This window comes from Roseobacter sp. SK209-2-6, assembly GCF_000169455.1.
GTDB lineage: Bacteria > Pseudomonadota > Alphaproteobacteria > Rhodobacterales > Rhodobacteraceae > Pseudophaeobacter.
In genome coordinates, this window is sequence record NZ_AAYC01000001.1 from 263,462 (window position 1) to 377,843 (window position 114,382).

Below are 114,382 nucleotides of genomic sequence, written 5' to 3' on the forward strand. Positions count from 1 at the left end.
TATCTCAGGGCGCGCCGTTGTCGTGACAGGCTCATTGGCTACTTCCGCAAAAAACACTTCGAAAAAAAATACTGGGATCAGGCATGAATTATTCTATTGGCCAGAAAGTTGAGACAGAAGAGCGCCGCAGGCTGATGGGTGAAGAGTTCCAAGGCCGGGATGGGAGTAAGGTTGCCCTCTGGTTCGTTCTGAAGGTGCAGCCCATGAAAGAGTTCGAGGTGGAGATGTGGCTGGGGCAGCAGGAAGGCGTTCTTGAGGCTTGGCTGCCAACTAACAAAGCGTGGCGCAACCAGGCCCGCGGGCATCGGCGCAAGGTCCAGTATCGGCAGAAGATCGCACCAGGCTATGTCTTTGCCTGTGTAGAGCGTCGGATAGCCTGGGATCTGCTACAGCGCCGCTCAAACGGCAAGGTGCTGGGAGTGGTTGGCTACAATGGGCGCCCACTGCCCGTGCCGGAAGAGCAGATGCGCGCCATGAAGAAACTGCCGAAGATCGTTCAGAAGATCTATGCCGAAGCGCAATCCGTCAAGCTGGTCAGGCCCGGTGACAAAGCGCGCATTCTGGATGATGGCCCAATGTGTGATTGGGTCGTGGATGTGACCGAGGTGAACGGAGGGATTGCCAAGATCCTTGTGCCCTTGCTGGGGGAGCGGGAAGCGCAGATATCCATGGAGCAGTTGGAGAGAATACAAGAATAGCTACTTCTGCAGCTCACAGCCCTGAGTGGACCTTGAGGCGGCCGCTTGAATGTGTACAGTTTATTCTACCAGGAAGGGAATCCTATGTCTGTACTCGACAACGTAAGAGATCTTGTGAAAACCGTCTCACCAAATTGCATTTGTGATGACTGCATCACCCAAAAACTTGATCTGTCAGTGCGCCAGCATGCAAACCACAAAACGCGGGAACTAGCAGGATCCCCAAGTTTCTTTAGAGCAAAACAGCGCTGCTCCTATTGCGGAGACGAAAAGCTCTCTATCAGAGCTTACTAACAGCCAGAAGTGGACGTTGGCCTGCGCTAGAAAATGAACATACAAGGGCGTATGCGCCAAAAGCTTTTTAGCGCGCTACTTTCATCATGAACTCCTGAATGGCGATCCCGCCGCCTGTACACTACCCTAGATAAAGAGATTGCCTCAAGGAAACCAAATGAACAAAGAGCCGGATAGAATCAGTTTTGGCACTGTGAGCCTTGTCACGCAGGGCGAGCATAAGTTCTATACTACAACCATTCCCAGTGAGGTTCTTGCAAGAACCTGTGTCGCGATCAGTCGCGAGGAAAACAACATAGACGGCTTTCAGCGTGTATTGGATCGAAAACGTGCCCAAGATATCGCCGACTACATCGACAACGGATTAGGAACAGTACCCAGCTCGATCGTCCTGTCGTCGCAGGACGACGCTGAACTTATCTATGATTCAAAACGTAAAAGTATTTCGTTCAAAGATATTCCTCAGGCATTCTTGATACTCGATGGGCAACACAGGGTCTTTGGCTTTGCCCTTGCAAAAAAGACGCTTCGCGTACCAGTGGTGATTTACGACAACCTGAACAAACGAGAAGAGTCACGGTTGTTTATTGACATCAACTCCAAACAGAAGGGCGTTCCATCTGAATTGCTGTTAGATATCAAGAAGATGGCTGAGTATGAAAATGACGCTGAGGCAACGATGCGGATCATTTTTGACAGGTTCAAAGATGACCCGGAGACTGTTTTGTATGGAAAGTTATCACCATCCAAAAAAGTTGCAGGAAAGATCACTAGAACTGTTTTTAACTCTGCCGTCGGTCCATTGGTAAAGCTATTTCGGTCCATGTCAGACGATGAAGTCTATGACATCTTCAAAGCCTATTATCAGGCCACATACGACTCAGTTTTTGAACCTAAGGGCGTTGGGTTTGAATTTTTTCAACCTACCGTGTTCAAGGCGACCAGCGGGTTCTTCCCGGCCGTAGCTAGGCGGACGAAGGACAGGTTCGGATCGATCTACACCTATGATCATTTTTCAGAAGTTCTTAGTCCGGTGTCTGACAAGTTTCGACCAGCAAAGATCAAGGAAAGCAAGAACGCATACAAGCCTTTGGTCAAGCATCTTGAAGAGTGCTTAGATTCTGATTTCCATTTGTGAAGGTCGCTCGCTATGGAAGCACCAGTGGCATTGCTCAGGCAAGTTAGGCTTGATCTGCTTTGTGCACATCGAGCGACTACGAACGATTTCAAAGCGTTTGTTGCATCACAGCGGTATACTCCAAGCTCAGTAGACGGAGTGTTTCAACTTCGCCCCTATGTGTGCGACGAGCTTGTCTCCGCACTTTCCGGTGATTGTAGCAAATTTAGCCGGGCTGCATGTGAAACCATTGCTGGTCTATGCACCGAACCCAAGGCACCAAAGAGCGCGGCATGGTTTGTCATCAGATCGTACTACGCTGCATTTTACAGTGCGCACGCTTTCCTTCGCTTGTTCGGCCGCACATGTACAAACATTGATGGCGCTGAGCTAGCTAAACTCAAAGAGGCCGCAAGCGCATTTAATCTGCCGCTTCCAGGCAAGGGATTTTACACAATCAAAATTTCTGCTGATCAGCAGAAATTAGAATTCAAAAAGCTAAAGAACTCGCACGAAGACACTTGGGCTACGTTGTATGCTGTTCTGGATGAACTGCGCGAAGCGGCGGCAACTATCGCTGCGCCGAAGGCATCTCGAGACACAACTGTACAAATACTCAGCGATATTAGAGATACCATGTCGTGCAGCGGCAGGTTTGAGAATGGGAATTATCTTTCCTTCGTTAGAAATCAGGTTCAATATCGCTTTGCCGAGCAAACGTGGTATCCTTATGGATCAAAGGCATTTCCTCCGCCGGTTACGGCAGAAGAAATTGCGAAATCCGTTCTGGAAGGTCGATATCAGCGCCTTGCGGGATCGAATGAACTGATCAAATTTGTCAACGCATCTCTTGAGTTCGTTCAATTGACGCTTAGCCTTATCGATTTCTCAGCGGGACAAGGTGCTTCTGCCAGCACCCATCTTCACAGAGATTACAAGCACGTCCGAAACATGTATGCTTGATGGAGAATGCACTATTGGTGCGTATCGACTAGTGTTGGGTAGGTTATGAAGTTAGTGCTAATTCTATACCATCTCCTCTCGCTCTAGCACAGCCCGAACATCTTCGAACACCGCTGATACGTTACCTTTTGGAAACCGAATTTGCCCGAGGCCTTGAATGTTTGAAAACTCTTCACAGCCTTCTTCGAGGACTACGATAGCCTTTGTAAACCCAAGCCGTCCTTGGAATAGCCCTACTTCATGAATGACGTTCATACGGGCATGCATTGAACCATCGGCTTGTTCATCTTCGGAAGTTAGGACGATAAATGCACACCCAGCACCGTCTAGCATTTCCGAAAGGCGGGAAATATTGGTGACGCCTGCGACTGGCACACGATTAAACTCTTCGTATGGAAGATTTAGACGACCTACCACAAAATCTTTCAGCTCTCGCCAAAGAGAGGAGCGTCCGTGACCAATAAATACGTTGGTGCCAACGCGCTCGGAGCGCCTCTCTTGCTTCTCTTTGCGACTCATGTGTGACCCTGCCTTCCTTGCAATGGCTGCCAAGCTCTTCGCGGCGTCAGCGGGACATTGAAGAGAGGCGGCTTTGGCGATGACCTCTTGATGTGGCGCTATGTGAAGGCCCGCTGTTAGCGCGTTCATATCACGCGTCACCATTTGCCTGTTGGACAGCATTGCCTTTGCCATCTCGCCCTCTCTGAGGACTCTAGTCGCTTCCGCTTCCCCCAACATTTTTTCCAGAAATGAATCTTTCTGGGCGCTAAGCGCAACTGATAATATGGAGAGGACTTTGTCCCGAGCGTCAGCCACATCTAGGGCTAATTTCTCACTGTCAGATTCAGCTTGGCTTAATTCGGGGTTGCCCGCCGATGAATATATAGCTTCTTTGACAATTTCTGGAGAATATTCGATCCAGGCTCCAATAGACCCCATACCTATATAACTCATGTCCTCTAATCCCCATTCAGCGCTAAACTGCGCACCAGGCGGTCGTGGGATTAGTCCTTCATAATATACATAAGCGTGGTGTCCTATGTTGGACCCACTCCAAGATTTTTGGACTTGCGTGGCTGAGTCAATCACAGCTTTCAGGGCAGTTTTGTGTTGGATTTGAAAGTTATCGGCTACGGTCGATAACTCGTTGCTCAGATTTAACAATTCCGTTGACACTGAAACCCTCAAATTGCTGGATAGAATTAGATGACGCTTTGGTTTGCGTTGAAGTCGGATGTATTCAATTTTGGTATCTGGCTCGAAAGAAGATGGCAAGCTTTCCCTCTGTACTAGGGAAGTAGAGACGTTGGTGGTGGAGCTGACAGTGCTCGCTATTGAGCTTTAGCTTTCGCGGCTTGATAAGAAACCTCGTACTTGTTACCTGTTGGTTGTGGTGAGTAGCGTATGGAAACGTAGATAAGCCCTTTTCAGCCCGGCCCCAACCTTTCGAAAGGTGCAGCCGATGCAACTGCGTAAGCAATTCCCAAATAGTGGTTTGATTGAAGTTTGGCGTCGGTCGGAGCGATGGAAACAGTTCCGGCTCACTATCCTTAAGCGTGATCTTTGGGCCTGCAAGATGTGTGGCAGGGCTCTGGTCACTGGCCGGAAGCCGAAGGCTTCAGCTGTTGTGGATCACCTGATCCCAGCTCACCTGCGCCCTGATCTTTTCTTTGAAGCAGAGAACAACCGGAGCGTTTGCAAGGGCTGCCATGACGGTCCCTGCCAGAGTATCGAGGCTAAGCACGGGCGCGATGAGGAAGCAATCAAGGCGGCCAAGATGTCTTGGCACCCTGGCGGCTATGACGCGCAGGGCTTCCCGCTAGATCCGTCCCACCCCTGGAACAGCTAGGCCGCCCGCCCTCAGCCCCAAAGGGGGAGGGGGGGTGTCAATCCCTGGGAGAGGATTTGCGGCTCTACCCGTACTCCCCATTCGTTCGCACAGAGATCACGCAAAAAGGGGGGTGGGGGTCAAGCATGTCAAACGGCAAGAAACCAAGGCAGCCGAACTATTCCAAGATCTTCGGAGCGCACCCCGAAATGGCGGAAGTCGCGAAGATGGTTTGGCATGATGTCATCGGGCACCTGGTTGCCTGCGATTTGCTGGACACGAGGCGCGCCCGGATCGCGGATCGCTATGCAAGAGCCTGCGCCGAATATGAGCGCATCTACCCTGAAGCCGCCAAAGATGGCCCAGTCAACAAGGGCAAGAATGGCGGCGATGTCTGGAATATGAAGTGGGGGGCGGTCAAGGACTTGAACGTGCAAATGCAGAAGTTCGAGGATGCCCTTTTGATTGCGCCAAAAGCCGCAAACGCCACAGCAGCTCCTGGCGGCTCGGGTGGAGGAAAGCCCGCAAATGAGTTCCTCGACTGACCCAACAACGCAATATGCGCGGGATGTCATCGAGGGGAAAATTGTAGCCGGAGAGTTTGTCAGATTGGCGGCGAAACGCCATCTGGACGATTTGAAGGGCGGGCACGCTCGCGGGTTGTCTTGGGATCTGGAAGAGGCCAATCGGGCCATTCGCTTCTTCCCAAGCTGCCTTACAATTACTGAAGGAGAGAAAGAGGGTCAGCCCTTTGACTTGCTGCCCTGGCACTTGTTCGTTGCTGGGTCGATCTATGGTTGGCGCGACAAAAACGGTCTTCGACGTTATCGGTTCATTTGGCTGGAAACAGGCAAGGGGCAGGCAAAGTCACCGTTTATGGCTGGGGTCGGTCTCTATGAGATCCTTGGCCGGAAAAAACAACGGGCCGAGGCCTATTGCATCGGTGAGGACCGCGACACGGCGAATGTCATGTTTCGAGATGCAGTCGCAATGTGCCGGGCGCCGGTTCCCGGCTGGGGGGAGGACTCACTGGAGAGCACCCGCCGTGTGAATATCAGTGGACGTGGTGACAACGCCTGGCGGATCAGCCACCCAAAGTCGAGCTCAAGGTTTGAGCCAGTTGCAAACAGCGATGCGATTTCTGGACCAAAACCCGTAGCGGTTTTTGGTGACGAAATCCACGAAATGAAGACCAACAAGGCCATTTCAATCTGGCGCGCCGCCATCGCTAAACGTCCAGGTGATCCAATGATGATCCTGGGCACCAATACGCCTTCTGTGGATCAGCAAGTGGGCACTGAATACAGCACCTTTTTCCAGAAGGTCCTGAAAGGAGAATTCACCGACGATTCCGCCTTTGCCTACATCGCGCGGGTGGATGAAACCGACGATCCCATGAATGATGAGGCTTGCTGGGTAAAGGCCTTGCCAGCCCTGGGTGTCACCTTCCCGCTGGAGAATGTTCGCAAAGAGGTTGAGACCTCACGCTTGATGCTCTCAACCCAGCTGACCACCAAGCGTCTCTATTTTGGGATCCCGGTTGGCACCGCAGGTTTCTGGATTTCGCAAGCGGCCTGGACCAAAAGCCTGGGCTCAGTGGATGAAGACGAAATGGCGGGTAGGCGGTTGCACCTCTCGCTGGATCTGTCCCAGAAAAACGACCTGACGGCGCTCTCAGGGTGTTGGGAAGGTGACCGGCTGGCGGTGAAGACCTGGTACTACACTCGCAGTTATGAGCTGGAGGAGCGGGAAACTGCAGACCACATAAACTATCGAGAGATTGAGGCGGCGGGCCAACTTACAATCACTGAAAGCGCCACCATCGACTATAGTTTTGTGGCCGAACAGGTGAAGCAGCTTTGCGCCAAGCATGAGGTTGTTCAGCTGGTGGTGGACTCGGCCTTTATTCAAGACTTTATCCGCGCCTGTGATGATATCAGCTTCCAGGTTTGGCTCTATGAGGGACCGGAAGAGCCAGAAGGAAATGGCCTGAAAATCGTAAGGCACGCTCAGGGTGGCAAGGTCGTTTTTGAGGACAAGATGCTCTGCATGCCGGTCTCAGTGCGTCACCTTGAGGATCATATCCTCAAAGGGAATGTGCTGATCGATGACAACCGGCTGACCACTATTTGCGCTTCGAATTCGGTTCTCGATACCGATGCGCAAAAAAACAAATGGTTCAACAAGCGGCGCTCGCGCGGGCGCATTGACGGGATGGTAACCATCACCATGGCGGTAGGTTCCGCTACTGGAGAGATGGAAGCCACCAGCACCGGGATTTCAATCCCTGATGACTATGAGGTCTGCTGACTTGGGACTGATGCAATTCTTTTCAAGCGAACCAGAGGCGCCAGAACAGCGGGATCCGCGGGACGAATTCTGGTTCAACGGGGTTCGCGGATCTTCCGAGATCGGCGTTGAGGTGACGATTAAGCGGGCGCGCCAGGTTCCGGTGGTGAATGATTGCATTTCCACGTTGGCCGAGTCCGTTTCCAGTCTACAGCTGGGGGTGTTCGAAAGGGTCAGTGCATCAAAGGTTCGCCGTGCGGACAACCACCCGGTTGTTAAGCTGCTGAGGAACCCAAACAAGCGGCAAACAACCGTCGAATTTGTCTACATGATCGTAAGCGATCTGAGCAGTGCAGGGGATTTCTACGCCAAGAAAATCTGGAACGAAAAATTCGAGCTTGTTGGACTGAAGCGCATCGATCCTGAAACGGTTGAGGTTGATGAAACCCAGGATGAGACCAAGCGTTTTCGCTTCACCGACAAGTTTGGGGTTCAGCACATCCTGTTGGAGGATGAGGTTTGGCACATTCCGCGGCCACCTGTGGAAGATGGCATCAAGGGCACTTCACCGATCCTGGATGACGGAAGAGAGGCCATAGCAGTTGCGATTGCCTTGCAGCGTTATGCTAATTCCCTTTTTACCAATGACGCGACGCCATCCTATGTCTGGGCAATGCCAGCCGGGCAGAGTTTCAGCGATAAGGGTGATAAGGCTAGATGGTTAAAGGCCATGGCGCGCTGGCTTGGTGGGAAAAACCGCTGGCGACCGGCGGTTGTAGAGTTCGGAATCGAGCCAAAGCGTCTGGGCCTGACATCCGAGGAGGCGCAGTTTCTCGATACCCGCAAAGAGCTGTGGCTTGATCTGACCAGGCTCTGGCGCATGCAGCCCCACAAAGTTGGCATTTTGGACCGGGCGACCTTTTCCAACATTGAAGAGCAGTCACTGGATTACGTCACTGGCACCTTGCGCCCATTGCTGGAGCTGATTGAAGCCTCCGTGAATAAGTTCCTGATCGAGGATGAGGAATTCTATTTTGAGTTCAATGTAAGCAGCCTCCTGCGTGGCGATATCAAGGCGCGCTATGAGGCCTATGCCCTTGGTCGCCAATGGGGTTGGCTGAGCGTCAATGATGTTCTGCGCTTGGAAAACCAGAATGGCATCGGGGCTGCTGGTGATCGGTACATTGAGCCATTGAACATGGTCCCGGTCGGTTCTGGATCAGATCGGCGCGATAACCAGGGCAGCGTTGAAAAGTCCATAGCATTTTTACGCGAAAGCACTGCGACCAATGGCGGTCGCTCAGGATTGGAGATGATTAGAGATGCCGCATGAAATCGAGCGGGTGTTGCAGTCGGTCGCTTCGGGCGTCTGGCTGATCGACCCGGAAAAAGCCGCTGAGATTGTGAGCGTTTTGAGCCTGCGCGCTCATGGTCTTCCATCAGATTGGGCAGAAGATGCGCGCTCTAAACCGGTCTATGCGATGGAGCCTATTCAAGGGCGGCGCGGGACGGTTCACCTGCTGCGCCTTCACGGCACAATTATGCCCCGTGGTGGCATGATGGCGCGCATGTCTGGAGGTGCTTCGCTTGAAATGTTCCAGAAAGCCTTCTCGCAAGCCGCATCAGATGCGCATGCACAGGCCATTGTCATTGAAGTGGATAGCCCCGGCGGCATGGTGGAGCAGGTTCAGGAAACAGCGTCGATGATCTATTCGGCGCGGCGTTCTGGTCGGCCCATTGTGGCCGTGGCAAATTCCCTGGCTGCGTCGGCGGCCTATTGGATTGCATCCGCCGCCGATGAGCTGGTTGTCACCCCTTCGGGGCGGGTTGGGTCAATCGGTGTCTATACCATGCATGACAACCTCGCTGTAGCGCTGGAAAAGGCAGGCATTGAACGGTCTGTCATTTCCGCCGGGGCGCGCAAGGTTGAAAGCCTGCCATTTGGCAAACTGGCACCAGAGGCCAGAGCGGCAACACAGGCTCAGGTAGATGCCACCTATGAGCGCTTTACCCATGATGTTGCGGAATTCCGCGGTGTCGCTTCAGAGGTTGTGCGCGCAGATCCTGAAGAGGCTGAAGCACACTTTGGGGGCGGCAGGGCCTACCATGCACAAGAAGCTGTCAGACTTGGGATGGCGGATCGGGTGGCGACACTTAGTGAGACCATCCAGCGACTTTCTACGGAGGGTCGCGTGCCAAAACCAAGCGTTGCCAGAGCGCGCTTGAACCTCGCGGGCTGAGAACCGCACCAACTCTTTTCCGAACAATCGGTCACCTAAACCGCGCGCGCCGGGCGTGCGGCGCAGGTGTGTCTTTGCCCGGCGCAATGGAGCAGAAGATGAGCAAACTGCAAAAACTCCGTAAAGAACTTGAAGAGAAAAAGGCCGCGGGTCTGGCCTTGGTTGAGGCTGCAGAAGCAGGTGGCCGAGATTTCACAGCAGAAGAAGAGACGCAATATCAGGCTATCGAAGCTGAGATTACCCGTCTCCAAGGCGAGATTAAAACTGCTGAGGATCTGGCAGAGCGCCGTCGGACAATGACCGGCGTGGCGGCTGGCAACAACCGCGTGCATGATGAAGATCCTGAGCTGACTGGCGGTTTTGCGGCCCTGGGAGAATTCGCTACCGCCGTGCATCAAGCCATCGGCACTGGCGGCACGGTAGACCCCCGACTGGCCAGCCTTGTGGCCACAACCCACCAGGGCGGAACGGTAGACGGGGAAGGTTACCTGCTTCCACCGCAATATCGCGACCAAATCTGGGAACTGGTCAACGACTTTGACGAGTTCGGCCCTCTTATCGATGAGGAGCCGACAGGCAAACGGGAAGTCAAACTGGGCGCAGATGAATCAACCCCCTGGAGCTCTGCAGGTATCGTAGCTCACTGGCGCGGTGAAGGCTCCAAAATGGACCCCTCGAAAATGGAAGGTCAGGAGCGGAATGTACCGCTACATGAGCTGTACACTTTTGCCCTCGCGACAGAAGAGTTGCTGGAGGATGCGCCTCGGCTCAACAACCGACTGGGCAAAAAAGCAGCTGGTGCCATTGCTTGGAAAAAGAACCAGGCGATCATTGATGGCACTGGTGCTGGTCAGCCCCTGGGTTGGATGAAATCCAAGGCGCTGATCAAGATTGCCAAAGAGGATGGGCAGGGGGCAAAAAGCGTCACCCCTAAGAACATTGTTAAGATGTATGCGCGCCTGCAGCGGATCCCCGGTGACAAACCGTTTTGGTTGATCAACCAGGATGTGCTGCCGGAGCTGATGTTTATGACTGTGGGTGACAAGCCTATCTGGATGCCGTCAGGAGACCTGGCAAATGCGCCTGGTGGATACCTTCTCGGCTTGCCCATCCGCTTCTCGGAGTTTGCCAAGACCCTCGGTGAGGTGGGTGATGTGCAGCTGATCTCGCCCAAAGGGTACTATGGCGCACGCCGGGCTTCTGGCTTGAAGCATGCCACGTCCATCCACCTGTTCTTTGACTACAATATCCGGGCTTTCCGCTGGACGTTCCGTTATGGCGGTCAGCCCCATCTGTCGAAGGCGGTGCAGCCAGCAAATGGGGATAGCACGCGTTCTCATTTCGTCATGCTGGAAAAGCGCGCTTAACGCTCCTCCCCCTTTGGGCGCCGGAGGGCGCCCAACCCCTTCCATACATCTATTTTGGAGTCTTCCAATGGCACAAAAAACCTTACCTCCTTCCGCCTCTGTGGCGCTCTTGGCTGTGATCGAGCCTGATGCAACCGCGGTGGGAGATCATTCCACCGGCTGGCTTAGCATGGCAGATTTTCAGGCCATTCAGGCCCTGATTTGTGTTGGGGCACTTGGCGCCGCTGCTACGATCGATGCAAAGATCGAGCAGGCCAAGGATGACGCTGGCGCAGAGGTGAAAGACCTTGAGGGCGCTGCCATCACCCAGCTTACCAAGGCTGATGGTGACGACAACAAACAGGCCATCATTGAATTCTGGGGAGAAGACCTGGATATCAAGAACGATTTTGTATTTGTCCGCCTCACGGTGACTGTCGGAGGCGCAAACTCGGATCTTTCCGCAGTCGTTTTGGGTAGCCACCCCCGACAAGGACCGGCTTCCAAGCTCAATCCGCCCAGCGTTTCGGAATTGGTAACCCTCTAAACTCAGAGAGCGTCTGGATTTTTTCCAGGCGCCCAGGGAGCGCTTATGCCTGTTCAGCACCTCGCCTTTTTGGAAGATGAGATCTTGTCCGCAGCGGAGTTGCGATCTCATTTGGGTTTAGGCCCTGATGAGGCGGACCTTGACTCCTTGGTAGATGGCTACATTGCAGCTGCGCGCGCGCAGGCAGAAAACTACCTTCGCAAGGTGCTGCGACGCCAGCGCGTGCTGGCCATCTACGATTGCTTTGGCGGCAGTCGTATTGAACTCCCCAAAGGCCCAGCTTCGTCTGTGGAAAAGGTTGAATACCTATCCCCCGTGGGAAACTGGGTTGAGGTTCCGGAGGCAGATTTTCAAGCCTTCCTGGCAATCTCCCCCGGCTATCTTCGCCCTGCGTTTGGAGGTTCTTGGCCTGCTACAATCCAGGCCCCAGAAAGCGTGAAGGTCACCTATGTGGCTGGCTGTGCTGATGAAGCTGCAGAGCTTCCGCCTGACATCTTGCAAGCTATTCGCTTGATGGTGGCGGATATGTTCATCAACCGCGGGGATGAAGCGCATAAGCAGAAACAAAAGGGGATGCACCCTGGTGCTGAAGCGCTTTTGAGCCCCTATCGGGAGTGGTTTTGATGAGGGGAAGCCTTGGCGGATTGAAACTGCATGTCTCTTTTGATGCGCCCGCAGAGGTGCCCGATGGCGCTGGTGGGTTTGGCTCTGGGTGGGCTCAAAGGTTCACTTGTCGCGCAGAGCCAATCTACTCCTCAGGTGGTGAGGTTTTGAATGCCTCAAGGCTTCAGGGGAAAGCGGCCTATAAGATCCGGATTCATCAAAGCGCGATGGCTAAACTAATTGAGACAAATTGGCGTATGCGGGATCTGCGCCGTGGCGCGCAAGATGGTGAGTTTCCAGGGGCTCAATTCAATATCATTGAAGTTGACCCCATATCTGACCGCCGGTGGGTTTGCCTTGCGGTGGAGAGTGAGGCTAAAACATGAGCCTTTCGATTGAAATCCAGAAGGCCATTCTTCAAGCGCTCCAGGAATCTGTGGAGCTTTCAAACTTTACCGATGGTGAGATTGCTGAGAACGCTCCATCTGCTTTTTCGCGGCCCTATGTGACGCTAGGCCCAAGCTCTTTTGTTGAAGCAAATTCAGATGGGATCAAAAGCCGATCAGAGACCCTGCAAATTGATTGCTGGCCTACAAATGGGAGCAGCAGCGCAGAAGCAAAGCGTATGGTCGATCTTGCCTATGATGTCCTGAACAACCCAAACCTCGTCTTGCCCTCGCCCTATGCATTCTGCTTCTGCCAAGTTGAGCTGAGTAGGACGGTGGAGCTGCCTGCAGGCCAAGGTGTGAAAGGCGTTTTGCAGATTACTGTGACTGCGGAAGATCATCGGTAGCCATGCAGCCCGCCCTTGAAGCCCGATTGGCCCGCGCCGTTTCTGCGGTGTCGCGCGGCATTGAACGCGCGATGGAAGATGCTGCTGAAGATCTTGTTCAGCTGATGAAATCCCTCGTGCCGGTCAAGGAGGGTGACCTTCGCGCTAGTATCGGCTGGACCTGGGGCCTGGCCCCAGAGGGTGCTTTGTCGGTCGATACCGTCGAAAGTTCAGAAAAGCAGATCACGATCTATGCGGGTCTAGGCCTGTCTATTCCGGCTGTTGCGCGTTGGGTTGAGTTTGGCACTGACCCGCACAGCGTAGCGAAAGGGGGCGGCACGGTGGCCGGTCAAGTGGCCTTGGCTGCAGGGCAGGGCAGGCCTCACCCAGGCGCAAAACCGCATCCTTACTTCTTCCCGGCTTACCGCCAGAAGCGCAGGGCCATCGTCGCCCGGATGCGGCGCGAAATCAAAAAGGAACTGAAAGGAGTGTGAAATGGCGCAAGCGATTTTCAATGAGCCGTTCAACTACAGCTCGCGCACCCGCAATGCGGGCTGGTCAGCCAAGCCCGGACCTGAGCCCCAGACATATCCGCAGGAATTTATCGATGCGGCAATTTCCGCTGGAGTTGCGGAGCCTGTGAAACCCGCCCGAAAGGGGCAGAAGAAGGAGAGCCAAGATGGCTGAAGCAGAAACTGAAAAATATGAAGAGATGGTTTTGGAGGTGGAAACCAATGTCCAGGGCACCTTTGCCCGCATCTGCGGCTTGAAGGATGTGACCATCAGCCGGTCTGCGCAGTTAGATACCGATGAGATCCCCGATTGCGATGATGAGAGCAAGCCGTTCTCTGTTTCCAAAGAGGTGCGCTCCGTTGACGTTAAAGTCTCGACCACGGGTGTCTGGGCGCAGCAATCCCACGGAACCCTCACTGACTGGTTTTATTCTGGCCAGGCAAAGAATGTGCGCGTTGGAAATCTCAATGCAGCCGTGGGTGATACCGAATATGAAAGCGGCCCGGCGCTGCTGACAAGCCTCAGCAACCAGCGGACAAAAGGTAAGTCTGTAAGTGCCCAGCTAGAAATCGAATTTGTCGGCACCCCGGCGCGGAGTGCTAAAGCGTGAGCGGGCGCATCACCTGGCTGGGTGGCTCCCATGCCTTTGGGTTTCAGATTGGAGAGCTGCGCGCGCTCCAGGATGAGACCAACAGTGGGCCGGGGGAAGTTCTTTCCCGGCTCAATGCCGGATCCTGGCGCGTTGATGACATTACCAGCACCCTGCGTCTGGGCTTGATTGGGGGTGGGGCGTCGGAGGATGAGGCCAGCGCCGCCGTCACCCGCGTAACTTCTGGCAGTCATGTGAACTGGTTCACCCTCGCCCTGACCGCATCGACGGTTCTTTCTTCCGGCCTGTTTGGCAATCCGGACGCGCCGCCGGAAAAGCCAAAGGGGGAAAGTCTGGAAGATGGAATTTCGGAGCCCTCTACGGATGGGGCGGCGTAATGGGACTTTCCCCCCGCGAAGTAGATCAACAACAGCTCTGGCCGTTTGTCGCCGCCTGGGACGCCTATAAGCAGGTCCATGGCATTCGTGAGAGCGCAAAACCTAGCGGGGATCTGAATGAAGAAGATCTGGCGCGCATGGGGATTGAAGGGTTCTAAACATGGAAGCTGATGGCCTCGAAATCCCGGTAGTTGCGAACCAGGGGCAATTCAACAGGGCAATGAAGGAGGTGCTGCGCACCTCCAACCTCACCGCAGATCAGGTGAAAAAGAAATTTGCGGAGGCAAACCCCAAAGAGGCGCGCATGTTTGAGCGCTTTGCGGAAAATCAAGCCCGTGCCTATGACCGGATCGCCCAAAAACTGGATCCCGTTGTGCGCAACAGTCGCCAGCTTGAGCGGGTGCAAGAGCAGCTTTCCCTGGCTGTTCAATCCGGGGCGATCACTCAGGATCAGGCAAACCGGCAATTGTCCATTGCGAAGATGCGCTATTCTGAAGTGTCAGCCGCCGCAGCCACCGCCGGTGAAACGCAGAAGTCCTTCCTCAATGTCTCGCGCCAAGGGCGCTTCATCATTGGGAATACGACCAACCAGCTAGCGGATATGGCAGTGCAGTGGGAGATGGGCACCAACCCGATGCGCATCATGGGGCAACAGCTCCCCCAGGTTCTTGGGGGCTTCACAATGCTCGCGGGACCGGTTGGCATCCTCGCGGGGCTTTTGGGAACCGTGGCTGCTATCGGCTTTCCAATGGCTGCATTCCTGATGACAACCGGGGAAGAGGCTGAGAAGGCCGGAAAGAAGGTTGAAACCTTCGCAGATGCGTTGCAGGAGGCGGAATCGGCCATTGGCCGGGCGCAAGCTGCAATGCAACTGGCGAGCGCTGGAGGCGTCGAGGATCTGGGAGAGATCTACGGCGCGGTGACACAGAAGGTCATCAGCCTTTCGGAAGCTCTGGCAGATATCGAGGTGCGCGCGGCTAAGGTCGAGATCGGGCAGTTGCTCGATAAGACGCTTGGTGAGGAATACCAGGCTGAGATTGACAAGATCTTCAGCGCGGTAGGTTCGGCCTTGATTGAAAGCGGTACAGATCGAGCCAAGGAAAACGCCGATTTGATCCGGCAGCAGATCCAAGATCTTGAGGCGCAAATTGCCACTTCGGAACTCGGTGGCGGGCTAGTGACTGCAGCGCTGCAGGAACAACGCCAGGAAATGCTGGAGGAGCTGGCAGCCATTGAGGGCCGCTATGAGGATATTGGCAGTCTAGCAAAAGATCTTACGATTCCGCCTGAGGTCCTTTCCTCATATCGAGAACTGGAGGCACGTCTGCAGGCCGCGCGGGATGCCGGTGATTTTGCGGTGATGGCCAGCGTGTTGTCAGAAATGCGCCAGACGCTGGCGGCAATGGGTGACACGATTGACCAGGGGGTGCGCGATCAACTGGCCCAGGCAGAAGACCAAGCCCGTCGCATGGCGCAAGCCCTGAGTGAGGGGCGCAATATAGCTTCTGAGCTTGGTGGCCTGGATCTGTCGGGCGGCATCAATAGCGCGGTGACTGCGGCGGCGGCATTGGCAGAGCAGTTAGGGATCAGTCTGGATCTTGCACGGCGATTGTCGGGGGCTGGCGTTGGCCGCAATGTGGTCCTGGATCCGCGTGATCCTCGCTACAACGAGAGAGACGCACGCTTGGCGGGCATTGCGGCCCATATGAGTGACTTTTCCAGCAACTATGGAACCGTCTCCCCATTTGATCCGTCTCGCCTGCCAAAACCGCCGAAACGGAAGAAGGGTGGAGGTGGCAAGTCCAGCTCTTCCGAAGATTTTGATCTTGGGGCGCGCGCGGCTGAGGAAGTGCAAGCTCTGCAGCGCAAGATAGAATTGCTGGGCAAATCCCGTGCGGAAATCGCAGCGCTTACCTTCAAATATCAGCGCCTGGATGAAGCCAAGGCGCGCGGCATCGATCTTGACCAGGTTTCCGCGAAAACAGGCAAGACTGTTGCCGAGACAATTGACCAGCAGGCGCAGAAGGTCGGGGAGCTTGCGGCCAAATATGAAGCTGCTGCAGAGCAGGCGCGCTTTTTCGATGGCGTCAACAGCGATCTGAAGAATGGGATCCTTGATGCTGCAATAGAAGGCGAGAACCTCGGAGATGTGCTGGACAGTATCGCCAAGAAGTTTGCCCGGGCGGCACTTGAGGCGGCTCTTTTTGGTGAGGGGCCACTAAAGGGAAAATATGGCCTCTCTAGTGGTGGCTTGTTCGGTGGTGGCGCTGGCTCTGGAGGTGGCGGGTTGTTTGGTGGTGCCATCATTCCGGGCATCCTGCATTCAGGTGGGATAGCTGGAAAGGATGGCTATAGCCATGGGCGCTCTTTCGCGCCTTCCACTTGGGCTGGGGCGCCTCGCTATCATCAAGGGGGCATCGCTGGGCTGCGTCCTGGTGAGGTGCCGGCCATTCTGGAAGTTGGTGAACCGGTGCTTCCCAAGGACTACAAAATGCGGGCGCTCGGCTCCCGTGCAGTGGGTGCAGGTGAGCGCGCAAATCTCTCAGTGGTGATTCACAATGCCCCCGAGGGCCAACACCAGGTTCAACAGTCTCAAGATGGCCGCACTCTGGAAATCCACCTTGAAAGAGTGGCGCTGAATGCCGTGGCTGGCCCAAAGGGGAAGCAGATGATGAAATCTACTTATGGGATCAAACCACCGGCAAGGGGGCGCTGAGGATGGTTGATTGGACCACTGCAGTTGAGTTTTGCCCGGTTGGCGATAGCTTTTGGGAAGAACCAGAAGATGCAGTTCTGCGTACTCAGACAGATTCCGGCCCTGTCAAATCTCGGCGGCGCTATACAGCTGTGCCTATCAGTATTCGTTTCACATTGCCTCGCATGACCAACGCGCAATACGCAGAGTTTCAGGCCTGGTTTGAGAATGACGTGAAGGGCGGTTCAATTCCTTTCACAGCGCTCCACCCAATTACCAGGGAGCAGTGTTCCTTTCAATTTGTGAGGCCATACAGAGCCAACAAGGCGGGGCGCAGCATGCAGGTGCATTTGGAATTGGAGCGCCTGCCATGAGATCCACCCTAACCCCGCAGATGTTGCAGGCGATGCATGCGCAACAGACCGATGAGGTCATTCTACCGCTTATCACCTTGACGCAGGTTGGCTGGGAAGATGAGCTGAGGTTTGTACCGAACACCCAGCCCATCCAGCACAATGGCGATGAGTTTAGGCCGCTGGCTTTTGATGTTGGCCTGCCGGATGAGGAGGCCGAAGGGGTGCCGGTCATAAACTGGGTGGCTGACAATACGGATCGCCGCATGGTCGAGGCATTGCGCCAGGTGCGCGGGACAGTCCAGGCGCACCTAGTTTGGATTATGGCCTCAGATCCGGATGTGATCCAACTCGGCCCAATGGAGGTGGAAATGCGCGCTGCAGAATATGACGCGCGCGCGGTTCGCGGCACGATGGGTGTTGAGCCCATTCTTGAACAATCCTTTGGGCAGCGGGTCATGAACCCGGCCAATACACCGGCGCTTTTCTAGATGTGGTCAGATGATTGGATTGGCATCCCCTACCAAGAGCTTGGCAGGGGGCCGGATGGCTATGACTGCCTGGGTCTTTTCCTGGCCCTGCAGCGCGTGCGGCACGGGCGGGATCTGTTTGACCCGCTCTGCAGCATGACCGCGGCTGCGCGCATGAACCTGGCTGATCAGGTTCGGCCCAAATGGAAACGGATCGAAAGGGCAGAAGAGGGGGCAGCGGTGCTGTTTAGGGTCAAGGGGTTCGCCCTGCATGTGGGCTACGCCCTGGATTATCGCCACATGCTGCATGCCTCGGGTGAGGCAGGCCAGAGCATGATTGAAGACTTCACCTCCAGCAACTGGGGAACCCGGCTTGAAGGAATATATGCCTATGCAGGCTGATCAGTTTGAAACAACAGCCTATCTGCATCCAATGCGTGGGGAGTGTAAGAACGCCCTGCGCCAGGAAGGCGCAACCATTGCGGATATCGTGCGCGAAGCTGAGATTGATCCTCGCTACATGGGAACAGTCCAGGTTGTGATCAGCCATGGTGTGAGTGCTTCTGTGGTTCCAATGGATCAATGGGGCAGGGTGCGCCCCCGCGCGGGAACCCATGTGTTGATCACTCCGCGCGTTCATGGCCCTGCAGCGGCCCTCTTGCTTTCGGCGGTGCTTCCATCCGTGGCCGCGACTGCTGCAGGGGCGTTGTTCACGGCGGGCACTCTGGCCTATTCCCTGGCCTATGCGGCGGTGACCATTGTTGGCTCTCTTCTGATCAATGCGCTGGTGCCCCCGCCAAGCACTCCGGCGGCGGCGCGGGAAGATGACCCGAATTTCTCGATCACGGGATCCAGCAACGCAGAGACGCCATACGGGATCTATCCAACTGTCTTGGGGCGTCACCTGATCTACCCGCCCAAGACCGCGCGTGGCTACACCGAGGGCGAGGGGGAGAATATTCACTTTCGGGGGCGCTTTACCTTTGGCTATGGGCCTGTCGCGCTGGAGAGCCTGCGGATCGGCACGACCCCCATCACAGAGTTTGAGGGCGTCGAGCTGGAATTCCTCAATGTGGATCAGGCCGAAACCCTCGCCCATATGCCGGAACTCGCCCCCCTGGTGCGGGCTTGGCGCAGCGGTGACGCCCCTCTGACGCTCTATCCTGATGATGTGGCAGAAGATAGCTATTCGGTCGCTCTGGCGCAGGACAACGCTATCCTGCGCGCCACCAGAGACCGCACAACCTCTGTCTCTGTGGATGTCACCTTTCAAGGGCTGGTGCGCTTTGATGGCAATAACAACAAACAAGAGCATTCCGCCGATATCCGCTATCGTTTCAGGGCTGTGGGGGCTCAAGCCTGGACTGATGCAGGAACCGAAACCTTCACCGGTGCCTCTACCGCCAATCTGCGCTTCACAAAGACAATCGCGCTGCCGACTGAGGGCGAATATGAAATTGAGGTCACGCGCCTAACTGCCGAAAGCGATGAAACCACGGTGCGCGATAGCGGGTTTCTGACGGCTATCCGCTCGGTGCGTTCCGGCTCACTGCCCAGCCATGCGGATATTGCCGAAGTTGCGGTACGGATCAAAGCAAGCGACCAATTGAACGGCCAGCTCGAAACCCTGAACGCTGTGGCCATGCAGATGGCACCGGTCTGGGATGGGGGTGCATGGTCTCAGCCACAGCCCGTGCGTCATCCCGCCTGGATCTATGCCAGGGCATTGATGGGGCCCATGCTCTCCAAGCCGCTCACCGCAGAGCGCCTGCAGCTTGATGATCTGAAGGACTGGGCAGACCAGGAACCGCATTGGACCTGTGATGCGGTGATTGATCAGGCCACTACTGTGGCAGAGGTGCTGGATTTGATCTGCGCCACGGGCCGGGCACGCCGGTTCCTGCGGGATCTTAAATACTCCATTATTCGCGATGGTGCAGCGGGACCAGTGATTGCGCAATTCAACCCGCGCAATTCCTGGGGCTTCAAGGGTCAGATCACCTTTCCAAAGGAGATCCATGGCTTTCGGGTGCGCTGTCTTTCAGAGCGGCTTGAATGGCAGCAGGATGAAATCACGGTCTATGCCGATGGCTATGACGTGAACACAGCAACTGAGTTTGAAACCCTGGAACTGACCGGCGTGGTTCTGTCGAAAGATGACACCGACGGCGGCAATGCCTGGCGCTTGGGGCGTTACCACCTGGCACAGGCGATTTTGCGGCCAGAGAGCTTTTCCTGGCAGGTCGATTTTGAGCATCTGCGGGTCAACATGGGTGACAAGGCGCGCCTGGTTCATGATGTGCCAAAGGTTGGGGTCGGCGCGGGCCGGATTACAGAGATTATCCTGCAGAATGGCGATTTGTCCGGCTTCAAGCTGGATGAGATCCTGACACCAGAGCCGGGCGATTATCGGGTTTGCATCCGTCTCAGAAATGGTGATGAGCGGATCTTTCGCGCGGCCCCTCCTGTAGATTATACCTACATCTGGACCGCTCAGGAGGCGGTGAGCCCAGCCGGGATCCATATTGGAGATCTGCTTTCCATTGAGCTGATGACGCAGGAAAGCTTGGAGGTGCTGATTACATCCATCAAGCATGGTGAAGACCTCACCGCGACCCTCACAGGCGTTCCTGCGGCCCCAGCCGTTCTCACTGCTGATGAGGGCGAAATCCCGCCTTATGATCCGATTATCACCACGGTGAGGCCGAATAGCAGTCTTGCCCCTCCGCCCCCTGAAATCAGAACCGCTCGTCTGAACTACTTTGAAACAATTAGCGAGGCAGGCGGGCGCGAACTTGGCTTTTCCGCTTATCTGGAATGGCAACCGGGGTCCGCGCATAGCGTCATTGATTACGTTGTTTACATGATCACCCCAAGAGGTGGTCGGATCAAGCTGACAGAAACTGCCGCCACATCTGGAAGCTTCACACTTTTGGAGCCTGGAACATACCGGTTTGAGGTTTTTGCACGCAACGCCTTCGGCGTTTCGCGGCCTGCCATGGATGTGGTCACCTGGTCACTGAAGGCGCAAACGCCGGAGCCTGTTGCGGGGTTTCAGGCCGATCTTTCTGGCAATCAGTTGCTGTTAAAATGGGCACCAGGCGAAAGCATGGTTTCGCACTATGAGTTACGGTTTCTCGAAGCCGATGCGGTTGGTGGCTGGGCGCAATCGATCCTGGTGGATGATGCCATTCAAGGCAATCGATTGGCTGTTTCCGCGAGAAATGGCCGCTATTTGATTAAGGCGGTCTCTCTCTTTGGAACTCCCAGTACAGCGGCCTCTGCTGTTTTGGTGGAGGGCGCCGAGATTCTTGGAACGAATGTCGTTGAAAGGGTGATTGAACACGCCCATTTTGCCGGAGCCAAAAGCGCTGGAATTGGTCGAGTTGGGGGAACGCTTTGGCTTGGAAGTTCTTCCAGCATTTCTGAATGGCCCTCACTTTCGGCTGTAGATACCTTGCTTGGGTTCGCTGGGGTGGTGCCTTCGGGTGTCTACAACTTCTATGAGATCGTTGATCTGACTGCTGTCTATACCTCTCGAATTTCCAGTAAGATTGTTGCTGGCGGGGTCCTGCTGAATAACACCCTGGATTCTTGGAGGCACCTTTCTGATGTCGAGGCGCTTTCGGGTGTTGATAGTTCAGCTTGGGAAGTCCGGCTGCAAGTTTCGACGACGCGCGATGATCCACATTTAGAGGCTGTCAATTGGTCCAATTGGATGCCCTTGGGGATTGGCGATTATCTAGCGCGCGCCTTTCGCTTCAGAGTGATCCTGGAAAGTAAATCCTCAACGGTGGCGGTGCGCCTCGACCGGCTGGAGGTCACGGTGGATATGCCAGATCGCACAGATGGAGGGGCTGATTTGGTCTGCCCGCCAGAGGGGGTCTATGTCCCGTTTTCCCCTGCCTTCAAAGAAAGGCCTGCAATTGCCGTGACGGGTCAGGGTTTACCTTCTGACGCGGTGGAGTTGCGTAGCAATGTGAGCGCCGAAGGATTTCATCAGAGATTTACAGACCAGTCAGGGCAGGGGGTTGCCTGCTCATTTGACTGGATCGCCAAAGGTTACGGACATGTTTTGTAACCCCCTTAATCAACAAAGGAGAAGCTATGGCCCAGTTTGACTTTGGGCAGATTGACCCATCACAGCTATCGGGAATTGAACTGGCGGATTTGCTGAACGCCTTTCGTACGGCTGTGCTAAGCGGTCATTCTGGAGATGATCGGCCTTACTATGCGCCGACGAATTTGGTCTGGGTAGATACATCCGGTAGCGTGCCGGTTGTTCGCTTTTACAACGGGGTGAGTGATCAAAAGCTTCTAGATGTTCTGACAGCCAAGGTTGGGCTCTCATTGCTGGGCATGAATGATCATGTCGGATTGTTATTGGGGGAAATCGGTGCAGGAGATGGCAGCTCTGCGCGCTTGACCTTTGATGGCGGCAGCAAGACTTGGATGGTCTACAACCACGACAATGAACTGCTATTTGCTTATGAAGCTGAACCTGGTGCGAATTCAGGAACGGCCAAGATCCGCTTTCGTGGGTCGGGGGTAATCGAGGCTCCGGATGCGGATGGCCCAACCATCACCGGCCCAGGCGACCTTCCTAATCGCGGCTACAATGATGCGCGCTATTTGCAGGATACCCGGCAAGGTGCAGAGGTGACTTCCCTTTTTGGCGGAGCTGTGGCGGATCAATCCTGGTTCCGTGCGGCGGCTGGGAGCTATGTGAGCGGTGTTCGTATCGGTGTGGAAGCCGGAGATGAGCGGGTTACCGGTATCGCTTACCGCCCCCTTCAAAAATTCATCGATGGCGCGTGGGTTACCGTCACAGCGCAATAGGAGATACCAATGCAGTTTAAAGATCTTGGGCTGTTTGAAGCCTATTCGCCTGAGGGCGAGAACCCACACGGGATCATCTTCTGTCGTAACCAGGCAGAAGAGGATTTCTATGAAATCGCGCGCGCTATCGAAACCCCCGCGCATTGGTTCCTGGTTTCTGCCGGGGGTGACGTTGTTTCCGCAACAAATGACTTGAGCCGGTTCGCGCCTTCTGGATTCCGCATCGTTGAGGTGACGGACGGGGCGGCGCTTTATGACGCCTATCTGGCCTCCATAGGTGGCGGCTATGAGGACCGCTTTGTCTGGGCGAATGGTGCGATTAGCCAATACATCGCGGCACCAGAAGAGCTGGGCGCCTTGGCTCAGGCAAAGGGGAAAGCAGAGTGCGCGCGCCGAATTGTTGCGGTGGCTGACCTGGTGACCCAGACCAATCTTCTGGCTGCTGACCAGCTCAATAAGCTCAGTCCAACTGAAAAGCTGACCTTTGAAGCAGGTCACGACTGGATCCGCGCCATGCAAGCGGCGTGGCCTGGCCTTGTTGAGGCCGATGCAGACCTTTCAGATGACGCCAATTGGCCAGCCGTGCCACCTGGCGTGGCTGAACTCGCCGCGCTCTACTAGCGGCACCTCTCTTCCCATCCAGAAACCAAACATAAATCGCCCTGCCAAGAGAGCGGGGTTTTGTCATATGGAGCAGTGAATGACCCTCGGAGAAATGGCGGAAAAGGCGCAACAGTCTCTGATCGGCTGGGCGGTGGTTGGTGGGGCCGGGGGCGTGGTCTGGTTGATCCGGCGTGTCTTCACCAATCAAAAGCAGATCGAAATCATGCAGCGCGAAGCGGCTTTGCGGGATGAACGCCGCGAAGAGGACCGGCAAACAATGCTGGGCATCGATCGCGAGCTGAAAGAACTGCGCCGGGATCTCTCTCGGGGCAACTGACCGCCCCTGGCGCGGTGAAGCCAGACAATCCAAGCATTTGAGGTTTCCAATGAAACAGCACTCTTATGACGTGCGCTGGCTGCAGCGTGCGCTACAGCAGCTCGGCCATTACAAAGGCCGGGTTGATGGAATTTCCGGGCCGATGACGCGCAAGGCCATTGTTGCCTTCAAGCTTTCACAGGGGCTTTGGCCACGGGACTATGTTGGCCCGATCACACTTGGGCGCTTGCGGGATGCGGTAGAAGTGTCCGAACCGCGCAAGTTTGGCCCGGATACCGCGCCGGAACCACCCTGGTTGGTAGAGCTGGGGAAGGTCATGGGCCTGCATGAGGTGCGGGATAATCGCGTCTTGAGCGACTGGCTGCGCTCTGATGGCTCCACGCTGGGTGACCCGGCCAAACTGCCCTGGTGCGGGGATGCGGCAATCACGGCGCTTGAATTGACCCTGCCAGAGGAACCGCTTCCTAAAAACCTGGAGGCGAACCCCTATTGGGCGCGCAACTTTGCCAGCTACGGCATGCGCTGCGGCAAGGTCTATGGCGCGGTTGCCAGCTTCAGGCGCGGCAAGGGAGGCCATGTAGGCTTTGCCATTGGCTATGACCCGCAGCGCAATCGCTTCCTGATCCGTGGCGGCAATCAATCCGACATGGTGCGCGATAGCTGGCTTGCAGCAAATCGCCTCATCGATCTGCGTTGGCCCAAGAACTGGCCCGCAGCCCACCAGCGCCCTTTGCCCATCCTGGATGCAAGCGGCGCCATTCTCTCCACCAATGAAGCTTGAAAGGAAACCAGATGAACTGGAATGACCTCTTTTTGCAACTGCAACCCCATTTGCTGAGCCTCGCTGCCCTGATCTTGACCGTTGTGATCGGGCGGGTGGCGCAGGTTCTGAAGGTGCGCTTTGGCATCGATATTGAGCAACGCCATCGTGAAAATCTTCACAGTGCCTTGATGAGCGGTTTGCGCGCGGCGTTGAGCCGACGACCTGAGGCTGAACCGCCTCAACTAATTGAGGAGGCGATTGCCTACGCGCGGGACTCTGTGCCCGATGCTATGGCGCGGCTTGGGCCTTCAGAGGCAGTCCTTGGCCGTCTGGCTCTTGGCAAGCTGCAGGAGATCGCGCCCGCCTTTGGTCGCTAATGGATTCCCACACTTCCTGGGGGCGCTGGTTTAGCGCCCTCAACCTCTGTTTTCTCCTCTAAAATCGGAGCCTTTGATGCCCCAGATCGATCCTTTTTCCAACTTCCATCGTGGGCTAGAAAGCCCGGCAAACAGTCACTTTGCCATTGCACCGCAGGATGGCGTTGACCTGCCAGTTAAACCCCGCGTTCTGCGGGTAACCGTCGGGGGTGATCTTGCCCTGCGGGATGCCTCAAACAATGTCGTTGTCTATCCGGTGACCGCCGGGGAAACCCTGCCATTCTCGGCGCAAGGGGTTGAGGCCACCGGCACCACGGCCACTGTCGTGGGGTGGTACTGATGCTGGGCCTTGGTCTTGGGGTAACTTCTGCCCATTTGGCAGGTCTGATTGCGCAGGGCGGCGGGTCAGTGCCGCTGCCTCAGATCAACAATCTGTGGGACTTGCAGCCGACCAAGTATGGCACGCTGGCCTCTGGTGCCGCCTGGGGCGACAGTATCACCAAAAACAACCACTCCAACACGATGCTTGCCAATGGCATTCCGTACTCTGGTTTGACCGAGCTCAACTATGCGCCCCCCGGAGATCTGGATATTATCGCCCATGGCGATTGGCCCGGTGAGGTGCAAAAGCTGGTGGGGGGCTTATCCAATGAGGGCGAACCGGGGGAGACCTCTTCCCAGATCCGCGCGCGCATGGAAGCAGGGTCTCCGAGCGCTGTGGATGTGGTGAGCTGGGGAACCAATGACGGTGCGCCTTCAGTTGCCCGCCAGCAGGTGTTGCTGGACAACCTGATCGCGCTTGAGGCCGCAGGATACAGCAAGGACAGAACCGTGGTGACCCACTACAATGTGGGGGGAAGCGCTTCCTCTGACGGTTTTGTCGCCTCGGCGCGCAAACTCGGCTACCCCGTCTTTAGCTGGCCCGATGCCATGCTAAAGGAGGCCCATTTTCTAGCCCCTCACAGCTCCGACCTCCCGGAAAAATGGATAGAGGGGCTGCGGGTCAACGCCTTCGGTTCAAAACCCGGAAATGAGTCCTGGCATCAGTTTGACCCGATCCACCCCGGTTCTCTGTTCTCTAAGGCGATTTCCCGTGAGCTAGCCGCCTATCTTGCCGCCCTCGCCGGGAATGATGCGGCTCCCCATATGCCCCCGCAAAACATGGCTGTGGATTGGTCCGTGCCCGAGGGCGCGGTGATCGGCAGTCTGGAAGTGCTCGGCACGGTAGAGGAAACCTTTGTCAACAATGACCAGGGCAACGCAGAGGCGATTACCCTGGATGGCACGACGGTGCGTCGGGGTCCTGGTGCTGCCCCCAGCGGCAAATGGGCAGATTTCTTTATCGAAGTTCGCAACCAGCATGGCTCTGGCTCCAACCGCCTCTCCCTGGGGGAGGCCACCGGCGCGACCCGGTTTGGGGAGGCGCAGCCCTCTCTGCGCCACTACTTCCCCAGCCTGTCAGACAAGGGCACAATCTCAATCGTCGGCAGGCCGATTGCCAGCGCGGACAGTCGTTATCTCTATATCGGGGACTGGGCGATACAGATCCGCCCTGGCGGTGATCTATGGTTCAAGGGGCCGTTTTCCAGCAATGTCATCTTTGGCGGCAATGTTGGCGAGCTGCAGCACTGGATGGTCACCTGGGACGGGAACACTTGCTACACAGTCCTGGGTGACGTCTACACAGAACGCACCGCTGATTTTAACGGTGCGACAGTTGGCGGGGCGCTTGAACTGTTTGGAGCCAAGGCGAACGATCCCGCCCAACTGATCGTGCCCGACGCCTTCGATACCCATCATATCTACGTCAGTGACCAGTATTTTGGGCCGGGCACGGATCTCACCCCGATCTGGACCGGGGCAGGAAGCGGGATCAATGGGCCAGGCGACAAGCTGGCCGGTGACAGCCCGCTCTATTCCTGCGCTGGCGGTCCTGGGCGTTTTGCGACCGTCAATTGGGGCTCAGAAGGTGTGCCAGGCTATCGGCCACATTGGGACGCCGCGAGTGCGGTTCTGCGGTAGCGCCAAAAAAATAAATCTAGCCCCTTACAGAGGCTAGATCACTACTGGGCATGTGGTTCTGACCTATTGCGGGCCACACTGGATAAAGCCTGTGGCAACATTTGTCCCGGCGTCTTTGAATGACGCCATAGGCAAATCTCGCCAAGTGTATTTGATGCCCAGTTCCTTCAGGTGCCCGTCTACCTCTGCACTTGCAGGCAAGATGCAGACAAGCTCCCCTTGTTCGTTCCAGGTTTTGCCATTCCTCAGAAATTTGAGGGCATGCATTAGATGCTTCTTCCAATGCCCATTGGCAAATGGCGGGTTCATCACAACCAAATCCCAAACCGGCTTTGCGGTGAACTCAAGGAAGTTTCCAACCTGGACGCGATGCCCCTTTGATGCAGCGATAGCGGCTCTTCCCGCGTGGCACTCAACGCCGGAAAGGCAGGCTGAAGGGCAGATTTGCGCGATGATATCCATCATGTGCCCTTCACCGCAGCTAGGCTCTAGCACAGCCGGGGAATTGCCCAGTTTTTGCTGATAGTCGTAACTGTAGTTATCCTTGTTCATGCGGGTTTCTCGCAGGATCTTCCTGGTGACCTTTTCAGGCGTCCAATAGAACGCCAGATCTTTTGAAACCTCAGTTGATGCGCGCTTGGTTTGGCTGGCCTCTTCTTCAGTTTCTGGCAGTACGTCGCCATAGAATTCCGCCAGAGCAAGATTGATTTTGCGCAACCAGTCTTTGCTGAAAATCAGGTGAGCATTGCCATTCTGAAAACGGCGAACCTCGATACCTGGCATCACATGCTCTTGCAGCCGCCATCCTCGATATTCTTTTTCCCCACGCTCAAAAGCGTCAGCCGGTCGGATGTAGTCCATGGCTCTATAAGTTTGCCCCTCGTGGTGAACCTGATCACCGCTGCGCCAGACCTTGCCCGGTTCCCATTCCGGAAAATTCCCGGCCTCGATCCGGTTCCAGCGATAGATATCCTCAAACTGAAACCGGCTCAGATGTGGCTGACCTGAAACCATGCGAAGCGCGTTAAGCGCATCCCGCAAGGTATCCAGCCCATAGCCATTGAATACGCCGTCACCGCATCTTTGAATGATGATCTTTTTTGGCAGTCCTTTGACACCTATCTTGACCTTGCTATGCGATTTATACGCCGGGTCCAGCTTGGAAAAGCACTCAGCCAGGCCCTTCAAGATGTAGTGGCGCGGGTCCGCGAGATAGGGGCCAAAGGTCGCCATCACGTTTTCGGCGGTGAACTCTGGATGTTGTTCCAGGCTCTTTTCAAAATCGGCGCGCTCTGAGGCCGGGGCCAGCATATCAACCTTTGCCAGCCGATAGACATGCTGCCAGGCCGATTCCGTTAAGGTTTCAGCCATGGCCTTTTCGGATGGCAAAGGAACATATCCAATTGGGTCAGAGACAAAGGCGCTGCCCATGCAGCAATTGCCCTTGGCGGCATCGATCGATGCTTGCATTTGGCTTATGCTCTCAGGGATCGCCGCGCGCTTCGCTTCATACTGCGATATGATGAGGTCTATCTTTTCCGGCAGAGCCGGGAGGTTGTGAGCGTTCATTTTCTTCACCTAAATGTTCTTAGCGTTTGACATGCCTCTACCGTTGACGGGCTCACAGGAGCCGCCTGAGAGGCAGTACAGGTAGGGTGGCTGGGGTTAGTCGTCTTTCAGCAGGTTCAGCCCGTGTTCCGCCGCCAGAGCCATCAGACGCTCTGTTGCTTTGGGGTTCAGGACCCGTGGCCTGCCGCTGCTCTTGTTGATCTTTTCAATCTCAATATTGAAAATTTCAGTGTGGCGGTTCTTATCCGTTTTCCCAATTCCCAAAGCCCTGGCAAATTCTGCTCTTGTCATACCCATGGCTTCACGGGTCCTTTGGATTACCTTTCCAGGTAGGATGGGAACTGGGTTGTGGCAGCGCCTCACATGGGCCTGAGCCTCTTCCAGGGTGTTGAACCAGCCAGAAGGTGCAGGCTGCTCCTGCAGCCACAGGCGAGCGCTATCCTCGTTTCCTAGATCTGGTGTGACAGTCAAAGCATTGATCGCCTTCAGCAGGTCTGCGGCCTTGTCTTCCTGCAGGATGGCCGGGGCGATATCTTCATGGCTGATGATAATTGCGATAGGCATTTTAATTTCCTTTGGTTCATCCACGCGCCAGGCTCACTTGAGCCAGGCAGGTGGTTTCAAAATGATGATGTAGGGGCGTTTTTCGGTGCCGACGACTGAGACGCTTCTTTCGGGATCTTCCGCTTGAAGCTCCCTGGCCCACTCTTCCATTTCCGCAAGAGTATAGGGATTGCGCCGGGTGGCTTTTCTCATCGGTCTCTCCTTATCCTGGGTGGGATCTCTTATCCCTTCCGATACATTTACTATATGGGCTGCAGCCCATATGTGCAAGAGAAAAACGCAGCCAGACCGAAAAAAGTTGGGGCGGTCAAAGCCGCCCCGGTGGTTTATTCTATGATCTCTGCCTCCCCGCCGACTGAGAGGAAGACCGCCTCTTGATCGGTTACCGCCAGAACCTCACGAGCCAGTCCGCGAAGCTGCTCTTTGGCCTCTTCTTTTTTGGTGGCTGCGCTAACCAGAACTTTAACCGCATCCTCATAGAGGTGGCCTGCGTCATTGACCCAATAACCGGACGCCTCATAGACAGTTGCGCCGCCATAGAGCTTGCAAAAGCTCTTGATAGCCGCCTCGATTACTGCGGAATTGTCGGAACCATCGTTGTCCAGTGCGGGGATGATCAGTTCTACTTTCATTGACGTCTCTCCTTTTCTCAAGCGTGGGACCTCTTGTCCCTGTCAATACAATCACTATATGGGCTGCAGCCCATACGTGCAAGAGAAAAATGCACCGAAACAGATATTTATTGCGGCAGGGGTCACCCTGCCGCTTTGCTGTTTACGCGTACCAGCTAGTGTGTTTTTCCTTTCCATCCCAGATCCAGGCAGTGGCCACATTGTCAATTTTCACACTAGGGCGAGAGCCAGACATGTTGACCTTACGGCGGAAAGGTTCGCCAATTTTGTTCTCTGGATTAGGAACGCTATTGCCGGACATGAAGCTTTCTTCACCCCGTGCAAGAGGGGCGGAGATCTGTTGCAAGATGACGTAGCATCGGGAAGGAACTTCCACCACCTGGTAGAACTCAACATTGGTCTGGTCGTATCCCCAGCTAGTGTAAAGGATCAGACCTGGCTCCATGTTGTGAGCCTTGTTGCGCGCGGCGCGCTCTTCGGCCTTCCGCTTCTCGGCTGCAGTGATATTTTTGATTACACCTTCGATATGTGAGGCGCGACGCTCCTCAGTTTTGAAGTAAAAGGCATTCATTTTTGAACTCTTGCCACGATAGTAGACCACACAAGGGCGACCCTTGCCGTCTTCGTAGATGTGGAACTCTGCGCCACCAGATTTCATTGCGATCTTGGTGGAGTTTTCGGGGATTGCGCGGGCGGTGATTGTCATCGGTCTCTCCTTAGTTTTGTGGGATCTCTTATCCCTGCCGATAAATTCAATATATGGGCTGCAGCCCGTAATTGCAAGGGTGAATATGGGCTGCAGCCCATTATATTTGCGTAACCTACGCCCTTTTTCGTTCACGATTTGTTCTTTTGGGTAATTGCGGTTATTTCCTTCCGCAGGCCAGAAGCATCGGGGAGAGGGCTATGGGCTTAGGAGAAATGATCACCCTGCGTTGTTCGTTGTGTGGCCGGTTTGGTCGCTACAAGCGTGATCGCTATTTTGAAATCGCTGGAACCAGGAACGGGCCAGATGCCCTAAACAGTTTCGCCAAGGCCGCAGGCTGTGAGCGCGCGTTGAAGCAAAAGAATGCTCAACTCGATAATCGTTGTGGGATTGGATACGTTTTACAAGCTTCCTTCAGGCGTCGAACAAAATAGACGGGCAGAAAGGTGGTTTCCCATGTTCTCCTAGTTTTCACGGTTTGTTTTGGGAAACTTTTTGATTAAGTGGCTGAAAAAATGTAATTTCCGCCAGCCTCCAAAACCGTAGGTCTCGGGTTCGAACCCTGATGCCCCTGCCAGTATCTCACTCTATTTTGACCTTCTTGAACTCCTAAGGCTGGTTTCGTGGCTTGGCATGACTTCGGCCAAACTGCCTGAGCATAGGTATTTGACTTCTATCTTTGAGTGAAACTCTAGGGCGGTATCGTAAACTACCGTGGTTGCGATGCGCTGAGAGAGCGCGGTGTACTAGCAAAGTCGCAAGAGAACAGGGCTATCCCATTTGGTCGATGCCTTTGACTTTGGCTCACAGGGAAATCGGCCCTTGCCATGCTCCCTGTCGTTTTGCACCTTTTCTGGATTGGAGCTTCGCATGCCCCAAAATGACCCTTTTGCACATTTTCAGCGTGGACTTGAGAGCCCCGCAGAAACCCAGTTTGTGATCACGCCGGTAGATGGGGTTGATCTGCCAGTTCGGCCACGGGTTCTAAAAGTTCTCACGGCAGGGGATCTAGTCCTGAGGGATAGTGCTGGCTCCATGATCACCTATCCGGTTCAGGCCGGTGAAATCCTAACGTTCTCGGCAATTGGTGTGGAGGCCACCGGAACCACCGCAACAGTGGTTGGGTGGTATTGATACTTGGTCTTGGCCTAGGAAATTGGGCCACCCACCGTCCTATGCTCTCTCTGCTGCAAACACCCTTTGACCCTACCAACTTGTTGGCGGAGGCAGAGGCGGGAACCTTTTTTGGTTTCAGCACTGGCCTTGGCATTACCAATTATTTGAACGCGCTGAGAGGGAGTTGATCAAGGGGGGCAAGGATTCGGTGGTCGTTTGCCTCGGGGTGGTGTCTGCCACAATGAGCTTGGGGAATGGGGTCCACTCATTTTAGGCGCAGTTCGATGAGAGAAAGAGAATAACTGCCCCGTTCTGCCGCGCCTACAGGGTTGGCCACCAAAATTTGGCAATGCCGAAGGGATCATGAGCGACCGGGACGGCATGTGGAAGTCGGCGGTTTTACCGCTCCCAGAAGTGATGTGAAATGCATCTTTGATAGCGATTTTGTGACCGTAGCAGCGCTTCACTTTGCGATGTCTCCAACGCAATCTTCGCAGATGATTGATTGTGATCTGTCCTTTTGCAGGATGACCCGGCTCAGGCGGGTTGTGTCTTGACGCAAAAGGTGCCGAATTGCGCTCTTTGCGGAACCTGGGCTTGGCGTCTAACCTGATTAGGAGCTGTCGGTTTTTGGGAAATGACCTGACCCAGGCAAATACTGACTTCCCAATCCGGATGGATTGATCGCGCTCGCACCGTTTTGTCCGCGGACGGTTTTGGGAGTTTTGTCCCAGGTATCGTCATTGCTCGAGGGGAGGGTAGCAGGGGCTGGGAGGAAGATTGTCGCGAGTACATCGATTATCTGATTGCTTCTTAGTAATTTTGCGGCGGTTGAAGCTCTCTTGGCGGAAGAGGGCGATGTTGCTGCAATTATCCTGGAGCGCTTGCAACGGATCATCCCACCAGAGCTCGGCTATTTGCAGGGGCTGCATGATTTAGGTGGTCGATATGGTGTCCTGCTCATCTTTGATGAGATCGTCACCGGATTTCGAAGTGCCTATGGAGGTGCGCAGGAGCACTATGGCGTAACCTCCGACATCTGCACCCTGGGCAAAACCATTGGGGGTGGGTCTCCTTCGGGGGCGTTGGGCGCCAGCACTGAGATTATGTAGCATTTCGACAGATCTGCTGTCGGGGTGGATAAATGGCTCACGCAGCACGGTACATTATCAGGGAACCCAGTTGCCGCAGCGGCAGGGTTGAAAACACTGGAGATCCTGCGCCGGGAAGGCAGTTTTGATCAGCTCAGGCAGACTGGTAGGTCGCTGCAGGAGATGCAAAGCGAAGAGCTGAACAAAGCAGGTGTTCCGCTTCAAATCTGTGGCGATGAGACATTGTTTGATGTTTTCTTCACCAAGGCCAACTGCCGGGACTATCGCTCTGCTCAGCATGACGATCCCAACGTGAACGGGCGTTACAACGCCAGTTTGCGGCGCAACGGCATATTCAAATCACCGGGTAAGCTCTATCCTTGCTTGGCGCATACTCAACAGGACCTTGACCAAACCAGAGAGGGAGCGCCACGGGGCGCTCCCAGGTTGCAGGTGCTGAAAGGAAGCCAAGTCAAATTTTCTCTTTTCGGCCTCCATCTGTTGTTTAGCCTGCGCGAAGCCCCTGCGAGGCCTCCATTGATTGACCTAGCGCAGCAGCCGGAGGCATGGGAGTCTCTAGGGGCGCAGCTGGGACATCGATATGCGCAGGTGTTTGACCTTTGAGAGACCGCTCAAAGGCAAGGTCAAACCCTTTTTCCAGGTCGCGTGCAAAGCGATCTGTGTCAAAGAGGGGGGAATTCAAGCGATTGCGATAGAGTTTCCCACGGATTTTAGCCATGGCTTCCGTATCGTGAGCCAACTCCAATGCGCGTTTTTCATAGTCGGCTTCTGATGTTGCGATCATTTCTGGCAGGCCTACTGCATGGAGCAGGCTTGCTCCGACGCGCGCGGCGAATTGCTTGCCTGGCAAGGTCAAAATTGGCACCCCGGCCCATAGCGCGTCGCTGCCTGTTGTGTGGGCATTCACGGTAAAACTGTCCAAGAAAAGATCTGCCACCTGTTGCCGCGCCAGATGCTCCGCCTGTGGGAGAGGTGGTGCGAAAATCAAACGTGAAGCATCAATGCCGCGTTTCTCGGCCTCCTGTCTGAAGTTCTCAGTGGAGGATTGGCTGGTTTGCAGCAGCCAAAGAACACTTCCATCGGTCTGTGCCAGAAGGCGCATCCAGATGTCGAACTCGCGTGGGGTAATCTTGTAACTGTTGTTGAAGGAACAGAAAACAAATCCATCGTCTGGTAGGCCGCAGTCTGCGCGAGTGTATTGCTTATCCGAAATGGTGCGGCTGTTGTCATTGGCCTGATAGCTATTTGGCATCCGGATCAGATGCTCTTCAAAGAAGCGCTCACTTCCGGGCGGGCATGTTTTGTGATCGCCGATGAAGTAGTCAAATGCGGTGGAGCCTGATGTTGCAGGGAAGCCAAGATAGGAGATTTGGATCCCCGCCAAGCGATGTGCGAACAGATGGGATTTATTGTTCCCGGTGAACCCTTTCAGGTCAATCGCAATATCTAGTTTATCAGCCTTCACCTGCTCCAGGATTGCTGCTTCCTGTGTAGTGCTGATATCGCGGAAACAGGTCACAGCATCCTGCACGCGCTTGCGGATCGCATCCGCTGGGGCAGCATCGTAGGAGTAGGCGTAGATCTCAAAGCGGGCCTTGTCATGCGCAGCAAAAAGCCCCCCCATCAGGTGCATGGTTGCATGCCGATGAAAGTCGGAAGAAAAGTACCCAATACGCAGCTTTTTCGGACGCTCATGATGGTTGCAGGGAGGAGCCGGTTCGACGGCAGGGAAACGCTCATTTGCATAGGCCTGAATGCGAAGCCGTAACAGATCGGGGTTGTCTTCCAGGTTAAGGGCCGTGAAGGCAGGAATAGAGCAGCCCGTCAGGCCAAGATGACGTCGGCACTCCTGGTATTCCTGCAGCCAGCGCCAATCGTTGATCTGGGCCAGCGCATCAAGACGACATGCTCTGGTTCTGTCATCAGCGGGGTTCTCTTGCAAGATTGCATCAAAGCGCTCAATGGCGAGTTCCTTTTCACCTGCCGACGATTGCAATTGCGCAAGGTTATAGTGTGCCTGTGTCAGGTTCGGATCTAGTGAAATTGCCTTTTCAAAAAGCGTCTTGGCCCTTGTGGCCTGACCGGTCTTCAACACAGCACTGCCCAGATTAAAGGCGATCAAAGCGTTTTGTGGGGCCTTGGCTCTTGCGGTTTCCAGTAGCGGCAGCGCTTCGGAAATTCTGCCGAGGTTTACATAGGTATTCGCCAGATTGTTCAGGCTATTGACGTGCTCTGGATCCAGAGAAATCGCCTTTTTGTAGAGCGCAATAGCATTATCGATCTGGGATTGCTCTTGGTAGACATCCCCCAGGGCTGAATAGGGATTGGGAGAGCGTGGCGCCAGCTCGCAGGCCTTGTTCAAGCAGGTCGCGGCCTCGTTTAAGTTCCCAGCCTGCAGATGGCATCTGCCCAGCATTTCCCACAGGAAAGGGGAATGCCGGAAGCCGTTCAAGAGGGAGGCGCAGCTGGTGCCAACTTCTGCATGCTGGCCGGCATTGTACTTGGTTTTCAGCGTATCCATTTGCTCTTGGGAGGGGTTTTGCATTTCACTAATACGGTTTTGCAAAACATCGAGCGCCGAACGCGCGCGCGTGTTCCTTGGAAACTTCTTTAAGATGTCGCGGTAAACTTCCGCTGCATCCTCAAACCTATTGTCCCGTTCAAGGCGATTGGCTTTGTTGATAGATGAGGCGATGGTCATGGAATCCTATCTCACTTCGCGCTGTTGAAGGCAGACTTCGTTCTGAAGCTGAAAGCCCTTTTGAAAAACGCTAATCGAAGGGAATTAAAATAGAGTTGCCTCAAATTTGAGGTGTTGCTGTTTAACGCTGCATTACCGCTTCATGAGATAAGACCCGCCACAGCCCTCCAAGAGATGGAATTGTCTTTTTCTGTCATGGGGCCTAGGCTGAAACAAAAGAGCAAGGGCAAGTAAATATGAGCGAGCGACCCACAAACCCCTATGCCAATCTGCCTGAAACAGCCTTTTGGAAAAGCGCTGTTGCGGCCTGCAATCCGCTTGAAATCTCTGGGCTTTGGCGGCCAAAGTTTCCAGTGCCGCGCAGGCACAAGGTCATTACCGCCGGGTCCTGTTTTGCCCAGCATTTTAGCCGTGCATTGGTCGCGCGGGGTCACAACTGGCTGGACGCAGAGCCAGCCCCCAAATTGCTGAGTGAGGATCAGGCGCGTGACTATAACTACGGGATTTTCTCGTTCCGGACTGGCAATATATATACGGCTCGGATGCTGCGGCAATGGCTGGGATATGCTTTTGGAGAGGCCGAGGCGCCAGAGGAAATCTGGAAAAATGAGGGGCGGGTTATGGACCCGTTGCGCCCCGCGATTGAGCCTGGAGGTTTTGCTTCTGAGGCGGAATTGCTGGCCTCTCGCGATGCGGTTCTCGCGGCCATTCGTAATGCAATCACCCAGGCGGACATATTTGTCTTCACAATGGGTTTGACTGAATCCTGGCGCAATCGCGAGACAGGTCTGGAGTATGCGCTTTGTCCTGGCACGGTCGGCGGCCAATTCGACAAAGACCAGCATGTTTTTGTCAATCAAGGGTTCTCGACCATTCGACGTGACATGCGGGCCTGTCTGGAGATCCTAAGAGCGGCCAATCCCGGATTGCGTGTCTTGTTGACGGTCTCTCCAGTGCCGCTGACGGCAACGGCAACAGACAAACATGTGTTGACCGCAACCAGCTATTCCAAATCTGTGCTTAGGGCGGTTGCGGGTGAATTGGCGGATGATCATGATGACGTGGACTACTTCCCATCTTATGAAATCATCACCCATCCAGCTTATCGAGGAATGTTCTACGCGCCCAACCAGCGCAGCGTCGTTCCGCAGGGGGTGAACCACGTGATGGAGAGCTTTTTCGCCTGCCAGCATGCAGCCTTTCCGAGACTTGCGCGGCAAGCGGCTAAGAGCGGGGCAAAGCGTCAGGGGGGGAGCGCGAGTTCGCGCGCAGTTAAATGTGAAGAGGAATTCCTGGATGCCTTTGGATAGGACGTTTCAGTTCTGCGTGTATGGAGACAGCCATATCGCCTGCATCAAGAATGCTGTGGACGAAGATCGGGTGGATCTCACGGGTGTTGATTTGGAGTTCTGGGGGGCAGCAGGCCCTCGGTTCCGGGATCTCCATTTTGTTGATGGGAGAATCACGCCAACTTCGCCCGAAGCAGAGAGATATCTGGAGGTCATAAATTTTGAGGGGCGGAAGGAACTCTCGCCAACGGATTTTGAAGCCTATCTCTTTATGGGGTGCCGTCTCAGGGCTTCGGAGTTTTTGGTCCCTATTCTCCGGGGGCATTCTGATGCGACTGCTTTTGTGTCCAGCGCGGTTCGGGCCACTATGTTGCATCGCTGGTTGGAGGGGTGCCGGTCCTACCGTGTCGCGCGGGAATTCGCAAAGAAAAGGCCGGTGCTTTTTGCGCCTGCGGGGTTTTTGAACGACCGGCTCATCAAGGAAGATGAGGTGCAGGCAACGATCAACACTGGCGCCACGCTGGAACAAAGGGCAGAGTTGTGGCGTGAGGTGGAAGCGGCGATGGCACAGGATGGTGTAACGCTCTTGGCGCAGCCCGAGGAAACCGTGACCCGGGGTGCCTTGACTCACATTGACTATGCCGCCAAGTCTGAAGCCGTGGATGGCGACACTGTTCACAAGAATGGTGCCTATGGTGCCTTGATCCTGAATGCCGCAATTTCAAGGGCGAAAGCTGCAAGGATCACAGCCTAGGACTTGAAATAAGTTGGTTTGGGCGTTAAATGCCGCAGACCCTGCAAGCAGAAAGACATTAGGCACATGGCCACCATCAATCCTGTCCAGTTCATCCAGCAAGTACGCGCCGAAGTGAGCAAGGTCGTCTGGCCGACCCGCCGTGAGGTGCTGCTTACGACTGTGATGGTCTTTATCATGGCTGCACTGACCGCGGTTTTCTTTGCCCTGGTGGATTTGCTTATCCGTTTTGGCCTGCAAGGACTCTTGGGTATGTTTGGCTAAGGGCTTCTTCCGTCGGGAGGCTGCTTCCTGACGGACACCAAGCCAAAACCCCTTTCAAGCTCTTGATCTTAGGTCTTGGGGGGGGTAGGTCACCCAGAAGATCTAAGTTAGGCGTGCGGCGAATCAAGTTGCGCGCCGATTTTTGTTCAGAAGCGATGCCCGCTGCGGTATGTCAGTTGAAGAACAGGTATTCATGAAAGGCGGCGCCTCTCGCGCCCGGCAAAACAAGGACGGTCAAGTTCATGGCGAAACGGTGGTATTCGGTCAGCGTTCTTTCGAACTTCGAAAAGAAAATCGCAGAGCAGATCCGCACCTCGGTTGCCGAGCAGGGTCTTGAGGACGAGATCGATGAGGTTCTGGTTCCCACCGAAGAGGTGATCGAGATCCGCCGTGGCAAGAAGGTCTCGACTGAGCGCCGCTTTATGCCCGGCTATGTACTGGTGCACATGGAGATGTCGGACCGCGGCTATCACCTGATCTCCTCGATCAACCGCGTCACCGGTTTCCTGGGTCCGCAGGGCCGCCCGATGCCGATGCGCGATGCAGAGGTGCAGGGCATTCTGGGTCGCGTCCAGGAAGGCGAAGAAGCGCCGCGCACCCTCATCTCCTTTGAGGTGGGTGAAAAGGTCAAGGTCAACGATGGTCCGTTCGAGGACTTCGACGGCATGGTTGAGGGCGTCGATGATGAGAATCAGAAGCTGAAGGTGACTGTTTCCATTTTTGGGCGAGAAACTCCGGTGGAGTTGGATTTCACCCAGGTGACGAAACAATCATAGCTCACTCTCTTTTCCGTGAACAGATTTTGCGCCGCGATGCCTTGGTATCGCGGCTTTTCTTTTTCCTTTTCCTAATAGTGGGAAAGAGATGGGTTTTTTCTTAAAAGGCCAACAATATCTGGTCGTTTTGCGCGCGATTGCCGATTTCCTGGGGACAAAGCCGGGCGGGTAGTTCGTGGAAACTCCCTAGGTGCTGAAAACTGAGTGGGCTGAGGGGCGTTGACAGAAAGAGGTGCGCCTTAGATAAGCTCACGCGTTGACTTAAAGTTAACAAATCTTGAATTTAGCGATTGTTCCGTTAGGCAATATCTGGAGTGGGAAGATGAAAACCTTTTTCGCGGCCTGTGCAGCCGCATTTATCGGTACGCAGGCATCAGCAACAACATATGACTTCAACGATCAGACCTTGCCGTCGATCTTTGATTCTGCCAGCGGGTTTGGCTTCCGAACAGAATCCGGTAACCCATCAAATGCCGCCCTGTCATTCACCGGCGGAGGTTCCACGGTTGGAACAACCCCTGCTGGTGTGAATACTCTGCATACAGGTGGGCAGTTGCGTCACGCCACGACCGGCGCTTTGAACCTTTCTTCAACCGCGAGCATCTCCTTTGATTTCCTGTTCGGAACAAGCGGATCTACTCCCTACGGATCCTTTGAAAATGCTGATGGAAGCGAAGACTTCATCGTTGCCTATTCTGTAGACGGTGGCAGCACATTTGCAGAATTCTTCCGCATCGATACTGAAGACAACACCTATCACGGCGACCTCGCAACTGCAGTGGTGGCACTTCCTGGGGCAGCTCAGACTGGCTCTACATTGTTGTCTTTCCTGCAGGTGCGGAACAGTGGGAGTGCATATGATCATTGGGCGCTCGACAATGTGACCTTGTCTGTTGCTGCGGTACCGCTGCCTGCCGGTCTGCCGCTTCTTCTAACCGCTCTGGGTGGTGCAGCTCTGCTGCGCAACCGTCGCAAACAGAAAGCGGCTTGATAGCTGGATAGAACACCTGGCGCATTTGTTGCGCGAGATGGTTCTAGATGAAAACCAAGGGGTGCCGGGGAATTCTGGCGCCTCTTTGCTTTGGCCTAGTACGGATTTGAATTGAGGTTCTGCCAATCTGTCCATGCCTTTTTCTTTAAGGCTGTACTGCTGCATTGGGGCGCCTAGAAAGAAGGCGATGTTGTGAAGGCGGAATCCCCTTATTAATAGGGTATTTCGCTTGCCAAAGCCTTTGATCACCTGTACATGCCGCCTCTATCGTCTTAGGGCGAGATTCTCTCGTGGGAGATCAAGGGATCGCGATCCTGAAATCCGACCACGCAACATTCTCCGGGCAGGACGCGTCCCGCCCTCGTTGAAAGGACAACCAAATGGCTAAGAAGCTTGTTGGTTCGATGAAGCTGCAGGTTCCTGCAGGTCAGGCAAACCCCTCCCCGCCAGTGGGCCCGGCTCTGGGTCAGCGCGGCATCAACATCATGGAATTCTGCAAGGCGTTCAACGCCAAGACCGCAGACATGGAGCCAGGCGCACCTTGCCCAACCGTGATCACCTACTATCAGGATAAGTCCTTCACCATGGACATCAAGACGCCCCCTGCGTCTTACTACCTGAAGAAGGCTGCTAAGATTAAATCCGGCGCCAACAACCCGTCGCGTGAAACCGTTGGTTACGTCAGCCCCGCTCAGGTGAAAGAAATCGCCGAAGCGAAGATGAAAGATCTGAACGCCAACGACATCGAAGCGGCTATGCAGATCATCCTGGGCTCTGCCCGCTCCATGGGCATCGAGGTGAAGTAAGATGGCAAAGCTCGGAAAACGTACCCGCGCCGCGCGCGAAGCCTTCGCTGGCAAAGCTGACCTGACCGTTGAAGAAGCAGTTGCACTGGTGAAATCCTACGCAACCTCCAAATTCGACGAGACCGTTGAATCGCCATGAACCTGGGCGTTGACACCCGTCACGCAGACCAGATGGTGCGCGGCGTTGTTGGCCTGCCCAACGGAACCGGCAAAGCCATGCGCGTTGCTGTTTTTGCCCGTGGCGCTAAAGCTGACGAAGCAAAAGAAGCTGGTGCAGACGTGATCGGCGCAGAAGACCTGATGGAAGCCATCCAGGGCGGCAACATCGATTTCGATCGCTGCATCGCCACTCCTGACATGATGCCTGTCGTTGGTCGTCTGGGTAAGATCCTCGGCCCACGCAACCTGATGCCAAACCCCAAAGTCGGTACCGTGACCATGGACGTGAAAGCGGCCGTGGAAGCTGCCAAGGGCGGTGAAGTTCAGTTCAAAGCTGAAAAAGGCGGCGTTGTACACGCAGGCGTCGGCAAAGCCTCCTTTGACGAAGCTAAGCTGGTCGAAAACGTCCGTGCCTTCATCAGCGCTGTGGCAAAGGCGAAGCCATCGGGTGCCAAAGGTGCTTACATGAAGAAAATCGCGCTCTCCTCGACCATGGGTCCTGGCGTGACCGTCAGTGTTGACAACGCGGTTTCCGAATAATCATTCGGTACAGAGTTTTTCGAAGGGGCGGGGAAATCCTCCGCCCCTTTTTCTTTGGGCAGAGTAATTTTTGCGCCGATCGAAGGCGCGGCCTATGCGGTTTTTGCAGTCAGGATTATTCCACGTTTTCACTGAAGGAGACGATGCGCCAGTAGCTGTCCTGAAGAGAGGGCGCGGGGCGGTGGGTTTGGAACGACGTGTTTTAGTGGATCAGGTTCAGCCGTGGGTAAGCTCTTTGTGCTGAATTTGCAAAAATCTCCTGACTATGATCTGCGGCAATGTCCTGGACGATGCTTAGCCAGGTGTCATAGTCGGATGCCAAATTCAGGATGGGCCAGTCGGATCCATATAGGACCCGAGCGGGAGAGAAGACCTGAAGGATCTTGGTGAAATAGGGGGTCAGATCCTCTGGGCGCCAACCGGGTGCGGCTTCGGTTGCCAGACCTGATAGCTTGCAAAACACCCTGCTGTACTGGGCGATTTTGGTCATATCAGCTGCCCAGGTATCAAAATGCCTGTCGCGTATTTCGGGTTTGGCGCAGTGATCGACCACAACGCGCAGATCGGGATAGATCTCTAGAAACTCCAACAGGTGTTTCAGATGGCGTGGCATCACCAGGGCATCAAAGGTCAGATCATGTGCCACCATGGCGTCAAGTGCTGGGCGCAAACTGGAGTTGAGCATCCAGCGATCGTCTTCGATGTCTTGAATCATTGGCCTCAGGCCGAGGAGTTTGGGGTGCTGCGCCATACGTTCGATTTTTGCCGGAGCGTCGGGCGCTTCGAGATCTGTCCAGCCAACAACACCCAAGATCCAGTCGTGGTCCTGGGTGAGAGATAGAAGGTATTCGGTGTCTTCCTCCGTGTCCGCCGCCTGCACCGCAATGCTGCCCGTTATACCGGCTGCTTCCAGGAGAGGTTTCAAGTCCTCCGGCCCAAAGTCCCGGTAAAGCGGTTTCAATTCTGGGCTTAGCCAGCTGTAATCGCCGCGCGAGAGCTTCCAGAAATGCTGATGGGCATCGATTTTCATGCGCTGGTCCCCCATGTCTCTTGGGCAAGCATCCTAAGTTTCTGGCGTGAAGTCCGGGGCCTCTCCGCCGTAGATCCCGCTCAGTTCTCGTGCCAAGGCGCCATACATTTCGACAATCTCGTCCAGACAGGGCACTTCTAGATCATCCACCCGCTCCAGATAGGGGCAGGACAGAACCGCTGCTGCATGGCCCGAGGGGCCAAAAATCGGAAAGGCAATATTGGTCACGCCAATGGCGGTTGCCGATGGCATTTTCTCAAATCCCACAGTGCGGATGCGCTGGATATGGGCGTCAAACTCTGCGCGATCCAAGCTGGGTTCGCCCACCGCCTGCCGGTGCTGCGCAATCAGGTCGTTCACCTCTTCATCAGAGCGAAACGCGGCAAGTACCCGCCCCGTGCCCGTATTCCATAAGCCGATGACAGTCCCTGTCTTTAGTGCAAGCCCCCAGTTGCCGGGGGACTCGGCTGAGGCGACGATCACGACGTCACCGTTGCTTTCCATGCCCATGTGGCAGGATTGCCAGGCTTTGCGCGTGATGGCGCGCATACGGGGAAGGGCAGCCTCGATCACACGCCCAATGGGGGGATGGCGCTGGCTGATTGAAAACATCTTGAGACTGAGGGAATACCGATCGCCGGACAGGGAGCGGATTACATAGCTGCGGCGCACTAGTGTGGAAAGCATGCGGTAGATTTCGCTCGGGGAGCGTTCCAGGGCCTTGGCCACCTCACCCTGTGTCAGCCCCTCTCCGTGGCTGGCAAGCAGCTCGATAATGTCCAAACCTTTTTCCAACGCCGGTGCGCGGTACTTGTCGTCTTTCTCGGCCATACCCTGTCCCACATCAAAGTCCTGCACGCCCCATAGCAGAGGCGGCGTGCCTCCTTATAGGGGAGTTTTGCCTTGGAGGTGGTGTAAGTCAAGCTTGATTTGTATCTGAACAAATGCTTTACATACAAATACAGGCCGCTGGGAGGGTGGTCGCAAAGATTGGCATCTCAGGGAGGATCTGATGCAAAAAGCTAAAGCTATTATGGGTTTGATGGCGTGCTCCGCGCTGGTCGCGGCCCCCGAATCGGCGCTTGCGGCGGATTGGGGCGATCATTCTGGGGTGACCATCGAAGCGAAGTTAATTGGGGGTCAGCAGTATGAAGGCCTCTATGGACGCATAGCAGAATGGGAAGCGGCCACCGGTGCGACTGTAAAAATCATCTCCAAGAAAAGTCACTTTGAGATCGACAAGGAGATCAAATCCGACATGGCGGCGGGCACCACCAATTGGTGCGTCGGCTCCAACCACTCTTCATTTGCGCCGCAGTACGAGGGCCTTTATGCCGACCTAAATGATCTGGTACCTGCGGATGTTGTAGCTGAGTTTGTGCAGGGCAATATCGGTGCCTCCACCGTTGGTGGTGAGCTGCTGATGCTGCCGCGCGCGCAATTCGATGTCTCTGTGCTCTACTATTTGAAATCCAACTATGAGGACGCCGACAAAGCAGCCGCCTTCAAGACGGAATATGGCTATGACCTTGCGGTGCCAGAGACCTGGGCACAGATGAAGGATCAGTCTATCTTCTTTGCGGATCCGCCAAATTTCTATGGCACGCAATATGCGGGCAAGGATGAAGCCATCGTGGGGCGTTTCTACGAGATGGTCGTGGCCGAAGGTGGTAACTATCTGGACGAAAACAAAAAGCCGATCTTCAATTCTGACGCGGGCCAGCGTGCCTTGCAGTGGTTCGTTGACCTTTACGACGCAAAGGCGGTTCCCGCTGGCACCACCTCTTATGTCTGGGATGATCTGGGGCAGGGCTTCGCTTCTGGCACCGTCGCGCTGAACCTGGATTGGCCAGGCTGGGCTGGTTTCTTCAATGATCCTGAATCCTCCAAGGCGGCCGGCAATGTTGGTGTGGCCGTGCAGCCAATGGGCTCGGTCACGCGCACGGGTTGGTCGGGACACCATGGTTTCTCTGTCACCAATGACTGCGCCAACAAAGAGGCAGCGGCCTCATTGGTCATGTTCCTGACCAGTGAAGAGAGCCAGCTTGCAGAGAGCGCTGGAGGATCGCTGCCAACCCGCTCCGCTGTGTGGGAGGCCAATGTCGCTGCTGCGAAGGCGGGGGATGATCCGTTCCGCGCCGAGGCGCTGGAGGCCTTCGCAGAAGGGGCCAAATATGCCTTTGCGGTGCCACCAATCCCGGAATGGGGTGAGAGCACAAATATCGTATTCCCAGAGCTGCAGGCGGCTATTGTCGGCGACAAATCCGTAAAAGAAGCATTGGATGATGCGGCAGAGGCCGTAGATGAACTCATGCGTGAGTCCGGCTACTACTAGGCCTTCTCATAGGTTCGAAGGCGGGGTTAGACTGCCTTTGAACCGCCCTTCAACTCAAACAAAGGTGCGAAATGACCCGTCGCCGCTTGCCCGAGTGGTTCGTCTTGCTGTTGCCTGCGATCATTGTGATTGCCGCAGTGGTACTGATCCCACTTCTCTTCTCGCTCTACTCCAGCTTTACGCCCTATAAGCTGACCCGCCCGTCGACCCTTTGGAAATGGGTGGGCACCTATAACTACGAAAAGATCCTGAGCGACGCGAAGTTCTGGGCAGCCTTTGGGCGCACCGTGCTGTTTTTGACGATTGTATTGAATCTGGAGTTGCTCCTGGGGCTTGGCATTGCCTTGATGATGAACAAGGTCACATGGGGGCAGCGCACTCTGCGCACCATTTTGATGTTTCCGATGATGTTCTCGCCGATCCTTGTGGGCTTTCAGTTCAAGTTCATCTTCAACGACAATATCGGCCTTGTGAACAACGTGCTGCAATCCATGGGCTTTGATGCCGCACTGCCCTGGCTGGTGGACGGTAAACTGGCGATGTTCTCGATTATGTTTGCTGAAATCTGGATGAGCACCTCGGTCTTTGCGATACTGATCCTTGCTGGCCTCTTTGCGATGCCGCGTGACCCGCTCGAGGCCGCTAAGGTGGATGGATGCACCCCCTGGCAGAGCTTTCGTCACATCACACTGCCGTTTCTGATGCCATTTATCTATATCGCGATGACCATCCGGAGCCTGGATGTGGCCCGCGCTTATGACATCGTGCAGATCATGACCGGCGGTGGCCCCGCACGGCGGACCGAATTGCTTTGGACCCTGATGAGCCGCACGGGTTATGTGGATGCTCGCATGGGGCTGGCCAATGCCATGGGCTATGTCTCCATCATCCTATCTATCCTCTTCACCATCTATTTCTTCCGCAAGCTGAGCGCCGCACGCGCTGAGTTGGGCATGGCGGGGTAAGGCATATGGATCGCAATCAATCTCACCGCAACCGTCGCCGCGCGCTCAAAGCTCTGCATTTCACCGGTCTGTTTCTGACCATGATGATTATCTGCATTCCTGGGCTTTGGATTGTGCTGAACTCGTTCCGCCCAACTGTGGAGATCATGGCCAAACCGGCGATCTGGGTGCCGAGTTTTACGCTGGAGCATTATCGCGCCATGTTCGCAGGTGCTGGAGAGGGCGGGGTGCCGGTTTTCAGTTACTTTCGGAACTCGTTGATCGTGTCCGTCACCTCTACCCTGATCGCCATTCTGATCGGTATGTCCGGCGGCTACGCCTTTGCCCGCTATCGGTTCAAAGGGAAGAATGGCTACTTTGTGGGGCTTATGCTGTTTCGGGCTGTACCCGGCGTGGCGCTCTCGCTGCCCTTGTTCATCGTCTTTGCCAAAGCGGGCATTATCGACACGCATCTTGGGCTGATCTTGGCCTATGTGGCGATGAATGTGCCCTTCACGATTTGGCTTACAGACGGCTTCTTTCGCCAAATTCCCCGAGAGCTGCATGAGGCGGCAGAGATCGATGGCTGCACCCGCTGGCAGGCCTTCTGGAAAGTGGAATTTCCTGTTGCCCGCTCCGGTGTGGCCTCTGCTGCGATCTTTGCCTTTCTGACCTCATGGAACGAGTTCGCGCTAGCCTCCCAATTGACCCGCTCAGTAGGCAGTAAGACCATGCCCGTTGGTCTTTTGGATTTCACGGCGGAGTTCACAATCAACTGGGGCGGTATGTGTGCCTTAGCGGTCCTGATGATCGTTCCCGCCCTGATCCTCACCTTTATTGTGCAGAAACACTTGATCGCCGGTCTGACTTTCGGCGGTGTCAAAGGATAACGGAAATGACCGAAGTAACCCTTTCCCAAGTCGTAAAGAAATACGGCCAGCATCAAGCAGTGCACGGTATCGATCTGGACATTCACGATGGTGAGTTTGTTGTGCTGGTTGGTCCTTCGGGCTGTGGTAAGTCCACCACCCTGCGTATGATTGCCGGTCTGGAGGACATCTCTGGCGGTGAGGTTGCCATCGGCGGACGGGTTGTAAATGACCTGCCTCCGCGCGAGCGCAATATCTCCATGGTCTTCCAGAACTATGCGCTTTATCCGCATATGACTGTCCGCGAAAACCTCGGCTTCAGCCTGAGAATTGCCAAGCAGCCTGAAGCAGAGATCGCAAAGGCGGTGGATGAGGCCGCAAGCATTCTGGGGCTGAATGAACTGATGGACCGCAAGCCTGCCGCGCTTTCAGGTGGTCAGCGTCAGCGGGTCGCCATGGGGCGCGCTATTGTGCGTCATCCGGATGTTTTCCTATTTGACGAGCCGCTGTCCAATCTCGACGCCAAGCTGCGCACCCAGATGCGGGTTGAGATCAAGAAACTGCATCAAAAGGTCGAAAGCACAATCATCTACGTGACCCATGACCAGGTTGAGGCGATGACCCTGGCGGATCGGATTGTGCTGATGCGGGATGGTCATATCGTTCAGGTCGGCACCCCGCTGGAACTGTTCAACACCCCGGTTGATACCTTTGTGGCAACCTTTATCGGCTCGCCTCCGATGAACCTTGTTGATGGTGTGGTGCGGCAAGGCCAGATTACTCTCGACGGTGGTATCACTGTGCCGGTCCCGGTCACCGCAGGTGCACTCCGGGAGGGGCAGGCGGTAAAGTTTGGTTTCCGCGCGGATAATCTGATGCCAGTCGGGCATGCGGTGGAAGACGAAGGCGCAGTCTATGAGCTGGACCTTCCGGTCACGCTGACAGAGCCGCTTGGAACTGAGACCCTTCTCTTTACTAAAATGGCGGGGGGCGAGGTGCAGGCCAAGATGTTTAATCCGCGCCCGGTAGCGCCGGGGGAGCAGTTGCGCTTTCGCCTGATGCTGGACAAATGCCATGTGTTTGACGCGACATCTGGCCTAGCGGTGCGGGGCTAACCCATGGCGCTGATCACACATGTCGAGCTACGCATGGTGGACCTTGCTCCAAAGGTGGAGCGGGTCGATGCGATCCAGTCTTTTGTCTGTCAGGAAACACCGATCCTGACGCTGTATGACAGCGATGGCGCCTGTGGCACAGGTTACAGCTACACCATTGGCACCGGCGGGCCCTCAGTCTTGGCGCTGTTGGAGCAAACCCTGCTGCCACGTCTGATTGGCCAGGATGCGGAGCGGATCGAAGGCATCTGGCGCGACCTGCTCTTTGCCACCCACGCCACTGCGGTCGGGGCCATTACCTCGCTGGCGCTGGCCACGATCGATACCGCCCTTTGGGACCTGCGTTGTCGTAAACAGGGTTTGCCCCTTTGGAAAGCGGCAGGCGGTAGTCGCGATTGCATTCCGCTCTATTCGACCGAAGGAGGCTGGCTCCATCTCAGCCCGCAAGCTCTGGTCGAGGACGCGCTGGCGATGCAGTCGCAGGGCTTCAAGGGCTCAAAAATAAAGATTGGGCGCGCGCATCTTTCTGAGGATGCCGCGCGCCTCGCGGCGGTACGCGACGCGGTTGGGCCGGGCTATGAAATCCTGACTGACGGCAATCAGGGTTTTACCCTGTCCGAAGCGATCCGCAGGGCGCGCATGCTGGAAGACTACGGAGTCGGCTGGTTTGAGGAGCCAATGCCCGCAGACGATGTGGCAGCGCATCAGGAGCTGGCGCGCCGCTCTAGCGTGCCGATTGCGGTGGGTGAAAGCATGTATTCGCTGAGCCAGTTCAAGGACTATCTGCAATCTGGGGCAGCCTCGATCGTGCAGGTGGATGTAGCCCGCATTGGCGGCATCACCCCCTGGCTGAAGGTAGCGCATCTGGCTGAGGCCTTTAACGTCATGGTCTGTCCGCATTTCCTGATGGAGCTGCACCTGCCGTTGGTCTGTGCGGTGCCAAATGCCCAATGGCTGGAATACATCCCCCAGCTTGATGGCATTACCGAGACGGGCATGATGGTCAAGGATGGCATGGCCCATGTCAGCCCCGATCCGGGTTTGGGCATTCGGTGGGACTGGCAGCGGCTGGATGCCCTGTCGCAGCCAATCACGATCAAGGGAGATGCATAATGCAACGCATGGGCATGGTGATCGGTGTAAAACCCGAGATGATCGATACATACAAACGGTTGCATGCGGCTGTCTGGCCTGATGTGCAGAGGCAGATCAAGGCCAGCAATATTCGCAACTACAGCATATTCTTGCGTGAACCAGAGAACCTGCTGTTTGGGTATTGGGAATATCACGGTGAGGATTTTGCCGCCGATATGGCCGATATGGCCAAGGACCCACGGACACAGGAATGGTGGGCACACACTGATCCCTGCCAGTCTCCGCTCGCCACCCGCAAGGAGGGAGAGCAATGGGCAATGATGGACGAAGTTTTTCACACGGATTGAGATGATGACAGAGAAAGAGGGCCGTTTGGCCGGAAAAACCGCATTGATCACCGCCGCAGGCCAGGGCATTGGCCGCGCTACCGCTGCGCTCTTTGCCGCTGAGGGCGCGCAGGTGATTGCCAGTGACATCAACGAAGAGGCGCTGGCCGAGCTCGCGGGCATTGATGGCGTTACCGCCCTGCGGCTGGACGTGACCGACAGCGCAGCGGTGACATCTGCGGCCAAGGATCTCCCGGCTTTGGATGTACTGTTCAATTGCGCTGGCTATGTGGCCAATGGCACCATTCTGGATTGTAGCGAGAAGGATTGGGATTTCAGCTTTGATCTGAACGTGAAGGCGATGTACCGGCTGATCCAACTGACTTTACCAGCCATGCTGGAGCAGGGCGGTGGTTCGATCATCAATATGTCCTCTGTGGCCTCTTCGATCAAAGGTGTGCCCAATCGCTTTGCCTATTGCGCCTCCAAAGGCGCGGTGATCGGTTTGACCAAATCTGTCGCTGCCGACTACGTGACCAAGGGCATCCGCTGCAATGCGATCTGCCCCGGCACGGTGGACAGTCCCTCGATGCATGGTCGTTTGCGTGCCACTGGCAACTATGAGCAGGCGCTGAAAGATTTTGTTGCCCGCCAACCTATGGGCCGGATTGGAACCGCTGAGGAAATCGCCTCATTGGCGCTCTATTTGGCGTCAGATGACAGCGCCTTTACCACAGGTCAGACCCACGCCATCGATGGCGGCTGGTCGGTATAAGAGTTTTAGGAGAACAAGAGATGAAACTGTTGCGATATGGCGCATTGGGCGCGGAAAAGCCGGGGATGCTGGACCAAGAGGGCAATATCCGCTGCCTGTCTGATGTGATTGGCGATCTGGCAGGTGACATGTTGAGTGATGAAAGCCTTGCCAAACTGCGTGAGCTTGACCCGTCGAGCCTTCCTTTGGTTGCAGATGAGCCGCGCCTGGGTGCCTGCGTGGGGCAGGTGGGTAAGTTTATCTGTATCGGCTTGAACTACGCAGATCATGCGGCGGAGGCCGGGATGGAGCTGCCGGAGGAGCCGGTGATTTTCTTTAAGGCGACATCAGCCATCTGTGGGCCCAACGATGACGTTGAAATTCCGCGCACCTCGGTCAAATCCGACTGGGAGGTTGAGCTGGGCGTGGTGATTGGCAAACACACCAAATATGTGACCAAGGAAGAGGCGCTGGATCATGTGGCCGGCTATTGCGTGGTCAATGATCTGTCTGAACGTGATTTCCAACTTCACCGCTCTGGTCAGTGGGTGAAAGGTAAATCCTGCGATACTTTTGGCCCCATTGGCCCGTGGTTGGTGACGCGCGATGAAGTGGCCGACCCGCAGAATTTGGAGATGTATCTGGAGGTCAATGGCCATCGGTATCAGGATGGTTCTACCAGAACGATGCATTTTGATGTGGCCACGGTGATTTCTCACCTTTCTCAATTCATGAGCTTACAGCCGGGTGATGTGATCTCCACCGGGACACCGCCCGGTGTCGGTATGGGGCAGAAGCCGGAAACCTATCTCAAACCCGGTGATAAGATGGAACTGGGCATCGAAGGCCTTGGCGTGCAGACACAGAGTGTGGTGGCGGGCTGATGGTTCAAATCACCGCATTGCGCATTCACGATCTGCGCTTTCCAACCTCAGCATCCTTGGATGGCTCTGATGCGATGAACCCTGATCCGGACTACTCTGCCGCTTACGTGGTGTTGGAAACGGATGGGGATCATGAAGGCCACGGGCTGACCTTCACCATTGGGCGCGGCAATGAGATCTGTGTCGCGGCCATACGGGCGATGCAGCACCTGTTGATTGACGTGGAGCTTGACTGGATCCGCGAAGATATGGGCCGGTTTTGGCGCCATGTCACAGGCGATAGTCAGCTGCGGTGGATCGGACCGGACAAGGGAGCCATCCACCTAGCCACAGGCGCGGTGATCAACGCTGTCTGGGACTTGCTCGCCAAAGAAGCGGGTAAACCTGTCTGGCAGTTGGTTGGCGAAATGACTCCGGAAGAGATCGTCTCATTGGTGGATTTCCGCTACATGAGTGATGTGCTCACGCGCGACGAAGCCCTGGAACTCTTGCGGAAGGCAGAACCCGGCAAAGCCGATCGCATCGCCAAGTTGAAGGCCGAAGGCTACCCCTGCTACACCACCTCGGCCGGATGGCTGGGCTATCCGGATGACAAACTGCGCCGTCTGTGCCGCGAGGCGAGAGAGGCCGGGTTCACCCATACCAAGTTCAAAGTGGGTCGTGATCTGCAGGATGACATTCGCCGCCTGACCATTGCCCGCGAAGAGCTGGGTGATGAGATGAACATCATGATCGACGCAAATCAGGTATGGGACGTGGATCAGGCCATAGAATGGGTCAAAGCGCTGGGCTTTGCCAAGCCGCTGTTCATCGAAGAGCCAACAAGCCCGGATGATGTTCTGGGCCATCGAAAAATCCGCGACGGCGTGGCGCCGATCAAGGTTGCCACAGGTGAGATGTGCCAGAATCGTATCCTGTTCAAACAGTTCATTGCCCATGGGGCGATTGACTTTGTGCAAATTGACAGCTGCCGCCTTGGAGGTCTCAATGAGGTGCTGGCGGTGCAGCTGATGGCGGCCAAATATGGTCTTCCGGTCTGGCCTCATGCCGGGGGTGTCGGGCTATGCGAATATGTGCAGCATCTCTCAATGATCGATTACATCGCAATCACCGGTGAAAAAGACGACAAGCGCATTGAGTATGTCGACCACCTGCATGAGCATTTTGTGGATCCTTGTGTGGTTAAAAATGGGGCCTATCAGGCGCCAAGCCAACCGGGTTTCTCAATCGAGATGAAACCGGAGTCTATTGCGACCTATCGTTTCCAACCCGCGCTGGCAGCAGAGTAAACCTGTACCTCCAAAAAAATTCTACGGGTGTGGTCCCTGCGAGAAACAAACGATCAAGCCTAGCCTATCTAGCCTAACCCAAAGGGTGCCTTATGAAGACCAACCGCATCGGCAATACCGACGTGATCGTGACCGAAGTCTCCTTTGGGTGTGCCAGTATTGGCAATCTCTATCACGCGGTCTCTGATGCCCAGGCGTATGATGTTATCGAAACCGCCTGGCGAGCCGGTATTCGCTATTTTGATACCGCGCCGCATTATGGTCGGGGCCTGTCCGAGCAACGTTTGGGACAGGTTCTGAAAACCAAGCCACGCGATAGCTTCACCTTGTCCACCAAAGTGGGCCGCCTGTTGTCGCCGGGGCAGGCAATGCCCGAGGCCGACGGCTTTATCGATCCGCTACCCAATGCTGTGCGCTATGACTATTCTGGCGATGGCATCGAGGCATCGCTTGAAACCAGCCTGCAGCGTCTGGGCACTACCAAGATCGATATCGCCTTTGTGCATGACATTGGCCGATATACCCATGGTTCTGACAATGATGCACATTTGGAGGCGTTTTTAGGCAGCGGCTACGAGCGCTTGGTGCGATTGAAGGAACAGGGGCGCATCCACGCCTTTGGTCTTGGGGTCAACGAAAATGAGGTGTGCCTGGAGGTTATGCAGCACGGACCACTGGATGTGATCCTATTGGCGGGCCGATTGACCTTGCTGGATCGCTCAGCGGAAGAGCTGCTGACCCAGCGCTGCCGCGCACAAGGTACCAGTCTTATACTCGGCGGGGTCTTGAACTCTGGCATCCTGGCAACGGGACCGGTGGCAGGTGCAACCTATGACTACGCGCCCGCCAGTCCGGAAATCTTGGCGCAGGTGGCTGAGCTGCAAACAACCGCCGAGGTGCTTGGCCTGCCTCTTGCCACGGCTGCACTGCTCTTTGCCAAGCAGCATGAACTAGCGGCGTCAGTCTTGATCGGCACCGCCAAGGCGACGACCTTGCGGCGGAACCTTTCAGCAATGCGCACTGAGCTGCCGCGAGGGTTTTCCAGTGCTTTCAAAGTTTGAAAAGCAGGCTTGATGAAGCACGATTGTTTGGATGAGGCAAAAACGAGAGAGAGACATCCGCCACAGCGGGCTGGCTTGAGGGCTGGTGTGACAGTAAGCGCTGATCAGGGTTTTTGAGCAATCAATTTGTAAGAAACTAAAGAAAAGAGGCAGAGTATTCTCTGCCCTTGTTGGTTTGGTTCTAAGTGCGTGTGGGAATGTAGCGCCTGTGACGATAGATCGGCCCTGGTGATGAGAGGGAGCGATCTGGCATAGTCGGGCTCGGACGGCTCTAGTAACGTGATTGGTTAAAAGGGATATTTGCTTTGCTCAAGCAGTTTGTAGGTTCCGAATTGAAGAAACAGTTTTCCAATATGGGTATCGAGTATGGCACGGGTGATACGAATATCATTGCAACCATCCCTCCGATTCATCCGTCCTGGGCGCCTATAGTTCTCCGCGATGATCATGTGGAGGTTACAGTGTTCTACGGGCATTTCACCCACGAGCACTACAAGTATTATGGCGAAGACATGCCAGCTGATGCCCGGGCCAAGGCTATCGCAGAAGAGGTGGTTGAGGAGCTGGCTTTGGTGTTTGACGATCAGATAGCCTTCTGGCGGAAACGCCATTCCAGTGGAATGTTTCCCATCAGCTCGCTGGAGGCGCACAAATTAAGACACCATGGCGACACTGCTAGCGCTACCCTGTGGTCAGGCAGGGAGTTGTCATAAAGCTTTAGCCTTCGGTCAAGCGAGACTCGGCGCCGCTCCTGTGACGCAGTTCCTGGCCTTGATTTGGAAACCCGGCGGTTTTCTGCTATGGTCTCCAAAATCCTCTTTGATCGATGGGCTAAGCCCTTGCCAGAGAGCTTAATCCGATCTAAATCACCTGCAGCAGGCCAGCGTGCGATTCGTCGTGCGCTGTTTTGCGTTTCGTCCAAGATGGTGGGTGACCTGTCGATCGGGTCTTAATTTCCCTCCTGAGACGGGAAGACCCAAAAGATCGAGAGTTTTCTACTCTCGGGCGAATTTGGCTAACCCCGTATATCGGACCTGAACGCCGGGCCCTCGGGTTCGGCAAATATGAGCCGGGATGCGCAAGCATCCCAAATTTGGAGAGAACTGTGGATAGAGCCCAGAAAGAGAAAGTGGTCGAGGAACTCGGCCAGATCTTCGAAAGCTCTGGCGTTGTGGTCGTAGCCCACTACGTCGGTCTGACAGTTGCTGAGATGCAAGACCTGCGCGCGCGTGCTCGCGAAGCGGGTGGGTCTGTGCGTGTTGCCAAAAACAGGCTCGCCAAAATCGCCCTCGAGGGTAAGCCGTGTGAAAGCATGTCTGACCTGCTGACAGGGATGACCGTTCTGACCTATTCCGAGGATCCTGTGGCTGCGGCCAAGGTTGCCGAGGACTTCGCCAAGGAGAACAAAAAGTTCGAAATCCTTGGCGGTGCAATGGGTGAGAATGCTCTGGACCGTGCTGGCGTTACTGCCGTGTCGAAAATGCCTTCTCGCGACGAGCTTATTGCTCAGATCGCAAGCTGCATTGGCGCACCGGCTTCCAACATCGCTGGCGCAATTGGCGCACCTGCAAGCAACATCGCAAGCATCCTTTCGACCATCGAAGAGAAGGCGGAAGCTGCGTAAGCGGTTGGCACTGAATGACTGGCGTGGGGTAAAAACTCACACGTTGGAACACACATACTGAAAACGGAAAGAGCTGATAAAATGGCTGATCTGAAAGCACTCGCAGAAAGCATCGTGGGCCTGACCCTGCTGGAAGCACAAGAACTGAAAACCATCCTCAAAGACGAATATGGCATCGAGCCCGCAGCCGGCGGCGCAGTTGTCATGGCAGCCGGTGGCGACGCCGGTGGCGCAGCTGAGGAAGAAAAAACCGAATTCGACGTCGTTCTGAAGAACGCCGGCGCTTCCAAAATCAACGTGATCAAAGAAGTTCGCGGCATCACCGGTCTTGGCCTGAAAGAAGCCAAAGAGCTGGTCGAAGCTGGCGGCAAGATCAAAGAAGGCGTGGACAAAGCCGAAGCAGAAGACGTCAAAGCCAAGCTGGAAGCAGCTGGCGCCGAAGTCGAGCTGGCCTAAGCCGCTTGTGGAGGCGGCTGCCCTGGCAGCCACTCCAACAGAATATGAGGCTGGATCCGGAGAAATCCGGTTCCAGCCGAACCTGTCTCAGAGAGGGCCTTTTTTGTTAAGGTTTTTTCTCAGGCGAGGTTTACTTGGATCGGGAGGCCGCCATTCGGGACGGTGGCCATGAATTGATCCGACCGCGCTGTCTCGTATGGGCAAGCTGCCGGGGCCCGGCGGCAGTCTTGACCGGTGAGAACTCGAAAGGTGACATCTGACATGGCTCAAACGTTCCTTGGCCAGAAACGTCTACGTAAATATTACGGCAAAATCCGCGAAGTGCTGGATATGCCGAACCTCATTGAGGTTCAAAAATCTTCTTATGATCTGTTCCTCCGCTCCGGCGATTCTGTCGAGCCGCTGGACGGTGAAGGCATCAAAGGTGTCTTCCAGTCGGTTTTCCCGATCAAGGATTTCAACGAAACCTCCGTGCTGGAGTTCGTGAAATACGCCTTTGAAAAACCCAAATACGATGTCGAAGAGTGCATGCAGCGCGACATGACCTACTCGGCACCGCTGAAGGTCACCCTTCGTCTGATCGTTTTTGATATCGACGAAGACACTGGCGCGAAGTCCGTAAAAGACATCAAGGAACAGGATGTCTTCATGGGCGATATGCCTTTGATGACCCCGAACGGCACCTTTGTGGTGAACGGCACCGAGCGCGTGATCGTTTCCCAGATGCACCGTTCCCCCGGCGTGTTCTTCGACCACGACAAAGGCAAGACCCATTCTTCGGGTAAACTTCTGTTCGCCTGCCGCATCATCCCGTACCGCGGCTCCTGGCTGGACTTTGAGTTTGACGCCAAAGACATCGTCTACGCCCGTATCGACCGTCGCCGTAAGCTGCCTGTGACCACCCTGCTTTATGCTCTGGGGCTGGACCAGGAAGGCATCATGGATGCCTATTATAACACGGTGAACTTCAAGCTCGAAAAGAGCCGTGGTTGGGTCACACCCTTCTTCCCTGATCGTGTGCGCGGAACCCGCCCGACCTATGATTTGGTCGATGCCGCAACCGGTGAGATCTTTGCCGAAGCAGGCAAGAAGGTCACGCCCCGTGCGGTGAAGAAAATGATCGACGAAGGTGCCATCACCGAGCTTCTGGTGCCCTTCGATCATATCGTGGGCAAATATGTCTCCAAGGATATCATCAACGAAGAAAACGGCGCGATCTATGTCGAAGCTGGTGATGAGCTGACCCTTGAGCACGACAAAGACGGTGAGCTGATCGGCGGTTCGTTGAAGGAACTGATGGATGCGGGCATCACCGAGATCCCGGTTCTCGACATCGACAACGTCAATGTTGGCCCCTACATGCGCAATACCATGGCGGCTGATAAGAACATGGGTCGCGAAACCGCGCTCATGGATATCTACCGTGTCATGCGTCCGGGTGAGCCACCCACCGTAGAAGCGGCGTCTTCACTGTTCGACACCCTGTTCTTCGACTCTGAGCGCTACGATCTCTCCGCCGTTGGTCGTGTGAAGATGAACATGCGTTTGGCACTGGATGCAGAAGACACCCAGCGCACCCTGCGCAAGGAAGACATCGTTGCCTGTATCAAGGCACTGGTGGAACTGCGTGATGGCAAGGGCGACGTCGACGACATCGACCACCTGGGCAACCGTCGTGTGCGCTCCGTTGGCGAACTGATGGAAAACCAGTACCGCGTTGGTCTGCTGCGCATGGAGCGCGCGATCAAAGAGCGTATGTCCTCTGTCGAAATCGACACCGTGATGCCGCAGGATCTGATCAACGCAAAACCGGCTGCAGCTGCCGTGCGTGAGTTCTTCGGCTCCTCGCAGCTCAGCCAGTTCATGGACCAGACCAACCCGCTGTCGGAAGTCACCCACAAACGCCGTCTCTCGGCGCTTGGGCCCGGCGGTCTGACTCGCGAGCGTGCCGGCTTTGAGGTCCGCGACGTTCACCCGACCCACTATGGCCGGATGTGTCCGATTGAAACGCCGGAAGGCCCGAACATCGGTCTGATCAACTCGCTGGCGACCTTTGCGCGCGTCAACAAGTATGGCTTCATCGAAACGCCCTACCGTGTGGTGAACGAAGGTCAGGTGACCGACGAAGTGCACTACATGTCGGCGACCGAAGAGATGCGCCACACCGTGGCCCAGGCCAACGCCTCTCTGGATGAGAACGGTAAGTTCAAGAACGACCTGGTCTCGACCCGTCAGTCCGGCGACTACACCCTGGCGCCGAGCGAAAGCGTTGACCTGATCGACGTCAGCCCCAAGCAGTTGGTATCGGTTGCGGCTTCGCTTATTCCGTTCCTGGAAAACGACGACGCCAACCGCGCTCTGATGGGTTCGAACATGCAACGTCAGGCGGTTCCGCTTCTGCGCGCCGAGGCACCGCTGGTCGGTACCGGTATCGAAGAGGTTGTGGCCCGTGACTCTGGTGCTGCGATCATGGCGAAACGCGGCGGCATCATCGACCAGGTCGACGCCCAGCGTATCGTTATCCGCGCCACCTCGGATCTGGAACTGGGCGATGCGGGCGTTGACATCTACCGCATGCGCAAATTCCAGCGTTCCAACCAAAACACCTGCATCAACCAGCGTCCGCTGGTGAAAGTGGGGCAGGAAGTCCGCAAGGGCGAAGTGATTGCCGATGGCCCTTCCACCGATATCGGTGAACTGGCGCTGGGTAAGAACGTCGTCGTGGCCTTCATGCCCTGGAATGGCTACAACTACGAAGACTCCATCCTGATCTCCGAGCGCATCGCGCGTGACGACGTCTTCACCTCGATCCACATCGAGGAATTCGAAGTCGCCGCCCGTGACACCAAGCTTGGGCCGGAAGAAATCACCCGCGACATCCCCAACGTCGGCGAGGAAGCCCTGCGCAACCTCGACGAAGCGGGCATCGTCTACATTGGTGCTGACGTGGAGCCGGGCGACATTCTGGTCGGTAAGATCACACCAAAGGGCGAAAGCCCGATGACGCCAGAAGAAAAACTGCTGCGCGCCATCTTTGGTGAGAAAGCTTCGGATGTTCGCGACACCTCGCTGCGCGTGAAGCCGGGTGACTACGGTACAATCGTCGAAGTCCGCGTCTTCAACCGCCATGGTGTGGAAAAAGACGAGCGTGCGCTGCAGATCGAGCGTGAAGAAGTCGAACGTCTGGCCCGTGACCGGGACGACGAGCTGACCATTCTGGACCGCAACATCTATGCGCGTCTCAAAGGCATGATCCTGGGTAAAACCGCGGTCAAAGGCCCCAAAGGGGTTCGCTCCGGCGTGGAAATCACCGAGGACCTGCTGGCATCGCTGAGCCGTGGTCAGTGGTGGATGCTCGCCCTCGAGGATGAGCAGGACGCCCAGGTTGTCGAAGCGCTGAACCAGCAGTACGAAGCGCAGAAACGCGCGCTGGATGCCCGCTTTGAGGACAAGGTCGAGAAGGTTCGCCGCGGCGACGATCTGCCCCCGGGTGTGATGAAGATGGTCAAAGTCTTCATCGCGGTGAAGCGCAAGCTGCAGCCAGGCGACAAGATGGCCGGCCGTCACGGCAACAAAGGTGTTATTTCCAAGGTTGTGCCTATGGAAGACATGCCGTTCCTTGCCGATGGTACCCCGGTTGACTTCTGTCTGAACCCTCTGGGCGTGCCTTCGCGGATGAACGTTGGTCAGATCCTCGAAACCCACATGGGCTGGGCCGCGCGCGGTCTGGGTATCCAGGTGGATGACGCTCTGCAGGAATACCGTCGCTCTGGCGATCTCACACCGGTGCGTGATGCGATGCAGCACGCCTATGGCGAGAACGTCTACGAGGAAGGCCTAGCGGATATGTCCGAAGAGGACTTGCTGGAAGCGGCGGGCAATGTGACCCGCGGTGTTCCGATTGCAACTCCGGTCTTTGACGGCGCCAAAGAGGATGATGTGAACAACGCTCTGGTGCGTGCTGGTTTCGACCAGTCTGGTCAGTCGATCCTGTTTGACGGTCGCACCGGTGAGCAGTTTGCCCGCCCCGTCACCGTTGGCATCAAGTACCTCTTGAAACTGCACCACCTGGTGGATGACAAAATCCACGCGCGTTCGACCGGGCCTTACAGCCTGGTTACCCAGCAGCCGCTGGGCGGTAAGGCGCAGTTCGGTGGTCAGCGCTTTGGTGAGATGGAAGTCTGGGCTCTGGAAGCTTACGGCGCCGCCTACACCCTGCAGGAGATGCTCACCGTGAAATCGGATGACGTCGCCGGCCGGACCAAGGTCTATGAGAGCATCGTCAAGGGCGAGGATAACTTCGAGGCGGGCGTACCGGAATCGTTCAACGTTCTGGTTAAAGAAGTCCGCGGCCTCGGCCTGAATATGGAACTCCTGGATGCGGAAGAAGAGTAAGGGCTCCGGCCCTTACACCACTCTCCCTTCCGCACGAATTTGAGGTATCAAAATGAACCAGGAAATCACCAATAACCCGTTCAACCCGCTGACGCCGCCAAAAGTCTTTGATGAAATCAAAGTCTCCCTGGCGTCGCCGGAACGGATCCTGTCTTGGTCCTATGGCGAAATCAAAAAGCCAGAGACCATCAACTACCGGACCTTCAAGCCAGAGCGCGACGGTCTGTTCTGCGCGCGTATCTTTGGCCCAATCAAAGACTACGAATGTCTGTGTGGCAAATATAAGCGCATGAAATATCGCGGCGTCGTCTGCGAGAAATGCGGCGTCGAGGTTACCCTGCAGAAAGTGCGCCGCGAGCGCATGGGCCATATCGAACTGGCAGCGCCTGTTGCGCACATCTGGTTCCTGAAGTCGCTTCCGTCCCGGATCGGCCTCATGCTGGACATGACCCTGCGCGATCTGGAGCGGGTTCTCTACTTTGAAAACTACGTTGTCATCGAACCGGGTCTGACTGACCTGCAATACGGCCAGATGATGACCGAAGAAGAGTTCATGGACGCTCAGGACGCCTATGGCATGGATGCTTTCACCGCCAATATCGGCGCTGAAGCAATCCGTGAGATGCTGTCCCAGATCGACCTGGAGTCCGAAGCCGAGCACCTGCGCGCAGAGCTGGCCGAAGCCACCGGCGAGCTGAAGCCCAAGAAGATCATCAAGCGCCTGAAAGTGGTTGAGAGCTTCCTGGAATCCGGCAACCGTCCTGAGTGGATGATCATGACCGTTGTTCCGGTCATTCCACCAGAACTGCGCCCGCTGGTTCCACTGGATGGCGGTCGTTTCGCGACCTCCGACCTCAACGATCTCTATCGTCGTGTGATCAACCGGAACAACCGTCTGAAGCGCCTCATTGAACTGCGCGCACCTGACATCATCGTCCGCAACGAAAAGCGGATGCTGCAGGAATCTGTGGATGCGCTGTTTGACAACGGTCGCCGTGGCCGCGTCATCACCGGTGCCAACAAGCGTCCGCTGAAGTCGCTCTCTGACATGCTGAAAGGCAAGCAGGGCCGCTTCCGTCAGAACCTTTTGGGTAAGCGCGTCGACTTCTCTGGCCGTTCGGTGATTGTGACCGGTCCTGAGCTGAAGCTGCATCAATGCGGGCTGCCCAAGAAGATGGCGCTCGAACTCTTCAAGCCCTTCATTTATTCGCGTCTGGAGGCCAAAGGTCTGTCCTCCACCGTGAAGCAGGCGAAGAAGCTGGTGGAAAAAGAGCGTCCCGAGGTCTGGGATATTCTCGACGAGGTGATCCGCGAACACCCAGTCATGCTGAACCGTGCGCCAACACTGCACCGTCTTGGCATCCAGGCGTTCGAACCCACGCTGATCGAAGGGAAAGCCATCCAGCTGCACCCGCTGGTCTGCTCGGCGTTCAACGCGGACTTCGACGGCGACCAGATGGCGGTTCACGTCCCACTGAGCCTCGAAGCCCAGCTGGAAGCGCGCGTGTTGATGATGTCGACCAACAACGTTCTGTCGCCCGCAAACGGCGCGCCGATCATCGTTCCTTCGCAGGATATGATCTTGGGTCTCTACTATGTGACTCTGGAACGTGAAGGCATGGTTGGCGAAGGCAAAGTCTTTGGCACCATCGAAGAAGTACAGCATGCGCTGGACGCTGGTGAGGTGCATCTGCACACCAAGATCACCGCGCGGATCACTCAGATCGACGAAGAGGGCAACGAAGTCCTGAAGCGGTTTGAGACCACGCCAGGTCGTGTGCGTCTGGGCGCTTTGCTGCCAAAGAACGCCAAAGCTCCGTTTGAGCTGGTCAACCGTCTTCTGCGGAAGAAAGAGGTTCAGCAGGTTATCGACACCGTCTACCGTTACTGCGGTCAGAAAGAGTCGGTCATCTTCTGTGACCAGATCATGACCATGGGTTTCCGCGAAGCCTTCAAGGCGGGTATCTCCTTTGGTAAGGACGATATGGTGATCCCCGACACCAAGTGGACCATCGTTGATGACACCCGCGATCAGGTGAAAGACTTTGAACAACAGTACATGGACGGCCTGATCACTCAGGGTGAAAAGTACAACAAAGTTGTCGATGCCTGGTCAAAGTGTAACGACAAGGTCACCGAAGCCATGATGACCACCATCTCGGACGATAAGCGCGACGAAAACGGCGCGGTTATGGAGCCGAACTCGGTCTATATGATGGCGCACTCCGGTGCGCGTGGCTCGGTTACTCAGATGAAACAGCTGGGCGGTATGCGCGGCCTGATGGCCAAGCCGAACGGCGATATCATCGAGACACCGATCATCTCGAACTTTAAGGAAGGTCTGACCGTTCTTGAGTACTTCAACTCTACCCACGGTGCCCGTAAGGGTCTGTCGGATACGGCTCTGAAGACTGCGAACTCCGGTTACCTGACACGCCGTCTGGTGGACGTTGCTCAGGACTGCATCGTGCGCGATAACGATTGCGGAACCGAGAATTCGATCACTGCGGAAGCCGCAGTGAACGATGGTGAAGTGGTTGCCAGCCTTGGGGAACGTATCCTGGGTCGTGTTGTGGCCGAGGATGTGAAGCGCCCAGGTACCGAAGAGATCCTGGCGGTTGCTGGTCAGCTGATCGATGAGCGTCTTTCCGACACCATCGAAGAGGCTGGTGTTGCTTCCATGCGTATTCGCAGCCCGCTGACCTGTGAGGCCGAAGAGGGCGTCTGCGCCATGTGCTATGGCCGTGACCTCGCACGCGGTACTAAGGTCAACACCGGTGAGGCCGTCGGTATCATCGCGGCGCAGTCCATTGGTGAACCTGGTACTCAGCTGACAATGCGGACCTTCCACATTGGTGGTGTTGCCCAGGGTGGACAGCAGTCCTTCCAGGAAGCCAGCCAGGAAGGTAAGATCGTATTCGAGAACGAGAACACCCTGGAGAACGCCAATGGCGAGATCCTGGTTGTTGGTCGCAACATGAAGCTGATCATCGAAGACGAACACGGTGAGGAACGCGCCAGCCACAAGCTCGGCTACGGTTCCAAGCTCTTCGTCAAAGCGGCTCAGCAGATTGCCCGTGGCGACAAATTGTTCGAATGGGATCCCTATACCCTGCCGATCATCGCCGAGAAGGCCGGTACTGCCAAATATGTCGACCTGATTTCAGGTATCGCCGTTCGCGACGAGACCGACGAAGCCACCGGCATGACCCAGAAGATCGTGATCGACTGGCGTGCAGCACCAAAAGGCTCTGATCTGAAGCCAGAGATCATCTTGGTTGGCGAAGACGGTGAGCCTATGCGCAATGACTTGGGCAACCCGGTCACCTATCCGATGTCGGTGGATGCGATCCTCTCCATTGAGGATGGCGACAAGATCCAGGCTGGTGACGTAGTTGCGCGTATTCCGCGCGAAGGTGCCAAGACCAAGGACATTACCGGTGGTCTGCCACGGGTTGCGGAACTGTTCGAAGCGCGCCGTCCAAAAGATCACGCGATCATCGCCGAAATCGATGGTTACGTGCGCTTTGGCCGCGACTACAAGAACAAGCGTCGCATCTCTATCGAGCCATCGGATGAGAGCATGGAAACCGTCGAATACATGGTGCCCAAGGGTAAGCACATTCCTGTTCAGGAAGGTGACTTTGTCCAGAAGGGTGACTACATCATGGATGGTAACCCGGCACCGCATGACATCCTTGCCATCATGGGTGTCGAAGCGCTGGCGAACTACATGATCGACGAGGTCCAGGACGTTTATCGTCTGCAGGGTGTGAAGATCAACGACAAGCACATCGAGGTGATCGTTCGCCAGATGCTGCAGAAGTGGGAGATCTCCGACTCTGGCGAAACTACGCTGCTCAAAGGTGAGCACGTGGACAAGCAGGAGTTTGAAGCCGCCAATGAGAAAGCGCTGTCGCGTGGCAAGCGCCCAGCTCAGGGTGCTCCTATCCTGCTCGGCATCACCAAGGCGTCCTTGCAGACACGTTCCTTCATCTCGGCGGCCTCCTTCCAGGAGACCACCCGCGTTCTGACCGAGGCTTCGGTTCAGGGCAAGAAGGACAAGCTGGTTGGCCTCAAAGAGAACGTCATCGTGGGTCGTCTGATCCCTGCCGGTACTGGTGGCGCCACTCAGCGCGTGCGTCAGATCGCTCAGGGTCGCGACAATGTGGTTCTGGAAGCCCGTCGTGAAGAGGCGGAAGCCGCAGCAGCTCTGGCCGCACCGATGATGAATGACGATGTGATGGGTGATGATCTGGACAACCTGGTGGAAACACCGGAAAGCCGTGATTGATCTGTTAATTACCTATTGAAAAGCGAAGACCCCCGGACCTATGGTGCGGGGGTTTTCTTTTGCCATCTCGCCTGCTGCAAAAGGAACAATTGGGCGTCAGGAATGCCCTATCCCTTTGTTAGAATTGATCGAATAATCCGGCTCTCTGCGCCGTGGGCTTTGCCACTGTGACCGACGCCGCTCAGTTTGAGATGGAACAGTTATGACCAACAATCAGATGGGTGCGCTGCTGATGATGGCCAGCATGGCGGCCTTTACCTTCAACGATACTTTGGTCAAAGCCGTGGGGGCAGAGCTACCCCTTTCGCAGATATTGGTGATCAGGGGGGCATTGGCCACCGCTTTGATCTTTGCTCTGGCGCGCTACATGGGATCGTTGCGGTTCCGACTGCCTGCTTTGGATTGGGGGCTACTACTGGGGAGATGCCTCTGTGAGGCGGGGGCTACTTACTTCTTTCTGAGCGCTTTGATGCTGATGCCGCTTGCCAATGTCACGGCGGTTCTGCAGATGCTTCCGCTCACGGTAACCCTCGGCGCGGCACTCTTTTTCCGCGAGGCGATAGGGTGGCGCCGCATGGTTGCTATCCTCGCGGGCTTTTGCGGGATGCTGCTGATTGTACGCCCCGGTCCCACTGGTTTTGATGGTGCTTCTCTGTTTGCATTGGCCGCTGTCGTTTGCGTGACGGCACGGGATCTCTTTACCCGACGTATGTCTTCGGTTGTGCCTTCGATGACGGTGACACTGATGGCTTCGCTCACTGTTCTTGGTTTTGGAGTGATCTACAGCTTTCAACAGGAATGGCAGCCGATGCAGCCCTGGCACTTTGCAACCTTGCTTGGCGCCGCTTGTTTCATATTCGGAGGATACCTGTTCTCGGTGATGACCATGCGAACGGGCGATGTCGCGGTTGTTTCCCCTTTCCGCTATAGCGGGTTGCTCTGGGCCCTTTTGCTGGGATGGTTTTTCTTCGGGGATTGGCCAGGTCCTTTGACACTGGTCGGGGCGGGGATCGTTGTGGGGGCTGGGCTATTCACGCTCTATCGGGAGCGGCAGCAGGCCGGGAGCTGAAAACGCACGGGCAACTTTCTTTGTATCTACATTGAAACGCTGTCTGATATGCTCGGCCTCATTCTCAGACATTGGCATAAGCGGGACCTTCTTGCCGCGTCCTTTTGAGCGGGAGTCGTTAAATCCGTTGTACCCACGCAGATACATGTCCTGATCCGGAAAGGTTAGGGTCGGGCTCTCTTGCCAGAGCAGGTGGTGCCCTTGATGCATGATGGTGCGATCTGAACCACCGGGCACTATGACGCCAAGGGCGAGTGCCAAACAAATCTCGCGATCCGGTGCAATTTGCAGTCCTTGAGCGGTAGCGCGATAAATATACCCTCGATTGAAATCGATGGTCGTGAGAGGGTAGCCCTGCCAGATGGGTTTCAAGTCCTTTGCGGCCTGTTTCAGCCGTGCGATGAAATCGACCGCCATGGCATCATCATCGTCCAGACGGAACTGAATGCAGGGTTCGGAAGGATCTTCACGCGCGGCATTCAGAACCCGGATCATTTGCCGTCTGTGCCGCTCTGGTGGTTGCAGCGAAATCGCTACGTTCGGCAGATCTTCTGTCAGCTCGAGCAGCCGCTCCTGATAGCGCTCTGGAAAACACTCCCCTATGACTACGTGCAGCTGAAAATCTTGATCCGTTTGGCCCAGGACTGAGGGTAGGCAGACCGTTTCAAAGAGGCGAAATCGCTCTTCCAACCGCTCCGGCGCATAAAGAAAAGCGCGTCGCTCTTCCAGGCTCTCGTGGGTGATTTTGTAGCCGCCATAGCCAACATATGAAAAGCGGCATAGCCCTATGACCTGCATTGATCCGGCTCTCTTGTATCTGGCTTTTGACTGGTTCGGTGCATCGATTAGAACCCTGAGAAAGCCGCTTTGATCCGGTCTTCGTTCATTGCAAAGCGCGCTTCAAATTCCCCCGACAGCTCGGCAGAAAGAAGGGTGACGGGAACTGGTTTGACCCGCTTTTGGCGAGAGTCGTTATAGCTATTGTGAGTTCTGACAAACATTGGCTCATCGCAGATGGTGACGGTCGGCATGAAGCGGGGAATCTTTTCATGGGCGAAGTTCATGATGGTTTGCCTGCAACCCCCTTCCACATACATGCCCAAAGAAGCCACATAATAGGGGCGGTGAATTTCGGCAGCGGCAATGCCGCTATGATCCACCTCGGCCACATAACCTTTGTTGAAATCGAAACCGACGGTTTTGTTCTTTGTAATCAAACCGGGGCAATCCCTGACAGCCTCGCGCAGGCGTTCAACAAAATCGACTGAAATTGCATCGTCGTCGTCATGGCGGAATTGCAAACAAGGCTGGGAAGGATCGCGGCGCGCCTTGTTCAAGACTTCCTTCATGACCTCTCGCTGTTTGCGCGGGGGCTCGCTGTGGATCCGAACCTGAGGCATGTCCGAAGTCATATCCTGAAGGCGGTCGCGGTGCTGCTGTGGCAGGCTGTCTCCAACTACGATGATCAGTTCAAACTCCTGATCGGTTTGCTCACGTAGGCAAGGTAGGGCGATATGTTCCATCAACCGGAAACGCTCTTCCAGTCTCTCTTCCGCATAGAGATAGCGAATACGCTCCTCAATGCTGCCGTGTTCAACCTGGAACCCACCGATCGCGGGGTAGGAAAAGCGGCACAATCCGATTACTTGCATGAATATGCCCTGTCTGCTCAATAGGGGACTGCTTAGTGGTGTTCTGTTCACTATGCCGAGCAGGGGGCAGCGCTGCAAGCGATGTCGCTTGGGCCACCGCATTGGCGTTCAACGGCCTGGGTCTTTGCATATCGGAGCTTTTGGGCGCGCAACAGATAGCTCCTTGGCCGCGCCCTGTTGACACCAGCAGCGACTCCCCCTATACGCGCGCCTATCCGGCACCCGGAGTGTATTCTCCAATAGCCGAATTCAAAATTGCAGTGGCTCAAGGTCCGGGCACTTTTATCACCCGGATCCTCTGTAAACACACCGCGTCGTCTCACCTCGGAATGGGAGCGATTGCGGTTTTTGCGCTTGTGGACGCATAAGTGCAGCGAAAGAACCCGCACGCGCCGGCGTGCATGACATGTTGCTAAACGGGGAATACCTGAATGCCAACGATCCAACAGCTGATCCGCAAGCCGCGTCAGCCGAAGCGTAAAGTCTCGAAGTCCCAGCACCTCGAGCAGTGCCCGCAGAAGCGCGGCGTCTGCACCCGCGTGTACACCACCACACCTAAGAAACCGAACTCCGCGATGCGGAAAGTTGCCAAGGTCCGCCTGACCAACGGTTTCGAAGTGATCTCCTACATTCCCGGTGAAAGCCACAACCTTCAGGAACACTCTGTGGTTCTGATCCGCGGCGGCCGTGTAAAAGACCTTCCCGGTGTCCGTTACCACATCCTGCGCGGTGTTCTGGATACCCAGGGCGTCAAAGACCGTAAGCAACGTCGTTCGAAGTACGGCGCGAAGCGTCCTAAGTAAGAAGGAGAGGCTGATATGTCACGTCGTCACGCCGCTGAAAAACGCGAAGTACTGCCAGACGCAAAGTTTGGTGACCGCGTTCTGACCAAATTCATGAACAACCTGATGATCGACGGCAAAAAAGCCGTTGCTGAGCGGATTGTTTACAACGCATTCGACCGCGTCGAAGGCAAGATCAAGCGCGCCCCTGTGGAAGTTTTCCACGAAGCGCTCGACAACATCAAACCTTCTGTTGAGGTTCGCTCGCGCCGTGTTGGTGGTGCAACCTACCAGGTTCCGGTTGAAGTGCGCCCCGAGCGCCGCGAAGCTCTGGCCATCCGCTGGCTGATCACCGCTGCGCGCAACCGCAACGAAAACACCATGGAAGAGCGCCTGGCCGGCGAGCTGCTGGACGCTGTTCAGTCCCGCGGCACTGCCGTTAAAAAGCGCGAAGACACCCACAAGATGGCCGAGGCGAACAAAGCCTTCAGCCATTACCGTTGGTAAGCCGGAGGATCTAGACCTATGGCACGCGAATATCCGCTCGAACTGTACCGCAACTTCGGTATCATGGCGCACATCGATGCAGGTAAAACCACCTGCTCCGAGCGCATCCTGTATTACACCGGCAAATCCCACAACATTGGTGAGGTGCACGACGGTGCAGCCACCATGGACTGGATGGAGCAGGAGCAGGAACGCGGCATCACCATCACCTCGGCTGCGACCACCACGTTCTGGGAACGCACCGAAGATGGTGAAACCGCTGATTCTCCGAAGCACCGGATGAACATCATCGACACCCCCGGCCACGTTGACTTCACCATTGAAGTTGAGCGTTCGCTGGCGGTTCTCGACGGTGCTGTCTGCGTTCTCGACGCCAACGCTGGTGTAGAGCCCCAGACCGAAACCGTTTGGCGTCAGGCTGACCGCTACAAAGTTCCGCGCATGGTTTTTGTCAACAAGATGGACAAAATCGGTGCCGACTTCTTCAACTGTGTCAACATGATTGAAGACCGCACCGGCGCACGCGCTGTACCTGTTGGTGTTCCGATTGGTGCCGAGACCGAGCTGGAAGGCCTGGTTGACCTGGTCAACATGGAAGAATGGCTGTGGCAGGGTGAAGACCTCGGTGCGTCCTGGATCAAAGCTCCGATCCGCGACAGCCTGAAAGACATGGCTGACGAATGGCGCGGCAAAATGGTCGAAGCAGCCGTCGAAATGGACGACGACGCCATGGAAGCCTACCTGGAAGGCGAAGAGCCCGACGTGGCAACTCTGCGCAAACTGCTGCGCAAGGGTACACTCGAGCTGGCTTTCGTTCCTGTGCTGGGTGGTTCCGCGTTCAAAAACAAAGGTGTTCAGCCGCTGTTGAACGCTGTGATCGACTATCTGCCCAGCCCGCTGGACGTTGTTGATTACATGGGCTTCAAACCTGGTGACGAGACGGAAACCCGTGACATCGCCCGCCGTGCGGATGATGAAATGGCCTTCTCTGGCCTGGCGTTCAAAATCATGAACGACCCCTTTGTTGGCTCGCTGACATTTACCCGCATCTACTCCGGTGTTCTGAACAAGGGTGATACCTTGCTGAACTCCACCAAGGGTAAAAAAGAGCGCGTTGGCCGGATGATGATGATGCACTCGAATGACCGTGAAGAGATCACGGAAGCATTCGCGGGCGACATCATCGCGTTGGCTGGCCTGAAGGACACCACCACCGGTGATACCCTCTGCTCCAACAACGATCCCGTCGTTCTGGAAACCATGACCTTCCCTGATCCGGTTATCGAGATCGCGGTTGAGCCCAAAACCAAGGGCGACCAGGAGAAGATGTCCCAGGGTCTGGCCCGTCTGGCCGCTGAAGACCCCTCCTTCCGTGTGGAGACCGACCTCGAGTCCGGTCAGACCATCATGAAGGGCATGGGCGAACTTCACCTGGACATCCTGGTTGACCGTCTGAAGCGCGAGTTCAAGGTTGAGGCCAACATCGGTGCGCCGCAGGTGGCCTACCGTGAGACCATCTCCAAGTCGATCGAGCATACTTACACCCACAAGAAACAATCTGGTGGTTCCGGTCAGTACGCGGAAGTCAAAATGGAGATCATGCCGACCGAAGCTGGCGAAGGCTACTCCTTCGAGAGCCGCATCGTTGGCGGTGCTGTTCCCAAGGAATACATCCCTGGTGTTGAAAAAGGCATCAAGTCCGTCATGGATAGCGGCCCTCTGGCTGGCTTCCCCGTGATCGACTTCAAAGTTGCCCTGATCGACGGTAAGTTCCACGATGTGGACTCCAGCGTTCTGGCCTTTGAAATCGCTGCTCGTATGGCGATGCGCGAAGGTATGAAACTGGCGGGTGCAAAACTGCTTGAGCCGATCATGAAGGTGGAAGTGATCACCCCGGAAGAATACACCGGCGGTATCATTGGCGACCTCACCTCCCGTCGCGGTCAGGTGTCCGGTCAGGAACCACGCGGCAACGCGATTGCAATCGACTCTAACGTGCCTCTGGCCAATATGTTCGGTTACATCAACACCCTGCGTTCGATGAGCTCGGGCCGCGCCCAGTTCAGCATGCAGTTCTCCCACTACGATCCCGTACCGCAGAACATCTCGGACGAGATCCAGGCGAAATACGCATAAAGCGTCTAGAAATCGGGAGGCTCGCAGCTCTGCGGGCCTCTCCTGAAACAATAGGAGGCCTCTCATGGCTAAGGAAAAGTTTGAACGCACGAAGCCGCACGTCAACATCGGCACCATCGGCCACGTTGACCACGGTAAAACCACGCTGACCGCAGCGATCACCAAGTACTTTGGTGACTTCAAAGCCTACGACCAGATCGACGGCGCGCCTGAAGAGAAAGCCCGCGGCATCACCATCTCGACCGCACACGTCGAGTATGAAACCGAAGGCCGTCACTACGCACACGTTGACTGCCCCGGCCACGCCGACTACGTGAAAAACATGATCACCGGTGCTGCTCAGATGGACGGCGCGATCCTGGTTGTGAACGCCGCTGACGGCCCAATGCCTCAGACCCGTGAGCACATCCTCTTGGGCCGCCAGGTTGGCATCCCGAAGATGGTCGTCTTCATGAACAAAGTTGACCAGGTTGACGACGAAGAGCTGCTGGAACTCGTTGAGATGGAAATCCGCGAGCTGCTGTCTTCCTACGACTACCCCGGCGACGATATCCCAATCGTTGCAGGTTCCGCTCTGGCGGCGATGGAAGGCAACAAGCCAGAAATCGGCGAAGAGAAGATCAAAGAGCTGATGGCGGCTGTTGACGAGTACATCGACACCCCTGAGCGCGCTGTTGACCAGCCCTTCCTGATGCCGATCGAAGACGTGTTCTCGATCTCCGGCCGTGGTACTGTTGTGACCGGTCGTGTTGAGCGCGGCGTGATCAACGTTGGCGACTCGATCGAAATCGTTGGTATCCGTGACACCTCCACCACCACCTGCACCGGTGTGGAAATGTTCCGCAAGCTGCTGGACCGCGGTGAAGCGGGCGACAACATCGGCGCCCTGCTGCGCGGTGTTGACCGTGACGGCGTTGAGCGTGGCCAGGTTCTGTGTAAGCCAGGTTCCGTGAAGCCGCACACCAAGTTCGAAGCTGAGGCCTATATCCTCACCAAAGAAGAAGGTGGTCGTCACACCCCGTTCTTCGCGAACTACCGTCCGCAGTTCTACTTCCGCACCACCGACGTCACCGGCACCGTTGAGCTGCCTGCTGGCACCGAGATGGTGATGCCGGGCGACAACCTGAAGTTCAACGTTGAACTGATTGCCCCGATCGCCATGGAGCAGGGCCTGCGCTTCGCGATCCGCGAAGGTGGCCGCACCGTCGGCGCCGGCGTTGTGTCGAAGATCACTGAGTAATTCGCACCTGCGAATGAACAGACGGAAAGGGCGCCCCTCGGGCGCCCTTTTTGTTTGAATTCAGTGATCCCGAGACGCACATACTGAGCTGTATCCAAAATTCACTAAGTAGGGTCGCGTTTCCATAGGGAGCTTTGGCCTGCGGTGGCAGGGTATTCGCGCCAAGGCATGAATGTCCCGAAAAACCGCTTGGGTGTCACACAATAGAAAGGGCCGCTCATCCGAGCGGCCCTTTTTCCGTGTTGGAAAATCTGAACGAGCCGGAACAAAGCCCTAGACCCCGGTCAGGTGCGTTCTCTTCACATTATTGATCAGGCCAACGGAATGACAGTTCACCGGTTTGGTTCGTTTTACGAAAGCTGGCGTTTGTTCTGAATGCAGTGCGTGAGAAAAGAGCCCAGAACCACCCGATGCTGCACGTAACACGAACCTCCGGTTCGGTAGAACGCGGAGGCTAACGCGTTAGCACCGCCACAACATCGGTAGCGAGGTCTTGGCTACGCACCATAGAGCCGTGACAGGGTATGATCATCGACGGTGCACCTGTTGTCGTTTCTGCTTGAACCCACGCGGTATAGACATCCATGTCTTTAACTCCGTAGTTCGGAAATGTGCCAAGCATTTCGACAGACACACCGACACTACCCATCTTTCCAGAGGGCCCCTTGAAGCTATCGCAGACGATCCAAACCTGTTCCAGTCTGGCTTTGACAATCAGCCAGACCTCGCCAGTTTTCAATCCTTTCGGCTCAGCGATTCTGCAGCCCTCCGGTAGCAGCGGCTCCAACAGCTCAAGGCTGTCAAATGACAGTCCTGTCTGTTTCTCAAGGCGAGGTTGAGCGCGCTCAGAGCAGACAAGTTTTGCTTCTGGGAAGGCCTCCGCGTATTCTCTGAGCCCTTTGTGGTGGTAGTGGTTCGGCGCGAGCAAGACAGAAACCTCACCTATGTCGGCCAAGCTGTCTTTCGTAACATCGCCCAGGCCGAGCACTGGGCTGTAAAGGCACAGCGAACCATCACTTAATCTCAGTGCCGTGCAGCGTAAGCTACCTTTCTGCGCCGACCAGATTTCTGATTGATCTGGGACCTGTGAAAATGCGGATAAAGCCTTACTCATGCAATCCGTTCCCGATCTCTGGTAGCGAACCACCAGGCAATCAGCGCCGCAATGACCATTTCAATCCATGCCATTGGAAGCGCGATTGCGAGTACGTTTGTCGTGGCGAGGTTCATGTTGAAGAGACCCAGCCAAAGGATAACGAACACCGCCATCCAGGCGCCAGTGCCGTATAGAATTGCATGCACGGCAGACGCCCCAAAGAGCTTCATGGCCATCGATGGCAAAAGCGTTGCAGTGAGCACCAGAATGGTGTCCCAAATGCTCCAGATCATGAACACAGACAGGTTCATTGGCGCGACATCGGGCAGCATCGGGAAAGCACTCCGCATCATAGGCATGACAAAGATAAAGTACCGGAATACCTCTGATGCGTTGATCCAGAGGAAGTTCGCAATCAGCGCCGCGATGAATGGCGACACAGGAGAAGTTGTTTTGTGATTATGGGTGATTGTAGTCATTGCATGGCTTCCGTCAGTAGATTGAGAAAACGAGCAACGGCCTGGCGCAGGACGTTACCCTCAGTCACGTTGCGGGAACTTGTCCAAAGCCCATTGGTGAAGATGACCATTACATCAGCCAGTTCGAGCGCCTTGTCCTGATCAAGATCGAACGCACTCCCGCGAAGCGCGTGCGCAAAGCCCAATCTCAATCGGTCATTATGGATCGCAACTTTCTCTGCGACGGCGGGATCGTTTGGAGCCACCTCGGTTGCCGAATTCACAACAAAGCACCCTGGGCCGGGCAGTCCGGCAGTTTCGCCGAGAGAAATTTGCCGTTCGAAATATTCCGAAACGCTTTGCAGGTTAGCATCGGTAGATTCCACGATTCCGAAGGCCGGGGTCACCACGGTTTCTTGGTATTTGTCGAAACAGGCCAGAAACAAAGCTCCTTTGCCACCAAAGGTCGCATAAATCCCATGACGGCTGACTTCTGTTGCTCTCACCAGGTCATCCATGGATGAGGCATGAAAACCGTTGACCCAAAAATGTTGAAGGGCACGGTCAGCGAGTTGGTCTGAAGTGAAAGATGTTGGACGGGGCATAGGGTCGCCATAACAGAATGATCATTCTGCAACAAGCAGTCATTTGGCCCAGGGCGACGAAAGACCTGTTGATCCCGCGTTGCCACTAATGAGTGTAATGCTCAGTTTCCGCTCTGTTTTCGTAACCTGCCTTTAGGCAATCCAAACAAACGTCAAACCCACCGAACGCATCGAGGGCAACTGTTTCGGGGCGAAACCTGCAGTTCTAGGCGTCTTGGGGTCAGCGACTTTGGGCCGTTAGGTTCTCGCCCTCACGCCTGGCGTGCCCCCATCGGGTGGTCCGGTTTGATTGTTAGTGCTTCGTGGGCCTCTGGGCCATCGGAACGATGCTTTCCGGTGCAGGCGGGCGATAGCCCAACGCGCTGTGCGGACGTTTTGTTGTAGTGTTTCATCAATTGCTCGATCAGGATCTGCGCCTCTCGCAAGCTGTAGAAGACCTCGCCGTTCAGCAGCTCATCCATAGCCCGGCAGGCGCATAGGGGGGCAGCCTGCGTCACTGAGCAAAGCTGCGATCCGGCGATAGCCGTACGTACCGACCATACTGGAGCGTCAACGCGATCATGTCGGCCACCAGACGCTCCTCATCGGCACAACTAACAGGCAACCGTCTCTGAGTGGATCGGTGTTGCCCCTGGACGTGGCAGGCGCGACGCTCTGAGATGTGGAACTGGCTTCGCACATGGTCATGCAGGCTCGGCGACGCGAAGGGCTCAGGGGCACCTCATTCTGGCCCAACAGTTGGAATGACACATCACTTGCCAGTACGGGATCTACTCGCGCCTAGGCACACCCACCAAAGCAACCGAAGCACTTGCGTAGCAAGGGTTTTGCAAGTGATTTGTGGGATGGGGTGCGAAAGCTCAAAGTCCAGACCTGGATATGTGGCCACAGTCATGAACAATTTTGCTCGGTGGGTGAAGGCAATCATGGTTCGAAACGCTTTGCCTCCAGCCAAAGAAGTTTTCCGGGAGGGAGAACAGCATTTGATCCTACAGGCTTGATGGTTGTTTAACCCATTCGGTGGCCAAACCGTATTAAATGTACATGTTTGGCAGAGCAGATCGATAGTAACCAAAGAGACACAGTCGTGTTGCTGCTTAGACACGGCTTGCGGTCAGCAAGTTCAAAACTGTTGAGGGAATCAGCAATCCCACTTATTCGACGACCTCCATTTGGCTCATTGGGCCCAAGTCGTAACCCCAAACAGGAAAGGGACATACATGCTTATTCGTCATTTCGCCCTTTCGGGGCCGATCAACACCTAAGCTGATATCAGATCAGGTTTGATCCAGTTCGCCAGTTCCGCGCTGGCGCATCTCATTACGTATTTTGGGTACTATCTCATGGGCAATTCTGTCTTGGATGGTCGCACGTCAGCTGAGTCCAGCGACGGCACCATCACGAAATTCTATACCTCTGCAGCCTGGATCGAAGGACGGGCTGAACAACAACTTGAAGAAATCGCTGGGTGGACCGGCGTGCTTAAAATCGCTGCATTTCCCGATCTGCACCCTGGAAAGTATGGGCCGGTGGGCTGTGCGGTTCTTGCGGATCGGGTTTACCCTCAACTGATCGGCAACGACATCGGGTGCGGCATGTCACTGTTCCAACTGGACCTGCCTGTGCGGAAGCTGAAGTTGGAAAAGGCTCTGCGCCGGATGCGTGTTCTTGGCGAGCCTGTGTCCGAGGATCTGGAAAGACGTCTGGAGAAAGCAGGTCTGTCACCCGACCTGTTTGCCGATGCGTTGGGCACTGTGGGCGGTGGCAACCACTTTTGTGAAGTGCAGACAATCGTTGATCCCGATGATCAGGTCGGGCTGGACAAAACCCGCTTGTTTCTGTTGGTGCATTCCGGGTCGCGCGGGTTTGGCAATGCGGTTCTCGGGTCTGTGTCCGAGGGTGCTTTTGCAGGTCTTGTTCCTGACAGTGAAGCCGCGCGCTCTTATCTGCGAGATCACGACCTGGCCGTTCGCTGGGCCAGCTTGAACCGCCAGATTATCGCAGAACGGGCGGCCGAGGCGCTGCGGGCAGATCTGGTGCTGCTGGTCGATGCACCGCATAACCTGCTTTCGCAGAAAGACGGGTACTGGCTGCACCGCAAAGGTGCGGCAGTTGCCGAGCAAGCGGTGGTTCCGCTTGCCGGATCACGGGCAAGTGCAAGCTATCTGATGGCTCCAACCGGTCATGACAACGCGCTAGGCAGCCTCGCTCATGGTGCGGGGCGGCGATATGACCGATCCTCTATGCATGGTCGCGTGCGGGCCAAAAAATCTGACATTGAGGCCATGCAACGCAACTCTTTCGGGGGCCGTATTCTGTGCGAAGACCGCGATCTTTTGGTTGAAGAGGCGCCCTTGGCGTACAAATCCGCCAAGTCTGTTGCCGAAGATCTGGAACGCACAGCTGCTGCACATTGCATTGCGGAGTTCCATCCGCTCCTGACCTTCAAGAAAACGCGTGACGGGAGACGGTCATGACTGCATCCCGGCATATCTCTGTCTTGGTCACCAGTGGCAGCGGTCCTGCCGAATGCCAGCAAGCCGTAGCAAATGTACTGAATGTTATGCGTACCGAGGCGGAGCTCCTCGCCGTGGACTTCGACACCAATGGAGCACGTTCAAAACATGGCTATAAATCCGCTGTGGTTCTGGTCAGCGGTGCCGAGGCCGAGGCCTTCGCCAAGAATTGGCGCGGTACGATCCAGTGGCGGGCGCAAAGCAATTTGCGTCCGAAGCATAAACGGGCCAATTGGTTCATTGGGGTGTTCGACCTGCCCGCATCGGTGCGGACGCCTGAACGCATTCAAGCAAGCGACGTCATCTTGGATACCTTCCGGGCGGGCGGCCCTGGTGGGCAGCACCAGAATACAACCGACAGCGCAGTGCGGGCGACGCACAGGCCAACGGGGCTTTCAGCGGTGGCACGTGAGGAGCGTTCACAACACCGCAATAAGGCACTGGCATTGGAGCGCCTTCAGCACCTGATGGCAGCCCAGGCCGCAGCGGATGAAGCCGCACAAAAAGCGAGCCGAAATGAATTGCACTATGCGCTCGAGCGGGGAAATCCGGTGCGGTGCTTCAAAGGTCACGACTTTCGTGAAGTGAAAGGAGGCTAGTATGGAGATATTGGACGAATTCCTGACCAGTGCCCTGACCAGCGACTTTTTTACGGGCGGTCTGGCGCTTGGCGCCTTTGGGATCGCGGCGGCCTTTCTGCGCTTCGCGTTCATGGCTTTCTACCGCGTGATCGTTCGGCGTGTCTGGGTGAGCCTGACGCTTGACAACCGGAGCGCTGCCTATCGTCATTTCTGTATCTGGATGGAGCAGAACAAGATTCTGTCCCATTCGCGCCATGTGCGTATGACGGATGGAAAATGGGCACGGGGGACAAAGGGTTATGCACCAGCTCCGGGGCAGCATTGGTTTTTCTGGCGCGGAAAAATTTGCCGTCTTGAGCGCAACATCAATGAAAAGTCAAAAGTAGGCGCATCGCAGAATCAGCGGCCAATGGAGGTGCTGAACATTACTGTTCTATTTGGTCAGGTGCAGACGATTCTGGATTGGATCGCTGAGGGTCGTGCGATTTCCCAGGCCAAGGATCGCATTGGACCTGGCCTTCATATTTTGAAAGGGGACTGGTGGGATCATGTCGGAGACGTCCCGCGCCGCTCTATCGATACGGTACTGGTGGATGACGATCGTATCGACAAAGTGCTAGAGGACATGCGTTGGTTCTATGGCGCCAGCGACTGGTACGCGGAACGTGGTGTTCCTTGGCGGCGGGGGTATCTGCTCTACGGCCCTCCGGGCACGGGTAAGTCAAGCCTCATCCGCGCGCTGGCGTCAGAGCTGTCCTTGGACATTGCAACGCTTGATATCGGGCGTGCCGCACTGTCCGATGATGATCTGCGCGAGGCAATGATGTGCGCACCTACGAGGTCCCTGATCGCAATCGAAGACGTGGACGCCGTGTTTGCGCAGCGCAAAGGCGGGGAAAAACGCTCAGGGGTCAGCTTTTCAGGATTGCTCAACGCCATCGATGGCGTCGCGGCTCAGGAAGGGCGCGCGTTGGTCATGACGACGAACCACAAGGAAAGGTTGGACCCAGCCCTAATTCGACCCGGCCGTGCCGATGTACATACCGAGCTTGGTTTGGTCGGTGCAGCCACTGCCCGCCTTCTGTTCGAACGCTTTTTCCCCGGCGAAGCCGACTTGGCGTCGGTTTTCGAACAGCGTTTGAGAGGTCAAAGGCACAGCCCGGCTCAAATACAGGGCTGGCTATTGGCCAATAGTGCCGATGCTCAATCTGCCGCGCAGGCCTCGGGGCTGGAATGCCGTTTGAAAGATTTAGCGGCTGAATAAATTTGCTGAAATGCATCCGCCTCCTTGATTAAATCGCACCCCATTCCAGCCCGAACTTGCCCAGGTATTTTCTCAACCGGTCTGAATCGTTCTGGGTCTTGCGTTTGCCGCGCGACACGGCAAACAAGGTACGTCCAGCAGCACTCAGGCTTGAGGATTTGCGGCAGACCCGGATCACATCGGCCAGTTGAACAAGGTCAAACGGGTCTACTTCGGACACCGCGTCGCCCATCACATCTGCAACCAGGTTGAAATCATCATTGGACTGCGCCGACTTCCAGTCCGCTTGAAGCGTCTCGATTTCCAATGAGACCATCGCCCGCGTAATACGGCCGCGAGGTGCAAGCGTACACAGCCTGAGGATTGATCCGGAAAAGTCACGGAAGTTTCCCGGCCACACGGTTGCCGGGTCTTTGGCAAAGTCCAGATATTGGGTGCGAGCATCAGTGTTGAAACCGACATGGGTGCCCAAATCCCGTTCGCAGCGATCAAGCTCGTGCCGCAGATTGGCCTCTATGTCCTCGGTGCGGTTGCGCAGAGCGGGCAAAGTGAAGCTCCACGTGTTCAGCCGGGCTAGCAGGTCGGGGCGAAACTGCCCCGAAGCCGTCAGGCTGCGCAGATCGCGGTTTGCACCGGCGATCAGGTGAAACCGGCTGGAGATTTCGTGGTCGGACCCCAGCGGATAGAACCGCCCGGTTTCGATCGCGTGCAGAAGAACCGATTGCATATTGGGGTTCAGCTCGTCCACGTCATCCAAAAAAAGGACGCCGCCATCAGCTTCGCGCAGCAACCCGCTTCGCTCTGTCCCCGCTGCCCCAAGGTACGAGCGGCGTTGACCAAAAAGCGTTGCCATGGCGTCAGGCCCGTTCAATGTCGCGCAGTTCACGTGAACCAGGCGGCCCTTGATGCGGCGGCGATCCAGTTTGAGGCTGTGAATACGCTCAGCCAGTTCGGTCTTGCCCGTACCGGTTTCACCCAGCAGCAGGATCGGTTCGTCGGAATTGCCGGCAACAAGCTCTATTCGGTCGATCAGAGCGTTATACTGCGGATTGCGCGTTTCGATTCCGCCTTTCAGCTGGTTGCTGTATTCACGCGACAGCTGGTCGAACCGTTGCTGCAGCGCGTTGTAGCGGCTGAGATCCAGATCAATAATGTCGAACTTGGGTCGGTCGTCATCCGGGCCGGGCGGACCGGTCTGGATCAGCCGCGCCGGGATGTGGCGGCTTTCGGTCAGCAGGAACCAGCAGATCTGAGCCACATGAGTCCCGGTGGTCAGATGCACGTGATACTGCTCGCGGTCCTCGTCAAACCCATAGGCGCGGGCAAAGTCGAACAGCTTGCCGTAGACCTCTTGAAAATCCCACGGATCGGTCAAGTCCAGGCGGCGCAACAGCACCTCGGTCTGGGGGGACAGTTCTTCGATCTCGCGTTTGACCTGATGGGCGAGGCGATTGAATTTCTGGTCATGCAACAGCTCGAGCCGATCGACGTTGAAATGGTCGTGGATGATCAGGCTGGGCGTGGGTTTCCAGCGTCGTTTCTTACCCATATCCAGCTGCGTGCCGAGGAATCCGATGACGATATTCTTCATGCTGTATCTATTTCTATAAACTGCGATATTTTTGTATCGTAGAGCGAGGCGGCAATTTCGGCAATCCTGGAAATTTACGTTATAGGACAGCTGCTTAGGTCGAAATCAGTTTTTCCTCTGATCGCTACACCTGTCATGTCAAAACATCCTCACAAACCAACGAGGACAAAGAAATGGCGAACAAATCCGTGTTTGCATCGATCAAAGGCCGGCTGCTGCCGAAGGCAACTGCACAGAACGCGCATGGCGCTCCGGCCTACGCTTATTCCGATGCCCATGCTCTGGCACAGGTCGCCGTGACCGGGACCTTTGGGGGCATGTTCTATCAATCGCCGCAGGAAGAGCTGGAATACGTTCGGGATGTGGCCGAGGCCGTTGAGCCAAAGTTTCTGGCGCAGGCGGCAATCTATGCCCGGCAGTCGGGGTATATGAAGGATATGCCCGCTGTTCTGCTGGCCATTCTCGCCCGGCGCGACCCGGTTCGGTTCCGCGCGGCTTTTGGCCGGGTGGTCGATAACGGCAAGATGCTGCGCACTTTTGTGCAGGTCATCCGGTCGGGTCAGACAGGGCGCAAGTCTCTGGGGTCTGCACCGAAAGCGATGGTGCAAAACTGGTTGAACACCGCGACCGACCGGGCGCTGTTGAACGCCAATATCGGGAATGACCCGACTTTGGCGGACGTGATCAAGATGGTGCACCCGAAACCGGTCTCGGCCGAGCGGGAGGCGCTGTTTGCCTGGATCGTCGGGCGGCCGTGCAATCTGGCACGGCTGCCGCAGGCTCTGCAGGATTGGATCGCGTTTCGTGAAACCGGAAAGGGCCCGCTACCGGATGTGCCGTTCCAGATGCTGACGCAGTTGGAACTGTCGCCGGAACACTGGGCGCGGATCGCGCGCAAAGGCTCTTGGCAGATGGTGCGGCAGAACCTGAACACGTTCCAGCGTCATGGTGTTTTCAATGTGACCAAGAACGTGGATCATGTGGCTGCACTATTGCGCGACCCGCAGACCATCGCCAAGGCGCGTGCGTTTCCGTACCAGCTGATGGTGGCGGCCCAGAACGTGACCGGTGAAATGCCGCGCGAGATCGTGGAGGCGCTGCACGATGCGATGGAGATCGCGGTGCAGAACGTGCCAAAGATCGACGGTCAGGTTGTCGTGTGTCCGGACGTGTCCGGCTCGATGACCTGGGCTGTGACTGGGTATCGCCCGGGGGCAACCTCGACCGTGCGGCACGTGGATGTGGCGGCGCTGGTCGCAGCGTCTTTCCAGCGCGTGAATCGCGGGTGCCAGGTTCTGCCGTTCGACTTCGACGTGCGCGATGTACGTTTGGAGCCGCGCGACACGATTCTGACGAACGCCGAGCGTTTGGCCGCATTGGCCGGTGGTGGGACGAACTGTTCCGCGCCGCTGAAGTGGCTGAACGACCGGGGCCGCGCGCCTGATCTGGTGGTGTTTGTATCTGATAACCAATCCTGGGTTGATGCCCGCAAAGGTGGTCAAGGCACAGCGATGCTGAAGGAGTGGGAGGCGATCAAGTATCGCAACCCAAAGGCCAAGCTGGTCTGCATCGACATCGCTCCATATGGGACAACGCAGGCGCAGACACGTGAAGATGTGTTGAATGTCGGCGGGTTCTCGGATGCGGTCTTTGATCAGATCGCGGCATTTGCCAATGGTCAGACCGGCCCAGACCACTGGGTTGGCGAGGTCGAAAAGATCGAACTTTGAAAACGGGTCAGGCGGAATGCCTGTGGGACTACAGCTTTGAACTCTGTCAGATGTCTCACAAACATCTTGTCCGCCTGATCTTAACAGTCACTTCCTGGCGAATGCCGGTGGAACTACATACCCTACTGGTCGCGGGTTCGAATCCCGCCATCGCGCCCTGCGATGTAGCTCAGATGGATAGAGCAGTTGGCCCCAATGTTTCACCAAACCCTTGTCGCCGGGACCCGAACAACATCAGGCAGAATGCGGGTGGGACTACATCGCTGCTAACGATCCGCGCCCGCCAAAGGGCGCTGTCTCATCACCTCTTGTCTGCCTGACCCAAACAGAAGGACAAATCTCGGCGAATGCCGGTGGAACTACAGATTGTTAATCTCCGTGTCGCGGGTTCGAATCCCGCTCGCCCGAGCCCCTTGGGGGACGGACGATAGCTCAGTCAGGTAGAGCAGGCGTTTCACCAAACCTTTGTCGTCGAGACCCCAAATGAAAGAAAAACCCCGGCGAATGCCGAAGGAACTACATGGCACCAAACCGGGACAGGTCGAGTGGGTTCAACTCCCCTCCTTGCCGGCGCCCAGACGGAAAACGTATCTGCCCATTCAGATACGGGGCGGGCCTCCCAAACTGTTTCTTCACCTTTTGTCGCCGGGGCCAATGACATCTTGGGCGAATGCCCGCAGACCTACTGGGAGACGCACCCCGAAGGGGTGATATGGGCAACCATGTCGTGCTGGTTCAAACCCAGCCCGGAGCAATCCGGTGGCGGAATAAAACGGTTTGCGAACATCTTGTCGTCCAGCCAGTTTGGAAACACGAGTAGAAAATGATGATGGAAGAAAAGACATATGATCCGGTTACCGGTGACCATCTGAAGGACTGGGGTCACCGTCCCGGCAAGCAATTCCCCACCCTGCTGGCGCGCGCAAATGAGATGCGGGCCGAAGGGTTTGGGCTGGTGCGTATCCGGCAGGAACTGGAGGGCGAGATCCCTCCGGTCGCACCGACGCTTGACCTGCGCGCACCCGGTGAGCTGGCGTTTCACGAGAATATCGACGCGGCAGATCCGGATGAGGAAGACAATGTCTCGAAAGTACGTGAAACCATGGCCGCGCTGATGCGGACACCGACGATTGAGGCCGGGGCGATCATGCCAGATGCCTGCCCAGCCGGGCCGGTTGGCACAATCCCCGTTGGCGGTGTTGCCGCCGCTCGGAATGCAATCCATCCGGGGATGCATTCAGCAGATATCTGTTGCTCGGTTATGATCACTGATCTGGGGAACGCCGACCCGCAAGCGGTGCTGGATGCTGCGCAATCGGTGACGCATTTCGGCCCGGGCGGGCGTCCTCAGGGCCAACGCTTCACGACCTCGCTGAAACTGTTGGATGCGTTCCGCGAGAACCCGTTTCTGAACAACCCCAAATCCCTGCGCATGGCACAGGAACATATGGGGACACAGGGCGACGGGAACCACTTCCTGTTTGTCGGCCGGTCGCGCAAGACCGGACGGACGGCGATTGTGACCCATCATGGCTCGCGTGGGCCCGGGGCGGTTCTGTATAAGAACGGCATGGTTGCGGCTGAGCGGTTCCGCAAGGAACTCTCGCCGCGCACGCCGAAACAGAACGCTTGGATTCCGGCGGATACCGAAGAAGGTCGGGACTACTGGGAGGCGCTGCAACTGATCCGTAAATGGACCAAGGCCAACCATAACGCCATTCACCAAGCGACGGTCGAGGCCGCGCGGGTAGGCGATGTGGGCGAGCGGTTCTGGAACGAGCATAACTTCGTCTTCAAGCGGGGTGATCTGTTCTACCACGGCAAGGGTGCAACCCCGGCCTGGGGCGATTACGCGACGGACGCAACAGGTCTGACGCTGATCCCGCTGAACATGTCCGAGTCGGTTCTGGTTGTGCGCGGAAAGGATGCAAGCCACGGTCTGGGTTTTAGTCCGCATGGGGCCGGGCGCAACTTCTCGCGGTCCGAGCACAAACGCCGGATGGGATCGGTCACGCCGGATCAGATGCTGAAGGCGGAAACCGAAGGTCTGGATATCCGGTTCCATGCCGGTGGGGTCGATGCATCCGAGTTGCCATCCAGCTACAAAAGCGCGGACAGCGTTGTGGCGCAGATTAAGTCCTATAATCTGGCAGAGATTGAGGACTACATCGACCCATACGGCTGTATCATGGCCGGAGATGTGCCGCCGTTTTGGAAAAACAAGAAGAAGAGCCGTCGGTGAAGCCCACCGACGGCCCTGAAAACGCAACTCTAAACTATGTAGCGCAAAAAACTATGTGACGTTAGCTGCAGCATTTCTGACCCAACACAGAGAGCCATCATTCGTTGAATTTGCGGCGAAGGTGCCGAAAGAGATCGTGTTGAAAAACTCGTGTTTGATCGACAGAGGAACTGCTGTTTCACTTCTCCCTGCGAGGGGGAGGATCAGCCCTGATGGGACCGGAGCAGGGGGCGCAAGCGGTGCTGTTCTACGCGGTCTCGCGGGAAGAGCACGTCCCCTAGGATCACTTCCTGTGGTTAATTGATCGGTTTGTCGATCTGGGTAGCATCCGGGGCTACCTTGCGAATTTCTACAACCATACTGGTCGCCTTTCCGTCGACCCTGAACTGTTGATCCAAATGCATTTGGTGGGATACTGTTTTGCCCCTCGCTCTCAGCGTCGGCTGTGCGAAGAGGTTCATCTGAACCTGGCGTACAGGTGGTTCTGCCGTTTTGATCTGAGCGACCCCGAGGACTGGGTAGCCCGCGAGACTGATCCCGTCGGCGCACCACCGGTGGTGCGCGAGTATCTCGACACGCTGGATGATGAGGCCCTCGGTGCCACTACCACAGCCAAACCCAAGCTTACCGCGCATGCTGACCCTGCCAGCCAATGGACCGCGGCGCGCAAAGGTCCCGCTTTCGTCGCTTGTTCAGACAAATACCTGATCGATACAGACCACGGGATCACCATGGTCGTAGATGCCAGTCGGTCGAACAAGACCGCCGAGGTGGGTACCATGCGCAAGATGCTCTAACGCACCAACGAGCGCTTTGGTGTGAAGCCCGGTTGGATTGCTGCTGATACGGCCTATGGGTCGTCCGACAATTTGGTCCGGTTGGCACTGAAGGCCAAATGCTGCCCAAACACAGACATCCGCCGTAACCGCCACGAGGGATAAGAGATCATCCGAGTCTTCGCCTGCCATTGCACAGCCTCAGAGTTCAATCCGAAAGCGCAGGCACGGCGCACGAAAGTGGAGATGCTCTTTGCCCACTTCAAACGCATTCTTGGTCTCGGGCAGCTCTGATCACGCGGACCCTGCGGTGTTCAAGGCGAGTTCACCCTCCCACTCACCGCCCAAAATCCCCGGAAACTCACAAAGCTCAAACCAATGGTGTCTGCAACAGGATGAAAGGGCGGGCAGCCTTTCCACATCCAAATGAGATCATAGTGTTAGGCCGCCAAAACGGGGCAAAGCGGAGGATTTTTTTAGGAACCAGGTCAAATTTACTGAATGCTGGGGGAAGGACGAATGACTGCTTCGTTTAGCGTCCAGTACTTCTAACCCGCACGGGCTGCGCTTTCAGCAGGTTCTACTTGATGCTTCCAAACCGCAATAATTAGCGCCGTAACTGTGACCAGTGCCACCTCAAACACAACCATTGCAGACAACAGGCCAAGCATATCAGCAAGGGCGCCGCTGGCGATTACTGGCAGAGAGAAGCCGAAGTAAGCGTAAACAAAGAGTCCTGCCGTCGCCCGCGCCCGGTTGTCCGGCGCACGCAAGGAGATCTCGGCCAAAGAGGCGAGATAGGTGAAGCCGTAGCTTGCTGCGCTGGTGATACAGGTGCCAATCAAAACCAATGCAAGCATTTTCATCCAGACACCCGCCAAAAGAACCAGGAAGCCAAGCGGGATCAGAAGGAAACCAAGCGCGAGGGCATGCCCGTTGGTCATGCGTCGTGCAATCGGCTGACACAGAAAACCGACGAAGATTGCGAGAAAGATGACGAGCCCGGTCCAACCTCCGAGATTGTTTTTGGCCAGCTCCAGCGGAACGACGGCGATAGTCATGCCGGTAGCGGACCATGCCAGCGCCATTGCCACGCCAAATACCCATGTTCCTGCTGGAAATACCGGCAGACGCACAGGTGAAACTGGTCTCGGCTTGTCGATGGGGGGCAGTGTCAGGACTATAGATGCCAGAATAGGAGCCGCTATAAACAGTGCAATGTAGCTGGTGGGCAAGAGCGTATGACCTTGCAGACCGAGGCTAATACCGGTTGCCAGCGCGCCACCACCAAAGCCCAACGACGTTGCCGAAGTCACAATAAGGGCCGCGTTCTTGGCGCGTTCATCGCCCAGAATTTCCGTCATATAGGCGGTTCCGGCTGTCGTCGCGAGGCCAGTTCCGACCCCGAGCATGAAACGTGCGATCACCAAACTAATCCAGCTTGGGGCTTGCACCAGAAGCGCTGTCGCTGTTGCGCCAAGGATCAGTGCCAAAGCAATCGGAATCCGTCGTCCAATCCGGTCTGAGAGACCGCCGAGCAGCAACAGCGTCGGCATAAGGCCCCCGACATAGGCGGCAAATGCAATCGTTACGGCTGTCGCACCTACATTGCTCTCCGCCGCGTAGGCATCATAGAGGGGGGCCTGAAGATTCACGGCAAATGTCACAGTGAATAAGCCGAGGGCCAGAAATGAAATCGAGAGCGCTTTTGGCATGGATGGACCTCGGAGATTGACTTGAGATCGAAATGCCACGATGAAGATTGTATGACAATTTTTCTATTGTACTAGGTGCAGTGAGATTATGAAGAAACCTAGGTACCTGCGTTTGGCCGACATGCTTTCCAACGCGATCCAGGATGGCAAGCTGGCTCCAGGAACAAAACTACCGACGCATAGAGCATTTGCAGAACAAGCTGGAGTAGCTCTCGCAACCGCGACGAGCGCCTACAGAGAGCTTGAAAAGAGGGGCCTGATTATTGGCGAAGCCGGTCGCGGTACATTCGTGCGCGACCTCGGATTGCCGCCAACGCTCGGCGTTCAGCAGACTGCTACAGATGATCTGATCGACCTTATCTTCAACATGCCGGGCGATGCATCTGATGCTGAAATGCTTCGCACAGGGCTCCGGCGACTGGCATCATCGGGCGACCTTGAGGCGATGTTGCGTTATCAACCTCACGGCGGACGCGCACATGAACGCCGGATTATAGCTGAAAGCCTCTGCAGCACCCTCGGCCTCATTGACCCACAGTGCCTTCTGGTCACATCCGGTGGTCAACATGGCCTGGCAACCATAGCACTCGGACTGTTTCGATCTGGTGAGGCAATTGCAACCGACACTATTACTTATCCTGGCTTCAAATCCGTCTCGGTGCTGAAGGATATCGATCTCATTCCCGTTGAAGGCAAGCACGGTGTGATGAACCCGGATGAATTGGAACGACAATGCCAGGCGCGTAAGCTGAGGGCGATCTATCTAATGCCAACAGTCCATAGCCCTTTAGGAACAGTCATGGATGTTGAGACACGTCTGCGTCTAGTCGAGATTGCACGCAAGCGTGATCTGTTGATTATTGAGGACGCGGCCTACGCCTTCCTTGAGACTTCGCCACCGCCTAGCCTCATGTCCCTAGCGCCTGAGCGGACGTTCTACGTGGGGGGATTTTCAAAAAGTATTGGGACTGGTTTGCGCCTCGGATATGTGATTGCTCCCAAATTACACATCGACAGACTTCTTGAGGTGATCAGGGCGACGACCTGGAACGCTCCAGCTTTGATCTCCGGGCTAGTCACCGGCTGGATCGAAGACGGCACGCTCACCAAATCCGAAGACGCGAGAAGGCGGGATGGAGCCGAACGTCAGCAGATCTGTCAGTCCGTTCTGGGGGGATCGGCAGTTCTCGGCCATCGCAACGCTGGTTTCGCGTGGTTGCCGCTCGAAAAGGGTGTCAGAGCTGATCCTATTGTTACACGCTTGAAAGAGCGCGGTATTTCAGCGACCGGGGCGCAACCATTTGCCACGACTGTTGCAGTGCCTCAAGCGTTACGACTGGCCTTTGGTGGTATTCCGAAAGATGAACTGCTTCAGGTCTTTCATATCGTCAGAGAGGTGGTCGAAGAGGCTTCGACGTCAATAAAATTCTGACAGCAGACTTTGGCGCAACCGCAGAGTAAGCCCGCTTCGTCCGCGACCTGTGAGTTGCCCTGATGAACTGTGGTTCGTCCCGTTTTCCGGACAGTTTGATTATTGAGCCTATGCTGCACTTTTCCAAGTCATGGTTTCATACGCTTGCGCGGGGGGGGGCGATGGCGGAGTATCGTCACTGGCGCGGACCAGCTTGAACTCCAAGCATTCGCCAGTTCGGCTCATGGATTGGATGATCTTCGCAGACCCGAGCAGCGCGCGGTATTCGCGGCCTGCATATTGCGCGCCGCGATCCGAATGAGGAATGAGACCTGGCAACGGGCTGTGGCGCCCCAGGCCATGGTCAAGGCATCACAGCACAGTTCCGGTCGCAGGTAGTCGTCCATGGCCAGCTCACGATTTCGCGCATGACGGTTCTTGGACAACATAGAGTGATCCGGGATGCGATCCGACAGATCGAAGCGGCAGAACCACCGATAGGCCAGGTTCAGATGCATATCTTCGCAAAGACGTCGTTCCGAACGGATGCCGAAACAGCAGCCGACCAGCAGCATGCGGATCATCAGTTCGGGATCAATCGAAGGTCGGCCCGTAGGGCTGTAGAAATCCGCCGGATACCCTCGAATGATGCTCAGATCGAGATGCAGATCAATCACTCGGATCAGGTGGTTTAGAGGAACATGATCTTCCAGAGAGAACACATAAAACAGCGCGTTTGTGCTTTCTGCTACGATCCCATAATTGCCAACCCACCCGTACGTTACAGGAATTGAACCAGCAACTGACACCTCGATCAAGCGCGAGCTTTTTACAGAAACAGATCAAAGGCATTTTTCGCGGCGCTAAGCATTGAAGCCGGTTTTTCGTTCCGGATCAGAAATGCTTGACGTCTGGGTAGGATTTGAATGACGTTGAATTGCGTTTTCAGCTTTCCAAAACAAATCGAGTCAAAGGTGTGTGACCTTCCACACAAGTTTTGAAACGATGTGTTGTTTTGCGACCTGGTATCTGTGGACCTTCCATGGCTAGCTTTTCTATTTTCCGCACCTGCAACTGATTTGCGGGTCAGAGATCTGTTTCTTTGAACATGAACTTCCTGATGCGGGCGTAGCCATAGCCGATGTGAATACGCTGGATGTATCCGACGGCCACAATGTCATCCTCTGCCAGCGCATTTTCGAGGTCCACAAGCTCGGAAACCAGTGCATCCGCGACCTCTGTCCCTGCGCTGTCGACAACCCGGTGCCAGGTGCTGGCCGCCTGGTAATAGGCCTGGGTCCAGAAAGAACGCAGGACTGAGTTGCCGATCAGATCGCTGATCAGCGTATTCAACTGATCGTTGACAATGACATATTGCCGAGAGTCGACCTGGCCGCTGAGTTGATGGGCCTGCTGAAGCAAATCCCGTGCACGGTCTAGATGGCCTTCCTCTATCTGGGCAGGGGTGGTTATACCGATCAGAGAGGCAAGGTGCAGACGCATTTCATAGACTTGCGCGATCTTCTGCTGCGGTAGTTCCATCACCACATTGCCGACACCGTTGATGGTTTCCACCAGCCCCAGATGATTTATCCGGCTGATGGCGTCGCGCACAGGTGTGCGGCTGACGCCGAACTCTTCCGCTAGCTCCGCTTCCTTCAGCCTGTCGCCTGGCGTGTATTCAAGGAAGCAGATCCGTTTCAGGATCAGACGCTGAATATCCTCGACGCCCGGCTTGCGGTCACCCCAGCCTGGCGGGGTTAGTGATGTGGCATCTGCGGTCAAGGCAGCTCCCTTTCTGAGCAGCTTCGGGTCCCGAAGTACTAGCAAGGCTGTGTGTAGCAAAGAAGAGCAGATTTCAGTGATGCTGCAGCAGCTGCCCGTATCCCTCTATTCGATCCGAGATGCCCGCTAGGCGCAGAACATGCCACATCATCGCCTGATTGGAGCAGATCACCGGTTTGCCTAGGCGCTGCTCCAACCGATCAACGATCTCCAGCGATCGCAGGGCGCCGCAGCTGATGAATAGGGCATCGCTGTCCGGCGTGTCTGACTGTCCAGCAAATTCCGCCAGGTATTCCGGGCTGACCCGGATCATGTCGCTGTCCTTTTCCAGTTGTAGCCCGCGGATCCCAGTGACGTGGAACCCTGCGTTTTCAAGGTATTGGACTTCTCGGCGGTTGATTTCCTCCAGATAGGGCGTGGCCACGGCAATGCGCCTTGCGCCAATTGCCCGCAGGGCGGCAATCACCGCCGCAATCAGGCTGGTGGGCTTGGCATAGGGCGCCCCCTTGGTGAGTTCGGCGGCGACACGCTCCTCACCGATGACCAGGCTGCCGGAGGTGCAGCCGTAGCAAATCACATCCAGGCTGCCATCCGGCAAGAGCGTCGAGGCGGCGCGGGCCAGATCCCCGGCATGCCGGTTGAAGCTGTCCACCGTGATGCTGTCTTCGATCCAGGCACGAGTGAAATGCGCCCCCACCCCTTTGGGGCACAGCTGGGAAATATCGTCCTCAATGGTCTGCTCGGTGGCCAGCAGAACAAAGCCGATCTTCGCTCGGTGGTGGCGGCCTTTATCAAACAATTCTTACCTCTCTTCGCATGGTGTATGCAGCGATGTGGAAAATGAGTCCTTATTCTGCTAAAAGTCAAGTATTGACGTGATAGCTGTACACAGCTTAGCAAGCTGGACAGGCTCGGATTTCGATTCGAGCCGCGACTGAAACACGGAAAGGGAGGAAACCTACGTGGGAATCGCAACATTTATCAAAGCCGGTGCTGCCGCTGCCGGCGTCCTGGCTGCGACGCTGCCAGCAGCACAGGCAGAAGACATCATTCTGGGCCATGTGATGGACACCCAGCACATCTTCCACCAAGTCTCCGAGCGCTTCTCGGCGCGGCTGGATGAGCTGTCCGGCGGTGAGCTGAACGTCGATTATCATCCGGGCGGCGACCTGGGCGACTGGACTTCGATTGTCGAGCAGGTGTCGCAGGGCGCGGTGCAGATGACCATGTCCTGGAACCATTCGGAACTGGACCCGCGCTGGGATGTCTCGGTGCTGGGCTATGTCGCCAGCGACTGGGAAACCGGGCGCAAGGTCTACGGCCCCGGTTCGGTGATGAACGGCGTCTATGACGGCATCATGAGTGATCTGGGCATGGTGCTTTTGGGCACAATCCCCACCGATTTCACCGGATTCGTGGTGCGCAAGGGTGTCGAGGTGCCGACCAACTTCCCTGATGAGGCCGAAGGCTTCAAGATGCGGGTTCCGGGCATGCCAATGGCGATCGAACGCTACAAGGCCACAGGCTTTGCCCCCGTTCCGATGGCCTTCTCCGAGGTGCATACAGCACTGCAGACCGGCGCTATCGACGGACGCGCCTATTCACCGCCTTCTGAGGTGTTGCTGTTCAAGGATGTGGTCAGCGCCTACGTCTTCACCCGCGAGAACTTTGAACACACCTTCTGGACTGCCAACAAGCGCTGGTTCGAAGGCCTGAGCGAAGAGCAGCAGGGCTGGATCCGCACCGCCGCGGATGAGGCGGTGACCTGGGCCTGGGCAAACGCGGAAGCCGAAAGCCCCAAGTGGTTTGCCCAGATGAGAGAAGCCGGCATCGAGGTGGTCGAGCTGACACCTGAACAGCTGGACACCTACCGCCAGCAGGTGACTGCGGTGGAGCATCCCTACATGGAGCAGATCATCGGCGCCGACGTGATGGGGCAAATCAAGGCTGCCGCTGGCGGCAATTGATCCATCCCCCCCTGCGCCCGCCTCTCCCGCGGGCGCAGACCCATTTCATGCACTGACCAGGGAGGAGAGCGCATGACCAAAGATCTTCTGCATACGGACAGTCTGGACAACGTCCTGACCCCGGAACCGATCATGCCGGCTGGCAGCGATCCGTCGGCACCGGTCTACCGCGGCCTCAGCGGGTTTTATGCCATCGAGGACCGGGTGGCCCTCTTGATGCGGGTGGTGCTTTTCTCCGCCATGATCTCACTGGGCCTGCTGATGGCAGCGCAAGTGTTCATGCGTTACGTGATCTCCTCGCCCTTCCTGGGGATCGAGGAACTGGCCCCGATGCTGGCCCTGTGGATCTACTTCATCGGCATGGCCTATTGCACCCGCGAACGCGACCATATCGAAGGCGGCGTGCTGACCCTCTTGACGCAGAACCGCAAGACACTGCTGGCGGTGCGTCTGTTCGGCACCCTGTGCTGCCTGATGACGGTTGCGGTCTTTGCCTGGTTCGCCTGGGATTTCGCCGCTTACAACCTCTCTTTGAACCGCAAAAGCACCTACATGCGGCTGCCCAAGTGGATCTGGGACTTCAGCATGGTGAGCGGTTTTGCCCTGATGATCCTCTACCTGATTTTGCAAGTCTTCCTGGAAGCACGCGCGCTGATCACCGGAAAAGGCGGAGACTGACCTCATGACCGTATTCTTTATCGCCTTCCTGGCAATCATCTTTCTGCTGCTGATCGAGGTTCCGGTTGGCTTTGCCTTTGGCACCGGCGCGCTGGCCTACGGGCTGATGTCCGGCACCAATATCTCCTTCCATGCCGGGTTCGGCTATTCCCAGGTCAGCGCCTTCTCGCTGCTGGCAATCCCGCTGTTCATCCTGTCGGGCACGCTGATGGGAGCATCCGGCATCTCTGAGCGGCTGCTGAACTTCGTCAACACATTCGTTGGCCGTACCAAAGGAGGGCTGGGCGCTGTCACGGTGATTACCTGCGCCCTGTTCGGCGCAATCTCCGGCAGTGCCTCGGCAGCAATTGCCGCAATTGGCAAGATCATGGTGCCGCGGATGATCAAGGAAGGCTATCCGCCCGGCCACGCCACCGCGCTGGTGGCGGTCTCCTCGGTGCTGGCCCTGATGATCCCGCCGTCGATCCCGATGATCGTCTTTGCTATCGCAATCCGGGAAAGCGTGGCCAAAGCCTTTTTGGCCACCATGGGCCCCGGCATTCTGCTGGCGATTACCTACTGCATCCTGAACTTCATCTTCCTGCGCAAAAACACGACGATCACCGTGGCGCCGAAAATCCCCCTGACCGAGGTTGCCAAAGAAGCCACCGATACCGGCAAGAAGGCCAGCCTGGCCATTATCATGCCGGTGATCGTGCTGGGCGGGATCTATTCCGGCATCGCCACTCCGACCGAAGCAGGCGCTGTTGCGCTGATCTATACGCTGATTGTCGGGATCATCATCTACCGCTCCTTGCCGATGCAGGCCTTGTTCAATTCGACGGTTGAGGCCGCGCGGCTGACCGGTGCGATCCTGATGGTGCTGTTTTTCCTGTTTGTGATGAGCCGCGGCATGGTGCTGGCCAAGGTGCCGACGCAGTTTGCCGATCTGCTTTTGTCGATCTCGGACAACAAGATCGTCATCCTCTTGCTGATCAACCTGCTGTTGCTAATCATGGGCATGATCATTGATGACGTCTCTGGTGGGGTGCTGGCTGCGATCATCCTACTGCCGGTCACCCAGAAGATCGGACTGGACCCAATCCATTTTGCCGCTATCGTCGGAACCAACCTCGGCCTTGGCAACATCTCCCCGCCGTGCGCTCCGCTGCTCTATATGGCAGGCGGCGTCACCCGCCAACCATTGTCGGTCTACGTTGGCCCGACCATGAAGTTCCTGCTGCTGGGGCATTTTCCGATGGTCCTGATCGTGACCTTCGTGCCGCCCGTGGCCCTGTTCCTGCCGGGCCTCCTGGACTGACTTTGTACGCTCAACCCCTCATTAAGAAGGAAAACACGTCATGTTGGAAGAAGCCAAGAGACGAACACTCGACCTGCAAGACCGCATGCGCCTGGCGGGCATCCAAAAGGCCGTCTTCACCGACGAAAGCTCGATTGCCTATCTGGCCGGTTTCTGGGGCTATCTGGGGATCGAGTTCGGCCGCCCCTCGATGCTGGTCGTCGACGCCAATGATGAGCCCACCGTCATCACCCCGCTGATGGAATCCGAGATGGTGGCGGAAATGACCTGGGTCGAAAACGTCCAGACCTGGGAAGACATCGGCCAGCGCAGCTGGGGCCGCGCTCTGGCCGGCGCTCTGGGTGAAAATCCCCAGGAAATCTGGATTGAGCGCGGCTCCATTCCCGCCATCGTGCGCAACCACCTGGACGACACCTATCCCGGCGTGCCCCTGAAAGACATCTCTCCGGTGCTGGGCGCAATGCGCACCATCAAAACCCCGTTTGAAATCGGCATTATGAAGGAAGCCGGCCAGATTGCGGGCGCTATGATGGGGGCCGCCCACGACAGCCTGCGCGAAGGTGCACAGGAATATGAAAGTGCGCTGGCGGTGATCGAGGCCGGTTCGCGCAAGGCGGCCACCTTCCTGACGGACAAGGGCTGGGACCGCTTTGTCTCGCCGATGATCCACAACCTGCAGATCCTGCAAAGCGGCAAGGACGCCTCGATGGTGCACCGCCGCGCCAGTGTCAAAGCTTATGAAAAATTCGACCCGGTCTATTTCTGCTTCTGTAACATGGCGCAGTTCAAACAGTACAAGCTGGGCTTTGACCGCATGTTCCACATCGGCGATGTCACTGATCAGGCCCGCGACGTTCAGGAAGCAGCCATCGAAGCCCAGCAGGCGGCGATTGCAGTGATGCGACCTGGCGTACTGGCCGAGGACGTCGCGGCTGCCGCCAACGAGGTCTACCGCGCTCGCGGCTATGAGACCGGCTACCGCACCGGCCGCTCCATCGGTGTTGCCTATCTGGAGGCACCAGAGCTGAAGGAAGGCGACAAGACCGTGCTACAACCTGGCATGACCTTTGCGGTCGACGGCGGCATTTCGGTTGATGGCGTGACTGCAGGCCGGATCGGTGACTCCGTGGTGGTGACCGAAACCGGCACCGACTATATCACCAGCTACCCCCGCGAAATCCTGCTGAGCAAAGGCTGATCTATGACAGCGAGCCTGAACATTGTTGTGGGCCAAAGCCCTGCGGACCTTGACGGTCCGCAGGCGCGGCTGACCTGGTTGCGGGAATGTCTGTCCCAACTGGACGGCCAGCATGTGGACCTTCTGCTCCTGCCTGAATTGTTCCTGACCGGCTATAACATCGGCAGCCGGGTTACGGACCGGGCAGAGCCTGCGGACGGCCCCTCTGCCCAGGCCATCGCCGAACTTGCACGGGCGCACCGGATCGCCATTCACTACGGGTTTGCAGAACGCCAAGATGGGCAGATCTTCAATTCCGCCTCCTGCATCAGCAAGGACGGGACACTCCTGGCAACCCACCGCAAGCTACTGCTTCCGCCGGGTTTCGAAGGGGATCACTTCTGTCCAGGCATCGGCTACACGCAATTTGAACTGAACGGCTTCAATGTGGCCACGCTGATCTGCTACGACGCCGAATTTCCCGAAACCTTCCGGGCGGTTGCCCAGGCCGGGGCGGAATTGGTCCTGGTACCGACGGCCCTGGGTGCGCAATGGGGTGTTGTCGCCAACACCGTGATCCCGGCCCGCGCCTTTGAGAACGGTATCTATGTCTGCTATGCCAATTCCTGCGGCCATGAGAACGGCATGGATTTCTATGGCGGCAGCTGTGTCATTGCCCCCGACGGGCAGGAACTGGCCAGGGCCGGTGATGGAGAAGAGCTGTTGCGTGCGCAGGCCAACCTAGAGGCAGTTGCCGTGGCCCAGGCCCGGCTGCCCTATCTCGCCGACCGGCTGAATCTACCTGATGGTCCAGGCTGATCCGCAATGGAGGTTTGCTTGGCGCTTTGCCGCGACTGAGCGAGCGTGTTACTCGGTCAGAAGTTCAGCTAAACCACTTCGCAAATCTACCTGTGGCGACCAGCCTTCAAGTTCCTCTTTGCCAATCCAGTGTTTCACTCGCTCACCAGTTTTGTGAGGTCCCGCACTGAGCAGCCTCATCTGACTGGTCCAGATTGATTGTTAGTGCATCATCGGCCTCTGATCCATCGGTATTGTAGCTTCAGGTGCCGGTGGCCTGTAACCCAATGCACTGTGTGGTCTCTTTGTATTGTAATGCTTCCTCCATTCCTCGATCAGGATCTGAGCTTCACGCAAGTTATAGAATACTTCACCATTGAGCAGTTCATCCCTCATCCGTCCATTGAAGCTCTCGCAATATCCGTTTTCCCATGCACTGTCGGCAGGGCATCGCATGGCGATGTCCCGAGAGGGGTGATCCTGGTTCGATGTAGGCGGTTGCTGCTCCGACTGCAGTGATCCAGTCTCGAACAGCTTTAGCGACGAACTCCGGGCCATTGTCTGAACGTATGTACTTCGGCGCACCGCGCAGGATGAACAGGTCCGTCAGTGCGTCGATGACATCTGTCGAGTTCAGCTTGCGCTGTACCTTGATCGCTAGGCATTCACGGCTGTGTTCATCAATGATATTCAGCGTGCGAAAGACCTTGCCATCATCTGTCCGGCAATGAACGAAGTCATATGACCAGACATGGTTGCGGTATTCAGGCCGCAGCCTCACGCATGATCCATCATTCAGCCAAAGCCGACCCTTCTTCGCTTGTTTCGCCGGAACTTTAAGCCCCTCTCGTCGCCATAACCGTTCAACACGCCCATCGCTCACGGACCAGCCCGCATCTCTTAGCAAGGCGGCAATCCGACGATACCCGTATCGGCCAAACTGACGAGCCAGCTCAATCATGTCGGTAACCAACCGGTCCTCGTCTGCACGGCCTTTCGGGATATGTCGTTGCGTCGAACGATGTTGTCCCAAAACGCGACAGGCTCGGCGCTCAGAGACTTTGAACTGGTTGCGCACATGATTGATGCAGGCACGACGACGAGCGGGGCTCAGGGGCTCCGCCCGTTCGGGCCTGAATTGATCCACAGGATCAATTCCTAGACGGCCATCACTCCCTTTGCAGCTTCCTTCAGGATCAATTTGTCCAACGTCAGATCTGACACAGCCCTTCTGAGCCTGTCATTTTCCTTTTGAAGCCGCTTCAGTTCTTTCAATTGATCTACGCCCATTCCACCGTACTTCTTACGCCAGCGATAATAGGTCTGTTCAACAACACCGATCTGTCTGATCGCATCCAGACGGCGCATGCCTTGTCCCATCAACACTTCAACTTGCCGTAACTTCGAAACTATCTCTTCCGGCTTCGGTCGCTTGTTTGCCATTCTTGGTCCTCCGTTTCCTAAACATAGGGGCGGACCAGTTCAGTTGGGGAGGCTCAGGGGCAGAGTGAAAACTCTCACTCTTTTCCTCTGTCTAGATTTTTTCGGGTGAATTTTCACTATTTATGAATGGTTGCGTCAGGAATGGCCAATAGTCTGTCAATGTGACGGCAGCCTAGGGTTGCTTTTTAAGAAAGATCGTCGTGACTGTTTTTCAGGCAAGGGCAAATCAAGTCAGTTGCGAGTTCCAGCTTCCAGGTTTCCACTCAGCAACACACCAATCGAAGTGAACAGGCTTTAGCGAGCCTTTTCGACCGCAAGTAAGAGCATTCTTCCTAGTAGAGGAAAAAAAATCCCCCACGTGATGCGCTGAACCCGTAGTCTTGAGGGCCATTCTGGAAAAGGGGAGGAGTGGTAAATGCACCAGTTCTTACAGCAAAGAACAGCGGTTTTGGGCCAAGGAGGTAAACAGATGCCCATGTGTGTTTGCTAACCAAATGACTTGGCTAAGGAGTGACTAAACTCAATCAGATCAGATAAAGCTGAGGATAGCACCAATCAGGTGGCAACTGGCCGATCATTGGGGAAGAGCCTGGCACCTGCGGTCCGGGAATTCGGGACCTGGGTGGGCATGAATATGGCCAAGGGTCTTGATCTCACCTTCGCAAGCAAGACTACGTCAGAAAGCCCCTTGCTTTTAGATAGCTGGCCTCGGCGCGCTGCGCTTTGGAGGCGGGAGAAGCCTGAGTTTCTTTTTCCGGAGCCTCGAACATACGGGCAAGCAAAGCCTGGGCTCGGGGCGCGACTGCTCCGAGAGAGCGGATTTTCTGCGCCATGCGCGCGGGCTGATGATCGTTTTGCAGAACAGCAGGAAGCTGGCAGGTGGCGGTATCTTCGTTCTGCTCCTCCTCTTCTGGGGCATCACATTCCCAGGCTTCTTCCTGGTCTTCCAAGCAATTGAGGTCTTCGCCGCTCATTTGTGTTTCCTTCTTGCGTCTTGATCATCCTTTGGAGGGAGAGATCTGCAGCTTTGCCGAGGCTTCAAAGAGAGAGATGGGCAAGTTTGAAGCGAGCCCTGTGTATGGGCGGGTAAGCTGCGTGGAACCAACTTCTGCCGGATCCGATTGCCTTCCAGTATAGCTTGTATTCCGGGATGCAACTTGACGCCTAAGGAGAATAGAAGCGGAAATTTCGCGCGTCCATTATCCAAAAGGTTAGGTCATTCTTAAGATTTTATCAGCAATGCGCAGGAAATGGATTTGCAGTCCGCCCATACCGATGTTTAGTGACATGGTTGCGCAATGGAGGAAAAGGGATCCATGCTCTCGGCGACTCTGGATACGATTGTTGGGCCGCTCACGGTTGAAGAGCGCGATGGTGCGATTACCCGGCTGACCTGGACACGGTCCGAACAGGGGGAGAGCGCCTTGCTCAGCCAGGCGATAGCGCAGCTGAGGGCTTATTTTGCGGGGGAATTGCAGGTTTTTGAACTGCCGCTGCGGGTGGAAGGATCAGATTTCCAACGTGCCGTATGCGATGCAATGTTTGCCATCCCCTTTGGGGAGACGCGAACCTATGGGGAAATCGCAAAGGACCTTGCTGCACCGCCACAGCCTGTGGGCAACGCCTGTGGCGCAAATCCAATTCCGGTCATCATTCCCTGTCACCGGGTTTTGGGCGCCAATGGGTTGGGCGGTTTTTCTGGTCAGGGTGGGGTGGAAACAAAGGTGACCCTGCTCAAGCACGAAGGGGCCGCGAGTTTGCTGCTTTAGGGAGATAAAGGCGACCTTTGGCTCGCAAGCGCCGTAGGATGGCAGATTTGCCTGTGGTTTGTTCAATGCCACCTGGGAAGGTGATGGTGTCGGGCAGGCAGCGCGCGCTGCCAATCAAGCAAAGAGAGCCTGAACCTCATCATAGAGCGGGGCGGTATTGGCGCCTGAGCTTTCGCCAAGATCTACAATCAATGCCAAAATGACAGATTCCATATCAGCGTCAGAGGGCGGGGGAACTTCCGTGTCAGGAGGCGCTTTTGTCGAAAGTTCAGTTTCCGGAGTTGCACCAGTTTCTGTTGTCGGAGCGACTGCGGGATTGCTGGGAGGTTGGGCCTCAGCCACAGCTGCTTGTCTCGCCCTCCAACCCCATGCCTTAGCGTGATCTGGCGGGCCTGGCTGCTTGCCACCACTGACGGTATTGAGGGCATTGTTCAGCCCGGGTGGGCCCGAAATCGCGTCCATTGTTGTCTCCAGTTTTGCTTTGCTCAAAGCACCTACCGACAACAATTGTGTCCAATCCTGAATTAACTCTGGCTTACAACTCACCCAGAAAAGTGGTGTAGATGAGATTTAAACTTATGCGAAATTTGCAACGGGGTGCTGCCCCTAGAAAAATCTGAACCGGGGTGAGCAAAACCGGCGCCAAAATGTTTTGGCTTGGCGCGGGTCCAGGTCAGTGGTCAGCGTTTTTCGGGGAAGATTTGTTGGGCGATGCCAACAAAAAGCAGATAGACAGATGTCACGATCAGCCCCCAGTGGGCCCAGCTTTGGGGGTGAAAATCAACCCAAGCGGCCCAGCCAGCAAAAAAGGTCCAGGCGAGGGCGACTGGCAAGGAAACCTTGCGCCAGCGCTCTGTGCGGACGGGGTGGATGAACTTGAGTGGAAGAAACATGGCAATCGCCAAGAGGGTAACAAGCACCAAACTTGTCCAGTGACTGGGCTCAAGCGCAAAGATGACCAAAACCAGCATATTCCAACAGCCGGGAAATCCCGAAAAGGAGTTGTCTTTGGTCTTCATCCGTGTGTCGGCAAAATACATGGCACTGGCAAAGGTGATCACGATAATCGCAAACCAACCGGTCCAGCCCGACATCAACCCGGATTTGAAGAGAGCAAAGGCGGGTATGAACACATAGGTCAGGTAGTCGATGATCAGATCCAGTAGCACCCCATCGAACTGCGCGGCATAGCGCTTGACTTGGTAATGGCGCGCCAGCGGGCCATCCACGCCGTCCACGGCAAAGGCAACCACAAGCCAAACGAACATCAGGCTCCATTTTGCATCCACGGCGGCCAGCATTGCCAACATGGCAAAAACCGCGCCGGTAGCGGTGAGGAGGTGGACGGAGAGGGCACGGATCTGAGGTGTCATAGCCTTCTGATGACGAATTTCACCCGCGCCCGCAAGGGGTCAATGCAAGCGGAGAGAGCTCTTCGCGCTGGTCTTTGCTTCCCAGGTTCCTTCACTCGGCAAGGATTTGCCTTGGGTGAGGTAGAGCATCTCTTCGGAGAAGGGGCCAGGCTGGGTGCCAGGCGTTGGTAGGATAGCGGGGAGATCAGGGAAACGGATCTGAGCAGGGTGCGGTGCCGGGGCAGCGGGGGCTTGAAATTGCGCGAAATTCGCAAGATTCATCTCTGGTGTTCCTTTCTGGAATTCGGTCCTTCTATCGATACAGCGGGAGAATTAACCATGGCTGACCCCGCAAAAGCAAAGTGCCCCGCATTTTAATTAAAATGAGGATCTTGATGACCTCTTCTTCCTTTCTTCAGTGGGCCTACCCCTGTTGTAGGCCATCGTTTCGCTGAAAGTGTTTCTCTCCGTGCAAGTGCGAGAGGTTCAAAACCAGCTCATAGGCGAAAGAGTGTTCACCGGAATTCCTTGGGGTTGAACCGAAGGGATGAACCGGCTCTACTCTGAATCACTTTTGTTAAGCTATTTTTTCGACAGCCCAGGGGTTTTGACAGGTGAAGAACATTGTAATTTTGGTCGATGGCACCTGGAATGATGGTGGGACTGACCAGCAAGAACGCTCTTTGTTGACCAATGTTGTATGGCTGCGGGACCTGTGCTGCGACAATGAAAAACAGACGGTCTGGTATGACGAAGGTGTTGGCACCGATGGCGGTTTGGACAAATTGCTTGGGGGCGCGCTGGGCCTTGGGCTGACGCGGGGAATTTGTGCAGCCTACAGAGCGGCTTGCGAAAGATACCAACCGGGGGATCGGCTCTACTTTTTTGGCTTTAGCCGCGGCGCATACACGGTGCGAACCGCAGCCGACATGGTGGCTGCCATCGGCCTGGCAGATCTATCCAATGTGCCAGAAACAATGCGAGATACCTTTTGTCGCAAGCTTTTCGATGTCTATCGTGGCAAAACTGAGCTGAGCAAACTGGCAGCGGCAAAGTTCTTCAATGCTGAAACTGCGGCCAAAGCTGGCGGTACCACTCCGATCCATCTTGTTGGGGTTTGGGACACCGTCGGAACAGCAGGCATTCCGGACCATTATGTTCTGTTGAACAAGCTTGACAGGGTTTCCAAGCGGCACAATTGGGCCAATACAGAGCTTAGCCCGGTGGTCCTGAATGGTCGTCATGCGGTTGGAATGGATGAACAGCGTGAGAGCTTTGTCCCCGCGCTTTGGACCAATAAAGACGGCAATATCTCCAATGACGAACGGATCAAGCAGCTCTGGTTCTGCGGTGTCCATACGGATGTCGGAGGTGGCTACGAACACCGGGATCTTGGCAATATTGCCATGGGCTGGATGGCCGAGGAGGCTCAGGACCTCGGTTTGCTGCTGAAAGAAAATCCTGACCGTCCGATCCCGAAAGAGCGCGCGATGGGCGTGGTGAATGACTCTCTGCAATCGGTTTTCAAACATATGTGGACCCGCCCGCGTGGGGTACCGAATGTTCATGCGGAAGAAAATGCTGCGCTGTTTCACCCTTCGGTTCTGCGTCGTTACCAAGATCCGCAGTGTCCTTCTCGCCCAGATTGGCGTGCGGCGAAGCTGGATCCAGAAGAGACCGTCTGGCGCAGCGCCTGGGCCAAGGATCGCTGGAGCCCTCTGGGGGTCTATTGCGACCCGGAGAAAAACTATGAAATCAGCGCCGAAGGGACCTGGTACGACAAGGACCGTGCCTATGATCCAGCAGGAACCTGGTTGAACAAGTCAAAGATGCCTCTAGCGGCTGCTCTCAACATGCATGGAATACCTAATTGGATCAGCAAGCTCTCTGGTAAAACAAAGGGGGGGGGCTATCGTCGGGTCTGGGGCTCCTGGCGGGTGCCAGACTCCAAACCCTTTGTTCTGATGGGGGTCATCGCGGATGGTGTTGGGGTGACACGGCAGGGCGAAGTCACCCTGCCAGACCCACATCGACAGTTCGAAATTGGCGCCGGTGTCAGAATTGGACCTGGAACGGCGGTAGAGCTACAGCGCGGAGGCTATCTTTACTGTTTTCCAAATGATGTCTGGAGTTTTTACAAGAACAACCGGGGCCATATCACAGTTGCGATAAAACGCACATAAAGGTGCGGGGCCTGGGATGCCAAGAGCGGTGGCGCGGAGTGAGGCCAATTGCGCCCGGAAATCGCGAAAAAGGTGAGGTCAAAGATGTAAATTCAATTGATGCTTGACTGAATGGTCGTCCTACGACAAGAAAATTTGCGTGAAAAGAAGGGCGAATTTATGAAGAATCAATTTGTTGCGGCTTTGGCCATTGGCGCGATGCTTTCGGCCTGTGCGCCGGTAAAGGGCCCAGAGGAAAGCGGTGTCTCTGTTGCTTTCAAAAACGATGGCGCCAAGGAATTTGTTGCTGGTTTTCAGCCGGTCAAAGTGACGATAGAGCAAGGAACCGACAAGGAGATTGCAGGTCAGTGTAAACTGGATTCGTCCAAGTATTCTGCTTCTTTTGCGGCCCCTGCGACTGTAAATGTTCCCGCCTACAGCCAAGGCGCGGTGAACGCGACGTTGAGTTGTGATGTCGAGGGCGAAATGCACCAAGTTGCTTTCAAACCTGTGAACCTCTCCAAGCGTGCGCGCAACAATTCTTCGCTTGCGGTTGGTCTTCTTCTTTGCCCGATCTGCGGTATCGGGATGGCTGCGGGCGGTGCGGGTGAGAAAACCGGCGATATCTTTGGCTTCTTTGAGATGAAGCTCAAGCTCTAACTCTTTTTCAGGCGCCTAACCCAAAGTCCTGGCTCTGCTCTTTAGGCAGGGGCGGGACGGGCGGACCAAAACAAAGCCTCAGCACTGGTGAAACAGTGTTGAGGCTTTGCTATTCAGGCATGATCTACCTGTTGCTGCAAAAATTCTGGCGGTGTGAATTCAGCTCACATTCGGCCGGGCCTGTCGGGGCTAGAGTTCACGCCTTTGGATGGGCACGGTTATAGACGGCCATCAGGTGGGCGGTGTCGACAGCAGCATAGGCCTGCGTGGTTGAAAGCGAAGCATGGCCAAGGAGTTCCTGGATCGCGCGCAGATCGCCCCCCGCTTCCAGTAGATGGGTGGCAAAACTGTGTCGCAGAGCATGCGGGGTCGCACTTGCGGGCAGGCCAAGCTGTGCCCGGACCTTGGCCATGGTGCTTTGAATTTGTCGCGGGTTCAGCGCGCCTCCGCGCACGCCGCGAAACAAGGGCGTCTCTTTTTCAGCGCTATGAGGGCACAGCGCCAGATAGTGATCAACCGCATCACGGGCCGCATCCAGGACCGGCACCAGGCGCTCTTTGCCGCCCTTGCCCAAAATTCTGAGGCTGGCAGGCAGAGGGGCGTCACCGCCCTTTAAACCCAATGCTTCGGAGATACGCAGCCCGCAGCCATAGAGCAGTGTTACAACCGCCAGATCGCGAGCGCCTATCCAATCGGTTTCAGATTGCTGTTCAACCCTTTCCAGCACGGCTTTTGCGGCTTCTTCCGCCAGGGGGCGCGGCAGTTTCTTTTGGAATTTTGGCGCCCGCGCTGCCAAAACTGCAGTGGGCTCAAAACCCTCGCGCTCTGCCAGCCAACGATAAAAGCTCTTAACGGCTGAAAGTCGTCGCGCCAGGGAGCGGGGACCGGTTCCGCTGCCGCGTTCCTGTGCCATCCAGGCGCGCATATCTGCGGTCTTGATGTCTGCCAGCGCCTTCAACCCCTGTGGGCTGCCCCGGTGCAGGGTCATAAATCCCAGGAAAGAGGTCAGGTCGCCTTGATAGGCCGTGATCGTATTTTCGGAAGCGCCTGATAGCGCAGTCAGACCCAGTAGCCAGTTTTCCAGCGCATCGCGGCAAGCGGGGGAGATCAGGAGCCCGGCGTTGTTCGGTGACGCCGATTGTAGCGGTTCTGAGAGATTCGGTTTGTGGCCTTTGCCGCTCACGACAGCCAGCGGCGCATGCTGCGCTCAAACACGCCGGCAAAGAAGGTCAAAAGGTCGACACCGTGTTGCGGCGTGAACTGATGCGGATCTTCCGAGCCTAGCACCAAGAGACCCGGCAGGCGTCCTTCGCCGAGATCGAGGCGCAGACAGGCCTCGGAGCGAATCCATTCGGCCTTGTCGCCATAGATTGTCGGACTGCCACCTTGGAGCTGACGAAGGGTGACTTGCTTGTCGCTCCCGCGTTCGCTCATAGCGTAGCTTTCGGTAAAGCCTGGCCCCACAAGTTTCAGCACATCATCCCTCTTGGCGGCAGCACTGCCGCTGCCATCCTGTGCGGATTCCAGAACCAGGGCAATGACTTCAACATTCAGTTTCTCGGCCAGATCGGATTTCAGCGCTTCCAGGAAACTCTCAAAATCGGTGGGCTCCAGCAGGCGCAGCACGGCCCGATGGATCTGTTTGGTGCCGGTGAGGTTTTCATAGGCGGTGGCGACAACAGAGCGATAGACGTCCTCAAGGCGATCCAGTCGCGCTTCCATCCTGTCCATGGCGATGCCACGCATATCAATGATATTGGAGCCCATCGCCCGCTCGCTGGCGGCCACAAGGACCTTCATCAGGCCCTGATCTTCCAGAAGGGCGTCAGGCTCCGCCAGGATTGCGTCGCGAAGGGAAGTATCGAGTTTTGCGCTGCTCATTCTTGAACCTCTTGGGGCTTTGGGCCGCCTTATAACATGGGTTTTGCGGCTGCGGGCAAAAAATGCCCTTCCAGCGAAAGTTTTCCATCCACCGGGGCTCCCGCCCAGAACGGCTGGATCAAAGATCCCTTGTTCTAGTTGGTCTACCCTTAGGGTGGGGGGCTACAGCGCTGTCCTACTTCAATTTTGAAGGGGGGAAGAAAAAGGTTTGGCCTTTTCATTCCTCTGCACTCAGAAGGGGAGGACGAAATCCGGAGGCATCATGAGCCACTTCAGCTAGTCTCAGCAAAAGGTCTGCTAAGGGCTGCTGATGTCTGTGCCAGATCTTCTCTAGGTTCACGGCTTCGCCCGACTGGTCGAATTTGACCTTGTTGGTATAGCGGAGCAAGTTCCAGCCGCGTAGCGCGTCACGTATATCCAACTGACGCCATGGCAACTGGAGTGTCTGGTCCGTCCAATCTCCGGCTTGCCGAATGTTGCCAAAGCGCTGGGCAGAATCGTGGCACCAATAGTGGAAAGCGATAACACCAAGCTGTTTGGCCGATGGGATGTAGTGGACTTGGACTTGTCGCAATCCATCCTTCGAGAAGCCGAGGATGAACTCCGCCTGATACATTTGATTGCCGGGCTCCCACCCGGCAACATAGACCGGGTGGGGCGCGTAGTCTTGCTCTGCGAGTTCGGCTCCAACCTTTTGAAGCCACCACGTCCAGACCTGTTTGTGGCGCAGTTTCGTCAAGGGGATCAGAGGATCTTGATTTCAGCCGCTTTGATATCGGCAAGGAAAGCATCCAGGCCCTTGTCGGTCAGCGGGTGGTTGACCATGGACTTGATCACCGAAGGCGGGGCGGTGATGACATCGGCACCAATGCGGGCTGAATCCAGAATATGGTTCACCGAACGGATCGAGGCCGCCAGGATTTCGGTGCTGAAACCATAGTTGTCATAGATGGTGCGGATGTCTTCGATCAGCTCCATCCCATCAAGGTTGATGTCGTCCAGACGGCCGATGAAGGGCGAAATGAATGTCGCGCCGGCCTTGGCCGCCAGCAGCGCCTGATTGGCCGAGAAGCAGAGGGTCACATTGACCATATGGCCATCAGAGCTGAGCACCTTACAGGCCTTCAGACCGTCCCAGGTCAGCGGCACTTTGACAGCGATATTTTCGGCGATCTCGACCAGCTTGCGGCCCTCGGCGATCATGGTTTCTGCGTCGGTCGCGGTGACTTCGGCAGATACAGGGCCATCTACCAGATCGCAGATTTCCTTGGTGACTTCGATAATGTCACGGCCGGATTTCTTGATCAGCGAGGGGTTGGTGGTAACACCATCTACCATGCCCAGGTCGTTGAGCTCGGCAATGGCATCGATTTCGGCGGTATCTACAAAGAATTTCATTGGCGGGATCCTTTTCGGGAGAGTTTAGCCAGGATTGCGCTAGCCTTTAGCGCATGACAGGGGCATTAAAAACCCCTGTGGCCATCTCTCGGCCACCAGCATAGCGGAGACCGGAGGCGTGAGCGCAGAGGAATATTTCCATCAAGGTGAAAGGGTTGCGGTCCTGACCGCGCAACCACTGGACCGGTTGCTGGACTACCGCGCGCCTGAAGGGGGCTGTTTTCGTGGCGCCTTTGTCGAGGTCCCCCTGGGCCCGCGCAAGGTTCTGGGGGTGATCTGGGGCAGCGGCAGTGGCGATTTTGATTCGGCCAAGCTGCGTTCAGTGATCCGGGTCTTGGACGTCGCGCCCATGCGCGATGAGATGCGCGCTTTTCTGGGCAAAGCGGCGGATTACACCCTGACACCGATGCATGCGATGCTACGGCTGGCAACCCGTGCGCCGGGCCTTTCGGATCCGCCCTCCATGCGCAAGATCCTGCGCCTTGGTGAGGGAGAGCCGGACCGCATGACCGATGCCCGTGCCAAGGTCCTGGCAGTGATGGAAGAGTTCGGCGGTCTCGCCTTCACGCCCAAGGAGCTGGCGGATATGGCGGGGGTGACCGCCTCGGTTGTCAAAGGTCTGGTGAAGCAGGGGGCGCTGCGGGAAGAGGAAACACCGCGCGATCTGCCCTATCCAAGATTGGACCCGGAATTGCCGGGCAAGGAATTGACGCAGGATCAATCCGCCGCCGCCGCCGCCCTGGCTGTAGGTGTGCAGAGCGGGGGGTATGGTACCACGCTGCTCAAAGGGGTTACCGGGTCCGGCAAGACCGAAGTTTATCTGGAAGCTGTTGCTTCCTGCCTGCGCAAAGGGCGACAGGCCCTGGTGCTGTTGCCGGAGATTGCGCTGACGGCTGAATTTCTGAAACGGGTGGAGCAGCGTTTTGGTGCGACACCAGCGGAATGGCATTCCGGCGTGACGATGACCGAACGGCGTCGGGTCTGGCGCATGGTGGGGCAGGGCAATGCACAGCTGGTGATCGGCGCGCGCTCCGCGCTTTTCCTGCCCTTTCGCGATCTCGGTCTGATCATTGTCGATGAGGAACACGATACCTCTTATAAGCAAGAGGACGGCGTCCTTTACAATGCGCGCGATATGTCGGTGCTGCGGGCAGCTCTCTGTTCGGCGCAGGTGGTGCTGGCCTCTGCGACGCCCAGTCTGGAAACCTGGGCGAATGCGGAGGCTGGCAAGTACAAACGTCTGGATCTGACCGCGCGCTTTGGCACCGCCGTGCTGCCGGAAATGAAGGCGTTGGATATGCGGGCAGAGGAGATGCTGCCTTCCACCTGGATTTCGCCCAGCCTGAAATTTGCGATGAAAAAGCGGCTAGAGGCGGGAGAGCAATCGCTATTGTTCCTGAACCGCCGGGGCTTTGCACCGGTCACCATCTGCCGGGCCTGCGGTGCGCAGGTGGCCTGTGATCACTGCGATGCCCGCATGGTGGAGCACCGGTTCCTCAAGCGGTTGATGTGCCACCAATGCGGGGAGACAAAACCGGTGCCCGAGGCCTGCCCCTCTTGTCAGGTCGAAGGCAAGATGGCGCCTGTTGGCCCCGGTATCGAACGCTTGGGAGAGGAAGCCGCGGCCCTCTTCCCAGAGGCGCGCATTGCAGTGCTGAGTTCGGATCTCTTTGGCTCTGCGCGCGCCCTGAAAACCCGGATCGAGGAGATCGCCGCAGGTGAGGCGGATATTATCCTGGGCACCCAGCTGGTGGCCAAGGGGCATAATTTCCCTTTGCTCACTTTGGTGGGGGTGATTGACGCTGACCTTGGCCTTCAGGGCTCTGACCTGCGGGCCGGGGAGCGGACCTTTCAACTGATGCGCCAGGTTGCCGGGCGCGCTGGGCGGGCGGAACGCCCCGGCGAAGCCCTGCTGCAGACCTTTCAGCCAGAGCATCCGGTGATCCGGGCCATTCTGAGTGGCGACGAAGAAGAGTTCTGGCGGGCTGAGGCGGAACAGCGTCGCGAAGCCGGTGTGCCCCCCTATGGACGGATGGCAGGGATCATCCTCTCTGGCAGTGATCTGGCGCAGGTTTTTGATCTGGGTAATGCGCTGGCGCAGAATGACGGCCCTCTGCGCCAGATTGGGGCACAGCTCTTTGGACCGGCACCGGCCCCCATCGCACGGGTGCGCGGGCGGCATCGGGTGCGGCTATTGGTCAAGGCCGCCAAGGGTGCCCCCCTGCAAGAGGCGCTGGCGCGCTGGGTCGCGCCCTTCAAACTGCGCGGGGATCTGCGCCTGAATATCGATATCGATCCGCAAAACTTCTTTTAGAGCCTCCTGCCTAAGCGCTTGGGGGGATGGCTTTTGGAAGCCAGAGGTTGCGCGGATTTCAAAAGGCGCCTGTGCGATTCTGCAGTGCCTGATGTGCAAGCCCTGCTTTGGCCTCGCCAAGCCTTGGTTTTGGGCGTAGATCTGGCGCCATGTTTAGACCTCTCGCCCTAGAAGATGCACGCGCGCTGCCGTTCTGGCGTCGTCCAGAGACCCTGTTGTTTGTGATGGCGCTTTGTATGCCCATTGCCTTCAATGCCTGGTCCGCCCTGCTGAACAATTTTGTCATCGAAGCGGCCAGCTTTGATGGGGCAGACATTGGTCTGCTGCATACGGTACGGGAAATCCCCGGTTTCCTGGCCGTTGGCGTGATTGCAGTGATCCTCTTTGTGCGTGAACAGGTGCTGGGGATGATCTCCTTGATGATGCTGGGTCTGGCCACTGCGGTCACCGCCTGGTTCCCCTCGCTTGGCGGGATCCTGACCATCACCCTGCTGAGTTCCATCGGCTTTCATTACTATGAGACGGTGAACCAATCGCTGCAGCTGCAATGGCTGCCAAAAGACCGGGCGCCGCAGATGCTGGGCTGGCTTGTTGCGGCCGGGTCTGCGTCAACTCTGGTGGTCTACGGCTTGATCGTGCTTTTGTGGGAGCCGCTGGGGCTGAGCTACAATCAAGTCTTTATGGCGGCAGGTGGGGCAACCGTGCTGATCGCCTTGTTCTGCCTGCTGGCCTATCCGCAGTTCGACAGCCCAACGCAGCAGACCAAGAAACTGATCCTGCGCCGACGGTATTGGCTCTATTATGCGCTGCAGTTCATGGCAGGTGCGCGGCGACAGATCTTTGTGGTCTTCGCCGGCTTCATGATGGTGGAACGCTTTGGCTTTGAGGTGCATGAGGTCACCAGCCTGTTTCTGATCAATCTTGTGATCAATATGCTCGCGGCCCCCTTGTTGGGACGCTTTGTTGCGCATTTTGGCGAACGCCGGACCCTGATCTTTGAATATGCCGGGCTCGCCCTGGTTTTTGCCCTTTATGGCGGGATCTATTGGTTTGGCTGGGGCGTGGTTCTGGCGGCGACGCTCTATGTGGTGGATCATGTGCTCTTTGCCCTGGCTCTGGCGCTGAAGACCTATTTCCAGAAGATCGCGGATCCGGCGGATATTGCGCCAACAGCAGCCGTGGCCTTTACCATCAACCATATTGCGGCGGTCTTCCTGCCCGCGCTGTTGGGGCTTTTGTGGGTCATCTCTCCCGGAGCAGTGTTTGCCCTTGCTGCGGCGATGGCGCTGATCTCGCTGGCGCTGTCCTGCCTGATCCCACGCCACCCGGAGCCGGGCAATGAGACGATCTTTGCCAAATATGCCTCCCGCGCCCCCGCAGAATAAAGCAGGCGGAAAAGGGCAGAGGGAATAGCAAATGCCCCTGCTGCGCTGGGCTTTCAGGCGACTTTGCATGCTCGGGACTTGACCTTGCACCAGCTTGGGCCTAGGCGCGGGGGCAAGCCCTAGCAGGAGATCCCCCATGCCGACCTTTACCGCTCTGACCACCCTTACTGGCAAATCCCAGGCTGAGGCGCTGGGCGAGGCAATGGAACGCCTGATCCCGGAACCCACAGGTGTGGGCGTCTTTGAGATGGAAGATGGCTCCGGTCTCTGGGAAGTGGGGGCCTATTTCACCGAAGAGCCCGATCAGGCGGGTCTTGCCCTTTTGGCGACGATGCATGGGGCCAAGGAATTTGCGGTTTCCGAACTGCCTGAAACCGACTGGGTTGCCCATGTGCGCCGCGAGTTGGCTCCGGTCGAGGCAGGCCGTTTCTATGTTTATGGAAGCCATGATGCGGAGACCGTGCCGGAAGGCCGCATTCCACTTCTGATCGAGGCTGCAATGGCATTTGGCACCGGTCATCATGGCACCACATTGGGCTGCCTCAAGGCCCTGGATCACCTGATCGATGAAGGCTTTGAGGGCCGGAAGGTCGCGGATATCGGCTGCGGGACCGCAGTTCTGGCCATGGCCGCCGCGCGTGTCTGGGAAGGTGACTTCATCGCCAGTGATATCGATGAGGTCGCAGTCGAGGTGGCTGAGGCCAACCTCAAGGCCAACGGCATGGAGGGGGCTGTGACATGCCTGGAGGCTGCGGGCTTTGATCACCCAGGCCTGCAATCCTGCGCGCCCTATGATCTGATCTTTGCAAATATCCTGAAGGGTCCGTTGGTGGCGCTGTCGCCAGATCTGAGCGGCAACCTGCGCCCCGGAGGATTTGCGATTCTCTCGGGCATCCTTAACGAGCAGGCGGATGATGTGGTTTCCGTTTATGCCGAGAATGGAACCAATCTGGTGCGCCGTGATGAGATTGGCGAATGGACAACGCTTCTCTTGCAGCGAAAAGGCTGAAATTAACCCTTTTGTGCTGAATTTTAGACAATTCGCCAAATATTAGGATACTCTTAACGCAAGACATTCCGCTGGTGGGGGCCAGTTCGGAGATTGTGGTATGAGTGTACAGCATCAGGAGTTCCGTGGCCGCGTTTCAAAGCTGCAGGGCAAGCATCGCGCTATGGCCAGCGGCTATTCCGCACGGGTACAGAAAGATGGGCTGATTGTGGTGGAGCCACGCAGGATCCGGTCCCGTTTTTCGGGCCGGTTCGTTGTGTTGTTCCTCGTGGCTTTTCTGGGTTTCAAAGCCTTCTTGATGGCAGCCCTGGGTTTGGACAGCTATGAAGAACGGGTCGCGCGTCTGGCAACAGGTACAGGAGTTGAGCGTGCCGGGGCCTTTGTGATGCAGGTTGACCCGATTTCCCGTTGGGGTGCCGAAAAGATCGGTCCAATCCTGCGCTGAGCTCTGGGGCTGTTTCTTGATCAGAGGCGGCTGCCTGCAAAACGCTGACTGCAAAACAATGTGAAAACGACGGATATCGGCCTGAGGCAAGTCCTCGGGCCTTTCCTGTTTCTGGGGACGTCGTTTCGCTAGGTCCTTTCTCAGCAGGTTCAGGTGCCGAGAAACAAGAACGCCGCGCCCTTTTGGGGGACGCGGCGTTTTATTGGAGGCTCCACAGGGAGGAGAAGGAGCCTCACAATCTGTTATGAGCAGTCTCTTGGGCGTGATTAGAAAACCTGACGGCCCTCTGCTACCCCTTCGATGTCGCCGCGGCACAGGCCGATGTCGGCCAGTTCGCGGTCGCTCAGGCTTTCCAGCGAGTTTTTGGTGACGCGTGCGTCATTCCAAGTAACAACCGCTGCAAAAGCGGAAACGAAAAGGCTTCCGATACGGCCAAACAGGCCGGTGGAGCCATAGGTGGTGCGGGTGGTGTCAAATGCAGCCATATCCTCATCCTCTAAGTTTGTGTGTTCCTGTCCGCCCGACCTCTTGTCGCTGCGGTAAGGGGCATTTAGGAGCAGTTTTTTTGCGCAGCAAGACATGAAATTGCATGCCTCATATGCAGTTTTTGCATAACTCTTGGCCCTTGAAAATAAGGGCTTTTCGCATGTTTTCCCCTCTCCGTCGGAAATGTCGTTCCGCCCATTTTAAAGCGTCGGTTTTGGAACAGGATTCGGGGGTTTCTGCTACCGGTTGCAGTCTGGCTGGGGTGGGAAAGCTGTTGGAGATGTTCGCCTTTTGTGCTAGTTGGCGGAGAGTAAGGCAAAAAAAATTTCAGGGGCCGGGCAGAATCCGGGCAGGTAATGCGCATTTTGGGAATTGATCCGGGTCTCAGGACCCTTGGCTGGGGTGTTATCGAATCGCAAGGCAGCCGTCTCAGCCATGTGGCGAATGGCCTGTGTCATTCTGATGGCGATGATCTGGGGGAGCGTCTCTTGTCGCTGCACAACCAGGTGAGTGAGATCATCGAAGCCTATCAGCCGGATCAGGCTGCGATCGAGCAGACATTCGTCAATAAAGATGGTGCGGGCACGCTAAAGCTGGGTCAGGCGCGGGGGGTTGCGCTGCTCACCCTGGCCAAGGCGGGTTTGCCAACAGGGGAATATGCCCCCAACCGGGTGAAGAAAACGGTTGTCGGTGTTGGCCACGCGGAAAAAGAGCAGGTCCTGCATATGGTGAAACTGCAACTGCCGGGCTGCGATCCCAAAGGGGCGGATGCGGCGGATGCTCTGGCGATTGCTATTTGTCATGCCTATTACGGTGGAACGCAGCAGCGACAGCTGAGGGAGAAACGCGCATGATCGGCAAGCTCACCGGGCGTCTGGATTACCGGACGCAGGATCACATACTGATCGACGTGCACGGGGTCGGCTATATTGTTTATTGCTCGGAGCGCACCCTGGCGGCCTTGCCCGGTACCGGCGAAGCGGTGGCGCTTTATACGGATATGGTGGTGCGCGAGGATCTGATGCAGCTCTATGGCTTCACCTCTCTGGTAGAGAAAGAGTGGCATCGGCTTTTGTGTTCGGTTCAGGGTGTGGGGGCAAAGGTCTCTCTGGCCATTTTGGGCGCCCTGGGGCCGGATGGGGTCAGCCGGGCAATCGCTCTGGGAGATTGGGCCGCGGTGAAAGCCGCCAAGGGGGTTGGCCCCAAGACCGCGCAGCGCATTGTGCTGGACCTGAAGGACAAAGCGCCCGCGGTGATGGCCATGGGCGGCAGCGTTGCCGATGCCATGGATGGGCCGGGTCTGGAAGTGATTGAGGAGGCAGAACCTGCTGCCACCAAGTCGGCTCGCAAGACTGCGCCGAAGAAACCCTCGGGCGCGGCAGCGGCTTCTGCCGGGGCGCTGTCGGCCCTGGGCAACCTTGGCTATGGTCCTTCCGACGCGGCCGCCGCAGTGGCGGAGGCTGCTGCCACCTATCCCGATGCAGATGAGGCAGAACTGATCCGCGCTGCTTTGCGACTGTTGGCGCCGAAGGGGTGAATGAGGGATGATGTATAAGCTAACAGGGCAGCGTCCGTCCGCGAGCAGAAAGCATAGCTCCCGCCCGGCGGGGCGGACGGAAGCTGCCCGGCTTGTCGGCCAGGTGGTCCGGCAAGAGTATAACTGGTGGCGGAGAAGCAAAAATGATTGATGCCGATCCAGCTCTGCGCCCCGAACCGTTGCCGGAAGATGGGGCCGGAGACAATGACCGCGCCTTGCGGCCCCAAGGGCTGGGCGAGTTTATCGGCCAGGCCGAAGCCCGCGCCAATCTGCGGGTCTTTATCGAAAGTGCACGCCGTCGCGGTGAGGCCATGGACCATACTCTGTTTCACGGTCCTCCGGGTCTGGGTAAGACGACGCTGGCGCAGATCGTCGCCCGTGAGTTGGGGGTGAATTTTCGCATGACCTCTGGACCGGTACTGGCAAAGGCGGGCGACCTGGCGGCGATCCTGACCAATCTTGAGGCACGTGATGTGCTCTTCATCGATGAGATCCATCGCTTAAACCCAGCGGTGGAAGAGGTGCTTTATCCGGCGATGGAGGATTTTGAGCTGGATCTGGTTATCGGCGAAGGGCCAGCTGCCCGCACGGTGCGGATCGAACTGCAGCCCTTCACTCTGGTTGGTGCCACCACCCGCATGGGGCTGTTGACGACGCCACTCAGAGACCGGTTCGGGATCCCGACGCGGCTGCAGTTCTATACGATTGATGAGTTGCATGAGATTGTCACCCGTAATGCCCGCAAGCTGGGCGCTCCGGCGGATGACGCCGGAGCGCGTGAGATCGCGCGGCGCGCCCGCGGCACCCCCAGGATCGCAGGCCGGCTCCTGCGCCGCGTGGTGGACTTTGCGGTTGTCGAGGGCGATGGAAAAATCACCCGAGAGCTGGCCGATGGCGCGCTGACCCGGCTGGGGGTAGACAATCTTGGTCTGGATGGTGCGGATCGCCGCTATCTGAATCTTATCGCCGAGAATTATTCTGGTGGGCCCGTGGGGATTGAGACGCTCTCCGCCGCGCTGAGTGAGAGCCGCGATGCTTTGGAAGAGGTGATTGAGCCCTATCTGTTGCAACAGGGGCTGATCCAAAGGACCCCGCGTGGGCGGATGCTGGCGCAAAAGGCCTGGACCCATTTGGGGATGCCGCCCCCGCAGCGTGCGAGTGATCTCTTTGGCTGACTTGAGCAGACGAGATGTGGATTTGAGAGAGGCTTCTGCACCGGATGAAGCCCGCGACCTCGCTGCGCTGAGCGATCTGGTGCGTGAGGTCTCGGATCTCTATGCGGAGCGCTTTGCGATCCGGCGTGATCCAGCCTGGTATCTGGGCAAGATGAGCGAGGAGCTGGGTGAAGTCACGGCGGCCTACCTCAAACTGCAGGGGCAGGGGCGCGGGACAGTTTCACGCCGGGATCTTGAGGATGAGCTGGGTGATCTTCTGGGGTTCGTACTGCTTTTTGCGGATTGGCAAGGCGTTGACATTGGCGCTGCGCTGCAACGCAAATGGGGGGCCTATCTGCCAGTAGAGGAATAAGTCATCGCCAGAGCTCCCGCCCGTCGGCCCGCATTTTTTGAAAATGCAGCCTCCCGTTGGGCAGGGCAGCGCGCCTTTGGCGCGCTGCGGTGGGGGCATATCAGAGCGCTTGCTATAGGGTGCAACCGCGCCGCGTCAGCGGCGCCGGGCCCAAGGCCCCAAGGGGACCTGCCAGAGGCAGGGCAACCGGGCTGCGGGAGCGCCCCCCTTCCCAGCTTCAGCGAGCTTGCCGTTTCGAGCGCATCAAGGCATAGAAGCCGAAAAACATGATGCGCGCGCCAAGGAGGGCGGATATGTCCCTGAACCTGACACCTGAACAGATCCAGGCCTATTTCACCCGTCACGACGGGTCCTATGGCTTTGCCCGCTGGGGGCGCCCGATTGCACCTATCGTCTTTGGCGTCGAGGATGAGACCCTGAAAGTCATCAAGGGGGCAATCGAAGCGGTTGTCACCCTCTCAGGTCACCAGATGGCGGAAACCGATCCGGAATTGGGCTCGAACCTGATGTTCTTCTTCTTCCGCGATTGGGGGGAACTGCTGGAGGTTCCGGATCTGGACCGGTTGATCCCGGGCCTCACAGCCCTGGTTGCCCGCCTCAAAGCTGCGGATGCGAGCCAGTATCGCGCCTTCCGCTTTGATGATACTGGCGCCATCCAGGCAGGATTTGTCTTCCTGCGGATGGAGGGCGCCATGGCAGAGCTGCCGGCGGAAACCCTGGCGCTCAGCCAGGCGGCGCAGATGATCCTGCTCTGGGGGGATCAGGCCTTTGCTGAAACCTCCCCCCTGGCCGTATTGCCCGAGACCGGTGCGACCATCCTCAAGCCCGAGGT

General features: G+C 56.4%; 107 protein-coding genes and 7 pseudogenes (2 of these 114 cut by a window edge). 83 read left to right on the forward strand and 31 right to left on the reverse strand.

Going from position 1 to position 114,382, the window contains the following annotated elements; genetic code table 11:
• From RSK20926_RS22730 to RSK20926_RS01385, 4 genes are all read left to right on the forward strand, one after another.
• A protein-coding gene (locus tag RSK20926_RS22730) for a hypothetical protein (protein ID WP_008203931.1) crosses the window boundary here: on the forward strand, window positions 1-87 show its 3' portion. Its footprint begins 78 nt before the window's first position; only the last 87 of its 165 coding nucleotides appear in the window; its start codon lies off the left edge, out of view; it ends in the stop codon at window positions 85-87.
• A complete protein-coding gene (locus RSK20926_RS01375) occupies window positions 84-698 on the forward strand; it encodes a transcription termination/antitermination NusG family protein (protein ID WP_008203932.1) in 615 nt (204 codons plus the stop codon). The genes RSK20926_RS22730 and RSK20926_RS01375 overlap by 4 nt, the downstream gene beginning before the upstream one ends.
• A gap of 451 nt (window positions 699-1,149) precedes the next feature.
• Window positions 1,150-2,130, forward strand: coding sequence for a DGQHR domain-containing protein (locus RSK20926_RS01380; RefSeq protein ID WP_008203933.1), 981 nt, complete (start codon window positions 1,150-1,152; stop codon window positions 2,128-2,130).
• Between the two features lie 12 nt (window positions 2,131-2,142).
• On the forward strand, window positions 2,143-3,072 hold the full coding sequence (locus RSK20926_RS01385) for a hypothetical protein (protein ID WP_008203934.1): 930 nt from the start codon (window positions 2,143-2,145) through the stop codon (window positions 3,070-3,072).
• 63 nt (window positions 3,073-3,135) lie between these two features.
• Here the strand turns inward: RSK20926_RS01385 and RSK20926_RS01390 are convergent, their stop codons facing one another.
• Window positions 3,136-4,026, reverse strand: a complete 891-nt coding sequence (locus RSK20926_RS01390; protein WP_157133008.1) for a TIR domain-containing protein — start codon at window positions 4,024-4,026, stop codon at window positions 3,136-3,138.
• 508 nt (window positions 4,027-4,534) lie between these two features.
• Here RSK20926_RS01390 and RSK20926_RS01395 point away from each other — a divergent pair.
• The 26 genes from RSK20926_RS01395 (at window position 4,535) to RSK20926_RS01520 (ending at window position 26,656) form a co-directional block, all read left to right on the forward strand.
• Window positions 4,535-4,921 (forward strand): HNH endonuclease, encoded by a 387-nt coding sequence (locus RSK20926_RS01395; RefSeq protein WP_008203936.1) that lies wholly within the window; start codon window positions 4,535-4,537, stop codon window positions 4,919-4,921.
• Between the two features lie 125 nt (window positions 4,922-5,046).
• Window positions 5,047-5,445 carry a P27 family phage terminase small subunit gene (locus RSK20926_RS01400; protein WP_008203937.1) on the forward strand — a complete coding sequence of 133 codons (399 nt, stop codon included), beginning with the start codon at window positions 5,047-5,049 and terminating at the stop codon, window positions 5,443-5,445.
• Window positions 5,429-7,210: a terminase large subunit gene (locus RSK20926_RS01405; protein ID WP_008203938.1), complete on the forward strand. Its 1,782-nt coding sequence runs from the start codon at window positions 5,429-5,431 to the stop codon at window positions 7,208-7,210. The genes RSK20926_RS01400 and RSK20926_RS01405 overlap by 17 nt, the downstream gene beginning before the upstream one ends.
• A 10-nt stretch (window positions 7,211-7,220) precedes the next feature.
• Complete coding sequence (locus RSK20926_RS01410; protein ID WP_008203939.1) at window positions 7,221-8,522, forward strand: phage portal protein; 1,302 nt, start codon at window positions 7,221-7,223, stop codon at window positions 8,520-8,522.
• Entirely contained in the window at window positions 8,512-9,429 is a 918-nt protein-coding gene (locus tag RSK20926_RS01415; RefSeq protein ID WP_008203940.1) for a S49 family peptidase, read from the forward strand. Before RSK20926_RS01410 ends, RSK20926_RS01415 begins: the two co-directional genes overlap by 11 nt.
• A 98-nt stretch (window positions 9,430-9,527) precedes the next feature.
• Window positions 9,528-10,796, forward strand: a complete 1,269-nt coding sequence (locus tag RSK20926_RS01420) for a phage major capsid protein (RefSeq protein ID WP_037253480.1) — start codon at window positions 9,528-9,530, stop codon at window positions 10,794-10,796.
• 67 nt (window positions 10,797-10,863) lie between these two features.
• Window positions 10,864-11,322, forward strand: a complete 459-nt coding sequence (locus tag RSK20926_RS01425; protein ID WP_008203942.1) for a hypothetical protein — start codon at window positions 10,864-10,866, stop codon at window positions 11,320-11,322.
• Between the two features lie 45 nt (window positions 11,323-11,367).
• Window positions 11,368-11,946 carry a head-tail connector protein gene (locus tag RSK20926_RS01430; protein WP_008203943.1) on the forward strand — a complete coding sequence of 193 codons (579 nt, stop codon included), beginning with the start codon at window positions 11,368-11,370 and terminating at the stop codon, window positions 11,944-11,946.
• Window positions 11,946-12,311 carry a phage head completion protein gene (locus RSK20926_RS23435; RefSeq protein WP_008203944.1) on the forward strand — a complete coding sequence of 122 codons (366 nt, stop codon included), beginning with the start codon at window positions 11,946-11,948 and terminating at the stop codon, window positions 12,309-12,311. The genes RSK20926_RS01430 and RSK20926_RS23435 overlap by 1 nt, the downstream gene beginning before the upstream one ends.
• The gene (locus RSK20926_RS01440) at window positions 12,308-12,718 is read left to right on the forward strand and encodes a DUF3168 domain-containing protein (protein ID WP_008203945.1); all 411 of its coding nucleotides are present in this window, start codon (window positions 12,308-12,310) and stop codon (window positions 12,716-12,718) included. Before RSK20926_RS23435 ends, RSK20926_RS01440 begins: the two co-directional genes overlap by 4 nt.
• A 2-nt stretch (window positions 12,719-12,720) precedes the next feature.
• Window positions 12,721-13,191: an HK97 gp10 family phage protein gene (locus RSK20926_RS01445; RefSeq protein WP_008203946.1), complete on the forward strand. Its 471-nt coding sequence runs from the start codon at window positions 12,721-12,723 to the stop codon at window positions 13,189-13,191.
• Window position 13,192: 1 nt separating this feature from the next.
• Complete coding sequence (locus RSK20926_RS01450) at window positions 13,193-13,384, forward strand: hypothetical protein (RefSeq protein WP_008203947.1); 192 nt, start codon at window positions 13,193-13,195, stop codon at window positions 13,382-13,384.
• Window positions 13,377-13,820 carry a phage tail tube protein gene (locus RSK20926_RS01455; protein ID WP_008203948.1) on the forward strand — a complete coding sequence of 148 codons (444 nt, stop codon included), beginning with the start codon at window positions 13,377-13,379 and terminating at the stop codon, window positions 13,818-13,820. The genes RSK20926_RS01450 and RSK20926_RS01455 overlap by 8 nt, the downstream gene beginning before the upstream one ends.
• Entirely contained in the window at window positions 13,817-14,197 is a 381-nt protein-coding gene (locus tag RSK20926_RS01460) for a gene transfer agent family protein (protein ID WP_008203949.1), read from the forward strand. The genes RSK20926_RS01455 and RSK20926_RS01460 overlap by 4 nt, the downstream gene beginning before the upstream one ends.
• Window positions 14,197-14,355 carry a hypothetical protein gene (locus RSK20926_RS22735; protein ID WP_008203951.1) on the forward strand — a complete coding sequence of 53 codons (159 nt, stop codon included), beginning with the start codon at window positions 14,197-14,199 and terminating at the stop codon, window positions 14,353-14,355. The genes RSK20926_RS01460 and RSK20926_RS22735 overlap by 1 nt, the downstream gene beginning before the upstream one ends.
• 2 nt (window positions 14,356-14,357) lie before the next feature.
• Window positions 14,358-16,913: a hypothetical protein gene (locus RSK20926_RS01465; protein WP_008203952.1), complete on the forward strand. Its 2,556-nt coding sequence runs from the start codon at window positions 14,358-14,360 to the stop codon at window positions 16,911-16,913.
• Window positions 16,914-17,262: 349 nt separating this feature from the next.
• Window positions 17,263-17,736 carry a DUF1833 family protein gene (locus RSK20926_RS01475; RefSeq protein ID WP_083805704.1) on the forward strand — a complete coding sequence of 158 codons (474 nt, stop codon included), beginning with the start codon at window positions 17,263-17,265 and terminating at the stop codon, window positions 17,734-17,736.
• A complete protein-coding gene (locus RSK20926_RS01480) occupies window positions 17,737-18,117 on the forward strand; it encodes an NlpC/P60 family protein (protein ID WP_008203956.1) in 381 nt (126 codons plus the stop codon).
• A complete protein-coding gene (locus RSK20926_RS01485) occupies window positions 18,107-21,796 on the forward strand; it encodes a host specificity factor TipJ family phage tail protein (protein WP_008203957.1) in 3,690 nt (1,229 codons plus the stop codon). Before RSK20926_RS01480 ends, RSK20926_RS01485 begins: the two co-directional genes overlap by 11 nt.
• 26 nt (window positions 21,797-21,822) lie before the next feature.
• Entirely contained in the window at window positions 21,823-22,554 is a 732-nt protein-coding gene (locus RSK20926_RS01490; RefSeq protein ID WP_008203959.1) for a hypothetical protein, read from the forward strand.
• Between the two features lie 9 nt (window positions 22,555-22,563).
• On the forward strand, window positions 22,564-23,175 hold the full coding sequence (locus tag RSK20926_RS01495) for a hypothetical protein (RefSeq protein WP_008203960.1): 612 nt from the start codon (window positions 22,564-22,566) through the stop codon (window positions 23,173-23,175).
• Between the two features lie 79 nt (window positions 23,176-23,254).
• On the forward strand, window positions 23,255-23,494 hold the full coding sequence (locus tag RSK20926_RS01500; protein ID WP_008203961.1) for a hypothetical protein: 240 nt from the start codon (window positions 23,255-23,257) through the stop codon (window positions 23,492-23,494).
• Between the two features lie 49 nt (window positions 23,495-23,543).
• Window positions 23,544-24,275, forward strand: coding sequence for an NlpC/P60 family protein (locus tag RSK20926_RS01505; protein WP_008203962.1), 732 nt, complete (start codon window positions 23,544-23,546; stop codon window positions 24,273-24,275).
• A gap of 11 nt (window positions 24,276-24,286) precedes the next feature.
• A complete protein-coding gene (locus RSK20926_RS01510; RefSeq protein ID WP_050773022.1) occupies window positions 24,287-24,634 on the forward strand; it encodes a hypothetical protein in 348 nt (115 codons plus the stop codon).
• Between the two features lie 76 nt (window positions 24,635-24,710).
• Window positions 24,711-24,974, forward strand: coding sequence for a spike base protein, RCAP_Rcc01079 family (locus RSK20926_RS01515; protein ID WP_008203964.1), 264 nt, complete (start codon window positions 24,711-24,713; stop codon window positions 24,972-24,974).
• Window positions 24,974-26,656, forward strand: coding sequence for a hypothetical protein (locus RSK20926_RS01520; protein WP_008203965.1), 1,683 nt, complete (start codon window positions 24,974-24,976; stop codon window positions 26,654-26,656). Before RSK20926_RS01515 ends, RSK20926_RS01520 begins: the two co-directional genes overlap by 1 nt.
• A 63-nt stretch (window positions 26,657-26,719) precedes the next feature.
• Here RSK20926_RS01520 and RSK20926_RS01525 read toward each other — a convergent pair whose 3' ends face one another.
• The 5 genes from RSK20926_RS01525 to RSK20926_RS21965 all read right to left on the reverse strand — a co-directional run bounded on the left by RSK20926_RS01525 (window position 26,720) and on the right by RSK20926_RS21965 (window position 30,127).
• Window positions 26,720-28,225 (reverse strand): DUF4942 domain-containing protein, encoded by a 1,506-nt coding sequence (locus RSK20926_RS01525; protein WP_008203966.1) that lies wholly within the window; start codon window positions 28,223-28,225, stop codon window positions 26,720-26,722.
• A 96-nt stretch (window positions 28,226-28,321) separates the two neighbouring features.
• A complete protein-coding gene (locus tag RSK20926_RS01530; RefSeq protein WP_037253271.1) occupies window positions 28,322-28,789 on the reverse strand; it encodes a transcriptional regulator in 468 nt (155 codons plus the stop codon).
• A gap of 33 nt (window positions 28,790-28,822) precedes the next feature.
• On the reverse strand, window positions 28,823-28,981 hold the full coding sequence (locus RSK20926_RS22740) for a hypothetical protein (RefSeq protein ID WP_008203968.1): 159 nt from the start codon (window positions 28,979-28,981) through the stop codon (window positions 28,823-28,825).
• 134 nt (window positions 28,982-29,115) lie between these two features.
• On the reverse strand, window positions 29,116-29,421 hold the full coding sequence (locus tag RSK20926_RS01535; protein WP_008203969.1) for a hypothetical protein: 306 nt from the start codon (window positions 29,419-29,421) through the stop codon (window positions 29,116-29,118).
• 142 nt (window positions 29,422-29,563) lie between these two features.
• Window positions 29,564-30,127 (reverse strand): hypothetical protein, encoded by a 564-nt coding sequence (locus tag RSK20926_RS21965; protein WP_008203970.1) that lies wholly within the window; start codon window positions 30,125-30,127, stop codon window positions 29,564-29,566.
• A gap of 870 nt (window positions 30,128-30,997) precedes the next feature.
• On the opposite strand from RSK20926_RS21965, the gene RSK20926_RS01545 reads away from it, so the two are divergent.
• Both RSK20926_RS01545 and RSK20926_RS23395 read left to right on the forward strand, forming a co-directional pair.
• A complete protein-coding gene (locus tag RSK20926_RS01545) occupies window positions 30,998-31,261 on the forward strand; it encodes a spike base protein, RCAP_Rcc01079 family (protein WP_008203971.1) in 264 nt (87 codons plus the stop codon).
• Between the two features lie 788 nt (window positions 31,262-32,049).
• Window positions 32,050-32,355: an aminotransferase class III-fold pyridoxal phosphate-dependent enzyme gene (locus RSK20926_RS23395; protein WP_050773023.1), complete on the forward strand. Its 306-nt coding sequence runs from the start codon at window positions 32,050-32,052 to the stop codon at window positions 32,353-32,355.
• Between the two features lie 484 nt (window positions 32,356-32,839).
• On the opposite strand, the gene RSK20926_RS01555 is transcribed toward RSK20926_RS23395, so the two are convergent.
• Entirely contained in the window at window positions 32,840-35,056 is a 2,217-nt protein-coding gene (locus RSK20926_RS01555; RefSeq protein WP_008203975.1) for an O-linked N-acetylglucosamine transferase family protein, read from the reverse strand.
• 236 nt (window positions 35,057-35,292) lie between these two features.
• On the opposite strand from RSK20926_RS01555, the gene RSK20926_RS01560 reads away from it, so the two are divergent.
• The 7 genes and pseudogenes from RSK20926_RS01560 to rplA all read left to right on the forward strand — a co-directional run bounded on the left by RSK20926_RS01560 (window position 35,293) and on the right by rplA (window position 40,635).
• Complete coding sequence (locus RSK20926_RS01560) at window positions 35,293-36,366, forward strand: GSCFA domain-containing protein (RefSeq protein ID WP_008203976.1); 1,074 nt, start codon at window positions 35,293-35,295, stop codon at window positions 36,364-36,366.
• Window positions 36,353-37,099: a hypothetical protein gene (locus RSK20926_RS01565; protein WP_157133009.1), complete on the forward strand. Its 747-nt coding sequence runs from the start codon at window positions 36,353-36,355 to the stop codon at window positions 37,097-37,099. Before RSK20926_RS01560 ends, RSK20926_RS01565 begins: the two co-directional genes overlap by 14 nt.
• 66 nt (window positions 37,100-37,165) lie before the next feature.
• Window positions 37,166-37,363: a preprotein translocase subunit SecE gene (gene secE / locus RSK20926_RS01570; RefSeq protein ID WP_008203978.1), complete on the forward strand. Its 198-nt coding sequence runs from the start codon at window positions 37,166-37,168 to the stop codon at window positions 37,361-37,363.
• Window positions 37,364-37,605: 242 nt separating this feature from the next.
• The gene (nusG, locus tag RSK20926_RS01575; protein ID WP_008203980.1) at window positions 37,606-38,139 is read left to right on the forward strand and encodes a transcription termination/antitermination protein NusG; all 534 of its coding nucleotides are present in this window, start codon (window positions 37,606-37,608) and stop codon (window positions 38,137-38,139) included.
• A gap of 322 nt (window positions 38,140-38,461) precedes the next feature.
• Window positions 38,462-39,130, forward strand: a complete 669-nt coding sequence (locus RSK20926_RS01580; protein ID WP_008203982.1) for a VPLPA-CTERM sorting domain-containing protein — start codon at window positions 38,462-38,464, stop codon at window positions 39,128-39,130.
• A 380-nt stretch (window positions 39,131-39,510) separates the two neighbouring features.
• Window positions 39,511-39,936: a 50S ribosomal protein L11 gene (gene rplK, locus RSK20926_RS01585; protein ID WP_008203984.1), complete on the forward strand. Its 426-nt coding sequence runs from the start codon at window positions 39,511-39,513 to the stop codon at window positions 39,934-39,936.
• A gap of 1 nt (window position 39,937) precedes the next feature.
• Window positions 39,938-40,635, forward strand: a pseudogene (rplA, locus tag RSK20926_RS01590) (50S ribosomal protein L1).
• A gap of 202 nt (window positions 40,636-40,837) precedes the next feature.
• Here rplA and RSK20926_RS01595 read toward each other — a convergent pair.
• Both RSK20926_RS01595 and RSK20926_RS01600 read right to left on the reverse strand, forming a co-directional pair.
• Complete coding sequence (locus RSK20926_RS01595) at window positions 40,838-41,665, reverse strand: amidohydrolase family protein (RefSeq protein WP_037253503.1); 828 nt, start codon at window positions 41,663-41,665, stop codon at window positions 40,838-40,840.
• 33 nt (window positions 41,666-41,698) lie between these two features.
• Entirely contained in the window at window positions 41,699-42,496 is a 798-nt protein-coding gene (locus RSK20926_RS01600; protein WP_008203988.1) for an IclR family transcriptional regulator, read from the reverse strand.
• 181 nt (window positions 42,497-42,677) lie between these two features.
• Between RSK20926_RS01600 and RSK20926_RS01605 the strand changes: the two genes are divergently transcribed.
• From RSK20926_RS01605 to RSK20926_RS01680, 16 genes are all read left to right on the forward strand, one after another.
• Window positions 42,678-44,000, forward strand: a complete 1,323-nt coding sequence (locus RSK20926_RS01605; RefSeq protein ID WP_008203990.1) for an extracellular solute-binding protein — start codon at window positions 42,678-42,680, stop codon at window positions 43,998-44,000.
• Window positions 44,001-44,071: 71 nt separating this feature from the next.
• Entirely contained in the window at window positions 44,072-44,965 is an 894-nt protein-coding gene (locus RSK20926_RS01610) for a carbohydrate ABC transporter permease (protein ID WP_008203991.1), read from the forward strand.
• 5 nt (window positions 44,966-44,970) lie between these two features.
• Entirely contained in the window at window positions 44,971-45,834 is an 864-nt protein-coding gene (locus tag RSK20926_RS01615; RefSeq protein ID WP_008203992.1) for a carbohydrate ABC transporter permease, read from the forward strand.
• Between the two features lie 5 nt (window positions 45,835-45,839).
• A complete protein-coding gene (locus RSK20926_RS01620; RefSeq protein WP_008203993.1) occupies window positions 45,840-46,928 on the forward strand; it encodes an ABC transporter ATP-binding protein in 1,089 nt (362 codons plus the stop codon).
• 3 nt (window positions 46,929-46,931) lie between these two features.
• Window positions 46,932-48,041, forward strand: a complete 1,110-nt coding sequence (locus RSK20926_RS01625) for a mandelate racemase/muconate lactonizing enzyme family protein (RefSeq protein ID WP_008203994.1) — start codon at window positions 46,932-46,934, stop codon at window positions 48,039-48,041.
• Window positions 48,041-48,370: an L-rhamnose mutarotase gene (locus RSK20926_RS01630; RefSeq protein WP_008203995.1), complete on the forward strand. Its 330-nt coding sequence runs from the start codon at window positions 48,041-48,043 to the stop codon at window positions 48,368-48,370. The genes RSK20926_RS01625 and RSK20926_RS01630 overlap by 1 nt, the downstream gene beginning before the upstream one ends.
• A gap of 1 nt (window position 48,371) precedes the next feature.
• On the forward strand, window positions 48,372-49,124 hold the full coding sequence (locus RSK20926_RS01635; RefSeq protein ID WP_008203996.1) for an SDR family oxidoreductase: 753 nt from the start codon (window positions 48,372-48,374) through the stop codon (window positions 49,122-49,124).
• A 20-nt stretch (window positions 49,125-49,144) separates the two neighbouring features.
• Window positions 49,145-49,987: a fumarylacetoacetate hydrolase family protein gene (locus RSK20926_RS01640; RefSeq protein ID WP_008203997.1), complete on the forward strand. Its 843-nt coding sequence runs from the start codon at window positions 49,145-49,147 to the stop codon at window positions 49,985-49,987.
• Complete coding sequence (locus RSK20926_RS01645) at window positions 49,987-51,276, forward strand: L-fuconate dehydratase (protein ID WP_008203998.1); 1,290 nt, start codon at window positions 49,987-49,989, stop codon at window positions 51,274-51,276. The genes RSK20926_RS01640 and RSK20926_RS01645 overlap by 1 nt, the downstream gene beginning before the upstream one ends.
• A 92-nt stretch (window positions 51,277-51,368) precedes the next feature.
• On the forward strand, window positions 51,369-52,337 hold the full coding sequence (locus RSK20926_RS01650) for an aldo/keto reductase (protein ID WP_008203999.1): 969 nt from the start codon (window positions 51,369-51,371) through the stop codon (window positions 52,335-52,337).
• Between the two features lie 332 nt (window positions 52,338-52,669).
• A complete protein-coding gene (locus RSK20926_RS01655) occupies window positions 52,670-53,050 on the forward strand; it encodes a hypothetical protein (RefSeq protein ID WP_198136550.1) in 381 nt (126 codons plus the stop codon).
• Window positions 53,051-53,442: 392 nt separating this feature from the next.
• Window positions 53,443-53,961 carry a 50S ribosomal protein L10 gene (rplJ, locus tag RSK20926_RS01660; RefSeq protein ID WP_008204001.1) on the forward strand — a complete coding sequence of 173 codons (519 nt, stop codon included), beginning with the start codon at window positions 53,443-53,445 and terminating at the stop codon, window positions 53,959-53,961.
• Between the two features lie 81 nt (window positions 53,962-54,042).
• A complete protein-coding gene (gene rplL / locus RSK20926_RS01665) occupies window positions 54,043-54,417 on the forward strand; it encodes a 50S ribosomal protein L7/L12 (protein WP_008204003.1) in 375 nt (124 codons plus the stop codon).
• Window positions 54,418-54,678: 261 nt separating this feature from the next.
• Window positions 54,679-58,812: a DNA-directed RNA polymerase subunit beta gene (gene rpoB, locus RSK20926_RS01670; RefSeq protein ID WP_008204004.1), complete on the forward strand. Its 4,134-nt coding sequence runs from the start codon at window positions 54,679-54,681 to the stop codon at window positions 58,810-58,812.
• Window positions 58,813-58,864: 52 nt separating this feature from the next.
• Window positions 58,865-63,106 carry a DNA-directed RNA polymerase subunit beta' gene (gene rpoC / locus RSK20926_RS01675; RefSeq protein ID WP_008204005.1) on the forward strand — a complete coding sequence of 1,414 codons (4,242 nt, stop codon included), beginning with the start codon at window positions 58,865-58,867 and terminating at the stop codon, window positions 63,104-63,106.
• A gap of 202 nt (window positions 63,107-63,308) precedes the next feature.
• Complete coding sequence (locus RSK20926_RS01680) at window positions 63,309-64,175, forward strand: DMT family transporter (protein WP_008204006.1); 867 nt, start codon at window positions 63,309-63,311, stop codon at window positions 64,173-64,175.
• Here RSK20926_RS01680 and RSK20926_RS01685 read toward each other — a convergent pair.
• Window positions 64,134-64,973 carry a putative rhamnosyl transferase gene (locus RSK20926_RS01685; protein ID WP_008204007.1) on the reverse strand — a complete coding sequence of 280 codons (840 nt, stop codon included), beginning with the start codon at window positions 64,971-64,973 and terminating at the stop codon, window positions 64,134-64,136. The two genes, RSK20926_RS01680 and RSK20926_RS01685, sit on opposite strands and share 42 nt — an antisense overlap.
• 47 nt (window positions 64,974-65,020) lie before the next feature.
• Entirely contained in the window at window positions 65,021-65,827 is an 807-nt protein-coding gene (locus tag RSK20926_RS01690; protein WP_008204008.1) for a putative rhamnosyl transferase, read from the reverse strand.
• 431 nt (window positions 65,828-66,258) lie between these two features.
• Between RSK20926_RS01690 and rpsL the strand changes: the two genes are divergently transcribed.
• The 4 genes from rpsL (at window position 66,259) to tuf (ending at window position 70,492) form a co-directional block, all read left to right on the forward strand.
• Complete coding sequence (gene rpsL, locus RSK20926_RS01695) at window positions 66,259-66,630, forward strand: 30S ribosomal protein S12 (protein ID WP_008204009.1); 372 nt, start codon at window positions 66,259-66,261, stop codon at window positions 66,628-66,630.
• 15 nt (window positions 66,631-66,645) lie between these two features.
• Window positions 66,646-67,116 carry a 30S ribosomal protein S7 gene (gene rpsG, locus RSK20926_RS01700; RefSeq protein WP_008204010.1) on the forward strand — a complete coding sequence of 157 codons (471 nt, stop codon included), beginning with the start codon at window positions 66,646-66,648 and terminating at the stop codon, window positions 67,114-67,116.
• Between the two features lie 18 nt (window positions 67,117-67,134).
• Window positions 67,135-69,252 (forward strand): elongation factor G, encoded by a 2,118-nt coding sequence (gene fusA, locus RSK20926_RS01705; protein ID WP_008204011.1) that lies wholly within the window; start codon window positions 67,135-67,137, stop codon window positions 69,250-69,252.
• A 64-nt stretch (window positions 69,253-69,316) separates the two neighbouring features.
• Window positions 69,317-70,492, forward strand: coding sequence for an elongation factor Tu (gene tuf, locus RSK20926_RS01710; RefSeq protein ID WP_008204012.1), 1,176 nt, complete (start codon window positions 69,317-69,319; stop codon window positions 70,490-70,492).
• A gap of 454 nt (window positions 70,493-70,946) precedes the next feature.
• Here the strand turns inward: tuf and RSK20926_RS01715 are convergent, their stop codons facing one another.
• From RSK20926_RS01715 to RSK20926_RS23445, 5 genes and pseudogenes are all read right to left on the reverse strand, one after another.
• Window positions 70,947-71,606 (reverse strand): hypothetical protein, encoded by a 660-nt coding sequence (locus RSK20926_RS01715; RefSeq protein ID WP_008204013.1) that lies wholly within the window; start codon window positions 71,604-71,606, stop codon window positions 70,947-70,949.
• Window positions 71,603-72,067: a hypothetical protein gene (locus tag RSK20926_RS01720; RefSeq protein WP_008204014.1), complete on the reverse strand. Its 465-nt coding sequence runs from the start codon at window positions 72,065-72,067 to the stop codon at window positions 71,603-71,605. Before RSK20926_RS01720 ends, RSK20926_RS01715 begins: the two co-directional genes overlap by 4 nt.
• The gene (locus tag RSK20926_RS01725; protein ID WP_037253283.1) at window positions 72,064-72,651 is read right to left on the reverse strand and encodes a TetR/AcrR family transcriptional regulator; all 588 of its coding nucleotides are present in this window, start codon (window positions 72,649-72,651) and stop codon (window positions 72,064-72,066) included. The genes RSK20926_RS01720 and RSK20926_RS01725 overlap by 4 nt, the downstream gene beginning before the upstream one ends.
• A gap of 319 nt (window positions 72,652-72,970) precedes the next feature.
• Window positions 72,971-73,109 (reverse strand): annotated as a pseudogene (locus tag RSK20926_RS23440) (integrase core domain-containing protein); the annotation flags it as partial.
• Between the two features lie 28 nt (window positions 73,110-73,137).
• A pseudogene (locus RSK20926_RS23445) lies at window positions 73,138-73,365 on the reverse strand (IS3 family transposase); the annotation flags it as partial.
• Window positions 73,366-73,994: 629 nt separating this feature from the next.
• On the opposite strand from RSK20926_RS23445, the gene RSK20926_RS01735 reads away from it, so the two are divergent.
• The 3 genes from RSK20926_RS01735 to RSK20926_RS01745 are packed head-to-tail and all read left to right on the forward strand — an operon-like array spanning window position 73,995 to window position 77,012.
• The gene (locus tag RSK20926_RS01735; protein WP_008204017.1) at window positions 73,995-75,128 is read left to right on the forward strand and encodes an RNA ligase RtcB family protein; all 1,134 of its coding nucleotides are present in this window, start codon (window positions 73,995-73,997) and stop codon (window positions 75,126-75,128) included.
• Complete coding sequence (gene prfH, locus RSK20926_RS01740; protein WP_008204018.1) at window positions 75,125-75,766, forward strand: peptide chain release factor H; 642 nt, start codon at window positions 75,125-75,127, stop codon at window positions 75,764-75,766. Before RSK20926_RS01735 ends, prfH begins: the two co-directional genes overlap by 4 nt.
• Window position 75,767: 1 nt before the next feature.
• Window positions 75,768-77,012 carry an AAA family ATPase gene (locus RSK20926_RS01745; protein WP_008204019.1) on the forward strand — a complete coding sequence of 415 codons (1,245 nt, stop codon included), beginning with the start codon at window positions 75,768-75,770 and terminating at the stop codon, window positions 77,010-77,012.
• A 28-nt stretch (window positions 77,013-77,040) separates the two neighbouring features.
• Here the strand turns inward: RSK20926_RS01745 and rtcR are convergent, their stop codons facing one another.
• Window positions 77,041-78,603 carry an RNA repair transcriptional activator RtcR gene (gene rtcR / locus RSK20926_RS01750; RefSeq protein ID WP_008204020.1) on the reverse strand — a complete coding sequence of 521 codons (1,563 nt, stop codon included), beginning with the start codon at window positions 78,601-78,603 and terminating at the stop codon, window positions 77,041-77,043.
• Window positions 78,604-78,776: 173 nt separating this feature from the next.
• Between rtcR and RSK20926_RS01755 the strand changes: the two genes are divergently transcribed.
• The 3 genes and pseudogenes from RSK20926_RS01755 to RSK20926_RS23450 all read left to right on the forward strand — a co-directional run.
• Complete coding sequence (locus RSK20926_RS01755; RefSeq protein ID WP_008204021.1) at window positions 78,777-80,333, forward strand: TROVE domain-containing protein; 1,557 nt, start codon at window positions 78,777-78,779, stop codon at window positions 80,331-80,333.
• Between the two features lie 829 nt (window positions 80,334-81,162).
• Entirely contained in the window at window positions 81,163-82,575 is a 1,413-nt protein-coding gene (locus RSK20926_RS01760) for an RtcB family protein (protein ID WP_232281829.1), read from the forward strand.
• A gap of 209 nt (window positions 82,576-82,784) precedes the next feature.
• Window positions 82,785-83,075, forward strand: a pseudogene (locus RSK20926_RS23450) (transposase); the annotation flags it as partial.
• Between the two features lie 824 nt (window positions 83,076-83,899).
• Here RSK20926_RS23450 and RSK20926_RS01770 read toward each other — a convergent pair.
• Complete coding sequence (locus RSK20926_RS01770) at window positions 83,900-85,066, reverse strand: MFS transporter (RefSeq protein ID WP_008204025.1); 1,167 nt, start codon at window positions 85,064-85,066, stop codon at window positions 83,900-83,902.
• A gap of 88 nt (window positions 85,067-85,154) precedes the next feature.
• Here RSK20926_RS01770 and RSK20926_RS01775 point away from each other — a divergent pair, with 88 nt between their 5' ends.
• Window positions 85,155-86,498, forward strand: coding sequence for an aminotransferase-like domain-containing protein (locus RSK20926_RS01775; protein ID WP_008204026.1), 1,344 nt, complete (start codon window positions 85,155-85,157; stop codon window positions 86,496-86,498).
• Window positions 86,499-86,702: 204 nt separating this feature from the next.
• Here the strand turns inward: RSK20926_RS01775 and RSK20926_RS23105 are convergent.
• The 4 genes and pseudogenes from RSK20926_RS23105 to RSK20926_RS01790 form a co-directional block, all read right to left on the reverse strand.
• Window positions 86,703-86,860 (reverse strand): annotated as a pseudogene (locus RSK20926_RS23105) (DDE-type integrase/transposase/recombinase); the annotation flags it as partial.
• Window positions 86,861-86,890: 30 nt separating this feature from the next.
• Window positions 86,891-87,232, reverse strand: a pseudogene (locus RSK20926_RS22675) (transposase); the annotation flags it as partial.
• A gap of 331 nt (window positions 87,233-87,563) precedes the next feature.
• Entirely contained in the window at window positions 87,564-88,262 is a 699-nt protein-coding gene (locus RSK20926_RS01785; protein WP_008204028.1) for a GntR family transcriptional regulator, read from the reverse strand.
• Between the two features lie 73 nt (window positions 88,263-88,335).
• Entirely contained in the window at window positions 88,336-89,061 is a 726-nt protein-coding gene (locus RSK20926_RS01790) for a maleate cis-trans isomerase family protein (protein ID WP_008204029.1), read from the reverse strand.
• A 163-nt stretch (window positions 89,062-89,224) separates the two neighbouring features.
• On the opposite strand from RSK20926_RS01790, the gene dctP reads away from it, so the two are divergent.
• From dctP to RSK20926_RS01815, 5 genes are all read left to right on the forward strand, one after another.
• Window positions 89,225-90,229, forward strand: a complete 1,005-nt coding sequence (gene dctP / locus RSK20926_RS01795) for a TRAP transporter substrate-binding protein DctP (protein WP_008204030.1) — start codon at window positions 89,225-89,227, stop codon at window positions 90,227-90,229.
• A 72-nt stretch (window positions 90,230-90,301) separates the two neighbouring features.
• On the forward strand, window positions 90,302-90,907 hold the full coding sequence (locus tag RSK20926_RS01800; RefSeq protein WP_008204031.1) for a TRAP transporter small permease: 606 nt from the start codon (window positions 90,302-90,304) through the stop codon (window positions 90,905-90,907).
• 4 nt (window positions 90,908-90,911) lie between these two features.
• A complete protein-coding gene (locus RSK20926_RS01805; RefSeq protein ID WP_008204032.1) occupies window positions 90,912-92,207 on the forward strand; it encodes a TRAP transporter large permease in 1,296 nt (431 codons plus the stop codon).
• Between the two features lie 40 nt (window positions 92,208-92,247).
• Window positions 92,248-93,405 (forward strand): M24 family metallopeptidase, encoded by a 1,158-nt coding sequence (locus tag RSK20926_RS01810; RefSeq protein WP_008204033.1) that lies wholly within the window; start codon window positions 92,248-92,250, stop codon window positions 93,403-93,405.
• Between the two features lie 3 nt (window positions 93,406-93,408).
• Window positions 93,409-94,203, forward strand: coding sequence for a carbon-nitrogen hydrolase family protein (locus RSK20926_RS01815; RefSeq protein ID WP_008204034.1), 795 nt, complete (start codon window positions 93,409-93,411; stop codon window positions 94,201-94,203).
• Window positions 94,204-94,404: 201 nt separating this feature from the next.
• Here the strand turns inward: RSK20926_RS01815 and RSK20926_RS22325 are convergent.
• Together RSK20926_RS22325 and RSK20926_RS01830 are read right to left on the reverse strand one after the other, a co-directional pair.
• Window positions 94,405-95,625, reverse strand: a pseudogene (locus tag RSK20926_RS22325) (IS3 family transposase).
• A 671-nt stretch (window positions 95,626-96,296) separates the two neighbouring features.
• Complete coding sequence (locus RSK20926_RS01830) at window positions 96,297-96,599, reverse strand: hypothetical protein (protein WP_008204039.1); 303 nt, start codon at window positions 96,597-96,599, stop codon at window positions 96,297-96,299.
• Between the two features lie 342 nt (window positions 96,600-96,941).
• Between RSK20926_RS01830 and RSK20926_RS01835 the strand changes: the two genes are divergently transcribed.
• Complete coding sequence (locus RSK20926_RS01835) at window positions 96,942-97,394, forward strand: methylated-DNA--[protein]-cysteine S-methyltransferase (RefSeq protein WP_037253286.1); 453 nt, start codon at window positions 96,942-96,944, stop codon at window positions 97,392-97,394.
• A gap of 114 nt (window positions 97,395-97,508) precedes the next feature.
• Here RSK20926_RS01835 and RSK20926_RS01840 read toward each other — a convergent pair whose 3' ends face one another.
• Both RSK20926_RS01840 and RSK20926_RS01845 read right to left on the reverse strand, forming a co-directional pair.
• Window positions 97,509-97,856, reverse strand: a complete 348-nt coding sequence (locus tag RSK20926_RS01840; RefSeq protein ID WP_008204041.1) for a hypothetical protein — start codon at window positions 97,854-97,856, stop codon at window positions 97,509-97,511.
• A gap of 218 nt (window positions 97,857-98,074) precedes the next feature.
• Window positions 98,075-98,767 (reverse strand): CDP-alcohol phosphatidyltransferase family protein, encoded by a 693-nt coding sequence (locus RSK20926_RS01845; RefSeq protein WP_008204042.1) that lies wholly within the window; start codon window positions 98,765-98,767, stop codon window positions 98,075-98,077.
• A gap of 593 nt (window positions 98,768-99,360) precedes the next feature.
• On the opposite strand from RSK20926_RS01845, the gene RSK20926_RS01855 reads away from it, so the two are divergent.
• Together RSK20926_RS01855 and RSK20926_RS01860 are read left to right on the forward strand one after the other, a co-directional pair.
• Window positions 99,361-100,929, forward strand: coding sequence for a DUF2235 domain-containing protein (locus tag RSK20926_RS01855; RefSeq protein ID WP_008204044.1), 1,569 nt, complete (start codon window positions 99,361-99,363; stop codon window positions 100,927-100,929).
• A 159-nt stretch (window positions 100,930-101,088) separates the two neighbouring features.
• On the forward strand, window positions 101,089-101,568 hold the full coding sequence (locus tag RSK20926_RS01860; RefSeq protein WP_157133011.1) for a hypothetical protein: 480 nt from the start codon (window positions 101,089-101,091) through the stop codon (window positions 101,566-101,568).
• Window positions 101,569-101,764: 196 nt separating this feature from the next.
• On the opposite strand, the gene RSK20926_RS01865 is transcribed toward RSK20926_RS01860, so the two are convergent.
• The 4 genes from RSK20926_RS01865 to fsa form a co-directional block, all read right to left on the reverse strand.
• On the reverse strand, window positions 101,765-102,679 hold the full coding sequence (locus RSK20926_RS01865; RefSeq protein WP_037253510.1) for a tyrosine recombinase XerC: 915 nt from the start codon (window positions 102,677-102,679) through the stop codon (window positions 101,765-101,767).
• 68 nt (window positions 102,680-102,747) lie between these two features.
• Entirely contained in the window at window positions 102,748-103,449 is a 702-nt protein-coding gene (locus RSK20926_RS01870) for a DUF484 family protein (protein ID WP_008204047.1), read from the reverse strand.
• A 217-nt stretch (window positions 103,450-103,666) separates the two neighbouring features.
• Entirely contained in the window at window positions 103,667-104,188 is a 522-nt protein-coding gene (locus RSK20926_RS01875; RefSeq protein ID WP_008204049.1) for a hypothetical protein, read from the reverse strand.
• Between the two features lie 5 nt (window positions 104,189-104,193).
• Complete coding sequence (fsa, locus tag RSK20926_RS01880; protein ID WP_008204050.1) at window positions 104,194-104,847, reverse strand: fructose-6-phosphate aldolase; 654 nt, start codon at window positions 104,845-104,847, stop codon at window positions 104,194-104,196.
• A gap of 118 nt (window positions 104,848-104,965) precedes the next feature.
• Between fsa and RSK20926_RS01885 the strand changes: the two genes are divergently transcribed.
• The 4 genes from RSK20926_RS01885 to RSK20926_RS01900 all read left to right on the forward strand — a co-directional run bounded on the left by RSK20926_RS01885 (window position 104,966) and on the right by RSK20926_RS01900 (window position 110,000).
• A complete protein-coding gene (locus RSK20926_RS01885; RefSeq protein ID WP_008204051.1) occupies window positions 104,966-107,161 on the forward strand; it encodes a primosomal protein N' in 2,196 nt (731 codons plus the stop codon).
• Between the two features lie 149 nt (window positions 107,162-107,310).
• Window positions 107,311-108,546, forward strand: coding sequence for an MFS transporter (locus RSK20926_RS01890; RefSeq protein WP_008204052.1), 1,236 nt, complete (start codon window positions 107,311-107,313; stop codon window positions 108,544-108,546).
• Window positions 108,547-108,682: 136 nt separating this feature from the next.
• Entirely contained in the window at window positions 108,683-109,555 is an 873-nt protein-coding gene (locus RSK20926_RS01895; RefSeq protein WP_008204053.1) for a 50S ribosomal protein L11 methyltransferase, read from the forward strand.
• Between the two features lie 100 nt (window positions 109,556-109,655).
• Window positions 109,656-110,000, forward strand: a complete 345-nt coding sequence (locus RSK20926_RS01900) for a hypothetical protein (protein ID WP_008204054.1) — start codon at window positions 109,656-109,658, stop codon at window positions 109,998-110,000.
• Window positions 110,001-110,266: 266 nt separating this feature from the next.
• Here RSK20926_RS01900 and RSK20926_RS01905 read toward each other — a convergent pair whose 3' ends face one another.
• Window positions 110,267-110,485, reverse strand: coding sequence for a DUF1127 domain-containing protein (locus RSK20926_RS01905; protein ID WP_037253513.1), 219 nt, complete (start codon window positions 110,483-110,485; stop codon window positions 110,267-110,269).
• Window positions 110,486-110,842: 357 nt separating this feature from the next.
• On the opposite strand from RSK20926_RS01905, the gene ruvC reads away from it, so the two are divergent.
• The 5 genes from ruvC to RSK20926_RS01930 form a co-directional block, all read left to right on the forward strand.
• A complete protein-coding gene (gene ruvC, locus RSK20926_RS01910; RefSeq protein ID WP_008204056.1) occupies window positions 110,843-111,340 on the forward strand; it encodes a crossover junction endodeoxyribonuclease RuvC in 498 nt (165 codons plus the stop codon).
• Window positions 111,337-112,023 carry a Holliday junction branch migration protein RuvA gene (ruvA, locus tag RSK20926_RS01915; RefSeq protein WP_008204057.1) on the forward strand — a complete coding sequence of 229 codons (687 nt, stop codon included), beginning with the start codon at window positions 111,337-111,339 and terminating at the stop codon, window positions 112,021-112,023. The genes ruvC and ruvA overlap by 4 nt, the downstream gene beginning before the upstream one ends.
• Window positions 112,024-112,166: 143 nt before the next feature.
• Complete coding sequence (ruvB, locus tag RSK20926_RS01920) at window positions 112,167-113,198, forward strand: Holliday junction branch migration DNA helicase RuvB (RefSeq protein ID WP_008204058.1); 1,032 nt, start codon at window positions 112,167-112,169, stop codon at window positions 113,196-113,198.
• Between the two features lies 1 nt (window position 113,199).
• Complete coding sequence (locus RSK20926_RS23110) at window positions 113,200-113,550, forward strand: MazG nucleotide pyrophosphohydrolase domain-containing protein (RefSeq protein ID WP_232281831.1); 351 nt, start codon at window positions 113,200-113,202, stop codon at window positions 113,548-113,550.
• A 293-nt stretch (window positions 113,551-113,843) separates the two neighbouring features.
• Window positions 113,844-114,382: the 5' portion of a hypothetical protein gene (locus RSK20926_RS01930; RefSeq protein WP_037253290.1), read on the forward strand. 97 nt of this gene lie beyond the right edge of the window; only the first 539 of its 636 coding nucleotides appear in the window; it begins with the start codon at window positions 113,844-113,846; the stop codon falls past the right edge of the window.

Coding starts and splice junctions, on each gene's coding strand:
- RSK20926_RS01395 (WP_008203936.1), top strand. CDS start 4,535: ATGCAACTGCGTAAGCAATTCCCAAATAGTGGTTTGATTGAAGTTTGG.
- RSK20926_RS01385 (WP_008203934.1), top strand. CDS start 2,143: ATGGAAGCACCAGTGGCATTGCTCAGGCAAGTTAGGCTTGATCTGCTT.
- RSK20926_RS01835 (WP_037253286.1), top strand. CDS start 96,942: ATGCTCTCGGCGACTCTGGATACGATTGTTGGGCCGCTCACGGTTGAA.
- RSK20926_RS01410 (WP_008203939.1), top strand. CDS start 7,221: ATGCAATTCTTTTCAAGCGAACCAGAGGCGCCAGAACAGCGGGATCCG.
- RSK20926_RS01635 (WP_008203996.1), top strand. CDS start 48,372: ATGATGACAGAGAAAGAGGGCCGTTTGGCCGGAAAAACCGCATTGATC.
- RSK20926_RS01530 (WP_037253271.1), bottom strand. CDS start 28,789: ATGCCTATCGCAATTATCATCAGCCATGAAGATATCGCCCCGGCCATC.
- RSK20926_RS01605 (WP_008203990.1), top strand. CDS start 42,678: ATGCAAAAAGCTAAAGCTATTATGGGTTTGATGGCGTGCTCCGCGCTG.
- RSK20926_RS01555 (WP_008203975.1), bottom strand. CDS start 35,056: ATGACCATCGCCTCATCTATCAACAAAGCCAATCGCCTTGAACGGGAC.
- RSK20926_RS01515 (WP_008203964.1), top strand. CDS start 24,711: ATGCCCCAGATCGATCCTTTTTCCAACTTCCATCGTGGGCTAGAAAGC.
- RSK20926_RS01500 (WP_008203961.1), top strand. CDS start 23,255: ATGACCCTCGGAGAAATGGCGGAAAAGGCGCAACAGTCTCTGATCGGC.
- RSK20926_RS01620 (WP_008203993.1), top strand. CDS start 45,840: ATGACCGAAGTAACCCTTTCCCAAGTCGTAAAGAAATACGGCCAGCAT.
- RSK20926_RS23435 (WP_008203944.1), top strand. CDS start 11,946: ATGAGGGGAAGCCTTGGCGGATTGAAACTGCATGTCTCTTTTGATGCG.
- RSK20926_RS01495 (WP_008203960.1), top strand. CDS start 22,564: ATGCAGTTTAAAGATCTTGGGCTGTTTGAAGCCTATTCGCCTGAGGGC.
- RSK20926_RS01640 (WP_008203997.1), top strand. CDS start 49,145: ATGAAACTGTTGCGATATGGCGCATTGGGCGCGGAAAAGCCGGGGATG.
- RSK20926_RS01610 (WP_008203991.1), top strand. CDS start 44,072: ATGACCCGTCGCCGCTTGCCCGAGTGGTTCGTCTTGCTGTTGCCTGCG.
- RSK20926_RS01770 (WP_008204025.1), bottom strand. CDS start 85,066: ATGCCAAAAGCGCTCTCGATTTCATTTCTGGCCCTCGGCTTATTCACT.
- RSK20926_RS01745 (WP_008204019.1), top strand. CDS start 75,768: ATGGAGATATTGGACGAATTCCTGACCAGTGCCCTGACCAGCGACTTT.
- RSK20926_RS01480 (WP_008203956.1), top strand. CDS start 17,737: ATGTGGTCAGATGATTGGATTGGCATCCCCTACCAAGAGCTTGGCAGG.
- secE (WP_008203978.1), top strand. CDS start 37,166: ATGGCCACCATCAATCCTGTCCAGTTCATCCAGCAAGTACGCGCCGAA.
- RSK20926_RS01615 (WP_008203992.1), top strand. CDS start 44,971: ATGGATCGCAATCAATCTCACCGCAACCGTCGCCGCGCGCTCAAAGCT.
- RSK20926_RS01815 (WP_008204034.1), top strand. CDS start 93,409: ATGACAGCGAGCCTGAACATTGTTGTGGGCCAAAGCCCTGCGGACCTT.
- rpsG (WP_008204010.1), top strand. CDS start 66,646: ATGTCACGTCGTCACGCCGCTGAAAAACGCGAAGTACTGCCAGACGCA.
- RSK20926_RS01525 (WP_008203966.1), bottom strand. CDS start 28,225: ATGAACGCTCACAACCTCCCGGCTCTGCCGGAAAAGATAGACCTCATC.
- RSK20926_RS01375 (WP_008203932.1), top strand. CDS start 84: ATGAATTATTCTATTGGCCAGAAAGTTGAGACAGAAGAGCGCCGCAGG.
- RSK20926_RS01420 (WP_037253480.1), top strand. CDS start 9,528: ATGAGCAAACTGCAAAAACTCCGTAAAGAACTTGAAGAGAAAAAGGCC.
- RSK20926_RS01430 (WP_008203943.1), top strand. CDS start 11,368: ATGCCTGTTCAGCACCTCGCCTTTTTGGAAGATGAGATCTTGTCCGCA.
- RSK20926_RS01580 (WP_008203982.1), top strand. CDS start 38,462: ATGAAAACCTTTTTCGCGGCCTGTGCAGCCGCATTTATCGGTACGCAG.
- RSK20926_RS01485 (WP_008203957.1), top strand. CDS start 18,107: ATGCAGGCTGATCAGTTTGAAACAACAGCCTATCTGCATCCAATGCGT.
- RSK20926_RS01535 (WP_008203969.1), bottom strand. CDS start 29,421: ATGAAAGTAGAACTGATCATCCCCGCACTGGACAACGATGGTTCCGAC.
- RSK20926_RS01565 (WP_157133009.1), top strand. CDS start 36,353: ATGCCTTTGGATAGGACGTTTCAGTTCTGCGTGTATGGAGACAGCCAT.
- RSK20926_RS01760 (WP_232281829.1), top strand. CDS start 81,163: ATGGAAGAAAAGACATATGATCCGGTTACCGGTGACCATCTGAAGGAC.
- RSK20926_RS01415 (WP_008203940.1), top strand. CDS start 8,512: ATGCCGCATGAAATCGAGCGGGTGTTGCAGTCGGTCGCTTCGGGCGTC.
- rpsL (WP_008204009.1), top strand. CDS start 66,259: ATGCCAACGATCCAACAGCTGATCCGCAAGCCGCGTCAGCCGAAGCGT.
- RSK20926_RS01380 (WP_008203933.1), top strand. CDS start 1,150: ATGAACAAAGAGCCGGATAGAATCAGTTTTGGCACTGTGAGCCTTGTC.
- RSK20926_RS01725 (WP_037253283.1), bottom strand. CDS start 72,651: ATGCCCCGTCCAACATCTTTCACTTCAGACCAACTCGCTGACCGTGCC.
- ruvC (WP_008204056.1), top strand. CDS start 110,843: ATGCGCATTTTGGGAATTGATCCGGGTCTCAGGACCCTTGGCTGGGGT.
- RSK20926_RS01870 (WP_008204047.1), bottom strand. CDS start 103,449: ATGAGCAGCGCAAAACTCGATACTTCCCTTCGCGACGCAATCCTGGCG.
- RSK20926_RS01440 (WP_008203945.1), top strand. CDS start 12,308: ATGAGCCTTTCGATTGAAATCCAGAAGGCCATTCTTCAAGCGCTCCAG.
- fsa (WP_008204050.1), bottom strand. CDS start 104,847: ATGAAATTCTTTGTAGATACCGCCGAAATCGATGCCATTGCCGAGCTC.
- RSK20926_RS01490 (WP_008203959.1), top strand. CDS start 21,823: ATGGCCCAGTTTGACTTTGGGCAGATTGACCCATCACAGCTATCGGGA.
- RSK20926_RS01800 (WP_008204031.1), top strand. CDS start 90,302: ATGACCAAAGATCTTCTGCATACGGACAGTCTGGACAACGTCCTGACC.
- RSK20926_RS21965 (WP_008203970.1), bottom strand. CDS start 30,127: ATGACAATCACCGCCCGCGCAATCCCCGAAAACTCCACCAAGATCGCA.
- RSK20926_RS22740 (WP_008203968.1), bottom strand. CDS start 28,981: ATGAGAAAAGCCACCCGGCGCAATCCCTATACTCTTGCGGAAATGGAA.
- RSK20926_RS01390 (WP_157133008.1), bottom strand. CDS start 4,026: ATGAGTTATATAGGTATGGGGTCTATTGGAGCCTGGATCGAATATTCT.
- RSK20926_RS01735 (WP_008204017.1), top strand. CDS start 73,995: ATGGGCAATTCTGTCTTGGATGGTCGCACGTCAGCTGAGTCCAGCGAC.
- rplK (WP_008203984.1), top strand. CDS start 39,511: ATGGCTAAGAAGCTTGTTGGTTCGATGAAGCTGCAGGTTCCTGCAGGT.
- RSK20926_RS01405 (WP_008203938.1), top strand. CDS start 5,429: ATGAGTTCCTCGACTGACCCAACAACGCAATATGCGCGGGATGTCATC.
- RSK20926_RS01650 (WP_008203999.1), top strand. CDS start 51,369: ATGAAGACCAACCGCATCGGCAATACCGACGTGATCGTGACCGAAGTC.
- RSK20926_RS01425 (WP_008203942.1), top strand. CDS start 10,864: ATGGCACAAAAAACCTTACCTCCTTCCGCCTCTGTGGCGCTCTTGGCT.
- RSK20926_RS22735 (WP_008203951.1), top strand. CDS start 14,197: ATGGGACTTTCCCCCCGCGAAGTAGATCAACAACAGCTCTGGCCGTTT.
- RSK20926_RS01645 (WP_008203998.1), top strand. CDS start 49,987: ATGGTTCAAATCACCGCATTGCGCATTCACGATCTGCGCTTTCCAACC.
- prfH (WP_008204018.1), top strand. CDS start 75,125: ATGACTGCATCCCGGCATATCTCTGTCTTGGTCACCAGTGGCAGCGGT.
- RSK20926_RS01595 (WP_037253503.1), bottom strand. CDS start 41,665: ATGAAAATCGATGCCCATCAGCATTTCTGGAAGCTCTCGCGCGGCGAT.
- RSK20926_RS01545 (WP_008203971.1), top strand. CDS start 30,998: ATGCCCCAAAATGACCCTTTTGCACATTTTCAGCGTGGACTTGAGAGC.
- RSK20926_RS01520 (WP_008203965.1), top strand. CDS start 24,974: ATGCTGGGCCTTGGTCTTGGGGTAACTTCTGCCCATTTGGCAGGTCTG.
- RSK20926_RS01895 (WP_008204053.1), top strand. CDS start 108,683: ATGCCGACCTTTACCGCTCTGACCACCCTTACTGGCAAATCCCAGGCT.
- RSK20926_RS01475 (WP_083805704.1), top strand. CDS start 17,263: ATGAGATCCACCCTAACCCCGCAGATGTTGCAGGCGATGCATGCGCAA.
- rpoC (WP_008204005.1), top strand. CDS start 58,865: ATGAACCAGGAAATCACCAATAACCCGTTCAACCCGCTGACGCCGCCA.
- RSK20926_RS01450 (WP_008203947.1), top strand. CDS start 13,193: ATGGCGCAAGCGATTTTCAATGAGCCGTTCAACTACAGCTCGCGCACC.
- nusG (WP_008203980.1), top strand. CDS start 37,606: ATGGCGAAACGGTGGTATTCGGTCAGCGTTCTTTCGAACTTCGAAAAG.
- rpoB (WP_008204004.1), top strand. CDS start 54,679: ATGGCTCAAACGTTCCTTGGCCAGAAACGTCTACGTAAATATTACGGC.
- ruvA (WP_008204057.1), top strand. CDS start 111,337: ATGATCGGCAAGCTCACCGGGCGTCTGGATTACCGGACGCAGGATCAC.
- rtcR (WP_008204020.1), bottom strand. CDS start 78,603: ATGAAGAATATCGTCATCGGATTCCTCGGCACGCAGCTGGATATGGGT.
- tuf (WP_008204012.1), top strand. CDS start 69,317: ATGGCTAAGGAAAAGTTTGAACGCACGAAGCCGCACGTCAACATCGGC.
- RSK20926_RS01755 (WP_008204021.1), top strand. CDS start 78,777: ATGGCGAACAAATCCGTGTTTGCATCGATCAAAGGCCGGCTGCTGCCG.
- rplL (WP_008204003.1), top strand. CDS start 54,043: ATGGCTGATCTGAAAGCACTCGCAGAAAGCATCGTGGGCCTGACCCTG.
- RSK20926_RS01680 (WP_008204006.1), top strand. CDS start 63,309: ATGACCAACAATCAGATGGGTGCGCTGCTGATGATGGCCAGCATGGCG.
- RSK20926_RS01465 (WP_008203952.1), top strand. CDS start 14,358: ATGGAAGCTGATGGCCTCGAAATCCCGGTAGTTGCGAACCAGGGGCAA.
- RSK20926_RS01900 (WP_008204054.1), top strand. CDS start 109,656: ATGAGTGTACAGCATCAGGAGTTCCGTGGCCGCGTTTCAAAGCTGCAG.
- RSK20926_RS01775 (WP_008204026.1), top strand. CDS start 85,155: ATGAAGAAACCTAGGTACCTGCGTTTGGCCGACATGCTTTCCAACGCG.
- RSK20926_RS01830 (WP_008204039.1), bottom strand. CDS start 96,599: ATGAGCGGCGAAGACCTCAATTGCTTGGAAGACCAGGAAGAAGCCTGG.
- RSK20926_RS01505 (WP_008203962.1), top strand. CDS start 23,544: ATGAAACAGCACTCTTATGACGTGCGCTGGCTGCAGCGTGCGCTACAG.
- RSK20926_RS01445 (WP_008203946.1), top strand. CDS start 12,721: ATGCAGCCCGCCCTTGAAGCCCGATTGGCCCGCGCCGTTTCTGCGGTG.
- RSK20926_RS01860 (WP_157133011.1), top strand. CDS start 101,089: ATGAAGAATCAATTTGTTGCGGCTTTGGCCATTGGCGCGATGCTTTCG.
- RSK20926_RS01905 (WP_037253513.1), bottom strand. CDS start 110,485: ATGGCTGCATTTGACACCACCCGCACCACCTATGGCTCCACCGGCCTG.
- RSK20926_RS01455 (WP_008203948.1), top strand. CDS start 13,377: ATGGCTGAAGCAGAAACTGAAAAATATGAAGAGATGGTTTTGGAGGTG.
- RSK20926_RS01805 (WP_008204032.1), top strand. CDS start 90,912: ATGACCGTATTCTTTATCGCCTTCCTGGCAATCATCTTTCTGCTGCTG.
- RSK20926_RS01810 (WP_008204033.1), top strand. CDS start 92,248: ATGTTGGAAGAAGCCAAGAGACGAACACTCGACCTGCAAGACCGCATG.
- RSK20926_RS01625 (WP_008203994.1), top strand. CDS start 46,932: ATGGCGCTGATCACACATGTCGAGCTACGCATGGTGGACCTTGCTCCA.
- RSK20926_RS01600 (WP_008203988.1), bottom strand. CDS start 42,496: ATGGCCGAGAAAGACGACAAGTACCGCGCACCGGCGTTGGAAAAAGGT.
- RSK20926_RS01720 (WP_008204014.1), bottom strand. CDS start 72,067: ATGACTACAATCACCCATAATCACAAAACAACTTCTCCTGTGTCGCCA.
- RSK20926_RS01400 (WP_008203937.1), top strand. CDS start 5,047: ATGTCAAACGGCAAGAAACCAAGGCAGCCGAACTATTCCAAGATCTTC.
- RSK20926_RS01845 (WP_008204042.1), bottom strand. CDS start 98,767: ATGACACCTCAGATCCGTGCCCTCTCCGTCCACCTCCTCACCGCTACC.
- RSK20926_RS01560 (WP_008203976.1), top strand. CDS start 35,293: ATGAGCGAGCGACCCACAAACCCCTATGCCAATCTGCCTGAAACAGCC.
- RSK20926_RS01630 (WP_008203995.1), top strand. CDS start 48,041: ATGCAACGCATGGGCATGGTGATCGGTGTAAAACCCGAGATGATCGAT.
- RSK20926_RS01890 (WP_008204052.1), top strand. CDS start 107,311: ATGTTTAGACCTCTCGCCCTAGAAGATGCACGCGCGCTGCCGTTCTGG.
- fusA (WP_008204011.1), top strand. CDS start 67,135: ATGGCACGCGAATATCCGCTCGAACTGTACCGCAACTTCGGTATCATG.
- RSK20926_RS01510 (WP_050773022.1), top strand. CDS start 24,287: ATGAACTGGAATGACCTCTTTTTGCAACTGCAACCCCATTTGCTGAGC.
- RSK20926_RS01685 (WP_008204007.1), bottom strand. CDS start 64,973: ATGCAGGTCATAGGGCTATGCCGCTTTTCATATGTTGGCTATGGCGGC.
- RSK20926_RS01690 (WP_008204008.1), bottom strand. CDS start 65,827: ATGCAAGTAATCGGATTGTGCCGCTTTTCCTACCCCGCGATCGGTGGG.
- ruvB (WP_008204058.1), top strand. CDS start 112,167: ATGATTGATGCCGATCCAGCTCTGCGCCCCGAACCGTTGCCGGAAGAT.
- RSK20926_RS01715 (WP_008204013.1), bottom strand. CDS start 71,606: ATGAGTAAGGCTTTATCCGCATTTTCACAGGTCCCAGATCAATCAGAA.
- RSK20926_RS01840 (WP_008204041.1), bottom strand. CDS start 97,856: ATGGACGCGATTTCGGGCCCACCCGGGCTGAACAATGCCCTCAATACC.